General features: G+C 63.3%; 100 protein-coding genes, 1 tRNA gene and 1 pseudogene. 48 read left to right on the top strand and 54 right to left on the bottom strand.

Annotated features, from left to right (window positions below; genetic code table 11):
- Window positions 1-247 precede the first annotated feature (247 nt).
- The 3 genes from BLT09_RS21835 to BLT09_RS21825 all read right to left on the bottom strand — a co-directional run bounded on the left by BLT09_RS21835 (window position 248) and on the right by BLT09_RS21825 (window position 4,054).
- The gene (locus tag BLT09_RS21835) at window positions 248-1,243 is read right to left on the bottom strand and encodes an ABC transporter permease (protein WP_091596502.1); all 996 of its coding nucleotides are present in this window, start codon (window positions 1,241-1,243) and stop codon (window positions 248-250) included.
- 82 nt (window positions 1,244-1,325) lie between these two features.
- On the bottom strand, window positions 1,326-2,870 hold the full coding sequence (locus BLT09_RS21830; protein ID WP_091596553.1) for a sugar ABC transporter ATP-binding protein: 1,545 nt from the start codon (window positions 2,868-2,870) through the stop codon (window positions 1,326-1,328).
- Between the two features lie 221 nt (window positions 2,871-3,091).
- Window positions 3,092-4,054: a sugar-binding protein gene (locus tag BLT09_RS21825; RefSeq protein WP_023796948.1), complete on the bottom strand. Its 963-nt coding sequence runs from the start codon at window positions 4,052-4,054 to the stop codon at window positions 3,092-3,094.
- A 578-nt stretch (window positions 4,055-4,632) separates the two neighbouring features.
- Between BLT09_RS21825 and BLT09_RS21820 the strand changes: the two genes are divergently transcribed.
- Window positions 4,633-5,772 carry a LacI family DNA-binding transcriptional regulator gene (locus BLT09_RS21820; protein WP_023796950.1) on the top strand — a complete coding sequence of 380 codons (1,140 nt, stop codon included), beginning with the start codon at window positions 4,633-4,635 and terminating at the stop codon, window positions 5,770-5,772.
- Here BLT09_RS21820 and BLT09_RS35540 read toward each other — a convergent pair.
- Window positions 5,726-6,355, bottom strand: a complete 630-nt coding sequence (locus BLT09_RS35540; protein ID WP_280141209.1) for a winged helix-turn-helix transcriptional regulator — start codon at window positions 6,353-6,355, stop codon at window positions 5,726-5,728. The genes BLT09_RS21820 and BLT09_RS35540 overlap by 47 nt on opposite strands.
- 139 nt (window positions 6,356-6,494) lie before the next feature.
- On the opposite strand from BLT09_RS35540, the gene BLT09_RS21810 reads away from it, so the two are divergent.
- A complete protein-coding gene (locus BLT09_RS21810; RefSeq protein WP_091596499.1) occupies window positions 6,495-7,427 on the top strand; it encodes an NAD(P)-dependent oxidoreductase in 933 nt (310 codons plus the stop codon).
- Window positions 7,428-7,855: 428 nt separating this feature from the next.
- On the opposite strand, the gene BLT09_RS35035 is transcribed toward BLT09_RS21810, so the two are convergent.
- A complete protein-coding gene (locus BLT09_RS35035; RefSeq protein WP_236393309.1) occupies window positions 7,856-8,002 on the bottom strand; it encodes a hypothetical protein in 147 nt (48 codons plus the stop codon).
- A 45-nt stretch (window positions 8,003-8,047) separates the two neighbouring features.
- On the opposite strand from BLT09_RS35035, the gene BLT09_RS21805 reads away from it, so the two are divergent.
- From BLT09_RS21805 to BLT09_RS21790, 4 genes are all read left to right on the top strand, one after another.
- Window positions 8,048-8,305, top strand: a complete 258-nt coding sequence (locus BLT09_RS21805) for an SRPBCC domain-containing protein (protein WP_236473617.1) — start codon at window positions 8,048-8,050, stop codon at window positions 8,303-8,305.
- Between the two features lie 132 nt (window positions 8,306-8,437).
- Window positions 8,438-8,875: a hypothetical protein gene (locus tag BLT09_RS21800; RefSeq protein ID WP_139172643.1), complete on the top strand. Its 438-nt coding sequence runs from the start codon at window positions 8,438-8,440 to the stop codon at window positions 8,873-8,875.
- Between the two features lie 136 nt (window positions 8,876-9,011).
- A complete protein-coding gene (secDF, locus tag BLT09_RS21795) occupies window positions 9,012-11,567 on the top strand; it encodes a protein translocase subunit SecDF (protein ID WP_091596490.1) in 2,556 nt (851 codons plus the stop codon).
- 315 nt (window positions 11,568-11,882) lie between these two features.
- Window positions 11,883-12,851, top strand: a complete 969-nt coding sequence (locus tag BLT09_RS21790) for a LysR family transcriptional regulator (RefSeq protein ID WP_091596487.1) — start codon at window positions 11,883-11,885, stop codon at window positions 12,849-12,851.
- A gap of 172 nt (window positions 12,852-13,023) precedes the next feature.
- Here the strand turns inward: BLT09_RS21790 and BLT09_RS21785 are convergent, their stop codons facing one another.
- Complete coding sequence (locus BLT09_RS21785) at window positions 13,024-13,626, bottom strand: ArsR/SmtB family transcription factor (RefSeq protein WP_091596484.1); 603 nt, start codon at window positions 13,624-13,626, stop codon at window positions 13,024-13,026.
- Between the two features lie 236 nt (window positions 13,627-13,862).
- On the opposite strand from BLT09_RS21785, the gene BLT09_RS21780 reads away from it, so the two are divergent.
- Complete coding sequence (locus BLT09_RS21780; protein WP_091596481.1) at window positions 13,863-14,255, top strand: GFA family protein; 393 nt, start codon at window positions 13,863-13,865, stop codon at window positions 14,253-14,255.
- A gap of 45 nt (window positions 14,256-14,300) precedes the next feature.
- On the opposite strand, the gene BLT09_RS21775 is transcribed toward BLT09_RS21780, so the two are convergent.
- Window positions 14,301-15,818, bottom strand: a complete 1,518-nt coding sequence (locus BLT09_RS21775) for a winged helix-turn-helix domain-containing tetratricopeptide repeat protein (RefSeq protein WP_091596478.1) — start codon at window positions 15,816-15,818, stop codon at window positions 14,301-14,303.
- Between the two features lie 198 nt (window positions 15,819-16,016).
- Between BLT09_RS21775 and BLT09_RS21770 the strand changes: the two genes are divergently transcribed.
- Window positions 16,017-16,199, top strand: coding sequence for a DUF1127 domain-containing protein (locus BLT09_RS21770; protein ID WP_027152081.1), 183 nt, complete (start codon window positions 16,017-16,019; stop codon window positions 16,197-16,199).
- A 146-nt stretch (window positions 16,200-16,345) separates the two neighbouring features.
- Here the strand turns inward: BLT09_RS21770 and BLT09_RS21765 are convergent, their stop codons facing one another.
- From BLT09_RS21765 to BLT09_RS21755, 3 genes are all read right to left on the bottom strand, one after another.
- Window positions 16,346-16,618, bottom strand: coding sequence for a hypothetical protein (locus tag BLT09_RS21765; RefSeq protein WP_236473618.1), 273 nt, complete (start codon window positions 16,616-16,618; stop codon window positions 16,346-16,348).
- 333 nt (window positions 16,619-16,951) lie between these two features.
- Window positions 16,952-17,842 carry an ankyrin repeat domain-containing protein gene (locus tag BLT09_RS21760; protein WP_091596475.1) on the bottom strand — a complete coding sequence of 297 codons (891 nt, stop codon included), beginning with the start codon at window positions 17,840-17,842 and terminating at the stop codon, window positions 16,952-16,954.
- A gap of 151 nt (window positions 17,843-17,993) precedes the next feature.
- The gene (locus tag BLT09_RS21755; protein ID WP_167366492.1) at window positions 17,994-18,386 is read right to left on the bottom strand and encodes a winged helix-turn-helix transcriptional regulator; all 393 of its coding nucleotides are present in this window, start codon (window positions 18,384-18,386) and stop codon (window positions 17,994-17,996) included.
- A gap of 310 nt (window positions 18,387-18,696) precedes the next feature.
- Between BLT09_RS21755 and BLT09_RS34635 the strand changes: the two genes are divergently transcribed.
- From BLT09_RS34635 to BLT09_RS21745, 3 genes are all read left to right on the top strand, one after another.
- Entirely contained in the window at window positions 18,697-19,410 is a 714-nt protein-coding gene (locus BLT09_RS34635) for an alcohol dehydrogenase catalytic domain-containing protein (RefSeq protein WP_208602524.1), read from the top strand.
- Complete coding sequence (locus BLT09_RS34630) at window positions 19,293-19,691, top strand: zinc-binding dehydrogenase (RefSeq protein WP_236473619.1); 399 nt, start codon at window positions 19,293-19,295, stop codon at window positions 19,689-19,691. The genes BLT09_RS34635 and BLT09_RS34630 overlap by 118 nt, the downstream gene beginning before the upstream one ends.
- Before the next feature lie 567 nt (window positions 19,692-20,258).
- The gene (locus tag BLT09_RS21745) at window positions 20,259-22,091 is read left to right on the top strand and encodes an adenylate/guanylate cyclase domain-containing protein (protein WP_342028465.1); all 1,833 of its coding nucleotides are present in this window, start codon (window positions 20,259-20,261) and stop codon (window positions 22,089-22,091) included.
- Window positions 22,092-22,430: 339 nt separating this feature from the next.
- Here the strand turns inward: BLT09_RS21745 and BLT09_RS21740 are convergent, their stop codons facing one another.
- Complete coding sequence (locus BLT09_RS21740) at window positions 22,431-23,507, bottom strand: S-adenosylmethionine:tRNA ribosyltransferase-isomerase (protein WP_091596472.1); 1,077 nt, start codon at window positions 23,505-23,507, stop codon at window positions 22,431-22,433.
- The gene (locus tag BLT09_RS21735) at window positions 23,504-24,226 is read right to left on the bottom strand and encodes an SDR family NAD(P)-dependent oxidoreductase (protein WP_091596469.1); all 723 of its coding nucleotides are present in this window, start codon (window positions 24,224-24,226) and stop codon (window positions 23,504-23,506) included. The genes BLT09_RS21740 and BLT09_RS21735 overlap by 4 nt, the downstream gene beginning before the upstream one ends.
- 292 nt (window positions 24,227-24,518) lie before the next feature.
- Between BLT09_RS21735 and BLT09_RS21730 the strand changes: the two genes are divergently transcribed.
- Window positions 24,519-25,499 (top strand): IS5 family transposase, encoded by a 981-nt coding sequence (locus tag BLT09_RS21730; protein WP_167366490.1) that lies wholly within the window; start codon window positions 24,519-24,521, stop codon window positions 25,497-25,499.
- A 265-nt stretch (window positions 25,500-25,764) separates the two neighbouring features.
- Here BLT09_RS21730 and BLT09_RS21725 read toward each other — a convergent pair whose 3' ends face one another.
- The 4 genes from BLT09_RS21725 to BLT09_RS21710 form a co-directional block, all read right to left on the bottom strand.
- Entirely contained in the window at window positions 25,765-26,160 is a 396-nt protein-coding gene (locus BLT09_RS21725; RefSeq protein ID WP_091596545.1) for a (R)-mandelonitrile lyase, read from the bottom strand.
- A gap of 130 nt (window positions 26,161-26,290) precedes the next feature.
- Entirely contained in the window at window positions 26,291-28,408 is a 2,118-nt protein-coding gene (locus tag BLT09_RS21720) for a xanthine dehydrogenase family protein molybdopterin-binding subunit (protein ID WP_091596466.1), read from the bottom strand.
- The gene (locus tag BLT09_RS21715; RefSeq protein WP_091596463.1) at window positions 28,405-29,403 is read right to left on the bottom strand and encodes an FAD binding domain-containing protein; all 999 of its coding nucleotides are present in this window, start codon (window positions 29,401-29,403) and stop codon (window positions 28,405-28,407) included. Before BLT09_RS21715 ends, BLT09_RS21720 begins: the two co-directional genes overlap by 4 nt.
- A 3-nt stretch (window positions 29,404-29,406) precedes the next feature.
- Window positions 29,407-30,045, bottom strand: a complete 639-nt coding sequence (locus tag BLT09_RS21710; RefSeq protein WP_208602522.1) for a (2Fe-2S)-binding protein — start codon at window positions 30,043-30,045, stop codon at window positions 29,407-29,409.
- 339 nt (window positions 30,046-30,384) lie between these two features.
- On the opposite strand from BLT09_RS21710, the gene BLT09_RS21705 reads away from it, so the two are divergent.
- Window positions 30,385-31,278, top strand: coding sequence for a LysR family transcriptional regulator (locus BLT09_RS21705; protein ID WP_091596457.1), 894 nt, complete (start codon window positions 30,385-30,387; stop codon window positions 31,276-31,278).
- 756 nt (window positions 31,279-32,034) lie between these two features.
- Here the strand turns inward: BLT09_RS21705 and BLT09_RS21700 are convergent.
- On the bottom strand, window positions 32,035-32,685 hold the full coding sequence (locus tag BLT09_RS21700) for a hydrolase (protein WP_091596453.1): 651 nt from the start codon (window positions 32,683-32,685) through the stop codon (window positions 32,035-32,037).
- Window positions 32,686-32,839: 154 nt separating this feature from the next.
- On the opposite strand from BLT09_RS21700, the gene BLT09_RS21695 reads away from it, so the two are divergent.
- The 3 genes and pseudogenes from BLT09_RS21695 (at window position 32,840) to BLT09_RS21685 (ending at window position 35,547) form a co-directional block, all read left to right on the top strand.
- Entirely contained in the window at window positions 32,840-33,733 is an 894-nt protein-coding gene (locus tag BLT09_RS21695; protein WP_091596451.1) for a LysR family transcriptional regulator, read from the top strand.
- Between the two features lie 301 nt (window positions 33,734-34,034).
- Window positions 34,035-34,202: pseudogene (locus BLT09_RS21690) on the top strand (pirin-like C-terminal cupin domain-containing protein); the annotation flags it as partial.
- Between the two features lie 91 nt (window positions 34,203-34,293).
- On the top strand, window positions 34,294-35,547 hold the full coding sequence (locus BLT09_RS21685; RefSeq protein ID WP_091596448.1) for a DUF5996 family protein: 1,254 nt from the start codon (window positions 34,294-34,296) through the stop codon (window positions 35,545-35,547).
- 189 nt (window positions 35,548-35,736) lie between these two features.
- On the opposite strand, the gene BLT09_RS21680 is transcribed toward BLT09_RS21685, so the two are convergent.
- The 4 genes from BLT09_RS21680 to BLT09_RS21665 form a co-directional block, all read right to left on the bottom strand.
- Window positions 35,737-37,608, bottom strand: coding sequence for an adenylate/guanylate cyclase domain-containing protein (locus BLT09_RS21680; protein WP_091596542.1), 1,872 nt, complete (start codon window positions 37,606-37,608; stop codon window positions 35,737-35,739).
- Between the two features lie 362 nt (window positions 37,609-37,970).
- Window positions 37,971-38,453, bottom strand: coding sequence for an SRPBCC family protein (locus tag BLT09_RS21675; RefSeq protein ID WP_091596445.1), 483 nt, complete (start codon window positions 38,451-38,453; stop codon window positions 37,971-37,973).
- Window positions 38,454-38,456: 3 nt separating this feature from the next.
- Window positions 38,457-38,768, bottom strand: coding sequence for an ArsR/SmtB family transcription factor (locus tag BLT09_RS21670; RefSeq protein WP_413468421.1), 312 nt, complete (start codon window positions 38,766-38,768; stop codon window positions 38,457-38,459).
- 102 nt (window positions 38,769-38,870) lie between these two features.
- Window positions 38,871-39,530 (bottom strand): ArsR/SmtB family transcription factor, encoded by a 660-nt coding sequence (locus tag BLT09_RS21665; protein ID WP_091596440.1) that lies wholly within the window; start codon window positions 39,528-39,530, stop codon window positions 38,871-38,873.
- Between the two features lie 193 nt (window positions 39,531-39,723).
- Here BLT09_RS21665 and BLT09_RS21660 point away from each other — a divergent pair, with 193 nt between their 5' ends.
- Window positions 39,724-40,971, top strand: coding sequence for an MFS transporter (locus BLT09_RS21660; protein ID WP_091596437.1), 1,248 nt, complete (start codon window positions 39,724-39,726; stop codon window positions 40,969-40,971).
- A gap of 152 nt (window positions 40,972-41,123) precedes the next feature.
- Here the strand turns inward: BLT09_RS21660 and BLT09_RS21655 are convergent.
- Both BLT09_RS21655 and BLT09_RS21650 read right to left on the bottom strand, forming a co-directional pair.
- Window positions 41,124-41,200 (bottom strand) — tRNA-Arg (locus BLT09_RS21655).
- 165 nt (window positions 41,201-41,365) lie between these two features.
- Complete coding sequence (locus BLT09_RS21650; protein ID WP_091596434.1) at window positions 41,366-42,853, bottom strand: ATP-binding protein; 1,488 nt, start codon at window positions 42,851-42,853, stop codon at window positions 41,366-41,368.
- A gap of 315 nt (window positions 42,854-43,168) precedes the next feature.
- Here BLT09_RS21650 and rpmH point away from each other — a divergent pair, with 315 nt between their 5' ends.
- The 5 genes from rpmH (at window position 43,169) to yihA (ending at window position 46,995) form a co-directional block, all read left to right on the top strand.
- The gene (gene rpmH, locus BLT09_RS21640; RefSeq protein ID WP_008833937.1) at window positions 43,169-43,303 is read left to right on the top strand and encodes a 50S ribosomal protein L34; all 135 of its coding nucleotides are present in this window, start codon (window positions 43,169-43,171) and stop codon (window positions 43,301-43,303) included.
- A gap of 16 nt (window positions 43,304-43,319) precedes the next feature.
- Window positions 43,320-43,673, top strand: a complete 354-nt coding sequence (gene rnpA, locus BLT09_RS21635; RefSeq protein ID WP_027152119.1) for a ribonuclease P protein component — start codon at window positions 43,320-43,322, stop codon at window positions 43,671-43,673.
- A gap of 13 nt (window positions 43,674-43,686) precedes the next feature.
- Window positions 43,687-45,510: a membrane protein insertase YidC gene (yidC, locus tag BLT09_RS21630; protein WP_091596431.1), complete on the top strand. Its 1,824-nt coding sequence runs from the start codon at window positions 43,687-43,689 to the stop codon at window positions 45,508-45,510.
- A 190-nt stretch (window positions 45,511-45,700) separates the two neighbouring features.
- A complete protein-coding gene (locus BLT09_RS21625; protein WP_091596428.1) occupies window positions 45,701-46,339 on the top strand; it encodes a CatB-related O-acetyltransferase in 639 nt (212 codons plus the stop codon).
- Window positions 46,336-46,995, top strand: coding sequence for a ribosome biogenesis GTP-binding protein YihA/YsxC (yihA, locus tag BLT09_RS21620; RefSeq protein ID WP_091596425.1), 660 nt, complete (start codon window positions 46,336-46,338; stop codon window positions 46,993-46,995). Before BLT09_RS21625 ends, yihA begins: the two co-directional genes overlap by 4 nt.
- 99 nt (window positions 46,996-47,094) lie before the next feature.
- On the opposite strand, the gene BLT09_RS21615 is transcribed toward yihA, so the two are convergent.
- A complete protein-coding gene (locus BLT09_RS21615; RefSeq protein ID WP_091596422.1) occupies window positions 47,095-47,814 on the bottom strand; it encodes a TetR/AcrR family transcriptional regulator in 720 nt (239 codons plus the stop codon).
- Window positions 47,815-47,954: 140 nt separating this feature from the next.
- Between BLT09_RS21615 and BLT09_RS21610 the strand changes: the two genes are divergently transcribed.
- Together BLT09_RS21610 and BLT09_RS21605 are read left to right on the top strand one after the other, a co-directional pair.
- The gene (locus BLT09_RS21610) at window positions 47,955-49,136 is read left to right on the top strand and encodes an HlyD family secretion protein (protein ID WP_091596419.1); all 1,182 of its coding nucleotides are present in this window, start codon (window positions 47,955-47,957) and stop codon (window positions 49,134-49,136) included.
- A gap of 82 nt (window positions 49,137-49,218) precedes the next feature.
- Window positions 49,219-50,751: a DHA2 family efflux MFS transporter permease subunit gene (locus BLT09_RS21605; RefSeq protein ID WP_236473624.1), complete on the top strand. Its 1,533-nt coding sequence runs from the start codon at window positions 49,219-49,221 to the stop codon at window positions 50,749-50,751.
- A gap of 40 nt (window positions 50,752-50,791) precedes the next feature.
- Here BLT09_RS21605 and msrB read toward each other — a convergent pair whose 3' ends face one another.
- The 4 genes from msrB to BLT09_RS21585 all read right to left on the bottom strand — a co-directional run bounded on the left by msrB (window position 50,792) and on the right by BLT09_RS21585 (window position 53,539).
- Complete coding sequence (gene msrB, locus BLT09_RS21600; RefSeq protein ID WP_091596538.1) at window positions 50,792-51,292, bottom strand: peptide-methionine (R)-S-oxide reductase MsrB; 501 nt, start codon at window positions 51,290-51,292, stop codon at window positions 50,792-50,794.
- Window positions 51,293-51,511: 219 nt separating this feature from the next.
- Window positions 51,512-52,069 (bottom strand): fasciclin domain-containing protein, encoded by a 558-nt coding sequence (locus BLT09_RS21595; RefSeq protein ID WP_091596413.1) that lies wholly within the window; start codon window positions 52,067-52,069, stop codon window positions 51,512-51,514.
- Between the two features lie 235 nt (window positions 52,070-52,304).
- The gene (locus BLT09_RS21590; protein WP_091596408.1) at window positions 52,305-53,003 is read right to left on the bottom strand and encodes an anti-sigma factor; all 699 of its coding nucleotides are present in this window, start codon (window positions 53,001-53,003) and stop codon (window positions 52,305-52,307) included.
- A complete protein-coding gene (locus tag BLT09_RS21585; protein ID WP_027152128.1) occupies window positions 53,000-53,539 on the bottom strand; it encodes a sigma-70 family RNA polymerase sigma factor in 540 nt (179 codons plus the stop codon). The genes BLT09_RS21590 and BLT09_RS21585 overlap by 4 nt, the downstream gene beginning before the upstream one ends.
- Before the next feature lie 198 nt (window positions 53,540-53,737).
- Between BLT09_RS21585 and BLT09_RS21580 the strand changes: the two genes are divergently transcribed.
- Complete coding sequence (locus BLT09_RS21580) at window positions 53,738-55,261, top strand: amidase (RefSeq protein ID WP_091596405.1); 1,524 nt, start codon at window positions 53,738-53,740, stop codon at window positions 55,259-55,261.
- Window positions 55,262-55,336: 75 nt separating this feature from the next.
- Window positions 55,337-56,230: an acetylglutamate kinase gene (argB, locus tag BLT09_RS21575; protein WP_091596402.1), complete on the top strand. Its 894-nt coding sequence runs from the start codon at window positions 55,337-55,339 to the stop codon at window positions 56,228-56,230.
- 57 nt (window positions 56,231-56,287) lie between these two features.
- Here argB and BLT09_RS21570 read toward each other — a convergent pair whose 3' ends face one another.
- Complete coding sequence (locus tag BLT09_RS21570; protein WP_023801577.1) at window positions 56,288-56,764, bottom strand: Lrp/AsnC family transcriptional regulator; 477 nt, start codon at window positions 56,762-56,764, stop codon at window positions 56,288-56,290.
- A 135-nt stretch (window positions 56,765-56,899) separates the two neighbouring features.
- Here BLT09_RS21570 and phhA point away from each other — a divergent pair, with 135 nt between their 5' ends.
- Entirely contained in the window at window positions 56,900-57,736 is an 837-nt protein-coding gene (gene phhA, locus BLT09_RS21565) for a phenylalanine 4-monooxygenase (protein WP_091596399.1), read from the top strand.
- Window positions 57,737-57,842: 106 nt separating this feature from the next.
- Here phhA and BLT09_RS21560 read toward each other — a convergent pair whose 3' ends face one another.
- Entirely contained in the window at window positions 57,843-58,604 is a 762-nt protein-coding gene (locus BLT09_RS21560; protein ID WP_023801575.1) for a GGDEF domain-containing protein, read from the bottom strand.
- Window positions 58,605-58,766: 162 nt separating this feature from the next.
- On the opposite strand from BLT09_RS21560, the gene BLT09_RS21555 reads away from it, so the two are divergent.
- Complete coding sequence (locus BLT09_RS21555; RefSeq protein WP_091596395.1) at window positions 58,767-59,474, top strand: pyrimidine 5'-nucleotidase; 708 nt, start codon at window positions 58,767-58,769, stop codon at window positions 59,472-59,474.
- Between the two features lie 42 nt (window positions 59,475-59,516).
- Here the strand turns inward: BLT09_RS21555 and BLT09_RS21550 are convergent, their stop codons facing one another.
- Window positions 59,517-60,356 (bottom strand): LOG family protein, encoded by an 840-nt coding sequence (locus BLT09_RS21550; protein WP_023801573.1) that lies wholly within the window; start codon window positions 60,354-60,356, stop codon window positions 59,517-59,519.
- Window positions 60,357-60,499: 143 nt separating this feature from the next.
- Between BLT09_RS21550 and dapD the strand changes: the two genes are divergently transcribed.
- From dapD to BLT09_RS21510, 8 genes are all read left to right on the top strand, one after another.
- Window positions 60,500-61,354, top strand: a complete 855-nt coding sequence (gene dapD, locus BLT09_RS21545) for a 2,3,4,5-tetrahydropyridine-2,6-dicarboxylate N-succinyltransferase (protein ID WP_091596393.1) — start codon at window positions 60,500-60,502, stop codon at window positions 61,352-61,354.
- Between the two features lie 27 nt (window positions 61,355-61,381).
- On the top strand, window positions 61,382-61,753 hold the full coding sequence (locus BLT09_RS21540; RefSeq protein WP_027152133.1) for a DUF805 domain-containing protein: 372 nt from the start codon (window positions 61,382-61,384) through the stop codon (window positions 61,751-61,753).
- Between the two features lie 21 nt (window positions 61,754-61,774).
- Window positions 61,775-62,497, top strand: a complete 723-nt coding sequence (locus tag BLT09_RS21535) for a hypothetical protein (protein ID WP_091596390.1) — start codon at window positions 61,775-61,777, stop codon at window positions 62,495-62,497.
- Between the two features lie 247 nt (window positions 62,498-62,744).
- A complete protein-coding gene (locus tag BLT09_RS21530; RefSeq protein WP_091596387.1) occupies window positions 62,745-63,752 on the top strand; it encodes a GGDEF domain-containing protein in 1,008 nt (335 codons plus the stop codon).
- A 289-nt stretch (window positions 63,753-64,041) separates the two neighbouring features.
- Entirely contained in the window at window positions 64,042-65,241 is a 1,200-nt protein-coding gene (gene dapE, locus BLT09_RS21525) for a succinyl-diaminopimelate desuccinylase (protein WP_091596385.1), read from the top strand.
- Between the two features lie 2 nt (window positions 65,242-65,243).
- The gene (locus BLT09_RS21520; RefSeq protein ID WP_091596380.1) at window positions 65,244-65,849 is read left to right on the top strand and encodes a transporter; all 606 of its coding nucleotides are present in this window, start codon (window positions 65,244-65,246) and stop codon (window positions 65,847-65,849) included.
- 86 nt (window positions 65,850-65,935) lie between these two features.
- Entirely contained in the window at window positions 65,936-66,217 is a 282-nt protein-coding gene (locus BLT09_RS21515) for a type II toxin-antitoxin system ParD family antitoxin (RefSeq protein WP_091596376.1), read from the top strand.
- Complete coding sequence (locus tag BLT09_RS21510) at window positions 66,214-66,516, top strand: type II toxin-antitoxin system RelE/ParE family toxin (RefSeq protein ID WP_091596373.1); 303 nt, start codon at window positions 66,214-66,216, stop codon at window positions 66,514-66,516. The genes BLT09_RS21515 and BLT09_RS21510 overlap by 4 nt, the downstream gene beginning before the upstream one ends.
- A gap of 32 nt (window positions 66,517-66,548) precedes the next feature.
- Here BLT09_RS21510 and truA read toward each other — a convergent pair whose 3' ends face one another.
- From truA to def, 5 genes are all read right to left on the bottom strand, one after another.
- The gene (gene truA, locus BLT09_RS21505) at window positions 66,549-67,307 is read right to left on the bottom strand and encodes a tRNA pseudouridine(38-40) synthase TruA (RefSeq protein WP_091596370.1); all 759 of its coding nucleotides are present in this window, start codon (window positions 67,305-67,307) and stop codon (window positions 66,549-66,551) included.
- A gap of 17 nt (window positions 67,308-67,324) precedes the next feature.
- On the bottom strand, window positions 67,325-67,834 hold the full coding sequence (locus BLT09_RS21500; protein WP_091596368.1) for a GNAT family N-acetyltransferase: 510 nt from the start codon (window positions 67,832-67,834) through the stop codon (window positions 67,325-67,327).
- Window positions 67,831-68,766 carry a methionyl-tRNA formyltransferase gene (fmt, locus tag BLT09_RS21495; protein WP_091596365.1) on the bottom strand — a complete coding sequence of 312 codons (936 nt, stop codon included), beginning with the start codon at window positions 68,764-68,766 and terminating at the stop codon, window positions 67,831-67,833. The genes BLT09_RS21500 and fmt overlap by 4 nt, the downstream gene beginning before the upstream one ends.
- A 31-nt stretch (window positions 68,767-68,797) precedes the next feature.
- Entirely contained in the window at window positions 68,798-69,103 is a 306-nt protein-coding gene (locus BLT09_RS21490; protein ID WP_167366491.1) for a plasmid stabilization protein, read from the bottom strand.
- Between the two features lie 94 nt (window positions 69,104-69,197).
- A complete protein-coding gene (gene def, locus BLT09_RS21485; protein WP_091596359.1) occupies window positions 69,198-69,743 on the bottom strand; it encodes a peptide deformylase in 546 nt (181 codons plus the stop codon).
- Window positions 69,744-69,848: 105 nt separating this feature from the next.
- Here def and BLT09_RS21480 point away from each other — a divergent pair, with 105 nt between their 5' ends.
- Window positions 69,849-71,108 (top strand): DNA recombination protein RmuC, encoded by a 1,260-nt coding sequence (locus BLT09_RS21480; protein WP_091596535.1) that lies wholly within the window; start codon window positions 69,849-69,851, stop codon window positions 71,106-71,108.
- A 4-nt stretch (window positions 71,109-71,112) separates the two neighbouring features.
- Here the strand turns inward: BLT09_RS21480 and BLT09_RS21475 are convergent, their stop codons facing one another.
- Both BLT09_RS21475 and BLT09_RS21470 read right to left on the bottom strand, forming a co-directional pair.
- Window positions 71,113-71,517 (bottom strand): GFA family protein, encoded by a 405-nt coding sequence (locus tag BLT09_RS21475; protein ID WP_091596532.1) that lies wholly within the window; start codon window positions 71,515-71,517, stop codon window positions 71,113-71,115.
- 102 nt (window positions 71,518-71,619) lie between these two features.
- On the bottom strand, window positions 71,620-72,450 hold the full coding sequence (locus BLT09_RS21470) for a transglutaminase-like domain-containing protein (RefSeq protein WP_091596357.1): 831 nt from the start codon (window positions 72,448-72,450) through the stop codon (window positions 71,620-71,622).
- Between the two features lie 211 nt (window positions 72,451-72,661).
- Here BLT09_RS21470 and BLT09_RS35535 point away from each other — a divergent pair, with 211 nt between their 5' ends.
- Window positions 72,662-72,787: a hypothetical protein gene (locus tag BLT09_RS35535; RefSeq protein ID WP_023801558.1), complete on the top strand. Its 126-nt coding sequence runs from the start codon at window positions 72,662-72,664 to the stop codon at window positions 72,785-72,787.
- Between the two features lie 178 nt (window positions 72,788-72,965).
- Entirely contained in the window at window positions 72,966-73,280 is a 315-nt protein-coding gene (gene sugE, locus BLT09_RS21460) for a quaternary ammonium compound efflux SMR transporter SugE (protein WP_091596354.1), read from the top strand.
- A gap of 185 nt (window positions 73,281-73,465) precedes the next feature.
- On the opposite strand, the gene BLT09_RS21455 is transcribed toward sugE, so the two are convergent.
- Window positions 73,466-73,894, bottom strand: a complete 429-nt coding sequence (locus BLT09_RS21455; RefSeq protein WP_091596351.1) for a DUF6481 family protein — start codon at window positions 73,892-73,894, stop codon at window positions 73,466-73,468.
- Window positions 73,895-74,138: 244 nt separating this feature from the next.
- Here BLT09_RS21455 and BLT09_RS21450 point away from each other — a divergent pair, with 244 nt between their 5' ends.
- From BLT09_RS21450 to BLT09_RS21440, 3 genes are all read left to right on the top strand, one after another.
- The gene (locus tag BLT09_RS21450; RefSeq protein ID WP_091596529.1) at window positions 74,139-75,200 is read left to right on the top strand and encodes an LLM class flavin-dependent oxidoreductase; all 1,062 of its coding nucleotides are present in this window, start codon (window positions 74,139-74,141) and stop codon (window positions 75,198-75,200) included.
- 214 nt (window positions 75,201-75,414) lie between these two features.
- Complete coding sequence (locus tag BLT09_RS21445; protein WP_091596348.1) at window positions 75,415-76,578, top strand: AI-2E family transporter; 1,164 nt, start codon at window positions 75,415-75,417, stop codon at window positions 76,576-76,578.
- Window positions 76,579-76,739: 161 nt separating this feature from the next.
- On the top strand, window positions 76,740-77,741 hold the full coding sequence (locus BLT09_RS21440; protein WP_091596346.1) for an LLM class flavin-dependent oxidoreductase: 1,002 nt from the start codon (window positions 76,740-76,742) through the stop codon (window positions 77,739-77,741).
- A gap of 26 nt (window positions 77,742-77,767) precedes the next feature.
- On the opposite strand, the gene BLT09_RS21435 is transcribed toward BLT09_RS21440, so the two are convergent.
- Window positions 77,768-78,799 carry a LacI family DNA-binding transcriptional regulator gene (locus BLT09_RS21435; RefSeq protein WP_091596526.1) on the bottom strand — a complete coding sequence of 344 codons (1,032 nt, stop codon included), beginning with the start codon at window positions 78,797-78,799 and terminating at the stop codon, window positions 77,768-77,770.
- A gap of 219 nt (window positions 78,800-79,018) precedes the next feature.
- Here BLT09_RS21435 and BLT09_RS21430 point away from each other — a divergent pair, with 219 nt between their 5' ends.
- From BLT09_RS21430 to BLT09_RS21420, 3 genes are read left to right on the top strand one after another with little or no spacing between them, the layout of a single operon-like run.
- Window positions 79,019-80,605, top strand: coding sequence for a sugar ABC transporter ATP-binding protein (locus BLT09_RS21430; protein WP_091596523.1), 1,587 nt, complete (start codon window positions 79,019-79,021; stop codon window positions 80,603-80,605).
- Window positions 80,602-81,918, top strand: a complete 1,317-nt coding sequence (locus BLT09_RS21425; protein ID WP_091596344.1) for an ABC transporter permease — start codon at window positions 80,602-80,604, stop codon at window positions 81,916-81,918. The genes BLT09_RS21430 and BLT09_RS21425 overlap by 4 nt, the downstream gene beginning before the upstream one ends.
- Window positions 81,915-82,883 carry a substrate-binding domain-containing protein gene (locus tag BLT09_RS21420; RefSeq protein WP_091596342.1) on the top strand — a complete coding sequence of 323 codons (969 nt, stop codon included), beginning with the start codon at window positions 81,915-81,917 and terminating at the stop codon, window positions 82,881-82,883. Before BLT09_RS21425 ends, BLT09_RS21420 begins: the two co-directional genes overlap by 4 nt.
- A gap of 92 nt (window positions 82,884-82,975) precedes the next feature.
- Here the strand turns inward: BLT09_RS21420 and BLT09_RS21415 are convergent, their stop codons facing one another.
- From BLT09_RS21415 to BLT09_RS21390, 6 genes are read right to left on the bottom strand one after another with little or no spacing between them, the layout of a single operon-like run.
- Window positions 82,976-83,437, bottom strand: a complete 462-nt coding sequence (locus tag BLT09_RS21415) for a MarR family winged helix-turn-helix transcriptional regulator (RefSeq protein ID WP_091596340.1) — start codon at window positions 83,435-83,437, stop codon at window positions 82,976-82,978.
- A complete protein-coding gene (locus BLT09_RS21410; protein ID WP_091596338.1) occupies window positions 83,434-84,018 on the bottom strand; it encodes an amino acid synthesis family protein in 585 nt (194 codons plus the stop codon). The genes BLT09_RS21415 and BLT09_RS21410 overlap by 4 nt, the downstream gene beginning before the upstream one ends.
- Window positions 84,011-84,892: a UPF0280 family protein gene (locus BLT09_RS21405; protein ID WP_091596336.1), complete on the bottom strand. Its 882-nt coding sequence runs from the start codon at window positions 84,890-84,892 to the stop codon at window positions 84,011-84,013. Before BLT09_RS21405 ends, BLT09_RS21410 begins: the two co-directional genes overlap by 8 nt.
- Before the next feature lie 2 nt (window positions 84,893-84,894).
- The gene (locus BLT09_RS21400; RefSeq protein ID WP_091596334.1) at window positions 84,895-86,436 is read right to left on the bottom strand and encodes a 6-hydroxynicotinate reductase; all 1,542 of its coding nucleotides are present in this window, start codon (window positions 86,434-86,436) and stop codon (window positions 84,895-84,897) included.
- Complete coding sequence (locus BLT09_RS21395; protein ID WP_091596332.1) at window positions 86,433-89,312, bottom strand: molybdopterin-dependent oxidoreductase; 2,880 nt, start codon at window positions 89,310-89,312, stop codon at window positions 86,433-86,435. The genes BLT09_RS21400 and BLT09_RS21395 overlap by 4 nt, the downstream gene beginning before the upstream one ends.
- 38 nt (window positions 89,313-89,350) lie before the next feature.
- Window positions 89,351-90,214 (bottom strand): FAD binding domain-containing protein, encoded by an 864-nt coding sequence (locus BLT09_RS21390; RefSeq protein ID WP_091596330.1) that lies wholly within the window; start codon window positions 90,212-90,214, stop codon window positions 89,351-89,353.
- Window positions 90,215-90,522: 308 nt separating this feature from the next.
- On the opposite strand from BLT09_RS21390, the gene pncA reads away from it, so the two are divergent.
- Together pncA and BLT09_RS21380 are read left to right on the top strand one after the other, a co-directional pair.
- A complete protein-coding gene (gene pncA, locus BLT09_RS21385; protein WP_091596328.1) occupies window positions 90,523-91,122 on the top strand; it encodes a bifunctional nicotinamidase/pyrazinamidase in 600 nt (199 codons plus the stop codon).
- Window positions 91,123-91,163: 41 nt separating this feature from the next.
- Window positions 91,164-92,594, top strand: coding sequence for a sodium:proton antiporter (locus BLT09_RS21380; RefSeq protein WP_091596327.1), 1,431 nt, complete (start codon window positions 91,164-91,166; stop codon window positions 92,592-92,594).
- On the opposite strand, the gene BLT09_RS21375 is transcribed toward BLT09_RS21380, so the two are convergent.
- From BLT09_RS21375 to gcvA, 8 genes are all read right to left on the bottom strand, one after another.
- Complete coding sequence (locus BLT09_RS21375; protein ID WP_091596325.1) at window positions 92,595-93,314, bottom strand: ABC transporter ATP-binding protein; 720 nt, start codon at window positions 93,312-93,314, stop codon at window positions 92,595-92,597. It lies immediately after the preceding gene.
- Complete coding sequence (locus tag BLT09_RS21370; RefSeq protein WP_091596521.1) at window positions 93,311-94,036, bottom strand: ABC transporter ATP-binding protein; 726 nt, start codon at window positions 94,034-94,036, stop codon at window positions 93,311-93,313. Before BLT09_RS21370 ends, BLT09_RS21375 begins: the two co-directional genes overlap by 4 nt.
- On the bottom strand, window positions 94,033-94,995 hold the full coding sequence (locus BLT09_RS21365) for a branched-chain amino acid ABC transporter permease (RefSeq protein ID WP_091596323.1): 963 nt from the start codon (window positions 94,993-94,995) through the stop codon (window positions 94,033-94,035). Before BLT09_RS21365 ends, BLT09_RS21370 begins: the two co-directional genes overlap by 4 nt.
- A complete protein-coding gene (locus tag BLT09_RS21360) occupies window positions 94,992-95,873 on the bottom strand; it encodes a branched-chain amino acid ABC transporter permease (RefSeq protein ID WP_091596321.1) in 882 nt (293 codons plus the stop codon). The genes BLT09_RS21365 and BLT09_RS21360 overlap by 4 nt, the downstream gene beginning before the upstream one ends.
- Before the next feature lie 26 nt (window positions 95,874-95,899).
- The gene (locus BLT09_RS21355; RefSeq protein WP_091596319.1) at window positions 95,900-97,204 is read right to left on the bottom strand and encodes an ABC transporter substrate-binding protein; all 1,305 of its coding nucleotides are present in this window, start codon (window positions 97,202-97,204) and stop codon (window positions 95,900-95,902) included.
- Between the two features lie 166 nt (window positions 97,205-97,370).
- Window positions 97,371-98,906: a hypothetical protein gene (locus BLT09_RS21350; RefSeq protein WP_091596317.1), complete on the bottom strand. Its 1,536-nt coding sequence runs from the start codon at window positions 98,904-98,906 to the stop codon at window positions 97,371-97,373.
- A gap of 194 nt (window positions 98,907-99,100) precedes the next feature.
- A complete protein-coding gene (gene pncB / locus BLT09_RS21340; protein ID WP_023801535.1) occupies window positions 99,101-100,405 on the bottom strand; it encodes a nicotinate phosphoribosyltransferase in 1,305 nt (434 codons plus the stop codon).
- A 191-nt stretch (window positions 100,406-100,596) separates the two neighbouring features.
- Entirely contained in the window at window positions 100,597-101,571 is a 975-nt protein-coding gene (gene gcvA, locus BLT09_RS21335; protein WP_091596313.1) for a transcriptional regulator GcvA, read from the bottom strand.
- A gap of 223 nt (window positions 101,572-101,794) precedes the next feature.
- Here gcvA and speB point away from each other — a divergent pair, with 223 nt between their 5' ends.
- Window positions 101,795-102,856, top strand: a complete 1,062-nt coding sequence (gene speB / locus BLT09_RS21330; protein ID WP_091596310.1) for an agmatinase — start codon at window positions 101,795-101,797, stop codon at window positions 102,854-102,856.
- Window positions 102,857-102,874 lie beyond the last annotated feature (18 nt).

Genomic DNA, 102,874 nt, shown 5'->3' with positions numbered 1-102,874 from the left:
TCCTTGAATGGCATCCCGAACCCCTCGCGCGCAATGCGCAAAACTGTTCGCGATGTCTTCGCACACCTGTTCGCGATGTCTCCGGTCCAAACACCTCTGTGGGGGAAGGTGGATCGGCGCGCAGCGCCGAGACGGAAGAGGGGTGTTGGACGGAGTGAGACGTTGGTGTTCTCTGGAACACCCCTCATCCGACCGAGCTTCGCTCGGCCACCTTCTCCCACAAGGGGAGAAGGAAGAGGCAGGGCGACTACTCCGCGGCGGCACCGGCCGCGCCCTTGCGGGTTGCCTCCAGCATCCGCCGCCGATCCCGGTAGACGCCCCATTGCTGGTCGACCAGCACGCCGATCAAGATCACGCCGCCCATCACCGCGAAATTGAGTGAGGAAGGGATGCCGAGCAGGTTGACGAGGTTTTGCAGTTCCTGCAGCAGAACCGTGCCTAAGATCACGCCAATCAGCGAGCCTTCGCCGCCACGCAGCGAGAAGCCGCCGAGCACTGCGGCGGCAATGGCATAGAGTTCGTAGAACTGGCCGTGGCTCGCCGGCGAGATCGAGCGCGTGTACATGGCGAAATAGATCGCCGACAGCGCCGTCAGAACGCCGCAGATGACATAGGCCGCCATGACGACGCGGCCGGTGCGGATGCCCGAATATTTCGCCGCCTCCTCGTTCTTGCCGATGGCGTAGAGGTAGCGGCCGAACACCGAACGGTGCAGCACCACCCACATCACGATGGCGATGACGATCAGCGCGATGAAGCTGTTCGGCACGCCATAGGATCGCCCCGCGGTCAAGAATTCGAGCTCCGGAAAGTTCTGTCCGAAGGCAAAGCCCGCCGTGCCGTCGGCTGTGTAGAACCGCGCCACGCCGCGATAGATCAACAGGCCGCACAGCGTCACCACGAAAGGCTGCAATTTGAGCCGCGTGATCAGCCAGCCATGTGCCAGCCCGATGATGCCGCCAAGCACCAGGATCAGCGGCAGTGCCACCGGCCATGCCATGCCGCGCGTGGCAATGAAATCGACGAACAGGACGCCGAGCAGCGCTACCACCGAGCCGACCGACAATTCGATGCCGCCGGTGATGATGACGAAGGCCTGGCCGATCGCCAGGATGCCGAACAGCCCGATCAGGTTCGAGGTGTTGGCGAGGTTGATCGGCAGCAGGAAGCGTGGGTTGATGATCGCCACCACCGCTCCGACCACAAGGATCAGGATCAGCAGGCCAAGATCTTTCTTGCTCATCGTCTTCTCCCCAATGCCTGCCTAAGCAGGTTCCGCAAAAGTGTTGCGCGGTTTTGCGACCGGAACCTGCGCCAAACAAAAGCTATTTCGGCTGCTTGCCGACGGCCAGCAGCAGCACGTTTTCCTGGCTGAACTGTTCCTTGTCGAGAATGCCTGAGATCTGGCCCTCATGCATGACGGCGATGCGGTCGGAGACGCCGATCACCTCCTCCATGTCGCTCGATATCATCAGCACGGCGACGCCGGCATCGGCCAGCGCCCGCATCAGCCCGTAGATCTCCGCCTTGGCGCCTATGTCGATGCCGCGCGTCGGCTCGTCGAGGATCATCACCTTGGGGCTCATGGCCAGCCACTTGGCCAGCACGACCTTTTGCTGGTTGCCGCCGGACAGCGTGCCGGTGCGCGTCGCCACCGAGGGCGCCTTGATGCCGAGATTGCGTTTCTGCTTCTCGGCGGTGACGGCTTCGGCGCGGGCAGAGACCAGGGATCGCCGGGCATGGGCCGGCAGATTGGGGAGCGAAATATTCTGGGCAATCGACAGGTCGAGCAGGATGCCGGTCAGCTTGCGATCCTCGGGGACGAGGAAGATCCCGTTGGCCACAGCGTCGGCCGCCGAACCAAGAACCAGATCTTTTCCATCAAGCTGGAGCGCGCCGCCAAGGCTCTTCTCGATGCCGAAAAGCACGCGCGCCAGTTCCGTGCGGCCGGAGCCGACAAGACCCGCCAGGCCAAGGATTTCGCCACGCCTGACGCCGAGATCGACCGGTCGGTCTGGATAGGCGCTGGTGCGAACGGCCTTGGCCGACAGCGCGACGGCGCCGGGTGGGCGGCCTGATTCTGCGGCCTTCTCCCGCTCCTTCAGCATGCGGCCGATCATCAGCTTGACCATCTGGTCGTGGTTGACGGCGTTCTTCGGCAGCGTGCCGGCAAGCATGCCGTCCCTCAGCACGACGACGCGATCGGCAACCCGCTCGACCTCGTGAAGGCGATGCGAGATGAAGATGACGCTGATGCCGTCGGCCTTCAACGCCTTGATGACATCGAGCAGCTTGTCGGTTTCGGCAAGGGGCAGGCTCGACGTCGGCTCGTCGAGGATGACCAGCCGCGCCTCGATCGACAGCGCCTTGGCGATTTCGACCATCTGCTGCTGGGCAAGCGACAGCGCCGATACCGGGGTGTCGGCCGAGAAATTGGCGCCCACACGTTTGAGCAGCGGCGCCGCCAGCATGCGCAGCCTGGTGCGGTCGACAAGCCTGAGCGGACCGGCGCGCAACGGCTCGCGGCCGAAAAAGATGTTGGCGGCAACGTCGAGGTTTTCGAACAGGTTGAGTTCCTGGTGGACGAAGGCGATGCCGGAACCGATACTGGCCTCGACCGTCAGCCGGTCATGGGCGACGCCGTCGACGGTGATCGTGCCGGTGTCGGGTGTGGTCACGCCGCCGAGGATCTTCATCAGCGTCGACTTGCCGGCGCCGTTTTCGCCGACGAGGCCGATAACCTCGCCAGGCCTGACCTCCAGCGAAAACCCGTCCAGCGCGACCACGCCGGGATAGGTCTTGCGCACGCCCTCGAGACTGAGGAACGGGGCAATCGTGGATGCGCCGATGGATGCGTCGGAATAGTTCATCATGCCTGACAGCAGTTGGCGGGCCGGCCTCTCCGCAGATTGACGAGCCTGATCAGGCCCGTCAATAACAAGCGGAGCCAGTCACGCCAGCGTCGCGCTGCCCCTCACCCCTAACCTCTCCCCGTAAAGAACGGGGAGAGGGATCGCCAGCGTTGCAACCACTGCTCTTCTCCCCGTTCTGCACGCGGAGAAGGTGGATGAGGGGCCAGCGCCGACGACGCTCAGTTTCCGGACATCGCTTTCAGATTGGCGGCATAGGCGTCGACGTCGTCCTTGCCGATGATCTTGGTCGGGATGATGATCAGGCCGTTCTCCGGAATGCCCGACTTGTCGCCCTCGAGATAGGCCGCCATCAGCTTCATGCCCTGGTAGGCCCACTCGAAGGGCTGCTGCACGACGGTGGCGGCAACGGTGCCTTCCTTGACGCCGCCGAGCGTGATCGGATCGTCGTCGAAGCCGACGACCGTGATCTGGCCGAGCTTGCCGGCGTCGCGCAGCGCTTCATAGATGCGCGGGGTGTTGTAGGAATAGAAGCCGACCATGCAGGTGACGTCTGGGCTGGCGACCAGCGCGTCCTCGACGTTCTTCTTGGCGCGGGCCTGGTCGATGTCGTCGCCACGCACGTCGATCAGCTCGATCTTGGTGCCGGCGAGCCCTTCCTTCATGCCTTCGATGCGCTCCTTGGCATTGTCGGCGCCGAGCAGGCCGACGAAGCCGAGGCATTTGCCGCCGTCGGGCATCGCCTTCTTGGCGATCTCGGCCGCCTGCTTGCCGGCATCGATGTTGGACGAGCCGATATAGGCGATACGCTTGGTCTGCGGCGCGTCGCTGTCGGTGGTGAACAGCGCCGTCTCCGAGGCGATCTTGTTGAGCCCGTCGGTCGAGGTCTTGGGATCGACGGCCGAAACCATGATCGCCTTGACGCCGGCCGTCACCAGATCATCCATCAGCCGCTGCTGGATGGCGACCGACGACTGTTCCGGATATTTGAGCTCGAGATTGTAGTTGGGCAATTCGGCCTGGGCCTTCTTGACGCCGGCTTCGGCCGCCTTCCAGAAATCGGAAGCGCCGTTGACGACGAAGGCCAGCGTCGGTTTGTCCTGGGCACCGGCGATCGCCGTGAAGGACAGACCGAGAGCCAGGGCCGCTGCGGCGACGGACACATTTCGTATCGCAGATTTCATGTTCAACCTCCCATTTGATTCAGTCATTTTCGCTGATCTGAACTTTGTCGAATGCGGCTTGGACGCCCTCCTCCTCAAGGGTGCTGGCAGCGAAAGAACGGCGCCATCCCAGCCGCGATTTTGGACTTTAGAGACTCATTGGCAGTTCGTATAGTCGGATTTGTCTGACATTTCAGTAATTGCGTGGCGTTGCTTTGCCGGCCCAAGAGCCCGGATGCCGCGCCACACGCCTGCTTCCCGTCATGGCCCGGGCATGACGAATTGAGAATAGAACGCTTACTGCTATTAGTAAATAGTATTAGTCTCTGGTTGGAAAACCTGGTTGTCGCTGGCGAATGGCTGCCTGCCGTGTGGTGAGAAAGGGAGCCTTGAAATTGGATCACGTTCCCAGCAATCGATCTTCCAGAACCGCGTATCGCTGTCTCCGCGCTGCTAGCCATTCGGCTGCCAGGATGATAATAATGATTAATCGAGTGCCTGTTTTATAAATGCGAAGCGCCGTCGGCCGTCCTGCCGTCTTTAATGATGTCCCAGGACGACCGCTGGTTAGCCAAGCCGGGAATATGGAATACAATGCCATGAGCGAACCAACGGATCTGCGCGATCCTGCCCTCGAAGCCTCCCGGCGCCGAAAGCCATCGGCCAAGAATCCCAAGAGTCGCGTCACCATGACCGATATCGCCAGGGCCGCCGGCTGCTCGCAGGCAACGGTTTCGTTCGTCCTCAACAACACGCCGGGCATAAGGCTCTCGCAGCAGACCCGCGATCGGGTGATTGAGGCCGCGCGGGGTCTCGGCTATGCGCCACCAGCCTTCTCTGCTCTTCGCAGCCCTATCGCCTCGTTCGAAGGGCTGGACGGGGTGATCGGCTTCGCAGTCGATCAACTGGCGACCAGTCCCGAGGCAGTCGTCGCCATAGAAGGAGCGCGCCAAGCCTCGTGGAATGCCGGGAACGTCGTGCTGGTCGCTCAGACTTTGGGTGATTCCGTCATGGAGCCGCGCGCGATTGCGGCACTGACCAAGCGAGGCATTTCGGCGCTGATCTACATGACCATCTTCACGCGCGAGATCGCCGCGCCCGACTATCTCTACGACCTCGATATCCCGGTCATCCTGCTCAATTGCTATACCGCCGACTACGCCTTCCCCGCCGTGGTGCCGAGCGAAATCGCCGGCGGGCAGAGTTCCACCCGCCACCTGATCAGCCATGGCCACCGCCGCATCGCCACCATCACCGGCGAGCCGTGGATGCAGGCGGCGCAGGATCGGCTGAAGGGCTACCGCCGGGCGCTGGCGACGGCCGACATCCCGTTCGATGCGGAGCTGGTGGTCGAGGGCGACTGGTCAGCGAGCGCCGGCTACGCCGCGACCGTCAAGCTTCTGGCGCTCAAGGACCGCCCAACCGCAATCTTCTGCCAGAACGACCGAACCGCGATCGGCTGCTACGAAGCGCTGAAGGAAGCCGGCCTGCACATCCCTGGGGATATTTCCGTGATCGGCTATGACGACGAGGAAATCGCCCGGCATCTGTTCCCACCTTTGACGACGTCGATCCTGCCGCATATGGCGATGGGGCAATGGGCGATCGAGCAATTGGAAGTCCCTGCACCGCCCGGCCGCGGCCGCTACCCCATTACCAAGCTTGAATGCCCGCTGGTCGAGCGGGAATCGGTCAGTGCCGTGGCGCCTGGGCGCACACACGGACTGACAGCCAGCTGAGCACCTCCAGACTTCCGTCAATGCAAACGCCGTACTGATGCCGCTCCAAGCCAGACAAGCGCCCCGCAAAGGGCGGTGGCCCCGAAATTGTCGCCTGGCGTGGTGGATCGGCATCCTTGTGTCCAGAGTTCTGCGGATTGACATACAGTTTCGCCGTCTTCATGCGCCGCAACGATATCGCCCGGTATTGGCTGTCGCTGTTTCCGGCCGAGGGCGAAGCGCCATGAGCCAACTTCCAACTCGCATGGCGAACGGCATCCTTAAGCATTGGTGCGGGAGGGAATTGCTCACCCCAACGGCATAACGCCTCTGCTCCAGCATTGAGCGCCGCTCCGCTTTCTGTCAACGAATAGACGACCTTGGTCGGCGATCCCGGATAGACTTCTCGGTTCACAAGCCCGTCAGCCTCCAGTTCGCGTAATTGCTGCGTCAGCATCTTTTCACTGATCGCCGGAATGGATTGCCTCAATCGGCCGAACCTGCGAGACGCCGTTCCAAGCTCACAAAGAATATCCACTTTCCACTTCCCTTCGATCGCCTTGATCGCCGTTGCGAAGCCGCAATTGCCCGTCGGCTCATTCATGATGCTCTCCTTACCGTTGGGTAACCACTTACCTCCAGGTGCGTATTGTGCGCCCCATTCACTCCGACATACCTCTGCCCTTGACGGCAAAACCATGGCGCCGCTCGCCTATTGGCGTCTATTGGTATGGAGTGTTGCAATGAAGCTTTCAATCAGCGTTGTCGGGACGGGTCGTATGGGATCGGCGCTCGCCCGCGCCCTGCTCCGGTCGGGATATCGGACGACGGTCTGGAACAGGACGAAACAGAAGGCCGAACCGCTGGCCACGCTCGGCGCCACTGTCGCGGGGTCCGTCCTGGAAGCTGTCAATGCGGCTGAAATTGTCATTGTGAACGTAAGCGACTACCAGGCAACCGCTGCAGTTCTGCACGACGATGCTGTTGCTTCAGCTATTCGCGGCAAGCTGGTCGTGGAACTCACTTCGGGAACGCCGCATGGCGCACGTGAAGCCGCTGAATGGTTTGCCGAGCACGGAGCCAGCTATCTCGATGGCGCAATCATGGCCACGCCGGATTTCATCGGCACAGATGCCGGGACGATACTGATCTCGGGGCCAAGGCAGGCTTTCGACGCGAACGAGGAGATGTTTCGTGCCTTGGGCGGCAATGTCCAGCATATCGGGGAAGAGCCGGGACGTGCGAACGCACTTGATAGCGCGCTGCTTGCTCTCATGTGGGGCGCGCTGTTCGGCACGCTGCACGCGATCGCCGTGAGCCAGGCCGAAGAGATCGACCTCGGCGAGTTGGCTCGGCAGTGGACCGCAACAGCGCCTGTTGTTGACGGGCTTGTCGCCGACCTGATCAAGCGAACGGATGCTGGCCGTTTTGCCAGCGACGATGAGACGCTCTCGTCGATCTCCCCGCATTACGGCGCATTCCAGCATCTTTTGGAGCTGATGGAGGCGCGCAAGATCGACCGCTCTGTGGCCGACGGTTACGACGCGATCTTCCAACGGGCGATTGCAGCTGGCCACTTACATGATGATTTCGCAGCGTTGTCGCAATTTCTGGGAAGTCCGGATAAGAGATCTCTCCGATCTGGAGTGCGAGGCGGATCCCTTCTGACTGGCTGAGCGGATTTGGTCTCCGGCCTTATTGAGGCCGACCACGCTTTGCCGTCAGCCAGCGGGTTCGGGCTGTGTTGTCCGAGCATGGGCCGGTCAGACCAGTGACCTACTTGGGGGAATAGAATGCCTTTGACGCTTCTCATCGATTCGTATTGTGCTGCTTGGTCCGATCAGAACGCCGAGCAGCGGCGGGCATTGCTGTTACCGATCTGGAGCGATGGCGCGACATACACAGACCCTACAGTCCATACGACTGGCGCGGAAGAACTGCTCGCGCACATCGCAAGAGTTCTGGCCAAGCGTCCCGGTGCCCGCATCCTACGGACAAGTGACGTGGATGTTCATCATGGGATCGCACGCTTTGCGTGGAAGTTTGTGATGCCTGATCGATCGTCCTTCCCTGAGGGTTTGGACATAGCCTTCCTCGACCCTGGTCATAAGCGAATAACGCGTATCATCGGCTTTTTTGGGCCGTTGGCACGGTCAAGCTGATCGACCAGCGCGTGCCAGCCCGTGCGCCACCAGCCGATCGATAATCTCGCAATAGCGACGCCGCTTGCCGCCATCGCCTTGGAATACATGCTGATATCGGTGGCGAGGATGGGACGGAATGCGACTGGGGCGAAGTGCTGGCCTGGGAACCGCCAAACCGCATCGTCCTGGCATGGCGGATTCGCGCCGACTGGCAATATGATCCGTCGCTGCTGACCGAAGTCGAGGTCAAGTTCTCCGAGGCCGGCGAGAACGCGACTCGCGTCGAGCTCGAGCATCGTCAGCTTGAGAACATGGGCGCGGCCGGTGAAGCGGTGCGTGAGATCTTCGAATCCGATCGTAGCTGGAGCGGTATCCTGCAAGACTATGTCCGGTTAATCGAGAAGCGGTAGGCTGCCAACCGATCGGCCAACTGACTTACCCTTTGAGTACGTGAAAGCTGCGCTTCAATTCGCAACGCAAGTGCTATAGTGAGACCAGGAAAGCGGCTCGCCGCTTACCGAGGCAACGAAAGCGAAAGCGTATTGGTCGCAGTGTATGAAAGCCGTAGCGATGGGATGAGACGAGGCGGCCGAGGACGGGCCGGGCCCGGCGTCCTGCTCAGCCTGGGTGCCGGTCTGCGGCTGCTGGCTTGGCTGCTCTTTCTGATCTGGATCATTCCTGCGGCAACAGCCGACCAGGTTGCGCACGACCTTGCCGAAGGCCAAATCGGCGCGACCGAGCCAGTCACACACCCGACTGTCCTTGCCCGCAGTATTGCGCGCCACGTCGGTGCTGAGACTTCCCGTGTCAAGACACCTGTCATTGCGAGAGATGGCAAACCGTTTTGCATTATCGCGGATTTGCGGCTGCCGCCCGAATCCGCGTCAGCCGCACTGTTTGGTGCAGGGTCTGAAGACCAGCCAAAGCTGTCGCCGATCCGCGCCTTTGATGCGCGCGCGCCTCCGCTTCTCACGGCGTGAACCTGGCCGCGCGACTGCGGCCCTGGACTCCAAAACTTTCACATCGCGTTCCGTTCGTCGAGTTGCTCGCCGATCGGAACGCCAAAGCTCTTGTCGGAGGCGGTTTGCGCCCGATATGGGCTGAACGGACAAGAACATGCTGCATTTTTCGCGCTGGAAGACCATTCTCATCTGGCTGACGGTCCTGGCCGGTATTCTTTACGCAGCTCCCAATCTGGTTCCCGCCCCCACTCTGGCATCGCTGCCGAATTGGCTGCCAAAGCAGCAGCTGACGCTGGGCCTCGACCTGCAGGGTGGCTCGCACATCCTGCTCCAGATCGATAGGCAGGACCTTGCCAACGAACGCCTCGAATCGGCACGCGACGAGGTCCGCACATCGCTGCGCGATGCCCAGATCGGCTATACCGGGCTTGCCGGCACCGCCAATTCCATCCAGGTCCGCATTCGCGACCAAGGCCAGATCGAAGCTGCGAAGACCGCGCTCGAAAGACTGGCGCAGCCGATCTCGACGGGCATGTTCATGAGCGGCTCGGTGACCGAGATGGAGATGACCGAGCCGGAACCGGGCCTGCTGCGCTTCACGCTGACCGAAGCCGGGATCGATTACCGGATCGCCGCGGCGCTGACGCAATCGATCGAGGTGGTGAGCCGGCGCGTCAACGAACTCGGCACGACCGAGCCGATCATCCAGCGCCAGGGATCGGACCGCATCATGGTCCAGGTGCCGGGCCTGCAGGATCCGCAGCGGCTGAAGGATATCCTCGGACAGACGGCCAAGCTGACCTTCCAGATGGTCGACCAGTCGATCCCGGTCGAGGAGGCGATCTCCGGCCGCCCGCCGGCGGGCTCGACGGTGATGTATTCGACGGAAGAGCCGCGGGTTCCGCATCTGATCGAGAACCGGATCATCGTTTCCGGCGAAAACCTTGTCGATGCGCAGGCAACCTTCGACCAGCGCACCAACGAGCCGGTGGTCTCGTTTCGCTTCGACAGCCGCGGCGCCACCCGCTTCGGTCAGGCTACCCAGGCCAATGTCGGGCGCCTGTTCGCGATCATCCTCGACAACGAGGTGATCTCCGCGCCGCAGATCCGCGAACCGATCCTGGGCGGCACCGGGCAGATATCCGGCAGTTTCACGGTGGAGAGCGCGAACGATCTTGCGGTCCTGCTGCGCGCCGGTGCACTGCCTGCCGACCTCACCATCGTCGAGGAGCGCACCGTCGGTCCGAGCCTCGGCAGCGATTCCATCGAGGCGGGCCAGTTCGCGGCAATCATCGCCGGGGTCCTCGTCGTCGGCTTCATGCTGTTCGCCTATGGGCGACTGGGGCTGATCGCGAATATCGCGCTGCTGGCGAACGTCGCACTGATCATCGCCGTCCTGTCCGTGCTCGGGGCGACGCTGACGCTGCCTGGCATCGCCGGCATCGTGCTGACGATGGGCATGGCGGTCGATTCCAACGTCATCATCTTCGAGCGCGTCCGCGAAGAGAACCGCCAAGGGCGCTCGATCGTGCAGTCGATGGATTCCGGGTTCAAACAGGCGCTGGCGACTGTCGTCGACGCCAATGTGACGACGCTGATTGCCGCCGTCATCCTGTTCTTCCTCGGCTCGGGGCCGATCAAGGGGTTTGCTGTCACCCTCGCCATCGGTATCGTCACCACCGTGTTCACGGCGTTCACGCTGACGCGTTGGCTGGTCGCGTTCTGGCTTCGCCGGCAGCGGCCGAAAACCATGCCCGCCGGTGTCATGCGCCTGGTGCCCGACGACACGCGGGTGCCGTTCATGGCATTCAGAAAATACGCCTTCACGCTGTCCGTGCTGTTGTCGATCGCTTCGGCGGTGCTGTTCTTCACTGTCGGCATGAACTACGGCATCGACTTCCGCGGTGGTTCGAGCATCGAGGTGCAGGCAAAGGGCCAGCAGGCCGACATCGGCGACATCCGTGAGCGACTGACGGGTCTCGATCTGGGTGAGGTGCAGGTGCAGGAGTTCGGCTCGGCCCGGGATGTGCTGATCCGCATCGGCACCCAGGGGGGCGGCGACGTTGCCGAACAGTCCGCCGTCGAGAAGGTAAGAAGCGCGATCGAAACCGACTACGAGTTCCGCCGCATCGAGGTCGTCGGTCCGACAGTGTCGTCCGAACTCGCGTTCAACGGCACAATGGGCGTGTTCGCCTCGCTGCTGGCGATGCTCGTCTACATCTGGATCAGGTTCGAGTGGCAGTTCGGGCTCGGCGCCATCATTTCGACGTTCCACGACGTGATCCTGATGGTCGGCTTCTACGTCGTCGCCGGCATAGAGTTCAATTTGACCTCGATTGCCGCGATCCTGACTATTGTCGGCTATTCCATCAACGATACGGTTGTCGTCTATGACCGGGTCCGCGAGAATCTGCGCCGCTATAAAAGGATGCCGATTGCCGAGCTGCTCGACCTGTCGATGAACCAGACGCTGGCGCGAACGGTCCTGACCGGCGTGACCACGCTGTTTGCGCTGGCGGCGCTTTCGATCTGGGGCGGCGAGGTGATCCAGTCCTTCACGGTCGCAATGATCTTCGGCATCCTCGCCGGGACCTATTCCTCCATCTTCGTCGCCGGGCCGCTGCTGATCCTGTTCAAGCTCCGGCCGGGCGCCCTCAGCCAAGAGGAAGCCGCAGTGGCGAAAGAGCCGCCGGCGCAACAGGCCTTGTGACACAACGATGGACGCTGTCATCCTTTGGGTAGCTGCACTTTGATCTGGCGCATGATCCTTTGCGAAATCGATTTCGATTCAGGGGTCATGCGCCAACCAGACCGTCTCTCGCATCGCCTCGTTGCCGTGTAGCCGATCATCAGTTGGCGGCAATCATCTTGACGACCGGCAAGGACGGCGGCGGCGACGCTGAACCTTGGAAGGTTCAGAGCGCGGCAACATCACCGCCAGGCTCCGTTCGGGCGAGCGATGCACCGCTCAGCTGGTAAAACTGCATGTTGATCTTGATGAAGCCAATGATATGATTTCAGGAATATGCTGAATGAAATTGATCTTTCGCGCACCGATCTCAATCTCCTCGTCCTCTTCGAGGCCGTGCTCGGAGAGGGCCACGTGGGCCGGGCGGCGGACCGGCTTAACCTGACGCCATCGGCAGTCAGTCACGGACTCGGCCGGCTGCGCCGGCTCCTCAACGATCCGCTGTTCCTGAGAACGCCCAAGGGCGTGGTGCCGACGGCGCGTGCAACGGAACTCGCCGCGCCGATCGCCGACGTTCTGGCGCGCGTGCGCAGCGTGATGGCGACTGCCGCGCCCTTCGATCCCGCCACGGCCATGCGCCGGTTCGCAATCGGCGCACCGGACGGTGTCTCAGCCGTGATCCTGCGCCCGCTCCTCGCCGAACTCAGCCGGATTGCGCCACGCATCGACGTCGGCGTGCGTCAGATCTTGCCCTCGCCAGCCCGCGTCTGGCGGAGCGCGATTGTCGATCTCGAGGCGCACGCCATCGACATCGCGATCATTCCGTCCGATGACATCCCGCCTCGCTTCGAAAAGCGCTGCATCTACGAAGAAGACTTTGTAATTGCCATGCGCCCTGGACATCCGTTCGCGCGTGATCCGAGCCTGGAGCGATACTGCAGCATGCAGCATCTGGTCGTCTCGGACAGCGGCGATCCTTACGGCTTCGTGGATGAACAACTGGCCAAGCAAGGCCGGGCGCGACGGGTTGCGTTGACGGTTCCGAACTTCATGTTCGCGCTTGCCGTCATCGCCGAGACCGACCTCATCTCGGCCCTGCCGCGGCGGTTCGTTGCCATGCATGCGGCGCGTTTCGGCGTGCTGAGCCTCGATGCCCCGTTGCCGTTGCCCGGCTTCCGGCTCAACGCCGTCGCTCCCAAGGTCGCGATGATGGATGCGGGCGTGGCATGGCTCTTCGATCTGCTTGCGGAGCAGACTGCGCAGAAGCACCCCAGCGGCTTGCCCGCACGAAGTCGGCAATCATAACTCGGAAAGCTTCGTCGGCGCCGCCAGCGTGGATGAAACTGACAATTGCGTTTCTCCTGCAGCGCTACTCCGCGGGAGTTGGGAAGTGCTTTCCAAGCCAGGTTCGTCATTTTGGCTCCTCCCGTTTGCGATGCTTGCTGCATCGACCGAGCGATCGCCGGCAGCATCTTTTTTACTGAACCTCCTTTCCTTGCGGTTTGGCTGGTGAGGGGTGCGCCGTCACGACAAGGCGATGCGACCGTCCCTGCGGCGCGGTTTCGTCGTGATAGCGTGCCGCCAGCGTGGTGATGGCCTCAGTCAATTCGCGCGTGAACGAGGCGCGGTCGGCGGCGGAGCGGAAGCGGATTTCGGTGTCGATCGCCAAGGTCGCCAAGCGCTTGCCGGCATCGGTGGCGGCGCGCTGGAGAGCTCCGATCTCCCGCACCAGCCGAGCGCCGAGCGCAATGAGATAGCTTGCCGACAGGCGGTCCGGGGTGCGGTTCGGATCGGCGCCGACCGGACCCAGCGCGGTCGTCGAGACGACATAGCTTGTGGCGCTCGCCACCATGAGCCGCTCCGTCAGGCCACCCCACTTGCGCGTGTCTGCAACCTGGACGAGCCCGTGCTCCTCCAGAGCATGCAGGTGGTAATTGATCTTCTGCCGCTTGAGGCCGAGGCGTGTGGCGAGGGTAGCGGCCGAGGCCGGCTCGCGCAGTTCTGAGAGGAGTTGACTCCGAACGGGCTCCAACGCGGCGGCGGCCGCGCTCGGCCGATCTATGACTTCGATATCGAGCATGCAGCCCTCACGTTGACAATCTGTCCTGTCAATGCGCGTTGACAAGTGTAATTGTCAAGAGCGAAAGGGCCGCTTCGTCCGAACTTTCCAGATGGCATGCGGCTGTGGCAAGCGAGCCAGCTATCGCCCACTGCGGAAGTCGATGCGTCCCGCAGACGGCCCCGCACGGGGCAATTGCAATGACGGTGCCGTTCGTTGTAGCCATTGCGACCGCTTGATTTTGGAGGAGACGCAGCATGGACCGATTCACTGGCGGTTGCCTGTGCGGCAGCGTCCGGATTGTGGCGTCGGGGCTCCCATACCGGGTCGGCATCTGTCATTGTCTCGACTGCCGCAAGCACCATGGCGCCCTTTTTAACGCTTCGGCGGTGTTCCCCCAGGATGCGGTGACGATCGAAGGTGAGACGCGCGACTACGCCGGGCGGTTTTTCTGCCCCCGCTGCGGCTCGACGATTTTCGGACGCACCGCAGACGAAATCGAAGTGAACCTGGGATCCCTGGATGCCCCTGACCAACTGACGCCAACCTACGAAAGCTGGATAGTCCGTCGCGAGTCCTGGTTGCCGCCGTTTCCGCTCACGAGGCGGTACGAGCGCGATCGTGACGCCACGAGTCGCTTTGAGGAATAGTCGCACGAACGGTGCGAAAGCGTTTTGGGAGGTCACGCCGGCACGTCACTCCGGAAGACCGGCCTTGCGGAAGCCGTCGACGAAATGCTCGAGCGTCGCAGCATCGCGGAACGGCTCCGTCGTCGCCCAATGGCGGGTGGTGAAATGCGGGTTGCCGACGAGGAACAGTTCGGCCTCTGCGCGCGCCTCGTCGACCTGGCCCAGTTGGGCAAGGCTTGCCGCCAGGAAGCGGCGCGAGCTTGTACGATAAGTCTCGTCCCTGCGCAGTGTTTCGACAGCCGCTTCGTATTGGCCGGCCGCATATTGCGCCTGGCCAAGCGTCAGATAGTACCAACTTGCCGGAAACGGGTTCAACCGGAACGCCTTGCGAATGTGCTCAAGGCCTTCCTTGACCCGTCCGGCCAGGACCGCGATGTCGGACAATGCCGCCCAGGCATCGGCCTCGTTCGGATCGAGCTCGATCGCCCTGGCGAATTCCGCATCCGCCTCGGCGAAGCTGCGCTCATAGGCAAGCAGGTAAGCCAGAACCCAGCGGCAGCCGGCATCGTTCGGATCGATCGCCACGGCTTTGCGCGCCAGTTCCAACGCAACGCTACGGGACGTTTCGGTTGGTCCGCCGGAATGCACCCATCCCATCCAGTGGTTCATGGCAAGCCAGCGATAGGCCTCGGCATATTCCGGATCGAGCGAAACCGCGCGGGTGAGCATCAGATGCGCTTCGCGCGCCGTCTGCGGCGTGTCATCCATCAGCTTGCGCGCCCGCACGCAGAGATCGTAGGCCTCGAGACTTTTGGGCCGGTTGCGCGGCGGCGGTGCGCGCAGCCTGCCGAGCAACGCCTCGACGATCTTGCCGGTGACCTCGTCCTGAACGGCAAAAATGTCTTCCAGGCTGCGATCGAAGCGCTCCGCCCATAGATGGTCGCCGCTCACTGCGTCGACCAGCTGGGCGTTGATGCGCACGCGCCCCGCAGCGCGCCGTGCGCTCCCCTCCAGCAGGTAGCGCACGCCGAGATCCTGTGCGATATCGCGCACGTCCATCGCCTTTCCCTTGTAGGCGAAGGCCGAGTTGCGTGCGATGACGAACAGCCCGGAGATCCTGGACAGGTCGGTGATCAGGTCTTCGGTCAAGCCATCCGCGAAGGATTCCTGCTCGGGATCGTTGCTGACATTGACAAAGGGCAGCACCGCTATCGATGGCTTGCCGGGCAGCGGCAAAGGTTTTCGCTTCGCGCCGAGCTGTTCGACGGGCCCCGTGAAGCGGTAGCCGACGCGCGGAACCGTGGCGATCCAGTCGCCGCGCCCATTACCGCCATCTGCAGCCGGGCCAAGCAGCTTTCGCAGCAGCGCGATCTGTACGGTGAGGTTGCCTTCCTCGACCGCTGTGCCCGGCCACGCCGCATCCATCAACTCGGCTTTGCTCAAGATTTCACCGGGTCGTCCAACGAGCGCCGCAAGCAGCTTTAGCCCGCGGTAGCCAACGGCAACGGGGACATCGTTGCGAAGCAGCGTTCCCGCACCGGGATCAAGCACGAACGGACCAAAGGCGAAGCGCGATCCCTGCATGCGGCGTATCTATAGCCCGTTTGGAAGTTTTGAGAACTATTTGGCAGAGCTTAATTACGACGCTGTTCGTATCCTGCAGAATTCACCCTCTTTCAGGTCGAGGGTCCCCGGACCTTCAAACCGATGGAGGTTGCTATGAACGATACTCTTGCATCGGCCCCGCATCAGGCAGGGGGAACGCCGGTGGAGCCGGCGGGAATGTTGCGTCGGCAACACAGCCTGGCGACCCTGAGAAGCATTATCGCGGCGTGGGACGAGCGGAAACGCTTTCGCTGGGAACTTGAGCAAATGGCGAAGGACAATCCCCATTTGATCGACGACATCGGTCTGACGAGACGGCAGGTCGAGGCAGAGATCGCCAAGCCCTTCTGGCGACGATGATCCTCGTCGCCGCAAGGTCGCGATGCCGATAACCGTCATCCTCGCCCCTGGTGCGCCAAAAGCATCTCGGAACGGTGGGAGAAGCTGGGCCGCCGATCCGATGCCAAGATCGGGCCTTGGCATGCGTCAGCGGCCCGGCTTCTTCCTTAGTCCTCGTCGTCATCATCCGTGTAGCGGTCGCGATAGCGGCGACGATCATAGTCCTGGTAACGACGGGAGGATCGGTCCTCCTGGTAAACCCTGCGCTTGACGTAGGTCTCGCAATAGTCGTCTTCACAATAGGTCTCGACAATCCGCTCACGCACAACGCCGTTGTTCGACGAGCTATTCGAGCTGGTGTTCGAGGACTGGCTGCCCGCGTGGGCAACGACTGTCGCCATCATCGTCGCTGATGTCATCAGTAGGAACTTCATACGCATGGCGGCCTCCATTTTTGGCTAGATAGCGCAACGCAAAGCCAAGTCGAGGTGAACTCAACGGCTGGGCATGCGGAGCGTGCACTGCAGTCTAGCCCAAAGTGTGGCTTGGCGCGCCGGACAGGATGAAACTGGGGTCTCGTACATTGTTGCTGCGCCTTTCCGAGATCACCGCTCGGAGCGGTCCGACTTGCGCCCCATAAACTGCCCTCGCCGCCCCGCCAAGATCGGACCAACCGGTCGTTGGTCAAGGGGAAGCGAAGTGACCTCCATGCAGAATTCGAGCGCTCATCGGCTTCGGCACAACCCGGCCGTGCCACTCCTGGGCGCGAGGGCTCAGGGTAGCGGGATTGGTTTGTCACTGAGTGTGCGCAAGTAGGCAATTATGTTTGTTCTTTCAGTCTCGTCCGGAGCACCCGGCACTTCCATGTAAACGCCCGGCGTCGTGAGCATGGGCTCAAGCAGAAATTTGTTCAGGTCCTCGTATGTCCAGACACCCTGCCATGCCAGCAAGGCGTCGGAGTAACGCCTCTTGGCCACAGATGCTTTGTCGCGACCGACGACGTTCCACAAAGTCGGTCCCTGATTGGCCCCTTCGTCCGGCACGGCATTATGGCAGTAGGCACAGAGGCGGGAGAAGGAGGCTCGGCCTTTCTCCACGTCGGCGGCAACCAACTTCTTCGCGATCGGGGCTGGCGTTGGCAAGATGACGCCGTGCGCGATGAGATAATCAGCCACTTCGCGTTGCCCCTTGAATTTCGCCAGATGGAGCGGTGTCTTGCCGTCCTTTGTCTTCGCATTCACATCCGCGCCGGCCTCGACCAGTGCCTTCACGCAATCGAGGCAACCGGATCTGGCGGCGATGTGAAGGGCGTTTTCGCGGTTGCGCTGCGAATTTGGATTTGCGCCCCTCTCCAGCAACAGATTGATCAAATCGATCCGGCGTTTTGCCAGAGCCGGCATGAGGGCAGGACCCAAACCCGGCGTCGGGGCGGCGTTGACGTCGGCACCGCGTTCGATGAGCAGTTTTGCCGCCGCAAAATGCCCGCCCCTGACGGCAAGATAGAGTGGTGTGGCTTGCCCATCACTCTCATCGACATCGGCGCCTGCGTCGAGCGCTGCCGCAATCGCCGCGACATCGCCCGTTTTCGCGGCGTCGTGGATGGCGGCGGCATGCGATGCAATCGGTGCAAGCACCAACAGAATGAACAGCAAAACCCCGCGCATCCGGCACCCCACTGTCAAACTGGAGGACGGCCAACAAGGCGCTGGTTCGACAGTTCGTCGACGATATCCTCGTCATCGACCGTTGGAAAGTCTCGTCGGGTATATCGTCAGCGACGTGAAAGTGCGAACCGCAGTCGCTTCATCGCGGCGATCATTCCGGCTGACCCGAGCAATGGAACTGTTCACCCCAGCGGCATAAGCCCTCTGCCCCAGCACAGAGCGTCGATCCGTTTTCCGTCAACGAATAGACGACTTTCGCCGGAGAACCGGGATGGACTTTTCGGTTCACAAGCCCGTCTGCCTCGAGTTCTCGCAGCTGCTGCGTCAGCATCTTTTCGCTGATCGCCGGAATTGACTGCCGCAGCCGGCCGAACCTGCGTGATGTCGCGCCGAGTTCGCAGATGATGTCCAGCTTCCACTTGCCGGAGACCATCTTTATCGCGGTTGCAAAACCATTCTCGGTGGGTTTGTTCACCTTGCCCTCCTTACCGGCAGGTAACCACTTACGCCTGCGTGCGTATTGGTGCCGCGCTTCCCAAATCATAGCTCTTCCTCGGAACGACAAGCGAGCCGAGCGTTGCGCCAATCAAAATATGGGATGTCGGAATGATGCCTGCAATCGGTGCCTGGACACTGGACGTATGGGATAGGCGCTCGCCCGCGCGCTGCTTGTAGCGGAATATCGCACGACCGTCCGGGACAGGACAGCAAAAGGGACAGGAAGGCGATCCAAGCCTTCATCATCAACCAATCATGGGACGCCTCCGAAAAGCGAACTCCTGCTTCGCCGGCGCGAAACAACAAATCACGTCGGCGAGGCTCGATTGACGACCGCTGGAAGCGGTGGCCGTTTCATGACCAACAGTATTTTTAGGAGAAAAAGCATGAGGAATGCAAAACCGGATACAATGCAGGCCGCCGCCATCGACCGGTTCGGTGGAGCCGAGTTGGTTACTGTGCGAGCCGTGCCAGTGCCCGAGGTCGGGCCGAGCGATGTCCTAATCCGCGTCGAAGTGGCGGGCGTGGCCTCGTGGGACGCGCTCGAGCGTGAGGGTCTCTACGACGGGGCTTTCGGAATGCCGTCGACATTCCCCTATGTGCTCGGCTGGGACTGCGCGGGCGCAGTCGTCGCCGTTGGCAGCCAGGTTAGCCGCTTCAAGGAAGGCGACCGGGTGTACGCTGCATCCATGCCGCTTCCCAAGGGTGGAACCTATGCCACCTACGCAGTGACGGATGCGGACAACGTGTCGCTCATCCCCGCCAAGCTCACGATCGAGCAAGCCGGCGTCATGGGCTGGGATGCGTTGACCGCGCTCAGCGGCCTGGAAGAGATCGGCCTAAAGCAGGGCGATACAATGATGATCTTCGGCGCCAGCGGCGGTATCGGGCACATGGCCATCCAAAACGATTGGGCGCCCGCGTATTGGCGGTGGCTTCGGGCGATGACGGCGTGGCGCTATCGCAGCGGCTGGGCGCCGACGCCATCGTCAACGGGCGCAAGGACGACGTGGTCGCGGCCGCTCGTGAATTCGCCGCCGGCGGCCTCGGCGCTGCCCTTGTCACAGTAAGCGGTGAGGCGGCCAACCGCGCGCTGACGTCAGTGCGCGACGGCGGTCGGGTCGCCTGCCCGCACGGCGCGATGCCCGATCCAAATGTCCGGCCCGGCGTGGAGCTCATTCGCTACAACGGCGCCCGAAGCCAGGCCGCGACCGACAAGCTTAACCGCCTGATCGACTCTGGCCCGTTCGACGTCCATGTCGCCCGTACATTCCCGTTCGACAGGGTTGTCGATGCGCACCGAGCGCTTGCCACCCACTACGTCGGCAAGCTCGCTTTGCGGGTGAGTTGAGCAAAGGGTGGATCCATCAGACATCACCAGGCGTTGCGACGGCGGAACAGGATTATGACAGCCATGGAAATGTGCTGGCGCTTTCCCATCCGCCGATCGCCGCTGATCTGCCAGAAACAAAAAAATGTGCTGCCGTTTGCGGTCCCCGACTATCGGCTGCAAATGGCGCGTCGGAGAGGATGAAACTGGGCACCGCTATGTCATTGCTGCGCCCATTGATTTCTAAGATCACTTCTCGGAGCGGAGGATCGGCTTTGCGCCACTTGCCGACCTCAGCACCTCTAAGCGCGAACGTCTCGTGTGATGCGGGCGTTCGTAGGGCATCTCGCTGTTACATCGCGGTGACAAAGCACCCGCCACGGTGGCGTCAACCGGTTACACAGAGCAGGAAATATTTCCGGCCTTCTGGGAGAGTTGGTCAGCGTCCCAGAGGCTGCGTGGGCGTGTCGTCGGTTGGCTGTTAGCGCGGCGACTGGAACGCTCCACGTCTCGCAAGCGGGATAGCGAAGTCTCGTGAAGGCAAGGTCAGCTGCGTTCTCCGTTCTGTATCGGCGACGACTGGGAGAGATGGGCACCATGCATATAGGGCGTCCGGAAGTTAGCAGGACATGGACGCGGGGCGGCCCGCGTGCAGGCGCTTGGCTGAGCGGTGCAATAACCACGCAGCGCCGCCTCGCAGCGATCCTGGCTTGCGACGTGGTCGGCTATTCGCGCCTGACGGAGCGCGACGAGCGCGGCACGCTCGAGCGGCTGAAGATCTACCGCAAGGACCTCCTCGAACCGCTGGTCTCCGAGCACCAGGGTCGGATCGTCAAGCTCACCGGCGACGGCATGCTGTGCGAGTTCGCGAGCGTCGTTTACGCGGTGACCTCGGCGATGGCGATCCAGCAGGCCCTGGCAGAACACGAGGCGGAGATGCCCGAGGAAGAGCGGATTCGCTTCCGCATCGGCGTCAATCTCGGCGACGTGGTCTGCGAGGAGGACGGCGACCTCTACGGCGACGGGGTCAACATCGCCGCCCGCCTCGAAAGCATCGCCGATCCCGGCACCGTGGTCGTCTCGGGCACCGCCTACGACCACCTTCAGGGCAAGCTCGACTGCGGCTTCACGCCGCTCGGCGACCTGCGCCTCAAGAACATCGAGCGGCCTGTGCGCGCCTACCGCGTCGAGACCGACGCCAGCGCCTCGGTGGCTGCACTGCCTCCCCTGCCCGAGAAACCCTCGATCGCGGTTCTGCCTTTCACCAACATGAGCGGCGACCCCGACCAGGAATACTTCGCCGACGGGCTGGTGGAGGACATCATCACGGGATTGAGCCGGGTGAACTCCTTCTTCGTGATCGCCCGCAATTCGTCCTTCACCTACAAGGGCCGGGCGGTGGACCTGCGCCAGGTCGGACGCGAGCTGGGCGTCCGCTACGTGCTCGAAGGCAGCATCCGCAGAGCAGGATCGCGGGTGCGCATCAGTGGGCAGTTGGTGGACGCGATCAGCGGACACCATGTCTGGGCCGACCGCTTCGAGGGCGACGTGAGCGACATCTTCGACCTGCAGGACAAGGTGACCGAGAGCGTCGTCGGCGCCGTCGAGCCGAGCATCCGGCTGCAGGAGATCAAGCAGGCGCGCATGAAGCCGACCGACTACATCAGCGCCTACGACCTCTACCTTCGCGCGCTGCCGCGCTTCTACAGCATGACGCGCGAAGGCTTTGCCGACGTGCGCCGGCTCACCAACGAGGCGCTCAGCATCGACCCCAGCTTCAACTTGGCGAAGGCACTCGGCGCCTATATCCGCAGCCTATCCGTGAGCCAGTGCTGGCACGAGCCCGACGATATCCGAGTCGCCGCGCGCATGGCGCGCGAGGTATTGGCTGAAGCGCGCGACGACCCCACGAGCCTACGCTTCGCCGCGCAGGTTATCGCCTACAGCGCGAAGGACTACGAGATGGCGCTGGGCACGATCGAACGATCCCTGCTACTCAACCCCAATTCGGCGCAAGGCCATACGGGCAGCGGCTGGGTGAACACACATTCCAGCCGCCCGCTCGTCGCGATCGAGCACTTTCACAGGGCAATGCGGCTGAGCCCGGTCGACCCCGAGAAGGGCATCGCGCTCTCCGGCATCGGGATGAGCTACCTGATGCTCGAGCGCTACGAAGAAGCGCTGGCATGGGGAGAACGCGCGCTGCACGAGATGCCGAACTACGGCTCCTCGCACCGGGTGGTGATCATGGCGCTGGTCAAACTCAACCGGCTGGACGAGGCGCAGGAGGCGGCGCGGCGGCTGATGGAGGCGTTCCCGACCTACACGCTCACCCTGCAGAGGCAGATCAACCCGTGGAGGGACAAGGTGTTCGCCGAGAGTTACGTCGAGGCGCTGGGCGTCTCCGGCGTGCCGGAGTGATCGTCGCGGTTGCAAAGATGCCCTCTCCTGCGCGTCACGTCCGGCCAGGCGACGTCCCTTGATCCCGCGTCGCTTCTGGAAGGACAGTTCTCTGGCCGTACTCCGGTTTCCACCCTGACGAGACCTACCGACGGTCCAGACAAAAGTCGAGGTTGGGTCAGAACTGGACGTCGCGACACGATTTTGGAATGTACTGCCGATTGGCGCGCCCGAAGAGATTCGAACTCCTGACCCCGATTCGTAGCTACTAAGGTCAAAATAGTTATTTTAAATCAATTACCTGTCAAAAATTGTTTCCGGAAGCCCTGGGAAACCAAGATCTCGGAACGCCTATAGAGTCTATAGAGTAGAGGCTGCGTCTCGCGCACGGTTCGGTTCGTGCGATCGATCCAGCAGTTGCCGATTGAGCAGCATGGAATCGCCGAATTCATGCGTCCGGTATCGGTGCGCGGCGAAGGCTGCGGAGGCCTTGGCGAGCAGGGCATCGTCGGCAAAGGCGCGCAGGAGCTCGAAATGGCTTTCGCCCGGCTGGTGGACGCCGGTCAGAATCGCATCGACGACGCGAAGCGGCGTCTCCCGCGCGACGCGGCCCGTCGCAATGCCATTTTTTGCACGCACGCTGCCATCGGGATTAGCGGCCGCCTCAAGCGCGCGCACGACGCTCGTGCCGACCGCGATGATGCGGCTGCCGCGCAGCTTCGCCCGCGCGACTTTTACCGCGGTGTGCTCGGGGATGCGGTATGGCTCATCGAAGGGAAGGCGCGAGTCGAGCGCGCGATCCCCGGTGGAGGAAACGCCCGTGGCATGCGTGAGTGTGGCGAAGCCGACGTCGTGCCGCCGCCAGCTTTGAAGCGTGCGCCAGTCGAGCGCAAAGCCTGCCGATGGCGCCTCGAACGCGACCGGCCGGGCGGCAATCTTCGTCCAAACATCCCAAAGTGCCAACGGCTCGGGAACATGCGCGTATTGGATTGGCCGGCCGTGCTGCGCCAGTCCTGCAAGCACAGCTGCGCGGTTGCCTAAGAAGCGCAGCTCGAGAAGGCGAGGATGGTCGAGAAGGCGCTCCACAACGGCTTCAAGCGGGCCGAGCCGGAGGCGATTGCCCGGTGACAGCGGACGCGGAGGCAGCCGATCTTCGGTGCGCGTGCGGTGATCGCCCGCGCCGAAGGCAATCGCCACGAAACGCGTTGGATCGGCAAGTGACAGCCAGCCCGCCAGGCGGATCTCGATCGCTTCACTGCTGGGGACATGCGTGCCGCGCAGGCTGGCAGGCAAGGTCGCGGCGTCATTGGCGACGACCAGGTCGTCGGGCTCGAACAGCTTCGCGAGGTCAGCGCGCGGCAGGTCGGTCATCGCGCCGTCCGCCATGACGACCAACAGCCTGGCGGAGCGCCGATCCGGATGGTCGGCGGCAATCATCCACGTGCCACGGCGCGGGGTGCTGCGCCAGCCGGCAACGCGTCAAGCAGCTTATCGATGATCTCGGCAGCCGCCAGATCGGGGTGCTTCAAGGTGGCCGGATCGGCGTCAGGAAGCGCCAGCGCGTGCAGCGGGGTGTCCATATCGCCAGGGTCGAGCGCGAGGAACCTTATGCCATCGTCTTTCGCCTCCTCGTCCCAGATCGCCATCAGATGGGCAAGAGCGGCCTTGCTCGCACCATACGCGCCCCAGCCAGGATAGGCGTTCACCGCCGCGTCGCTGGAGATGTTGATCACCAGCGCGCCACGGCTCTCGCGCGCCGACGTGGCAAGCGCACCGAACAGCGCTCTGGTCAGCCGAAACGCGCCGACGAGATTGACCGCAAGCGCCTTTTCCAGATCCTCGCACTCGGTGTCGGCAAGCAGCACAAGAGGCACCGGCCCGAGGCTCGATGCATTGTTGATCAGGACATCGAGCCCGCCGAGGCTGGCGGTGACCTGCAACGCGATCGGGTAGATGTCGTGCTTCTTGCCGAGGTCGCCGACAATGCCGTGTGCGCCCGTCTCGTCAGCGATGCGCTCGACGTCCGCGGCAGTGCGTGCGACGAAGGCGACGCTCGCACCCTGCGCGGCGAGCTGCCGCACAAGCGCCAGCCCGAGACCGGACGTGCCACCCGTGACCGCTACGCGAAGGCCGTGGAAATCCATATTCGTCAGCATTGCCGATGCTCCTTCGATCCGTGCAGGCCAATGCTACAAGCTCAAGTTAACTTGAGGTCAAGCACTCATTGCGTGGATCGATGCGTGATCTTTCCTTCTCCCCTTGTGGGAGAAGGTGGATCGGCGCGTAGCGCCGAGACGGAAGAGGGGTGCTGGACGGAGTGCGTCGGTGCCAAGCTGGAACACCCCTCATCCGACCTCGCTTCGCGAGGCCACCTTCTCCCACAAGGAGGCCTTTGCACAGAATCGGATTGATGATTCCGGGGGTAAGGAAGAGAGGGAGATGATTCGGATGGTCGATCGTGTTGTTGGTCAACTGAGCCTGGCGGATGCGCTGGCGCTGTCGGATACGACGCAGCTCGACCAGATCGCGACGGTCATCGACTGGATGCCGATCCGGGCACTTCTTGGTCAGCGCAGCGGGCCGGGCAAGGGCAACACCAGCTATCCAGCCGAGACATTGCTGCGCTGTCTGTTTTTGGGCGTGTGGAACAATCTCAGCGACCCCGCCCTTGAGATGCAACTGCGCGACCGGCTGTCGTTCCGCCGCTTTGCCGGCTTCAGCCTGTCGGACCGCACGCCGGACCATTCGACGCTGTGGCGCTTCCGCGAAGAGCTGAAGCGCGACGGGCTGATTGATCGGGTGTTCGATGAGATCACCCGGCAGTTTGAGCAGAAGGGCCTGATCCTCAAGCAGGGCACGCTGATTGATGCATCGTTCATGCAGGCCGCCGCCCGCCCGCCGGCGAAGCCGAAGAAGGGTGAGGAGACGTCGGCGCGGCCATCGGCCGACCCCGATGCGCGTTGGGGACGCAAGGGCAAAAAGACGGTGTTCGGCTATAAGGTGCACAACGGCGTCGACGATGCTCACACGCTGATCCGGCGGATGCACTTCACCGATGCTTCGATCACCGACACCGAGCCGGCCGACATGCTGATCTGCGGCGACGAGGAGGCGGCCTATGGCGACCAGGCCTATTACACCCATGCCCGGCACGCCCGGCTTAAGCAGGCCGGCATCAAGGACCGGCTGATGCATCGGCCCAACAAGCACCATCCGCTGACGCCGCGCCAGAAGCAGCGCAACCGGCTGATCTCCAAGGTGCGGGCGGCGGTGGAGCGGCCGTTTGCGGTGTTCAAGCAGCACTACGGCATGCGGCGGCTGCGCTTCTTCAACCTGGCGACCAACCGGACGCAGTGCGTGCTTGCCGGCTGCGGCTACAATCTGCAACGGGCGGCCGCCGTCCTCTTCGCGGTGAGGAAGCCGGCATGAGGGGGCGGAGTCTGCCCAAAATCCGCCGAGGGGGGGCCCAATTGGGCCCCCGAGGCCTGCAACCGGGCCAATGTGGCCTGATTGCGTTTCAAAAAACGCCCCATGCGCCATCTGCGCCAAACTTCGGCCCCCGTGCAAAGCCCTCACAAGGGGAGAAGGAAGAGCGCATGCGCAGCCGCGATCGGTGCCGAGTCGGCAGCGTGCCCCATAGGATTTCGGAGCAGCGAGACCCCGCAACGCGCGAGACGCCGGGTGCCGCCAGCGTTCAGCTGCGGTATTGTTCGTCGCTGACTTTCTCCAGCCATTCGACCGGCTTGCCATCAAGCGATTCCTGGATAGCGAGATGGGTCATCGCCGTGGTCGCAGACGCGCCGTGCCAATGCTTCACGCCAGGCGGAATCCAGACGACGTCACCTGGCCGGATTTCTTCTACTGGCGCGCCTTCGCGCTGGACCCGGCCGAGACCGGCCGTGATGATCAGCGTCTGGCCGAGTGGGTGCGTGTGCCACGCGGTGCGGGCGCCAGGCTCGAATGTGACGCTGGCGCCACCAACGCGCGCCGGCTCGGGCGCCTGGAAGAGCGCATCGATGCGCACGGTCCCGGTAAAGTAATCGGCCGGCCCGGGGCCGGACGGCTGTGATCCAACTCGGGTGATCTTCATTGTCTCATTCCTTCCTTGGACAGAGGCTGCGCCAACCTGGCCTGCTGCAGCCACAGCGGCGAAAGCAGTTGTCGCGGCAAGGACGTCTCTGCGGGTGATGATCATGTCTTAAGCCCTTCGTTTTCGACGGTCAGAGCAGCTTGTCCGGCGTGATGGGCAGTTCGCGGACGCGCTTTCCGGTAGCGTGGAAAATGGCATTGGCGATCGCTGGCGCGACGCCGACCAGCGCGATCTCGCCGAGGCCTTTCACGCCGAGCGGGTTCACGTGCGGGTCGTGCTCGTCGACGAAGATCACGTCCATGACCGGCGGCGCGTCGGCATGCACAGGCACGGCGTATTCGGCGAGATTGGCATTGGTGACGCGCCCGTTGCGGGGGTTGACAACCGAGTGCTCCATGAGGGCCATGCCGATACCGCCGATCATGCCGCCGATGCACTGGCTCCGCGCGATCTTCGGGTTGACGACGCGGCCGGCGCCATAGGCGCCGACGATGCGCCGCACGCGCGTCTCGCCGAGATCGGGATCGACGGCAACCTCCACGAACACGGCGCCGAAAGCGTGCATGGAAAACCGCTTCGTCTCATCTCCGGGAGCGACGTCGGCCGTCGCCTCGATGGCTTGGCCGAGACGCTTCATGGCCTCTTCAATATTGTTGGCGCTGGCGCGTGCCAGTGCGTCCTCGCGCACCTTGCGGCAAGCCGCCTGCACCGCACTGCCGACGCTCGCCATGGTCATGGAACCGCCGTGGATAGGCGCGCGCGGCAGGCGGGTGTCGCCAAGCGTGAACTTGACCCGCTCGATCGGCAGGCCCAGCGTGTCCGCCGCGACCTGCGTCATCGATGTCCATGTGCCGGGTCCCATGTCGCTCGCTGCGCTCATCACTTCGGCAGTGCCGTCCGGCAAGAGCCGGGCCATGGCCGAGGCCGGTGCATAGTTCATCGGATAGGTGGCGCTCGCCATGCCCCAGCCGATCAGCGAGCGCCCGTCGCGCATGGAGCGCGGCGCGGCGTTCCTTTGTGCCCACCCGAACCGCTCGGCGGCGGCCCGGTAGCACTCTCTCGTCGACCGGCTCGAGAACGGGAGGTCCTTGAACTCGTCTTTGTCGGGCTCATTGCGCAGGCGCAGTTCGACGGGATCCATGCTCAGCGCGACCGCCAACTCGTCCATGGCCGATTCGAGGGCATATATGCCGCTCGCCTCACCGGGCGCGCGCATGTAGGTCGGCGTGTGGACGTTCATGGGCGCGATGCGATGGCGCGTGTGGACGTTCGGGCAGGAGTGCAGGAACCGGGTCGCGCTGAGCAGCGCCTCGGTGAACTCCTCGTAGGTCGAGGTCTCCTGGTGGCCCTCGTGCCGGATGGCCTGGAGCTGGCCGTCACGGGAGGCGCCAAGCGCGGCCCGCTGCACCGTGTGAGGACGGTAGCCGACGCCGTAATACATTTCGCGCCGCGACAGCACCAGCTTGACTGGCCGTCCGGCTACACGGGCGCCCAGTGCCGCCAGCGTGACATGCGGCCAGCAGCGCAGCGCCGAACCAAACGCGCCGCCGACGAAGGGCGAGATGACACGCACGTTCTCGGCAGCGATGCCGAACACGGCGGCGATCTCCTCGGCAACATTGTGCACCCACTGTGTCTTGTCCCACAGGGTCAGGCTGCCGCCCTGCCATGAGGCAATGGTGGCGAACATCTCTATCGGATTGTGGTTCTCGCGCGGGATCACATAGGTCTGGTCGACCCGGAATTCCGCTTGTTCGAAGGCGCTGTCGGGCTCGCCTCGCCGTGTCTCCCATTCCGCCGGTTTCCCGGTAGGCAGAACTGGATCGACGCTTTCGACGTCGGTGGCCGCCGCCTCATTGCGGTAGGTAACCCGCACGACCTCCGCCGCGTAAACCGCCTGTTCAGGCGTCTCGGCGACCACCAGCGCGATCGGCTGGCCCTGGTGAGTCACTCGGTCGTCCTGCAGCACATGCAGGCGCTCGCCAACGGCTGCGTCGGGGAGGCCTTTGTGCGGCTGGTAGGCGAGGCGGGGCGCGCTGCGGTGTGTCACAACCGCGATTACGCCGGGCGCCCGTTCGGCCTCTGCCGTGTCGATGGATGCAATGCGGCCGTTCGCGACAATGCTCCTGACGACGGCGGCATGGGCGAGGTTCGGCACCTCGAACTCGGCGGCATAGGTCGCAGCGCCGGTAACTTTCAGGCGGCCATCGACGCGGCTGACGGATTTTCCGATCAAGGCAGCAGTCATGCGCGTGCTCCCGCGATTTCGACCGCACGCACGATGGCGCGCTGCATGAGTTCGATCTTGAAACCGTTGTGGCCGCGACCCCGTGTGCCGTCTGCTGCGAGCGCCGCCGCCTGGCGGAGCACCGCTGGCTCGAAGTTGGCGCCGGCGAGAGCGGTCTCGACGTTCGACAGGCGCCAGGGTTTCGTTCCAACGCCGCCGAGCGCTACGCGGGCCTGCCGGATGCGACCGCCGTCCGTCTCGATTGCGACCGCGGCCGAGACCACGGCGAACTCGAAGGAGGCGCGATCGCGTACCTTGAGATAGTGAGACCGCAGTCCTGCCGCATTGGCCGGAACCGTGATCGCGGTGATCACTTCGCCCGGCTCCAGGACGGTTTCGAGGTGCGGCGTATCGCGGGGAAGGCGATGAAGATCGGAGAGCGGCACGGAACGGTCACCGCCAGCTCCTCGGAGCTCGACCGACGCATCGAGCGCCACCAGGGCAACCGCGAGGTCCGACGGGTGAACGGCGATACAGTCGTCGCTCGTGCCGAGCACTGCGTGCCAGCGGTTCTCGCCATCCAGGGCGGCGCAACCCGAGCCAGGCACGCGCTTGTTGCATGCCTCGTAGCCGACATCGCGAAAGTAGGGACAGCGTGTGCGCTGAAGCAGATTGCCGCCCATGGTCGCCTGGTTGCGGACCTGCGGGCTCGCCGAATTCAGCAGCGCCTGGGATATCAGAGGGAACTGCTCGATCACAGCTTGATGGGCGGCCACCTCCGCCATCGTGGCGGCGGCGCCAAGCCTCAGGCCTTGCGGACCGATCTCGATGCCGTCGTCGAGAACTCCCGCGAGGCTCACAAGCCGATCCGGTCGGCGGACATTCTCCTGCAGAAGCTGCACCATGTCGGTGCCGCCGGCGATGTATTCGACCGGCGCATCATTGCGGCCGGCCTGGGCGCCGAGGGCGAGGACAGCGGAAAGGTCGCGCGGACGTTCGAGCACAAAGGGATGCATGGCTCAGCCCTCCTGCTTCGAACTGGACACGGCAGCCGCGTCCTGGATGGCCGCGACGATATGGTCGTAGGCGCCGCAACGGCACAGATTGCCGCTCATCCATTCGCGGATCTCCTGCGGCGACCCGGCATGGCCTTCGCTGATGCAGGCGACGCCGGCCATGATCTGCCCCGACGTGCAATAGCCGCACTGGAAGGCATCGCGCTCGATGAAGGACGCCTGCAACGGGTGGAGCTCATCGCCCTGCGCCAATCCTTCGATGGTTTTGATTTCGCGGCCCTGAGCGAGCGCCGCGAGCGAGAGGCACGCCTTCACGCGCATGCCATCCATCAACACCGTGCAGGCGCCGCATTGGCCGAGGCCGCAGCCCTTCTTCGAGCCCGTCAGATGCAGATGCTCGCGCAGCGCATCCAGCAGCGTCGTGCGCGGGTCGAGCGAAAGCCGGTGCTCCGTCCCGTTGATGCGCAGCGATACATCGAGCGGCGCCGTCGCGGCGCCGGCAGCCTGTGCCAGCGCCGGCGATATAGCTCCGGACACGAGTTGTTCTCCTAAAAGAGCACCGCCAGTCACAGCAGCCGCTTGCATGAGCTCCCGGCGCGTTATGTCCGAACTGGCTGTCGAGGTTCTTTGGCTATCAGACATGTCGATTGTCGCTTTCGTGATGATCCGCCAATTCGCGGCCCAAGATATGGATGGCCCCCGGCCCGAAGACACGCTGGGTGCGTGTGCGACGCTAAAACCTTAGAGCGCTTGAGGCGCCTTGATTAGCGCCCGCTCCCCGATAGGACCTATCGGTCGGGGCCATGAATGGCAGCGACACGAATGAACTGCCGCCGGTTCTTCCTTCATGGTCATTGCTCAGCAGGGTTCGCGCCACATTCGGGAAATTTGCGGGCTCTCGGCAATCGCGATCGATTGAGTGTGTGCAGTTCGCTCGATTTGTCCGTATAATCCCCACAAACTTATGGGGCGGAGCCATAAATGCAGCGCGGACGACTCGATATGCTTCTGGCCTTTCTGGCGGTTGCGCGGGAGGGCAGCTTCACGCGCGCCGCTGCGCAGCTCGGAATTTCGCAGTCCACGCTCAGCCACACGATCCGCGATCTGGAAGAGCGCCTGGACATTCGGCTGCTGACGAGAACGACCCGCAGCGTTTCACCGACAGAGGCCGGCGAGCGGCTGCTGCGCAATATCGGCCCGCGCTTTGAGGAGATCGAGGCCGGAGTCGAAGCATTGAGCGAATTGCGGGAGAAGCCCGCCGGCACCATTCGGCTCACGGCAAGCGATCACGCGTTCAACGCCGTCATCTGGCCGAAGCTGGCAAAGCTCCTGCCCGACTATCCCGACGTCACCGTCGAGGTCTTCCTCGACAACGCATTGACCGATATTGCTGCCGAACGGTTCGACGCGGGCGTGCGAATGGGAGAGCGTGTTGCGAAAGACATGATCGCGGTGCGCGTCGGACCAGACATCCGCTTCGCCGTCGTCGGGACGCAGTCGTATTTCGCCAGGCGGCCGCCGCCAACAACGCCGCAGGAACTGACCGACCACGTTTGCATCAACCAGCGCTTTTCCATCAATGGCGGGCTTTGGGCCTGGGATTTCGAGCGCGACGGTCGCGAACTGAAGGTGCGGGTGGACGGCCAGATTGTCCTCAATGGCACCCTCGAGATTCTCGAGGCGGCGCTGGCTGGTTTCGGCCTCGCGTATCTGCCGGAGGATGTCGCGGAGCGTCATCTGGAAAGCGGCCGCCTGATGCGGGTGCTGGATGAGTGGTCCCCGCCCTGGCCGGGATATCACCTCTACTATCCCAGCCGCCGTCAAGCGTCGCCGGCTTTCGCCCTGCTCGTCGATACGCTCCGCTTCTCGGGTTGAGGCCATGCAGTTCTATTGACATCAATGGGTTGTGACCCATGCAGTTCTATTGACATCAATGGGTTGTGACATCCGCCGAAAAATGCGGCGGCCCAGAATAAAAGCGCTCTGTAGCGATCCTTCGCGCCCCCTCTGTCCTGCCCTCTTTGCCCAAGACTCGGCATCTCCCCCACAAGGAGGGAGATTGGCAGCTTCGCGGACAGCGTCCTTTTTGCAAGGTTGGTGGTTGGCGAAATCATTGATGAAGGCCAATCTCCCCCCAAGTGGGGGAGATGTCCGGCAGGACAGAGGGGGCGCTGTCCCGCCGCGATCAAAGCTTCTGCACCGCAGCAGCGCTCCGAGGTAACGGCATGGATCCCAGGGTCTGCGCCGCGTCGCTGCGCTCCTTGCTTCGCCCTAGGATGACGAATGCATGATGGCCTGTGGCTAATCCCCAGCGTCAGAGATGACGGCTGCAGGAAAGCTGCCAAAAAAACCGGCCATGCCGCCAACGCCTGACAGCGAAGCTAGGATCAGGCCGAGCGGAACCGGATCCTTGCCCGGTCGAACCAGGCCGACGCCCCGCCTATCGCCACAACGGAGAGGCAGGCGAGGCCAACGATGATTTCGGGCCAGCCGGGGCAAGCGGGTGCGGCATTTGCGTGCATCGGAAACTGTTCGCGACATTGCAGGGCTTCTCTGCAGGACGAGGATGGCGAGGGCCGGCAAACGGATCGATCCCGACGCTCACCGAAAAGCTCGCCATCCCGGCCCGCATCAGCCTTCGCTCGGCACGGGCGTGTTGAGCAGCTGCTGCTCCCACAGGTACGCCATGCCGCTGCCGGCCATGTGATCCTTGAGGAGCTCGATCAATGCAGGCAGGGTCTCGGCCCTCGTGTAGTCGCGCTGCCATTCGCACGCGAGCGCCATCCACGTCATCATGTTGCAGCCGGCCGCGATCATGCGCTGGATCGCCACCTCATGGGCTTCAACCGACACGCCGCCGCAGGCGTCCGTGATGACCGTAACGTCCCATCCTTCGCCGGCAGCCTGGATCGCCGGCATCGCGACGCAGATCTCCGTGAACAGACCGGCGATGATCAACTGCTTGCGGCCGGTCTTCTCGACCGCGTCGACGACCTTCTGGTCTTCCCAGGTGTTGATAAGCATCCGGTCGATCACCTCCTGGCCGGGGAAGACGTCGGTGATCTGCGGAAAGATGAGCCCGCCTCGGTCAGCGAGCACGCTCGTGAGGATGGTCGGTACGCTAAATGCCTTGGCGGCCTTCGCCAGACCCGTAGCATTGTTGACCGCCATATGCGGGTCGTGGCTGTTCAGGTTCGTGAGCTGGTAAGGCTGGTGGTCGATCAGAACGAGTACCGAGTCTTCGGGACGAAGAAGCGAATCAAGGCCGTTACGGGGGATCATCAAGACTTCCTTTCTCTGCCATTGTGGACGGCAATGGGTTCACGGGGAGACATGCGCCGGCGTGCGACGTTGCCTTGCAGCAATTTGCTGTTCCTTTGGGTGATGCGGTAGTGCCATAGTCAGGCAAGCTGTGTCGCGAAATGAGGAACGTCGAATGGACATCGAAGATCTACAGACATTTGTCGCAGTGGCCGATGCAAGGGGCGTATCGGCCGCCGCGCGCCGGCTCGGCGTCTCCAAATCGATCGTCAGTCGGCGACTTTTCCGGATAGAAGCAGAGCTTGGCGTCCAGCTGCTTGCACGAACGACCCGCGGCGCCGCGCTCACCGAAGCGGGAACCACTTTCAGGGATCATGCGGCCCGGGCGAGCGCCGAGATCGACACGGCCAGGGAAACGATTCTCCCGACCGGCGATCTTCGCGGCCGCCTCAGGGTTGCCATGCCGCTTACTTTCGGCGCGACCCACTTCGCCCCGGTGCTCGCGGAAATGGCACGCCAGCACCCGCAGCTTCACATCCATACTTCCTACAGCGATCGCTTCGTCGATCTCATCGCAGAGGGTTTCGATTGCGCGATCCGGGGCGCCTACCTTCAGGACTCCAACCTGATCGCGAAGCGCGTCGGGCCGATCCATGGAAAGCTTGTCGCGAGCCCAGACTATATCGAAGCGCACGGGTCACCCGAGTCTCCGGACGAACTCATCACCCATCAGGCCCTCATGCAGGGAACAGAAGCCTGGCAGTTCATGGATGGCGACAAGATTGTTACGGTCCAGCCGCAGGGCAGGTTCAAGGCCGACAGCGCCACGGCGCTTGCCGCCGCCGCACTGGCAGGGCTCGGCATCGCCTGGCTCCCCGATTGTATCACATATGAATATGTGGCCTCCGGCGCGCTGGTCCCAATTATGACACGCTATCCGGTACCTCCGGGGGCCGCATATGTCGTCCGCCCGCCGGGTCAGCATCCCACGCGGAAAGTGCGGTTGCTCACCGAGTTGCTGATCGAGTATTTCAAACAGAACCCGGATCTTTGGGGAGTTGATCGTTAGAACACGAACGGTTCAAAGCATTGTCAAGGAACCGTGTTCGACGGTCGCACTACTGCGAGCCGTCGCGTTCGGCGACATTGCCCGCACGTTCCGCTTACTGCGACACAGCTTGATGTATCGCAGGGCTAGTTGGGCAGACGGTCGCTCGCCAGTTTAGGCATTCGTCGGCCGAAAGTGCTCTTCCAGCTCGCGCGGTCCGGATTGATCGCAATCGGGCATTCGCATCGGCAAGGGTGAGGCTGTCTGGACAGCCTAAGTGAGGATGACGCGCATGAGTTGGAACCCAGCAATCGAGCCGGGCGGCGGCGCAACGCTCAGCGGACCGCGCTATATCTGGTGGAACTTCGTCGCCTCCTCGAAGGACCGCATCGAAGAAGCGAAGACCGAATGGCGCGCCGAGGACTGGGGCAAGGGACGTTTCGATCTCCCGATCGATGACCGAGATGAGCTCATTCCCCTACCGGACTGACCGCGTTAAGAAGGAGATCGCCTAGGCACGGACCCGGGCGGTTCAGACGAGATGACGCGTCGCGTGCCATGTGCTGAATGGAGAAAGCAGAATGAGCAACAAGTGGCCCCACCTCGACTATCTCGGCTGGCGCGAGACGTGTTCGGCCCTGCATCTCTATTTGCAGATCGCCGGGAAATATCGCCTTGCTCATACCCCGTGGCTCAACCATTCCTGGAACGCGACCTTCTATGTCACGCCGCTCGGCCTGACCTCCTCGCCGATCCCCGACGGCCCCGGCATTGAGATCCTCTTTGACCTTCGGGACCATATGGTTGTCGGCACATGCGGCAATGGTCGCAAGGCATCGTTTGCGCTCGGGCCATCCACAGTCGCGGCGTTCCACGCCAATTTCGTGCAGTTGATTTCCGAACTTGGAGGCACGCCGACCTTTAACGGCAATCCGAACGAGGTGCCCAACCCCGTGCCGTTCACCGAAGATCATCGCGACCGGCCCTATGACCGGGAAGCCGTTCAGCGCTTCCATCACGCATCGGTGGCGGTCGACAGGGTATTCAATCGGTTCCGGACCTCCTTTCTTGGCAAGTCCAGTCCCGTTCACCTGTTCTGGGGCAGTTTTGACCTGGCCGTCACCCGCTTTTCAGGGCGGCGCGCGCCTCTCCATCCCGGCGGCATTCCTTCATTGCCCAACGATGTGGCACAGGAAGCCTACGACCGCGAGGTCTCTTCAGCAGGTTTCTGGCCCGGCGGTGGCGGCATCGATTACCCCGCGTTCTATGCCTACGCCTATCCGGCGCCGAGTGGCTTCAGGGGCGCGTCGGTCCGGCCCGAGGGCGCGTTCTGGCATGAGGGCCTAGCGGAATTCATCCTGCCGTACGATGCCGTTCAGTCGGCTGCAAATCCCGACGCGGCGCTTATGGAGTTTCTCGTCTCGACCTACGACGCTGCGGCCGATCTCGGAAGATGGGACCGCGACCTGCTGGACTGCATGCCGGGGCGGCGGGGTCAGGCGCGGCCGCATGACGCCGAGCAGCCGGGCCCTGCCTCTCCCTTGACCGTCGAAAAGGTCGAGCGGGAGGATACCGCATCGAAGGGACGCTACCGGATGCTCGTCGACGGCGTCGAAGCTGAGATGACCTATAGCCGCGCCGGCGAAGGGTTGATCATCATCGACCATACCGAAGTTCCAGCGGCGTTGCGTGGCCGCAAGGTCGGCGAGCGACTGGTACGCCAGGCGGTCGAGGACGCCCGGCGCGAAGGGGTCGCCATCATTCCGCTTTGTCCGTTCGCAAAAGCACAGATCGACCGTCATGTCGAATGGCAGGACGTGCTGCGTCGGTCATAGGCTGCGCGCAGCTTCCTCCACCCGCCAACGTACCGGCTCCGACCGACTCCTACCACCGTTGGCGGCGGACGTCGTTCCGGCGGCGATTGGCGGCAATTTTCGGTGTTGGCGTCGTATGGCAAAAATTGGCGCGCCGGAGAGGATGAAACTGGGCACCGCTATATGATTGAAGTCGCTCTGTAAAAACTGTCAGGCGGATTCAGGAGCCTTGGCCTTTGCGAGGTCCTGCAGGAACTCTTCCATCAGCGGCCTGTCACCGAACCGGCGGTAAGCGCGCTCTGCTTCCAGCGAGAATGCCGGATGCGCCTCGACCAGCCTTGCCATCGTCTGCTGGGCTGCCTCGACCTCACCGCCCCCGCTCTGCAAAGCCGCCTGAATCAGAAGGCAGTTTGCATCGCGCGGCGCCCGGATCAGGCATTCTTCTATGACGGCGGAAGCCTCGTCGCGGCGGTCAGCCGCGTAGAGCGCCTGCCCGTGCACGTAGGCGTAGTACTCGGGCGCCATAGGATGAAGGCGGCGGGCCCGCTCTGCGTTGGCGACGGCATCATCATATTGCCCGAAGCGAACCTGCGCCTTTGCAAGCGCCATCATGCTGTCGGGATCGTTAGGGTTGAGCTCCACAGCGCGCCGTGCGGCCTGCAAGCCGCCTGAATAGTCGCCCTGCAGCGCAAGCCCGAAGCTGATGACCTGATAGCCAAGGCCAAGATTGGGGTCGAGACGGACCGCTTGCCGAGCTTCGCTAAGCCCAAGATGGAGTTCCGGCGCGTTTTCCCGGCCGTCACCGCTCTGCGCCACGCTGGCGATAAAGGTCAGCGCGAGGCCTGCGCGGGCGGCCGCATAGGACGGGTCCATTTCAAGGGCGCGCTGGTAGAGACCCCGCGCCTCCAGAATGTCCTGCGGGTCATCGCCGCCGTGCCGGTAGCGGTTGCGGGCCTGCAGCACGAGGTCATAGGCCTGCAGATTGTCGGTCGGGCGTTCCGCTGCCGCCGCCGCCTCGCTCCTGCCGATATAGGGCGCGATCTGCGCGACGATTTCAGTGGTCAGCTCGCTCTGGACGGTGAACACGTCGGCGACCTGCCGGTCAAAACTGCGCGACCACAGATGCGCGCCTGTCTTTACATCGACCAGCTGCGCCGACACGCGAAGCTGGTCGCCCTCACGGCGGGCGCTGCCTTCAACCACATAATCAACGCCGAGCTTCGCCCCGAGCTTGCGCACGTCCGTACCCTGCCCGTGCACGGCGTAGGTGGAATCGCGTGCGATGACCTGCAGCTCTGAATTGCGGGCAAGGGCTGTCGTCACATCCTCGGCCAGTCCGTCCGCGAAATACGATTGCTCGCCGCTGCCGCTCATCGCGGCAAAAGGCATGACCGCCACTGACGGCCGGGGGTCGGCGCGGCTCTGGTCCATCGACAAGACCCCCGGGATGCGGCTGACCATGGCTGCCAGGGGGAGCGGCTGGATTTGGGTGCCGATGAGGATGAGGGCTATGGCGGCTACGCCATAAGACCAGCGGGCGGCGGTGCTGCGCAGCACCTGCGGCACGTGCCGCCATGGCGACCACGGAGAGCCCGCGCGCCTTACGCGGTAGACGTTGAGAAGTTCGGGAATGTTCTTGGCCCGCCTGCGGCCGATGCGGACGAATCTGTCCGCGCTGTTGCGGTCGGCCGCCATCACCACGGCGCTGCTGACGAAAATCTGCCCCGGATCGCACATGGCCTCAAGACGGGCAGCCACATTGACGCCGTCGCCGTATACGTCGCCGTCATCTTCGATGACATCGCCAAGATTGATGCCGATGCGCAGCTCGAACGGGCCCTTGTCGAAGCCCTCCTGTATGGCCAGCGCCGCATCAACCGCTTCGTTGACGCTGGGAAACATGGCGAGAAAGCCGTCTCCCGCCGTCTTGACGATGCGCCCGCCATGGCGGGCAGTGGTCGGGTTAATGAGCTCATCAAAAACAGCGCGTAGCTTCGCGTAGGTTGAAGCCTCGTTTTCAGCCATCAGCAGGCTGTAGCCGACGATATCGGCGGCCATGATTGCCGCGAGCTTGCGTTCCATCAGCATTATTCCTGACCGGCGGCCATGCAGGGACTATTACTCCTGACATTTAAGACGATGCACGCTTCAAGATTAGATCCATAATCCCGAATAGGCTTATCATACAGCTCACAAATGCGTGACCATTGTGGCCTATACCGTTCTGACCTTCGTCAGCCATCATCCGCTTCGCGCGGAGCCGTCCCCGCATCCGAAGCGGCGTTGGGCATGCTGGTCGGTGTGATTATTGCGCCTACGCTTGTCGGGCGCCGGGTAGGCAAGGGACGTTATCCGCGGCAGTGTCGCCACCGCGAATAACTCCTGAGCTTACGGGATTGCAGGCCGCGAGGCCGGATTCGATCTGATGCTTGCGGATGTGGCCGTCAGGCCCGACGCCCGAACAGGTCGGCGTATCGCTGCAGGTAGAGCGGCCAGCCTTGATCGGCGACACCATCGCGCACGCTTTCCCAGCCGGCGCCGTGGCGCTCCAGTTTGCGATGCTCGAGATCGAGGCGGGTCCGATTAGCCGTCTCGGCAGTGAAGCGGACTTCCCACTCGCTGGCCTTGTTCGGATCGGTCTCCAACCGCCATTGCGGGCTGATGTCCCAACTTAGCAGCACACGGTGCGGCGGCTCATAAGCCAGCACGCGCGCCCAGCGGCACTCGCTGCCGTCGGCGCCGCGATCATAAATATGGCCGCCGACGCGCGGCTCGAACACGGTCTCGGCGATCGGCACGGCGAGCAGATTGTGCTCCCTGGGTTTGAACTTGCCAAAATCCTCCGTGAAGACCTCGAAGGCGCGCTCGATCGGCGCCTCGACCATGATCGAGTGCCTTACCAAGGTGTCTGCTGCTTGCGTGTTCATAGTTCACTCCTTTCGCGGTTGTTCGACAGCTTGCTTGAAGGCAGCGAGCGTCTTTACCCAGAACCGATCCAGCTCCGTGCGAAGCGCCGCCAGCCCGTCGGGTTCGACGCGGTAGATGCGGTGCTTGCCGTCCGGCGTGGCAGCCACGAGCCCTGCCTCTTTCAACACCTTCAGATGCTGCGAGACCGCCGACCGGGTCACCGGCAGGGCACGCGCCAACTCGGTAACCGAACGCGGATGCTCGACCAAGAGTTCGAAGATCGTGCGCCTGGTGGGGTCGCCCAAGGCGGTCCAGCTGTTGTTCACGTTAGTCACCACTAACGCGTTAGCACGGACTAACGTGATGTGTCAACCTTGCTACGGCAAAAAGGACCCAGCGAATGAGGGGCGGGTGACTGACTTTGAAGTTGAGGTCGATCAAGCCTCGACAGCTAAGCCCGCGTCACGCCATTCGGGCAGGCCATCTTCCATGCGGCGTGCGTTGAAGCCGTGCTCACGCAGCAATGCGACCGCCTCGAACGACATCACGCACCACGGTCCGCGGCAGTAGGCGACGATCTCGGGCTTCGCCTCGAGGTCGGACAACCGCTGTTCCAGTTGGCCGAGGGGGACGTTGATCGCGCCGGGCAGATGTCCGAGCGCAAACTCATCGGGCGGTCGGACGTCGATGACTGTAACGAGCCCGTCTTTCATTCGCGCGGCCAGCTCTTCCCGGGACACAGGCTCCATATCGTCGCGCCGGTCGAAATAGCCCCTCACGATCCGTTCGACCTCGGCCGAATGCCGCTCGGCAACGACTCGAATGGAGGCGAATGCTCCGAGCACGCTTTCATCCGCGAGCCTGTAATTGACGAACTTGCCATCGCGCTCTGACGTCACCAGTCCGGCGCGGCGCATCGCCTGGAGATGCTGCGAGACATTCGCCACCGGACGCGCAAGCTTGGCGGCCAAGGCTTCCACGCTGCGCGGACCCTGCGCGAGTTGCTCGATCAGTTCCAGCCTCTGCGGATTGCCCAGAGCCTTCGCGACAACCGCGAACTGCTCGTAAAGTGCCTGCTTCGGATTGCGGATTGACATCAGGGTAGCAGCCACGCTAGTTCATTCAACATAATTATTGAATGATGCGTATCACACGGCCCCCGAGGAGACAAGTCCGTGGCCGAGAAGCCCCTTCAATCGCTTAGCAGCCTTGGCTCCGGCTCTGACGGCTCCCGAACGGGATTGATGTAGTGATGGCCGCACGCACCCGAGCCATCAATGCCGGTGCCGCATGACAACGATCGCGGCGCCAGCAGTGAGCCTCGGTCTCAAGGCCAACTGGCGGCAGTTCGCGCTGCTTGTGCTTATCAATGCATTCGTCGGCGGCATGGTCGGCATCGAACGCACCGTCGTGCCGTTGATCGGCTCAGAGGAATTCGGGCTCGCCTCGACCACGCTGGTCGTCTCCTTCATCGTCAGCTTCGGCGTCGTTAAGGCGCTGGCCAACCTTGTCTCCGGACAGCTCGCCGACAAATGGGGGCGCAAGCGCGTGCTGGTTATCGGCTGGCTGTTCGGCCTGCCGGTGCCCTTCATGATCATTTGGGCGCCAGACTGGAACTGGGTCATCGCCGCCAACGCGCTGCTTGGCATCAGCCAGGGCTTCGCCTGGTCGATGACCGTCATCATGAAGGTCGACCTTGTCGGCCCGAAGGGGCGTGGCCTCGCCGTAGGGCTCAACGAGTTTGCCGGTTACCTCGCAGTCGGGATCACCGCCTTCCTCACCGGCTATCTCGCCAGCCGCTACGGTCTGCGACCAATCCCGATCTATCTCGGCGTCGGCTACGCGGTGGTGGGCACGGTGCTCTCGATCCTGCTCGTGCGCGACACGCGCGATCATGTGCGTGCGGAACTGGCGAACCATCCGCGCGAGGCATCACCCCTTTCCTTCCGCGAGGTCTTTGCGTTGACCTCTTTTCGGGATCGCAACCTCTTTGCCGCTTCGCAGGCCGGTTTGGTGAACAACCTCAATGACGGCATGAGCTGGGGCATCTTTCCGCTCTTCTTCGCAGCCGGCGGGCTTGGCGTGGAGCGCATCGGCATTCTGAAGGCCGTCTATCCCGTCACCTGGGGTGTGCTGCAGGTCGTGACGGGACCGCTCAGCGACCGCTGGGGCCGCAAGGGCCTGATCGTCGCCGGCATGTGGGTGCAGGCGGCGGCGCTCTTTCTCACGGCGCTGACCGCGAATTTCGGCTGGTGGCTGGTGGCGAGCCTCCTGCTAGGACTTGGCACGGCGATGGTCTATCCGAGCCTGATCGCCGCGGTATCGGATGCGTCGCATCCTTCATGGCGCGCCCGCTCGCTCAGCGTCTACCGCTTCTGGCGCGATCTCGGCTACGCGATCGGTGCCCTCTCGGCGGGACTGATCGCCGACTTCTTCGGCCTGGCGTGGGCGATTGCCTCGATCGCCGCCCTCACTTTCCTGTCCGGTACCGTGGTCGCTTGCATGATGCGCGAAGGTCATGCCGGACGAAGCAGTTGAACGTCGCCTCGGATGCGCCCGCCTCCGCCGCGCCAGCGTCGGGTTCCTGACGTGCCACTCGCGCGAAATCACACAAAAAAGCAACCGGCCGTTCAAAACCGTTTCAAAAACCGATTTGAAACGCTGTCGCGCCGCTAACTGATTGAGATTATTGGCGCGCCCGAAGAGATTCGAACTCCTGACCCCCAGATTCGTAGTCTGGTGCTCTATCCAGCTGAGCTACGGGCGCGCAACAGGCCATGCTTTGAATGGCCCCCGATCCGGTCCTTAAACGACCGGCCGCGATGTGAGGTGTTCCCTAGCGACTGCATTTGCGAAAAGCAAGCCGATCCGGCAAAAGTTTTGTTGTTCGTGCCCTGGAGCGACCAGAGGGAGAGGATCAGACGGGCGAGGATCAGGCGGGACGGCGCAGGCCGTTGCGGGCCTGGTCGAGCCGGACCGGCTGGTCGGGAATGGTGACCGCGAATGTGGTGCGGCCGCCTCTGCTTTCGACAAGCTCCACCGTGCCGCCATGGGCGCGGATCAGTTCGTAGGCGATTGCCAGGCCAAGGCCGGTGCCACCGCTGCGGGCCGAGCCGCGGAACGCCGCAAACAAATTCTCGCGCGCCTTCGGCGGCAGGCCGGGGCCGGTGTCGGTGACGGTGATGCGGCTGACGCTGCCGACGCGCTCGGCCGACACCGACAACCGACGCACCACCGCGCTTTCCGCGTCCGCCGCCATCGCCTGGACGGCGTTGCGGCAAAGATTGGTGAGCACGCGAAAAAGCTGATCGGAATCGGCATCCACCTCGAAAGCCAGATCGACGGCATTGACGAATTCTATGCCGCCTTCGGTGTCGAGCAGGCCGTGGACGTCATCGACCAGCTGGCGCAGCCTGAGCCTGCGGCGCGAGGGCGGCGGCTCCTGGGTCCGGCCATAGGCAAGCACACCTTCCGAATAGGATACGGCACGATCGAGCGCGCGCAGCAGTTTTGGCGCAAAGGCCTGCACGGTCGGGTCCTTGACCTGGCGCAGACGGTCCGACATCAGCTGCGCCGACGCCAGGATATTGCGCATGTCATGGTTGATCTTCGACACGGCGAGGCCAAGGTCGGCGAGATGCTTCTGCTCGGAGAGCATCTTTTGCAGCCGCTCCTGCATCTGCGAGAGCTCGCGCTCGGCAACGCCGATTTCGTCGGCGCGGGCAGCAGGGCGGATGATCCGCCCGGGGTCGTCGGGAGCCTCGGAGAAGGCCAGCATCGAGCGCGTCATCGTCCGGATCGGGCCGATCATGATCAGGTCTATGGCGGCATAGACCAGCATGGCGGTGAACAGCGAGATCAGCAGCGAGACGAAGGCGACGTTGCGCGAATAGATGAGCATGGCATTGCGCAGGCTGTAGTCGGGCATGATCAGCTCGAATTCCTTGTCGCTGTCGCCGACTGGCCCGAAAACGCGCAGCATCCGCTCGCCGCCGAACAACAGCGTGTCCAAGGCGCCGGTCATGCCCTCGATCAGGCCGACATTGGCAATGTCGATATGCTCGTCGACGTGCGGCGGCATCTCAGCCACCACCAGAAGCCGCGAGACACCGCCGTCGCGCACGGCGATCGCCTTGGCGCCGATCGCCATCAGCACATCGTTCTGGGCAGCGCGCGACAGCGAGGCGGGCTCTCCCTGCACCAGCACGATCGAGACGGCCGCGGCGGTGCTCAGCCGCTCTTTCAGCCAGCTCAGCCGGTAGCTGGCGATCCAGGGCAGAAAGATGAGGACCTCGGCCAGGAGCACGAAGACGATGGTGAGCAGCAGGAGCTTTGTCGACAATCCACGCGACAACGGCACCCTGCGGGCGGCTGCGGTCGCCCGATCGGTGCTTTCGTCCGCGGATGGGATTTCACTCATGCTGCTTTTTCTTCACGATCACTTGATCGGCCAAGATTAGGCTATTGCGGCTTTTTTGCCAATTTCATCCTTCGTCCCAATCAGGGATAAGACCGCCCAGACCTCGGCCACACGCCAGCCGTTGGCCCGAGACGCCGGAATGTCGGGGCCGGTGTCGGCCCCGGATTGACTTCCAAAACCCTTCTTTCTATAAGCCCGCTCACGCTCGGGCCATTCGTCCCGGCGCGGTTTCGATCGCGCCAAAGCCGGCCGGGCAAAGCTCCTGTTACACAGTGACAGAATCAAGAAGGGCCGCACCCCGCGGTATTAAAACAAATGAAGCGTACCTACCAACCGTCCAAACTCGTCCGCAAACGCCGGCACGGTTTTCGTGCCCGCATGGCTACCAAGGGTGGTCGTGGCGTCGTCGCAGCCCGCCGCAACCGCGGCCGCAAGCGGCTCAGCGCCTGAACGGAAGACGAGATCGTTGCCCGCAACCGGCAAGCCAGTGGGAGCACATCCCAAGCGGCTTCTGAAGCGCGCGGAATTCCTGGCCGTCCGGCGTGGCGAAAAGCGCCGCGGGCGGCTTTTTCTCGTTGAGGTTCTCGACCGCAGCGACGCAGCGGCGCCTCGCGTCGGCTACACCGTCACCAAGAAGGTCGGCAACGCAGTCGTCCGCAACCGCATCCGGCGGCGGCTGAGAGAAGCCGTGCGCACGCATGCCGCGGGTGACATGAAGCCAGGCAATGACTATGTCATCGTCGGGCGCGAAGATGTGCTTGCCATTCCGTTCGGCCAGTTAAAGGCCGAACTCTCACGCCGACTGCGCGGAACACGATAGGCCAAGGCTTTCGATGGAAAACAACCGGAACTTCTTCATCACCATCGCGCTGTCGGTGCTGATCCTGTCGCTTTGGCAGTATTTTTACGTGCTGCCGCACAGCGAGGCGCAACGCGAGGCGGCCCGTATCGAAGAGCAGCGGCTAGCCGAGCAGAAGAAGGCGGCCGAAGCCGCCAGTCCGGGCGGCAGCGAAACGCCGGTGCCGCAGCAAGGCGCCATTCCTAATGCACCCAATGCACCTGGAACCGACGGCACGACGCTGGCCAGCCGCGAGCAGGCGCTGGCGTCGACGGAGCGCGTCAGGATCGACACGCCGAGCCTGGAGGGCTCGATCAATCTCACCGGCGCCCGTCTCGACGACCTCAAGCTCAAGCACTACAGGCTGACGGTCGACAAGAACTCGCCCGAGATCGAACTGCTCAACCCGGCAGCGCTGCCTACGGGCTACTATGCCGAGATCGGCTTTATCGGCAGCGACAAGACCGGCACGGTGCCGGGCCCGGAAACGGCGTGGACCGTCGACGGCAATGCGACGCTGACCCCGGCGACCCCGGTCACGCTGAGCTTCACCAACGACAAGGGCCTGACCTTCAAGCGCACCTTCTCCGTCGACGGCGACTACATGTTCACCGTCTCGGACACGGTGCAGAATTCGGGTTCAGCTCCTGTCACGCTGTCGAATTACGGCCGTGTCACGCGTTTCGACAAGCCTGCCGTTGCCAGCATCTATGTGCTGCATGAGGGGCTGATCGGCGTCACCGGCACGGAAGGCCTGCAGGAACACACATATTCGTCGATCGAGGAGGACAAGCAGTTCACGCCGAGCAAGTCGACCGATGGCTGGTTGGGCATCACCGACAAATACTGGGCGGTGACGCTGGTGCCGACCGAGAAGCAGCAGTTCCAGCCGCGTTACGCCTATTTCGAGGACGGCCGCCCGCGCTACCAAGCCGACTTCCTCACCGACCCGATCACCGTCGATGCCGGCCAGTCGGCGACGGTCGAGAGCGAAATCTTCGCCGGCGCCAAGGAAGTCGCCAAGGTCAACGCCTATGCCGAAGACCGCAATATCAGGCTGTTCGACCGCTTGATCGACTGGGGATGGTTCATCTGGATCACCAAGCCGATGTTCTACCTGATTGACACGATGTACAAATTCTTCGGCAATTTCGGCCTGGCCATCCTGGCCACCACCGTCGTCGTCAAGGCCGCCTTCTATCCGCTCGCCAACAAGTCCTACGCGTCGATGGCGAACATGAAGAAGGTGCAGCCCAAGATGCTCGAGATCCGCGAGAAATACGCGGACGACAAGATGAAGCAGCAACAGGCGATGATGGAGCTCTACAAGACCGAGAAGATCAATCCGCTCGCCGGCTGCTGGCCGGTGGCGCTGCAGATCCCGGTCTTCTTTGCGCTCTACAAGGTGCTCTACATCACCATCGAGATGCGGCACGCACCGTTCTTCGGCTGGATTCAGGATCTGGCGGCGCCCGATCCGACCTCGATCTTCAACCTGTTCGGCCTCATCCCGATCGCGCTGCCGGATATGTTGATGATCGGCGTCTGGCCACTGATCATGGGCCTGACCATGTTCCTGCAGATGCGCATGAACCCGACGCCGCCGGACCCGACGCAAGCCATGATCTTCACCTGGATGCCGGTGGTCTTCACGTTCATGATGGCGGGTTTTCCGGCCGGCCTCGTCATCTACTGGGCCTGGAACAATCTGCTTTCGATCATCCAGCAAGGCGTGATCATGAAGCGGCAGGGCGCCAAGATCGAATTGTGGGACAATCTGGTCGCACTGTTCCGGAAGAAACCGTCGCCGGCGGAATAGACGGCGCTGCCTGCCGAATCCAGGAAAGCCCGGCGCGGCGGTAGACGCCGCCGCGCCCTATAAGCTCCGCTGTCGTTTCAGGAGCGCGTTCCCGTCGATGAACAGGTAAGGATGATCCGCTGCGCACGCGGTCGGTGCTGCCGGGCGGATCGCGCTATTTGACCTGCTGTTTCGTCGATGGAGCCAGACCATGATCGGACCCAACCCCAACATCAAGCACCCGATCCCGATGCATAGCCGCGTCGGCTTCCTGAAGGGGCTGGTCACGGCGCCGAACATCGAGATCGGCGACTTCACCTATTATGACGATCCGGACGGGCCGGACAAATTCGCCGAGCGATGCGTGCTTCATCACTATCCATTCATCGGCGACCGGCTGATCATCGGCAAGTTCTGCGCCATCGCCGAGGGCGCGCGCTTCATCATGAACGGCGCCAATCATGCCATGTCCGGCTTTTCGACCTATCCGTTCAACATCTTCGGTCATGGCTGGGAAGAGGGTTTCGATCCGGCGACCTGGTCGAAGGAATTGCGCGGCGACACAGTGATCGGCAATGATGTATGGATCGGGATGGAAGCGGCGATCCTGCCCGGCGTGGCGATCGGCCATGGCGCCATCGTTGCGGCAAAGTCGGTGGTGACGCATGACGTGGCGCCCTATGCGATCGTCGCCGGCAATGCGGCCAAGGTGGTTAAGATGCGTTTCGACGACAGGACCATCCGGCGGCTTTTGGCGGCGGCGTGGTGGGATTGGCCGGTGGAAAAGATCAGCCGCAACCTCAATGCCATTCGTGGCGCCGATATTTCTGTTCTGGAGGCAGCGGTTTGAACGCGTTGAACAAGTCCGTGATCGGCATCGAGCTGTTCACGCGGCCGTGGATATTCATCCGCGGCGTGCCGGCGATGAAGTTCCTGCCGCCGGAAGGACCGCCGGAGATCGCCTTTGCCGGCCGCTCGAATGTCGGCAAATCGTCGCTGATCAACGCGCTGGTCAATCAGAAGGGACTGGCGCGCACGTCCAATACGCCAGGGCGGACGCAGGAACTCAACTATTTCGTTCCGGGCGGGTTTTCCGGCGAAGGCGCCGACCTGCCGCCGATGGCGCTGGTCGACATGCCGGGCTACGGCTACGCCACTGCGCCCAAGGAAAAGGTCGACGACTGGACGAAACTCGTCTTCGACTATCTCAAGGGCCGCGTCACCCTGAAGCGCGTCTACGTGCTGATCGACGCCCGCCACGGCATCAAGGCCAAGGACGACGAAGTGCTGTCGCTGCTCGACAAGGCGGCGGTGTCCTATCAGATCGTGCTGACCAAGACCGACAAGATCAAGGCGGCCGGCGTGCCGCGATTGGTCGAAGAGACACTGCAGAAGATCAAGAAGCGGCCGGCGGCGTTTCCGTTCGTCCTCGCCACGTCGTCGGAAAAAAACGAGGGCCTCGAGGAATTGCGCGCGGCGATCGTGCTGGCGGCCAATGGCGGCTAGAGCGGGATGCGTTCAAATTGAACTGGCATCCCGCTCTATCTATTTGTTTTTAGCCGCATTTCTGCGACGCCAAGTGATTCCACTTGGCTGCAAAATGCTCTAGGACTTTGCCTCCAGGGCGATCGTCTGGGTGCTTTCTTCCGTGGCAAGCCTTTCGGTGCCGTAAGCCTTCAGGAACATGCCGACGCCCGACCTGACGATGTGGTCGATTTCATCCTGGCTCGGGGCTTTGGTGCGGTAGGCGAATATGCACTGACGGAAAAGACCCGCCAGGCACAGTTCGGTGAACTGATAGGCGGCAAGATCGACATCGTCGATCTCGAGCAGGCCGCGCTCGATGGCGGCATTGAGAAAAGCAACGACCTTGTCGTGGCCGCGTTTCGGGCCGCGTTCGTAAAAACGCGCACCAAGTTCGGGCATCCTGTCGGACGCGCCGATCACGGTGCGCTGCGCCTGGACGACCTTGGCCGAGGTGATCTTGAGGGACAGCACCTTGCCGAACTTCACCAGCGTCTCGCGAAGATCGTCGGCGCGGTCGAGCAGATCGTACATGTTCTTGAAGATCGTGCCGCGCTCTTCCTCGATCAGCGCCTCGAACAGCTCTTCCTTGTTGGCGAAGTAGACATAGATCGTGCCCTTGGAAACGCCGGCCTCGCGGGTGATGTCGTTCATCGACGCCGCTTCGAAGCCCTTGTCGATGAAGACACGACGCGCGCCCTCGATGATCTGGTTGCGCTTGACCGGGTCCTGTCCCGCCGCCGGGCGGCCGCGACGCAGGCCATCCAGCAGATCGCACTGGTCCTTGTCGGGCTCGGTCATAACGTCACACCTCGAAAAAATTCGAACCGATCGGTTCGATCATCCTTGATATGGGCCTCTCACCGCGCTAAGTCAACGTCAACATCGAACCGAACGGTTCAGTCTGATGCCCGGTTTCTAGCGATGCCAAGAGAGATGCCATGTCCTCGAACGCGACCCCAACCGCCGAAGTCCGTCCCTTCCCCAACGCCAAGGTTGCGCCGGCAATCGAAGCGCCGAACCCACCGACTGAACCCGCAACAAGCCCTCCGGCCGAGGCGCCGGCCAAAAAGAAACGCTCGGCACGCTCCTTTCTGTTGCCGATCCTTGCGCTTGGCTTGCTGGGCGCAGGCGCCTGGTATGGCTATGATTACTGGGCCGACGGGCGTTTCATGATCTCCACCGACGACGCCTATGTCCAGGCCGACATGGCGTTCATTTCGCCGAAAATTTCCGGCTATGTCGATCAGGTCAAGGTGACCGAGAACCAGCAGGTCAAGGCCGGCGACCCGCTGCTGGTCGTCGACAATGGCGACTACAAAATAGCGGTCGCCCAGGCCGAGGCGCAGATCGCCACCTTGAGCAAGACGCTCGATCGTATCGACGCCCAGACCGAGGCGGCGCGCGCCTCGCTCGAGCAGGCGCAGGCGCAGAAGACCGCCGACCAGGCCGCCGCCGCCAATGCGGCGCGTGTCCAAGCGCGCGCCGCCCAATTGCTCAAGACACATGTCGGCACCCAGGCCCAACTGGACGATGCCCAGACCGCGTTCGAGCAGGCCAATGCCGCCCTTGTCGGTGCCGACGCCCAGATCGCGGCGGCTGAGGCCAATATCAGTGTGCTCCAAGCGCAGCGCGCGGAGACGGCAAGCACGCTGGCGTCGCTGCAGCTTGCCAGGGACAAGGCCGCACGCGACCTGTCCTTCACCGTGCTGCGCGCGCCCTATGACGGTGTCGTCGGCAACCGCTCGGTCGAGCAGGGCGACCTGATCAGCCCTGGACAGAAGCTCGCCGTCATCGTGCCGATGGACAAGCTCTATATCGTCGCCAATTTCAAGGAGACCCAGCTTGCCCGGCTGGTGCCTGGTGAAAAGGTGAGGATTTCGGTCGACGCGATCGACGGCCAGGATTTCGAAGGCACCGTCTCGTCGCTGGCGCCGGCATCCGGCGCGGTGTTCTCGCTGCTGCCGCCGGAAAACGCCACCGGCAACTTCACCAAGGTCGTGCAACGCGTCCCGGTTCGCATCGACGTGCCGGCGGATGTGCTGAAGACAGGCAAGCTGCGCGCCGGCCTCAGCGTCGTCGTCGCCGTCGACAGCCGCACCGCACCTTCGGCGTCGAACTGAGCGGCCGCTTGGGAGCAATGCCGTGGCAACCGCAACCTCGACAGCAGGATCGCCGCCGGCGAGGCCGGCTACGCCTGATACCATTCCCACACGCCGCATCATCGCCTTCCTGGCGATGGTGTTCGGCATGTTCATGGCGATCCTCGACATCCAGATCGTTTCGGCCTCGCTGGCCGAGATTCAGGCCGGCTTGAGCGCCAGCTCCGACGAAATTCCGTGGGTGCAGACCGCCTATCTGATCGCCGAAGTCATCATGATCCCGCTGTCCGGTTTTCTCAGCCGGATGCTGTCGACGCGTGTGCTGTTCACCGTCTCCGCGGCCGGCTTCACCGCCGCGAGCGCGCTGGCGGCGACCGCCACCAACATCGACCAGATGATCGTCTACCGCGCCGTCCAGGGTTTTATCGGCGGCGGCATGATCCCAAGCGTGTTCGCTGCCGCCTTCACCATCTTCCCGCCGTCGCGCCGTGCCATGGTGTCGCCGATGATCGGCCTGGTGGCGACGCTGGCGCCGACCATCGGCCCGACTGTCGGCGGCTATATCAGCCATGCCATGTCCTGGCACTGGCTGTTCCTGATCAATGTGGTGCCCGGCATCATGGTGACCGCAGCCGCATGGTCGCTGATCGACTTCGACAAGCCCAATCTCAGCCTGTTCCGCAAGTTCGACTGGTGGGGCCTCGCCGGCATGGCGGCTTTCCTCGGCTCGCTGGAATTTGTGCTCGAGGAAGGTCCCAACAACGACTGGCTTCAGGACCAGGCCGTGTTCATCTGCGCCATCCTGATGACGGCCGGCGCGGTGCTATTCTTCTGGCGCGCCTTCACTGCCGAGGAGCCGATCGTCGACCTGAAGGCCTTCGCCAACGTCAACTTCGCTTTCGGCTCGCTGTTCTCCTTCGTCATCGGCATCGGCCTCTACGGCCTGACCTATCTCTATCCGGTGTATCTGGGGCGCATCCGCGGCTACGACTCCCTGATGATCGGCGAGGCGCTGTTCGTCAGCGGCCTGGCGATGTTCGTCACAGCGCCGATTTCCGGCATCCTGTCGCGCAAGATGGATCCGCGGCTGATGATGATGATCGGCTTCTTCGGCTTCGCTGCCGGCACCTGGCGGATGACCTATCTGACCGCAGACTGGGATTTCTGGGAGCTTTTGGTGCCGCAGATCCTGCGCGGCGCCTCGATGATGCTGTGCATGGTGCCGATCAACAACATCGCGCTTGGAACGCTGCCGCCTGACCGGCTTAAGAATGCATCCGGTCTGTTCAACCTCACCCGCAATCTCGGTGGTGCCGTAGGCCTTGCCGTCATCAACACCGTGCTGATCGATCGCAGCGCCTTCCACTACGCAAGGCTGGCCGAGCATGTGCAATGGGGCAGCGCCGAGGCGCAGACCAGGCTGCAGAACATGACGCTCGACTTCCAGCAGAATGCCGGCCTCGACGCCTCCAAGGCGGCGATCTCCAAACTGTCCGGCATGGTCCAGCAGCAGGCTTCGCTGCTGTCCTTCATGGACGTGTTCTATTTGTTGACGGCGCTATTCGCGACGCTGGCGATCTTCACCATGGTCATCCGCAAGCCGGCCGAGCCGGCGGGCGGAGGCGGCGGACACTGATTGAGCAACTTTGCGCGCCCTAAGGACGCGGCGCTGTGGGTCAGGCCGTGGCCGGCTTGAAGGTCAAGGCGACACCGTTGATGCAATGACGCAGGCCGGTCGGCGGCGGGCCGTCGTCGAAGACATGGCCGAGATGACCGCCGCAACGGCGGCAGTGGACCTCGGTCCGGGTCATGCCCAGCGACCTGTCCACGGTCATGCCGACGGCGTTGGGAATCTCCTGCCAGAAGCTCGGCCAGCCGGTGCCGGAATCGAACTTGGTTTCGGAGGAATAGAGCGGCAGGTGGCAGCCGGCGCAGGCGAAGATGCCCTTGCGATGTTCATTGAGCAGCGGGCTGGTGCCGGGATATTCGGTGCCTTCCTTGCGCAGCACGTTGAAAGCCGCGTCGGACAGGATGGCGCGCCACTCGGCCTCGGTCTTGGTGACCTCGAAGGTTTCGGCCGCGTGTGCATCCTGCGGCCGGCCGATGCGCAGCGCTGCCGCCGTGCCTGCCAACAATGCCACAGCGGCACCGCTCCAAAGAAAGTCGCGCCGGATCATCACCATTCCTCCTTCTATCCGTCTGCCAAATTCGACCGTCACATGGAAATCAAAAGCCGGTGACGGCCAGCTCCCGACACCGGGCACTCCGCACCTGCCCCACGCTTACAGCGGACGGTGCGGAGTGTACGCTTGTCGATTGCGCGGGTCACGCAAGCGGAAACCCGCGCACTCGGGCATGGAGCCTCAGCCATATGTTCGCTGGCGACGCCCGCTTCGTTACATCTTCGGCAGGAGAACCTTGTCGATGACGTGGATGACGCCGTTCGACTGCTCGACATCGGCGACGGTCACATTGGCGACATTGCCGTTCTCGTCGGTCGCGGTGACCTTGCCGTTTTCGGCCTTGAGCGTCACCTCGCAGCCGCCAACCGTCTTGACCTTGTGCGCGCCACCATCGTCCATGGCCATCTTGGCAACGTCGGCGGCCATCGCCTTGGCACCGATGACGTGGCAGGTCAGGATCTTGACCAGCTTGTCCTTGTTTTCGGGCTTGAGCAATGTATCGACGGTGCCGGCCGGAAGGGCGGCAAAGGCCTCGTTGGTCGGCGCGAACACGGTGAAGGGACCGGCACTCTGCAGCGTGTCGACGAGACCGCCGGCCTTGACGGCCGCGACCAGCGTCGTGTGATCCTTCGAATTGACGGCGTTCTCGACGATGTTCCGGGTGGCATACATGGCGGCGCCGCCGACCATCGGATTTTCGGCATAGGCGGCGGTGGCGAGCGCGGAGACGGCGACCGTTCCGGCAAGCAAAAGGGTGGCGAACTTACGCATTATTTCTATCTCCTCAGTTTATTTCTTCCCCTCTTTGGGGCGCAAGGAGATACGGGGGATAAATGCCCGAGTTTCGCCCGCTCAGGAGAAAATTTTATTTTTTATAACGGCGAGCATGATTTTCAGGGCAGGACTCTTACAGCCTGCATGCTTCCCCGCTAAAGTCACCACAGGCGATAGATTTAAAATCTTCTCGAAAAATCGGCAGACAGGGGTGATTAGCAGACAGGGGCGATCAGATGCTCTTCAGATCGCCCGCAGCGACCACAGGGCCGGTCGGCTGGCCGGTCGGCGAACCGCCGGTCGGTTCAAGGCTGACCGCAAGCACGGCGCCTTGCGCAAGTTTTTGCTGCACGGCCGGGGAGATGGTCATACGCGCGGTCTGGCCGGCCGGGATGACGCCCATAGAGACCGGCGCATTCTTGCCCTCGATCATCCAAAGCTCGAAATCCTTGCCGGCGGCGCGCTCGCCGGAGACATGCGACAGGCCGACCTCGCGACGGGCGGCATCATAGACGGCGAGGTATCTGACGTCGCTGCCATCGGCAGCCAGCGAGGCGATGAGCCGCGGCGGCTCAGCCGGCGGGTTGAGGTACGGCACGGCGATATAGATCGCCAACGCCGCGACGGAAGCGGCTGCAAGACCGCGCCAGAAGGCAAGGCTTGACCAGAGGCCGGCGCGAGGCTCTGCAACGAACAGCCGGCGATCCAATGCCTCCTTGACCCTGATCGGCGGCTCTGTCTCCGGATAGGCGTCGGCCATCGGCGAAAGACGCGCCTCCCAGGCATCGACAAGGTGCGCGAAAGCGGCGTCCGCGTCGATGCGGCGTGACGCAATCTCGCGTTCGTCCGCGGCCAGGACGCCAAGAACGTATTCGGCGGCAAACAGGTCGTCGCCCCCAGATTCCGGTCCGTCATCCTCTGCCCGCGTCATCTTTCAAGACACTCTCTGAGCTTCAACAGGCTGCGCCGCAGCCAGGTCCGCATCGTGTTCAGCGGCACGTCATGGCGCGCCGCCAGTTCGGCATAGCTTTCGCCCTCCAGATAAGCGCCTCGGACGGCCGCCGCCCGGTCCTTTTCCAATTCGTCGAGACAACGATAGATGCGCCCGGATTCACCGCCCGCAACAGCCGCAGCCTCCGGTCCCGGCGCCGGATCGGCAACGTCGAGCGCAGCGTCGATATAGGCAGCAGGCTCTCGCCGCGCCCTTATCCGATCGATCGCGTGATTGCGCGCAATTGCCACCAGCCAGGAAATCGGGCTTAGCTCCGAAACGGCGAAACGGTCGGCCTTCGTCCATATCTTGACGAAGACCTCCTGCAGCGCCTCTTCCGCCTCTCCTCGGTCCTTCAATACACGAAGGCAGACGCCGAAAAGTTTCGCGCTGGTCTGCCGGTAGAGCAGATCGAACGCAGCCCGGTCCTTCATTGAAGTCCGGACGATCAGGTTGCTGATGTCCTGCGGCGTCATCGGCTGCCAAATTAAGCAATTGCCCAAATTAGGCAATTGCAATGTATTGCGACCACGGAAGCGTTCCTGTGCACCGGGAGCGCCGTTGGCTTCCGTTGACGAGAAAGAGCCGACCTTTTTGAGCATCGGATTTTCCCAAAACCGGGTTTCCACTTTTGCATCCGATGCTCTAGCTTGCCGATAGTTGGGGGAGCAAGAATGTCGGTCGAACGGGCCCTGTGGGAACATGACGCTACCGGCCTGGCTGGCTTGGTGCGCAAAGGAGAAATCTCGCCGCAGGAGCTCGTCGACGCGGCGATTGCGCGGGCCGAGGCCACTCGCCCGGACATCAATGCCATCGCCGAGCCGCTTTACGAGGCGGCGCGGACGCGGGCGAAAACCATCGACCGCAAGCTGCCGCTGGCCGGCGTGCCCTTCGCGCTGAAGGATCTCGGCATCGCCATGAAAGGCGTGCCGACGCACGGCGGCAGCCGCATTCCGGCTTTCGTTGCCGATTTCGACTCGGTGATGACCGAACGCCATCTGGCCGCCGGCCTCGTCCCGATCGCCACCAGCACCTCGCCCGAACATGGGCTGAGGCTGATGACCGAATCCGCCGCTTTCGGCATCACCCGCAATCCATGGAATACAGCCCATACCAGCGGCGGTTCGTCTGGAGGTGCGGCGGCGCTGGTCGCGGCCGGCGTCGTGCCGGTGGCACATGCTTCGGACGGCGGCGGCTCGATTCGCGTTCCCGCCGCCTGCACCGGGCTGGTCGGGCTGAAAACCTCGCGCGGCCGCGTGCCGCTGACGCCGCTGGTCAGCGAAAGCTGGTACGGCCTGGTCATCGACCACGCCGTTTCCCGCTCGGTCCGTGATTCGGCCTTGCTGCTCGACCTGACGCATGGGCCCGATCCGCTGTCGCCGTATGCGGCGCCGACGCCGAAAGGAACTTTCGCCGCCGCAGCAGTGCGTGACCCCGGCAAGCTGAAACTGGCGGTCTACCGGAAATCGCCGCTCGGCCTGCCGATATCGGCCGAGACGCTGGCGGCGCTGGACACTGCGATAGCTTTGGCGCGCGAAGGCGGCCATACGATAGAGGAGATCGACCTGCCCTATATCGATCGCGATTTCATCGCTGATTTCGCCAGAACCGTCGCCGCGGCGGTGGCCGGCACGATGCGCGGCGAGGTCTTGCGCGTCGGCCGCTCCATTTCGGGTGATATCGAACGCGCCACGCGGGTGATGAGCGCCTTCGGCGAAGTCCTTTCAGCCGGCGAGATCTATGCCAGCCTGCAGCGGCTGCATGCCACGTCGCGCCGGCTGATCATCGAGACCGCGCGGTACGATGCCGTGCTGATGCCTGTCATCGCGCATCCGCCACTCGCCTGCGGCGCGATGGATCCAAAAGGCACAGATGCGTTCCTGGAAGAAATGATCGACAGGCTGCGGCTTGCCCGCTTGCTGAAATTCAAGCCGCTGTTCGGTCAGTTGATGGACAAGAGCCTGTGGTTCACCCACTGGCCGGCAATCCAGAACGTCAGCGGCCAGCCGTCGATCGCGCTGCCTGTTCATGTCACCGATGCCGGCCTGCCGCTCGGCATCCAGGCCGCCGGCCGCCCCGGCGACGAGGAGACCTTGTTGTCCCTCGCCGCGCAAATGGAAAAGATTTCGGGATGGCTGACGCGGCGGGCGCCACTGCAGGTGCCCGGGATGAAAGCAGGCCGATTTCACCTGACGTGACAGCAAAGCCGTTTGCCCCCTGCTCCAATTCCCGCTAAGACGCCGCCGTTCATGCCAAGCTGGGAACCAAGCCGAATGACGGACCTCGCCGCCACCCCCGAAATGCAGGCCGCGCTGCTTTCGAGGGCGCTGCCGTATATGCAGCGCTACGAGAACAAGACGGTGGTGGTGAAGTATGGCGGCCACGCCATGGGCGACATCGCGCTCGGCAAGGCCTTTGCCCGCGACATCGCGCTGCTCAAACAATCCGGCGTCAACCCGATCGTCGTGCATGGCGGCGGGCCGCAGATCGGCGCCATGCTGAGCAAGATGGGCATCGAATCGAAGTTCGAGGGCGGATTGCGCGTCACCGACCAGAAGACGGTCGAGATCGTCGAGATGGTGCTGGCCGGCTCGATCAACAAGGAGATCGTCGCGCTGATCAATGCCGAGGGCGAATGGGCCATCGGCCTGTGCGGCAAGGACGGCAACATGGTTTTCGCCGAAAAGGCGCGCAAGACCATGATCGACCCGGACTCCAACATCGAGCGTGTGCTCGATCTCGGCTTCGTCGGTGAGCCGGTCGAGGTCGACCGCACCCTGCTCGACCTTCTGGCGCGGTCCGAAATGATCCCGGTGCTGGCGCCGGTGGCGCCGGGCCGTGACGGCCACACCTACAACATCAATGCCGACACCTTCGCCGGCGCCATCGCCGGCGCCTGCCAGGCGACACGCCTTCTGTTCCTCACCGACGTGCCCGGCGTGCTCGACAGGAACAAGAAGCTCATCGACGAACTGACCGTCGCCGAGGCAAAGGCCTTGATCAAGGACGGCACGGTGTCGGGCGGCATGATCCCCAAGGTCGAGACCTGCATCGATGCGATCGAACGCGGCGTCGAAGGCGTCGTCATCCTCAATGGCAAGACGCCGCATTCGGTGCTGCTCGAACTGTTTACCGAACACGGCGCCGGCACACTGATCGTGCCTTGAGCGCAGGCTGCAACTTGTCGGCCAGAAATCCAGGGTTGAGCAGGCGTCAGGGCGAACTTATCGCCTGAGGTGCCCAAGCGGCACGTGGCCCGGCCCCTTGATGTTCTGCAGCACGAGCTGCGTGTGGACGTCGCGCACGCCGTCGAGCCGCATCAGCCGGTGCATGACAAAGGCGTTGAGCTCGTCGACCGACGGCACCATCACATGCAGCAGGAAATCGTAGTCGCCAGTCATCGTCCAGCACGACGACACCTCGTCCATGCGCTGGACGGCGGCGATAAAGGTTTCGGGCGACCCGTCGCTGTGGGTGACCAGGCGCACCTGAATGAACACTTCGACCATCAGGCCGATGGCGCGGCGGCTGAGCACAGCGGCAAAGCGCTTGATGATGCCGGCGCTCTGAAGAGCCTCGAAGCGGCGCGCGCATGGCGTCGTCGAAAGGCCGATCTCCTGGGCCAGTTCGGACACAGGCTTGCGCCCATCGCGCTGCAAGATATCGAGCATCTTGATCTCAAAATCGTCAAACTGAGGCACTTTCACTCTCCTGCAGCTTTACTGTGGTGGCTTTTACCTCAAATCGCCCGTTCGAGCCATCATCAAAGCGGATTTGCCTCACCGGATCCGGCTAAACTTTCAAAATGTTAGTCGTGATTTCCAGGGAGAACAGCCATGACGATGAACGTTGCCGATTACGCCCGCGAATGCGCGGCGCAAGGCCTTCGCGGCGACTATTCGGTCTGCCGTGCCGATTTCACCGTTGAGCAGAGCTACAACTACACAGCTGACGAGCAGGCGGTGTGGCGTACTTTGTGCGACCGCCAGACGAAGCTTACCAAAAAGCTGGCACACCGGTCCTATCTCGACGGCGTCGCCACGCTGGGCCTGCTCGACAAGATTCCGGATTTCGGTGTGGTCAGCGAGAAGCTGCGCAAGCTTACCGGTTGGGAGATCGTCGCTGTGCCGGGCCTCATTCCCGCACCGGCCTTCTTCGTCCACCTGGCCGCCCGGCGCTTCCCGGTGACCAACTGGCTGCGGACGAAACAAGAGCTCGACTACATCGTCGAGCCGGATATGTTCCACGACTTCTTCGGCCATGTGCCGGTGCTGACCCAGCCGGTCTTTGCCGATTTCATGCAGATGTATGGCGAGAAGGCCGAGCATCTGATCGCGCTCGGCGGCGACGAGATGATCAGCCGCCTCTACTGGTACACCGTCGAGTACGGGCTGATCCAGGAGGCCGGCCAACCGTTGAAGGCTTTCGGCGCCGGGCTGATGTCGTCCTTTGCCGAACTTCAATTCGCGGTTGAAAGCAAGGACGCGCATCATGTTCCCTTCGATCTGGAAACGGTAATGCGCACCAGCTATGAGATCGACAAGTTCCAGCGCGCCTATTTCGTGCTGCCGTCCTTCGACGTTTTGCGCGATGCCTTCCACAACGTCGCCGACATGGCAGCGATCATCGGACGCCACAAGGGCAAGCCGGCGCTCGACCCGGCAAAACTTTAGACGCTGGCCAGACGCGGACGCTCGCAGCCGATCGGCGCGGGCGTTATTGGTGGCGCGCTGGAATGACGATCCATCGGTAGGCCGGAAGCCGAGAAGATGGGACCGTTCAGGCCGCTTCGGAAACGTCCCTGTCCAGGATGGTCAGATTGCGGCCGCGATCCTTGGCCTGGTAAAGGCGGCGGTCGGCGACACGCATCAGATCCGATACGCCGGCATCCTCGCCGCAGGTGACACCGCCGATGCTGACGGTGAGGGGTATGACCCGCTCATCGACGGGACGGAAGCGGATCAGCTCGACTTCACGGCGAATGCGTTCAGCGACGCGTTTGGCTTCCTGTTCGGTGGCGCCGACCAGAAACGCACCGAATTCCTCGCCGCCGATGCGGCCGATCACGTCGCCGCTGCGCACGCCGCGCTCGATCGCGCTTGCAATCAGGAGCAGCGCATCGTCGCCGGTCAGATGGCCGTAGCTGTCGTTGATGAGCTTGAAGTGATCGGCGTCGATGATCAGCAACGCACCGCGATCGGATTTACGCCGGGTGGCCTCGAGGGCGGCGAAGAAGCTCTCGCGGTTGAGCATGCCGGTCATGTCGTCGCGGCTTGCCTTCTCCGACAGGCGCCGATGCGCAGCGGCGAGCTGGGCATGAGCGCGGGCGAGGTCGCGATGAGCGCCTTTCAACCTCTCGCCCTGCCAGAACGTGTAGGCGCTGGCGATCCAGGCGAGCACCAGCGGGCAGACCGTGGACGTCAGCCAGATCGTGCGGTTGATCGGAAAGCCCATTGCCGGAACGACGATCAGCGTCAACAACAGCGAGACTGCGAGGGAGGCGAAAGCGACGGCGGCAGACTTCAGAAATATGCGGCTCATCGCTGGTTCCCCCTGGACCGTCTGTGTGCCAGCAAGCCCTGAATGGCACCTTTCGGCGATGCCTAAAATTTGAACCATCGCGCGTTTTTCGCCACCCATGACGCGCATAAGTTGTGGATAAAGCCTCTGCCAAAAGCATTGTTTCGTGCCATAAGGGGTTGCATGACCACGCTCCCGGATCCCGCCCGCTTTGCCCATGTCACCGACTGGGTGTTCGACCTCGACAACACCCTCTATCCGCACCATTCGAACCTGTTCTCGCAGATCGATGTAAAGATGACCGCCTATGTCGGAGAACTGCTGACGCTGCCACGCGACGATGCCCGCAAGCTGCAGAAGGAACTGTACCGGGAATATGGCACGACGCTGAACGGTCTGATGGCGCGCCACGGCATCGATCCCGACGACTTTCTCGAGAAGGTCCATGACATCGACTATTCCTGGCTGGTTCCCGATCCCGTTCTCGGCACCGCCATCCGCCAGCTTCCCGGCCGCAAGTTCATCTTCACCAATGGCGACCGCAGGCATGCCGAACGCACCGCGCGCCAACTCGGCATCCTCGATCATTTCGACGACATCTTCGATATCGTCGCTGCCGGGCTGAACCCCAAGCCGGCCCGCCAGACCTACGAGAAGTTCGCGGAACTCCACGCGGTCACCGGCCACAATGCGGTGATGTTCGAGGATCTGGCCCGCAACCTGTCCGTGCCGAAATCGCTGGGCATCACCACGGTGCTGGTCGTGCCGCGCAACTTCGAGCCGACCTTCTCGGAAATCTGGGAACGTGACCCGGGCCACGAGGACGATGTGGATTTCGTCACCGACGATCTTGCCGAATTCCTCACCGCGATCGTCGACATCACCGCCTGAGCCGTTGCTTCGTAAAGCCGGATCGATACCGCAGCCCGCGGCCTAAAGCTGATAGAAGCGGCTGATGATCCCCCAGGCTTCGTCGGCGGTGTCGACGAAATCGATGATGTCCTGGTCGCCAGGGGTGATCGTGCCTTGCTCGGCGAGGAAATCGAGATCGATCGCCCGTTTCCAGAAAGCCTTGCCGAACAGGATCACCGGCACGCGCTCCATGCGGCCGGTCTGGATCAGGGTCAGCGTCTCGAAGAATTCGTCCATCGTGCCGAAGCCGCCGGGAAACACCGCGACAGCCTTGGCGCGCATGACGAAATGCATCTTGCGGACCGCGAAATAGTGGAAGTTGAAACAGAGCTCCGGCGTCACATAGGCATTCGGCGCCTGCTCGTGCGGCAACACGATGTTGAGGCCGATCGACGGGGCGCCGACATCGTCGGCGCCGCGGTTGCCGGCTTCCATCACGCCGGGTCCGCCGCCTGTCACCACGACGAATTCGCGATAATAGGAGGTGGCCGACTGCTGCGAGCAGAGCCGGGCGAATTTTCGCGCTTCCTCGTAATATTTGCTGTTTTTCTCGAGGTTTTCCTTCTGCGTCTCGTTCTTGGCCGCCCAGGCTTCACCGCCCGGCTCGGGTATGCGCGCCCCACCGAACAGGATGACGGTCGAGCCGATGCCGCGCTCGGCCAGGATCATCTCCGGCTTTAACAGTTCGAGCTGCAGCCTGACCGCGCGCAATTCGCGCCGTGTCATGAAGTCGGGATCGTTCCACGCCAACCGGTAGGTCTCGGCACGCGTCTGCGGCGTGTCCGGCACGCTTTTCGACCGCTCCAGATCCTCGTCCGAATGCGGCAGCGGCGTCCACCCCGCCTTTTCCATAGGAGTCATATTACCTACCCGTCCAATTATTCAGTTGCGCCGTCCCGCGACGCAGCCGCGATTGACCCTCACCAAGCCTTCACATAGGGTCCGGCGACTTTCAAAACAGGTTAAGGTGCGGCCCCTTAACAGCTTGGTAATGGAGCGAATTCATGTCAAAGCCCGATCTGGCGAGCCTCGAAAAGACCATCGAAACCGCCTTCGAGGAACGCGAGACGATTTCGACGGCAACCCGCGGCGCAGCGCGCGACGCCATCCAGGCGGCGCTCGACCTGCTCGACCGGGGTGTTGTCCGCGTTGCCGAGCGCCAGGCCGACGGCAAATGGCATGTCAACCAGTGGCTGAAGAAAGCGGTGCTGCTGTCGTTCCGACTCAACCCGATGGAGATCATCAAGGGTGGTCCGGGCCAGGCCGTGTGGTGGGACAAGGTGCCGTCGAAATTCGACGGCTGGAGCGCCATCGACTTCGAGAAGGCAGGTTTCCGTGCCGTGCCGTCATCGATCGTGCGGCGCTCCGCCTACGTCGCGCCAGGTGCCGTGCTGATGCCGTCCTTCGTCAATGTCGGCGCCTATGTCGACAGCGGCACCATGGTCGACACATGGGCCTCGGTCGGCTCCTGTGCCCAGATCGGCAAGAATGTGCATCTGTCGGGCGGCGTCGGCATCGGCGGCGTGCTGGAGCCGATGCAGGCCGGCCCGACCATCATCGAGGACAACTGCTTCATCGGCGCACGCTCCGAAGTGGTTGAAGGGTGCGTCGTGCGCGAAGGCTCGGTACTCGGCATGGGCGTCTTCATCGGCCAGTCGACCAAGATCGTCGACCGTGCCACCGGCGAGGTTTTCTACGGCGAAGTGCCAGCCAATTCCGTCGTTGTCGCCGGCTCGATGCCCGGCAAGCCTTTGCCCAATGGCGAGCCCGGTCCGAGCCTCTACTGCGCCGTCATCGTCAAGCGGGTCGATGCCAGGACCCGTTCCAAAACCTCGATCAATGAACTGCTTCGCGATTGATCTTTTCAAAAAAACGGACCTACCCGCTTGCTCGACAGACCTCGATTTCTATGGCTTTTCTTCAGCCTTTCCGGGCGAGTGAACCCCAGCGCCTATGTTTTGGCGGGTCTTTTGCCGCTCCTCACTCAGCTTTTCCTGCTCTACCAGTTCTCGCGAACGCCGCTGGGCACTGCTGCAAGTCAGTACTGGGCGCTCGCCTGGTGGATCGCTGTGGTCGTCTCGACATGGTCGACCTTTGCGCTAACGGCGAAGCGGTTCCATGATTTCGGCAAGCCTACCTACTACGCATTGATCTCTCTCATCGTCGGCGCCATTCTCCTTGTCATTCTGGCTTTTTTCAAAAGTGATCCCGGACCCAACCGCTACGGCAAACGCACCAATGCGCCGGCCGAATCCTGAGCGCCGGGCGGGTCTCTAGCCATGCGCTACCGCACGCTTGATGCGAAACTGATCATCGAAACTGCCGAGCGACTGGAAAAACGCATCGCCGAGCGGTTTCCCGATACCGGCTTGCGTGGCGTCGCCATAGAACTTGTGTCGCTGTCGCGTGATCTGGCCAAGGCGGCGAAGGCGCTGGAAGCGCCGATCTGGTGGCTGCGCGGCGTCGTCATCGTCACCATTGCCGCCGGCGCGCTGATGTTCCTGTTCGTCGGCACCATCCTTCCGCTCGGCCGCATCTCGGGAACCCACGACGCCATCCAGTCGGTGCAAGGCATCGAATCCTTGATCAACATGATCATCCTCGCGATGCTCGGCTTCCTGGCCTTGATCCGGACCGAGGAGCGCATCAAGCGCAAGCAGGTGTTTCGCAAGCTTCATGGCTTGCGATCGCTGATCCATGTCATCGACATGCATCAGCTGACCAAGGATCCGGCAGCGCTTTCAACCGATTTCAAGCCGACATCGCATTCACCGGCACGCATAACCGACCGTGCCGATCTCGCACGCTACCTCGACTATTGCTCCGAAATGCTGTCGATCACCGGCAAGATCGCCGCGCTGTTCGCGCAATCGGTCAACGACGATGTGGTCGTCGATGGCGTCAACGACATCGAGTCGCTGGGCTCCAATCTGTCGCGAAAGATCTGGCAAAAGATCACGCTGATCGACGGTCCATTGCGATCGGCTCGTCCAATTACCTAAGCTAATCTTAATCACCTTGGTCCAGCATGCCCTGTGAACACTGTGTCGACCGGCACGGAGCACTCGACTGGCACACGACGAACCCCTGGCCAACCCGAAAACGCGCGGAAAGCGAAGCGCCGGCGCGCGGCTGTTCGCCTGGTTTTCTTCACCGATCAGAGCGGAACCGGAAGCTGTCCGCGCGCGGCTTCTCGACACCACTTTCGAGCGCAAATTCGCTGTCCTGTTCGGCACCATCAGTGTCCTGGTGCTGGCAGTCGGCGCCGCGGTCGTCACCGGCGACCGGTGGCCCTACGCCTGGATGGCGGCCGACCTCACTCTGTTTGCCGTGCGCTTCCTGCTGATGCGGGAATGTGAGCGGACCCGCAAGCGCGGGGGAACGGGGCCGCTGGCGGGCCTCATGGCCGCCGGTGGGTCATGGTCGTTGATTTTCGGCCTCGGCTGCTATGGCTGCGTCGTCAGCGGGGATATGGCGCTTGCCGTGCTGGCTGCCTTGAACGTTGCAGGCGTCGTCGGCGTGGTGTCGTCGCGCAACGCAGCGACCCCGCGCTACGCCATATTCGTCATGCTGGCCGTAAGCCTGCCTTTCCTGGTTGGCGCGCTGTTATCTCCGGCGCCCGGAATGTCGATCGTCGGATTTCAAGTGCCTTTCTATGTGGCCGGCGTCATCATCGTGCTGCTTCAAAATCATGCGATCAACGCCCGCATGATCCGCGCCGAACTGGACAATCGCGATCTGGCGATCAAGGACGCGCTGACCGGCCTGCCCAACCGCATCTTCCTTCAGGAGAAACTGCGCGGCATGTGCAGCGAGCTTGCGGCGCCGGCGGCAAACGGCGGCAGGCCGTTTGCCGTTCTCAGCATGGACCTCGACGGCTTCAAACACGTCAATGACCGCTTCGGCCACGCGGTCGGCGACATGCTGCTGCGCAAGGTGGCCGAACGATTGAAGCGCGCTTTCCGACCGGGGGATGTGGTCTTTCGCATCGGCGGTGACGAATTCGTGATCCTGCTGCCCGACACATCCGAGATCGAAGCCACCATGCTGGCAAAGCGCGCCATTGAGAAGATTTCGGTACCTTTCGACCTTGGCGTGGGCACCGCAATACGCATCGGGTTGAGCATTGGAAGTGCCTTCGCGCCTGCCGACGGCCGCGAGCCGGAACTTCTTCTCACCTGCTCCGATCACGCGCTCTATGAAGCCAAACGCACCGGAAAGGGCCGTTACCGGGCGCACGTGCGGGCCGCGAACTGACCACAGCGATTATTGGGCCTTTGTCGCTCAGTCCATGCAATATCCCGTATCCCGCCTAAGTGCGTCGCGTCTGAAGCGACTCCTGCGACGCACTTTTAAGCCTTTGTTTGTTTTATGCGCATTTGCCCAAAACCGCTGCGCCCGCACGGGTCAAGCCCGAGGCCATGCCTTTTGGGCGACATGCATCAGGCCTGCGACAATACGCCATGAAAACCATAGTGTCGGCGGGATGGCTGTCCCTTATGTCTGGCCGTGACAGGCCTTGCGCTTTCGACTAACGCTCTTGCCCATGACGTTGCCGACCGATCCCGCTGGAAATCTCGCCGCCCTCATCCGCTGCCCCTCCGTGACACCCATCGAGGGCGGGGCACTGAGCACGCTGGAAACAATGCTGAAACCACTCGGCTTTTCCGTCGAGCGCCCGGTGTTCTCGGAGGACGGCACGCCCGATATCGAAAATCTCTATGCGCGGCGCTCCGGCAACGGTCCGCACCTGATGTTCGCAGGGCATACCGACGTGGTGCCGGTCGGCGACGAGACCTCATGGACGCATCCGCCTTTCGCTGCCGAGATCGCCAAGGGCGAGATGTTCGGTCGCGGTGCCGTCGACATGAAGGGGGGCATCGCCTGTTTCATCGCCGCCGTGGCGCGCCATCTCGATTCGAAAGGCGGCCTGAAAGGCTCGGTCTCGCTGCTGATCACCGGCGACGAAGAAGGGCCGGCCATCAACGGCACGACAAAGCTGCTCGAATGGGCGGTCGCCAAGGGCGAAAAATGGGATGCGTCGATCGTCGGCGAGCCGACCAATCCCGATGCGCTGGGCGACATGATCAAGATCGGCCGGCGCGGCTCTTTGTCCGGCAGCATCATCGTCAACGGCCGCCAAGGCCACGCCGCCTACCCGCAGCTTGCCGACAATCCGGTGCGCGGCCTGATGACGCTGGTCGACGCCTTGCTGCAGCCAGTCTTCGACAAGGGCACCAAGGACTTCCAGCCGACCAATCTGGAGGTGACCTCGATCGACGTCGGCAATCCGGCCACCAATGTTATTCCGGCAAAGGCGACCGCCACCTTCAACATCCGCTTCAACGACACATGGACCGCCGAGACCATCCAGGCGGAAATCCACAACCGTCTCGACAAGGCGGCGAAGCGAAAGAAATACCGGGCCGGCAAGACGATGCCGGTCGATTACGAACTCGCCTGGCGCGACCGGCCGAGCCACGTCTTCCTCACCCGCGACGAGCGGCTGATCGAAGCACTGAGCGGTTCGGTCAAGGCGGTGATCGGCAGGAAGCCGGCGCTTTCCACCTCCGGCGGCACCTCCGACGCACGCTTCATCAAGGATTATTGTCCGGTGGTCGAGTTCGGGCTGGTCGGCAAGACCATGCACATGGTCGATGAACGCGTCGCACTTGCCGACCTCGAGACGCTGACGCAGATCTATCAGCGCTTCATCGAAGACTGGTTCGAGCAAGGCGCATCGTAATCATGCTTTCGTCGGATGAAACCTATGCTTCGCTCAACGGCGCCTGGCGACTGATGCTCGGCAAGGCCGATGGGCTGCGCCAGTTCGACCTTTCGGCCGACGGTTTCTGGAATTCCTTCTTCGCCATCGTCGTCGCGGCACCGGCGCTGATCGTCGGTTGGGTCGGCCTCGCCAACGAGATCGGCGATCCGAATGCATTCGCCGGACGCTTCAGCATGCTGATCCGTCTGGCGACAGTCGACATCGGCGTCTGGGTGTTGCCGCTTGTCGGCCTTGCCCTCGTCGCGCCGCGCGCCGGCATCGGCGGGCGCTTCGTCCACTATGTCGTCGCCAGCAACTGGGCGTCGGCGATCATCGCCTGGATGATGCTGCCAGCGGCGTTGATCAGGCTTTTCCTGCCGTCCACCAACGAGTTCGCCGTACTGGCGTCGCTGCTTTTGTTCGCGCTGTCGATGATCCTGACCTGGCGGATGACAAACGTCGCCATCGGCAGGGGCGCGGCTGTCGGCAGCGCTGTCTTCGCCGGAATGTTCGTGGCGTCGCTGGTCGTTCTGTTCGTGCTGCAGGCGCTGCTAGGCATCGCTGCGCCGAGCGGAACCGGGACTTGAGGCATCTAAGTGAATTTATTCGAATTCCTGGTGCGGTTTCGCGACGGGTATGATAATATCACACTGATTCCCTCACAGGAGGAATAATGTCCGCCACTGAAAAACGCACTTTCAGCTTACCGGCCGAGCAAGCCGCCTTTATCGATCGGCTCGTTCAGTCAGGGACCTATGCAACCAGCAGCGAAGTCATCCGCGCTGGGCTTCGCGCCTTGCAAGAGCGCGACGCCGCCGTGGAGCGTTGGCTGCGCGAGGAAGTAGCGCCGACCTATGACGCCTGGAAGGCAGACCCTGATAGTGGTATTTCGCCAGAGGAGATGGCCGAACGGGCGCGCAAACGTCACAGGGCCCGCTTGCAGGGAAATGCGTGAAGCGTCGAGCTGTTATTTATGCGCTGGAGGCAGGCGGCGATCTCGATCGAATTTACGACATCATTGCGGAAGCCAGCAGTGCCATCACGGCCGATCGTTATGACCAGCGTATCCGAGCATTCTGCGAACGCCTCGAATACGCCTCCGAACGAGGCACACGCCGCGACGATGTGCGTCAGGAGCTTCGCATCATCGGATTCGAACGCCGCGTCACCATCGCCTTCATTGTAGAGTCCGAGCGCGTGGTGATTTTGCGCGTGTTCTACGGCGGGGCCGATTGGCAGGACGACCTGGCCTAGGTGACGCTGGCTGATCGGCACATCTAGCCGCGTCATCCGGACGCCTTCGGATAATCTACCCCAACGAGAAAAAGCCCATCGGGCGGCGCCACCTGGCCACAGGCTGCACGGTCGCGCGCGTCGAGCGCCGCTTTCAGGTCGGCAATTGTCCAGCCGCCTTCACCGACGCGCTTCAGCGAGCCGACCATCGAGCGCACCTGATTGTGCAGGAACGAGCGCGCCGAGGCTCGCACTTCGATCATGTCACCCAGCCGACTGACATCCAGCCGGTCGAGCGTCCGGATCGGGTTGTCGGCCTGGCACTGGGTCGAGCGGAACGTGGTGAAATCATGTCGCCCCAGCAGCACCTTTGCCGCTTCGTGCATGGCCTCGGCGTCGAGCCGCTTCGGCACCCACCAGATCTTGCCCTTGTCGAGCGCCGCCGGCGCGCGCCGGTTGACGATGCGGTAGAGATAGTGGCGGCCGATCGCCGAGAAACGCGCATCGAAGCTATCCGGCACCACAGCCGCCTTGAGGATGGCGATGCGCGCCTTGGCCGTCTGCAGGTGGGCGTTGACGGCATCGCGCACCTTGTCATCAGGCCACGCCCTGACGAGATCGACATGCGCCACCTGACCGGTCGCATGGACGCCGGCATCGGTGCGGCCGGCGCCCCGCAGCGAGACCTGTTCGCCGCAGAATTTCTCGATCGCCTGTTCGATCGCCTGCTGCACCGAAGGCTGGTCTGCCTGGCGCTGCCAGCCGGCATAGAGGCTGCCGTCATATTCGATGTCGAGGCGAAAACGCGGCATTCCTAAGAAGGATGAGGTTAGGCGGCGAGCGCGGTGCCGAAAGCCGAAGCGTAGACCAGCTTGCCGGTCTCAGGCGCTTCGCCCCAGACCAGCGCCTGCAGCGCTTCGCCCTGGAACTCGCTTTCGAATTTTTCGGCGCGCGCGTGACTGTAGCCGAAGCGGCCATAATATGCGGGATCGCCAAGCACCACCGCCAGCACCTCGCCGGCATCCTTCAGGCGGATATGCGCCTCGCGGACCAGCGCACCGCCGATGCCGGTGCCATGGAATGACGGTTCGACCGCCAGAGGCGCCAGCGCCACCGCCGGAAAGCTCTTGCCGCCGTTCTGCACGTAAAGCCGCGAAAACAGAATATGGCCGACCACCTGTCCATCTTCTTCCGCCACCAGTTCGACGACGGCATCGCCGCCGCTGACCAGCGCGTCGACCAGGCCGGCCTCCGCCTGCTGGCCGAATGCGTGTTCCTCGACCAGGCGGATCGCCTCGCGGTCCCGCGGCGTTGCCGTGCGTATCGACATCATGCTCATGAGAATTTCGTTCCTTTTTCGAGCTTGGCCCCGCGCAGAAACTCCTGCGCGGCAATGGGCCTTCCGCCCGCACGTTGAACTTCGACCAACCTGATCGCGCCTGACCCGCAGGCGACCGTCAGCCGGTCGTCGAGAATTCCTCCCGGCTCGCCGGCGCCTTGCGAAAGCGTCGAGCGAAGCAGTTTCAGCCGCTCCAGGCGGCCGCCAATTTCGATCTCGCACCATGCGCCGGGAAAGGGCGACAGGCCGCGAATATGATCGTGGACTTCGCCAGCAGGCCGCGTCCAGTCCACGCGCGTCTCCGCTTTATCGATCTTTTTGGCATAGGTCACCCCCTCCGTCGCCTGTGCGGTAAAAGTCAGGGCATCCCGTTCCAGACGAGCCAGCGCTTCCGCCATCAGCGCGGCGCCAATGTGCATCAGCCGATCATGCAGTTCGCCGGCCGTCATATTGGGGCCGATGGCGCATTTTTCGGCCATCGCCACCGGGCCGGTGTCCAGGCCCTCTTCCATCCGCATCACCATCATGCCTGTCTCGGTATCGCCGGCCATGATGGCGCGCTGGATAGGGGCGGCGCCGCGCCAGCGTGGCAACAGCGACGCGTGACCATTGAGGCAGCCGAGCCGCGGCGCCTCGAGAATGGGTTTGGGCAACAGCAATCCATAGGCGACGACGACGGCGACATCGGCCCGCAAGGCGCGGAACGCCTGCTGCTCGGTCTCGTTCTTCAGCGACACCGGCGTCCGCACCTCGAGGCCCAGCCGCTCGGCCTCGCGCTGCACCGGCGACGGCGTCAGTTCCAGCCCGCGGCGACCGGCGGCGCGCGGCGGCTGAGTGTAGACGGCTCCAATCTCATGTCCGGCATCCGCGACCGCCCGCAGCGTCGGCACCGAGAATTCGGGCGTACCCATGAAGATGACGCGCAAGGGCATTTTTGTTCCGGGTCCGGTCTTCGTCTGGCCGTTAAGTCGGCTCAGTCAAAGTCGCGAACTTTGCGGGTCGGCGACCGAAGTCGCGTTTCCTTTCTGCTTCGATTTCGTTCATGATCTTGGCGAATTCATCGCCAATTGCGTTTTCAGCAGCGAAAGTCGCGCGAATAGCGTCCCATGCCGAAAGACCCGGCTCCAGCCTGGCTTGCCTTTCGGCGACCATGCCTTCGCGCAGAAGAGCTATCGCCTTGCCCGACAGGCTCTGGCCGCTCTTACGCGCCGCCTGCTCGATTTCCCGCTTCAAGGGTTCGGGAATATTTCTGATCAGCATGTCGCTCATCGGCGTCTCCATTTCCTGATCTGGAACAGGGCAGAGGGGCGCTGTCCCGCCAACATCTTCGAAAGGTTCAGCATCAAACTGCGCGAGTATCGCCCTATCCCACTAACCTGCCCGGCGCCTTGCTGCCTGATGGTTTGTCCCTCGCGAGCTTCTTGAACTTCTTCACCACCATGTCGCGCTTCAGCTTCGAGATGTGGTCGATGAACAGAACGCCGTTGAGATGGTCGATTTCGTGCTGCAGGCAAGTCGCCATCAGCCCTTCGGCCTCGATCTCCTGCAGCTTGCCGTCGCGATCGAGATATTTCACCCGCACGGCGGCAGGGCGCTCGACCTCGGCATAGTAATCCGGGATCGACAGGCACCCCTCCTCGTAGACCGAGCGCTGATCGGCGCTCTCAAGAATCTCGGGATTGATGAAGACATGCGGCGCCGGCGGCTCGTCTTCCTTGGCGAGGTCGATCACCAGCATGCGCAGCGGTTCGCCGATCTGGATCGCCGCCAGACCAATGCCCGGCGCATCATACATCGTGTCCAGCATATCGTCGGCCAGTTTGCGCAAGACGCCGTCGACGCGCTCGACCGGTTTCGAAACCTGGCGCAGGACGGGATCGGGAAGGATGATGAGCGGCTTGATCGACATGGCGTCTCACCTAAGACCTCGCACGAAAAGCGTCAACCGGGGCATTTGCAGCGGCGTTCACGTTTTGATCTGTGTCGTCAGGCCGAATCATCTATGCTGTGCGATATGAACGACCTGATCACCATCCTGTCCGAACCGATCGCCCGGCTCGGCGCCACCACGATCACGCTCGGCCACGCGCTGGCATTCGGCGCGGTCCTGTTCCTGGGCCTGTTCGTGGCGCTCGTCGTCGCGCTCTGGCGCTCGGCCAAGGCGCGTGCGGTGGCTGCCGCGGAAGCCGCCGACCACGCCCGCGACGCCGAGGCGCGGATGGCCGGCATCCTGGCAAGCCAGGCCGAGATGCAGGGCCGCATGGGCGCCATCGCCGAAGTGTTCGGGGCGCGTCAGGCCGAACTCACGCAGTCGATCGGCCAGCGTCTCGACGCGATGACCGGCCGTCTCGGCCAGACCATGACCGAGCAGACGAAATCGACGCATGAAAGCCTCGCCAAACTGCAGGAGCGGCTGGCGGTCATCGATACAGCGCAAGGCAACATCCAGTCGCTCGCCAGCCAGGTCGTGCAACTTCAGGCAATCCTCTCCAACAAGCAGACGCGCGGCGCCTTCGGCCAGTCGCGCATGGAGGCGATCGTCGCCGATGGCCTGCCGCACGGCGCCTATGAATTCCAGGCGACCCTGTCGAACGGCAACCGGCCCGACTGCCTGGTGAAGATGCCGAACGGAGCGCCTGCACTTGCCATCGACGCCAAGTTTCCGCTGGAAGCGTGGAATGCCATCCGTGCCGCCGAAGGCGCCGATTTGCAGAAGGTCGCCGCACAGGCGTTCCGGCGCGATATCGAGGTGCATGTCCGCGATATTTCCGACAAATACCTGATCCAGGGCGAGACGCAGGACACCGCCTTCATGTTCGTGCCGTCGGAATCGGTATTCGCCGAGATCCACGAGAATTTCGAGGGGATTGTCCACAAGGCGCACCGCGCCCGCATCGTCATCGTCTCGCCGTCGCTCCTGATGCTGTCGATCCAGGTCATCCAGGCGATTCTCAAGGACGCCCGCATGCGCGAGCAGGCGCATCTGATCCAGGGCGAAGTCATCCGACTGATGGAGGATGTCTCGCGCCTCGACGAGCGGGTGCGCAAGCTGCAGAGCCATTTCGGTCAGTCGGCCAAGGATATCGACGATATTCTCGTCTCGACGTCGAAGGTGACCAAGCGCGGCCAGAAGATCGAGGCGCTGGAGTTCGGCGCGCAGCCGGCGGAAGGCGACGCCGGATCGGGGGCCAGCGCGAAGACCGAAGCGGGTGCGCGCGTCGCCGATTCCAAGACCGGCCAGCTGCGGCTAAGGGTCGTCGAAGGCGACGACTGAGAGGCTACTGCTCCTCCACAATCATCGTGCCTTCGAACTCCGGCAGCCAAGGCAGCGCCGAGCGGTGCCAGATCTGTTTTCTCGGGATCAGTTGTTCGCGCTGCCGCGCCGTGCCGACCCTGATGCCATAGACTTTCGGCCCGTCGCCAACCGACGTGGCATAGAGGTGCGTACCGCACTCGCCGCAAAAGGCCTGGGCGCGCCTGGCGCCGCTCGCTGCGGTCTTGATGTAGATCTTCGGCGTGCCCTTGGTGATCCGGTAGCGCTCCTCCGGCGCCGGCACGGTCACCCGAAACGCTGTTCCGGTCAGCTGCTGGCAATCGATGCAGTGACAAATACTGGTCTTGTCCGGATCGACCTCCGCCTCGTAAGTGATGGCGCCGCAATGGCACCCGCCGTCGATTTTCATCTTTGCTCCTCCCTTCAGCCGCGCCTCGACGCGTTGGAGCTTAACGGCGCACCGGCCGAAGCTCCACACAGGCATTCACAACGCGGCAAACCATCCGCTGGTTCAAGGCTGCTGCGCCGACGCCTCTTCGATGACTTCTTCCGTCCAGACCTTGAAACCGGCCAGCATACCCGGCCCGAAAATATGGGTCAGCGGCACATCGGCCGCGTCGCGGCCGGAGGCGATCAGGATGCGGCCGATGCGCGGCGCATTGTTGCGCGGATCGAAGGCATGCCAGCGGCCGCCGAGATAGACCTCCATCCAGGCGGCGAAGTCCATGTCCGACCAAGGTTTCGGCAGGCCGATGTCGCTGATGTAGCCGGTGCAATAGCGCGTCGGGATGTTCAAGGCGCGGCAGAAGGCGACGGCGAGATGGGCAAAGTCGCGGCAGACGCCGCTTTGCTCACGATAGGCCTCTGCTGCCGTGCGCGTCGGCCGCGCGTTGCCGTAGTTGAAGATGATGTGGTTGTGGACGAAATCGCAGACCGCCTGCACGCGTGGAATACCGAGCGGTGAGTGGCCGAACAGCCGCCACGCCTCGTTCGCCAGCACGTCGCTCTCGCAATAGCGGCTCGGCAGCAGGAACAGCAGCGTCTCCGACGGCAGGTCGCGCACCTCGTGCTGCCACGCCATCAGATCGCCCATCTCAAAACTTCCGGGATCGCGGATCACCGCGTCCGTGCCGAAGGTGAAGCGACCGGGCGGGGCGACAAGGCGGTTGCACCAATTGCCGAAACTGTCGCGGTAGCTCTCGATCGGCACCGGTGGATTCGAAGTCAGGAAATCCGGCCGCTCGAGATCGGACGCGCGGGAATAGTGAACGTTGAGCATCGCGATCAGCGGCGTTTCCTGCGGAAAGTCGAAGCTCATCTCGCAGCCGATATGGATTCGCATTGTCGTCCTGACCGTCCTGCCGGATCACCACCCGGCGAAGGCACGGGCCGTTGCTGCAGTGCAAAAAAGATCATCGCACGAACCAGCGCGGTTTACGAGCGAATTAGAAACGGTTGACAGCCGACGGCTGGCGCCGGCGCCAGATTATGCCTCTTGCGGTCGGGCGTTTCTCTTGGTTCATTTCGCTTGCCACAATTGGAGGAAACGAATCATGGCTAAAGGTGCGATGAAGGCGGGCAAGGAAGCCCGCAAGCCGAAGAAGGACGCGAAGAAACCTGCCGCTGCCCCGACCCTGAAAGCGCCGCCCGTCAAGGCGACCAAACTCAAGGACAAGTAAGCCTCGGCGTTTCGGCGCAGTCATGACCGACGGCATTCCAGGACCATCGACATTCAGCGACTGGTCCTGAAGTGCTGTCGGCGCTGCTGTTGATTGGCATTTCTAAATCAATGCCGCGAAGACGACTTCGCGCTTTCCGAAAAGACCGGGACGACCCGCAGTCCAATGGAGCGTTCCGATGTCGTGGATTCTTCTCTTCTTCGCTGGCCTGTTCGAGATCGGCTGGGCGATCGGCCTCAAATACACTGACGGTTTTTCGAAGCCGCTTCCGACCGTCCTGACGGTTGCCTCGATGGTCGTCAGTCTCGCCTTGCTCGGCCTGGCGCTAAAGACGCTGCCGGTCGGCACGGCTTACGCGGTGTGGACCGGCATCGGCACCGTCGGCACGGCGCTGCTTGGCATCTGGCTGCTCGGTGAGCCTGCGACCGCGATCAGGCTGGCCTGCATCGCACTCATCGTCTGCGGCATCATGGGATTGAAACTCGCGGCGTAAAGCGCGTGCGTCTGAAGGGACTCATGCGACGCGCTTTACGCTCTTTTTTATGCATGTCGTCGTCCCAAAACCGCTGCGCACTTTTGGGCGACATGCATTAGTTTTGCTGCAAGGCAGCAGCACAAACGCCTTCAGGGCCGCTGCAAGGCGGCCCTGAATTTGATTGGTGAATCGCGCTTGGAGCGCTAGCGAGCGGAAAAGCCCGGAGGCGTCCTGCCGGTGCGCTGCTTGCGCGCCGCATAGCGCGCGTCGCGCTTGGCTTTGCGCTCGGCCTCGTCGGCAAGCAAACGAGCGATGCGCTCGTTCTCTTCGGCTTCCCGGATCTTAGCTTCCGCCTGCGCCGCTTCTTCCGCAGCAATCCGCGCGGCTTCGGCAGCAGCTTCGCGCTCGGCCTTTTCGGCCGCTTCGCGCGCCAGCTTCTCCTGCTTCAGCCTGGCCTTTTCGGCCTCGCGTATCGCACGGGCTTCGAGGATCGCCTTGCGTTCGGCCTGTCGTGCCAGCACCGCTGGATCGTCCGCTGCCGGCTTTGCATTGAAGCGCTCGAGAAGCGCCTTCTTTGCCTCGTTTGCGGCATTGCGCCGCTCGAAAACGTCTTTTTCCCTATAGATAGCCAAGTCCACTTCCCTGGAGTCAATTTGCGAGGCTTACATACGCGTGAAAACCCAGAGTTCAAGCGCCAAAACGGTATGCCAGCCATGAAATTCTGAGCTGTTGCAGCCGGGAGACGCCTTTTCGGCTGAATTCGGCTGAAACGGACATGCACTGTTCACCATCCGACCCTCTGGCGGCGCGGCGGACTGGTCGCTACCTGTAGCGCGAAAAACAAAACACCAGAACAAAACACCGGGATGACAGATGATGGAACTCGGTCTCTACACCTTCGCCGACGTCAGCCCGGAATCAGGCCCAGGCACCATCGGTGCGCATGAGCGGCTGCGCAACCTGATGGAGGAGATCGAGCTGGCCGACCAGGTCGGCCTCGACGTGTTTGGGTTGGGCGAGCATCACCGTCCCGATTATGCGGCTTCAGCGCCGATCGTAGCCTTGGCCGCAGCCGCCGAACGCACCCGGCGCATAAAGCTGACCAGCGCGGTCACTGTGCTATCCTCCGACGACCCGGTCCGTGTCTTCCAGCAGTTTGCAACGCTCGACCTTCTATCCAGCGGCCGGGCCGAGATCATGGCTGGGCGCGGCTCGTTCATCGAATCCTTTCCGCTGTTCGGCTACAATCTTGAGGACTATGACGAGCTCTTTGCCGAAAAGCTCGATCTGCTGCTTGCCGTCCGCGATCATGTCAAGGTGAGCTGGTCGGGCAGGCTGCGCGCTGCGATCAACGATCGCGGCGTCTACCCCCGCCCGTTCCAGGACAGCTTGCCGATCTGGATCGCGATCGGCGGCACGCCGCAATCCGCCGCGCGGGCCGGTGCGCTCGGCCTGCCGCTGGCGCTGGCCATCATCGGCGGCGAGCCGGCGCGGTTCGCGCCGCTGTTCGATATTTACAGGGAAGCGGCCAAGCGGGCTGGCAACGATCCGGCTGGTCTGGCCACCAGCCTCAACGTGCACGGCTTCATTGCCGCGACCACCGACCAGGCGGCCGAGGATTTTTATGGGCCGCAGGCCGAGGTGATGAACCGCATCGGCCGCGAGCGCGGCTGGGGTCCGACGTCGAGAGCACATTTCGACCAGTCGCGCGGCCCGAACGGCGCGCTGTTCGTCGGCAACCCCGAACAGGTGGCCGAAAAGATCGTTGCCCAGCACAGGATATTCGGCAACGACCGCTTCCTGCTGCAAATGGCGATCGGCACCATGGCGCACGCCAAGACCATGAAGGCGATCGAACTCTACGGCACCAAGGTGGCACCGATCGTGCGCAAGGAAACGGCGAAGGCGATCCCCGCCGTTGCCGCGCCGGCCGCCTGACTCGCCGGCCAGGTAGGGCCTAAGGTCATCGTCAGCGCCGGCTAACGCATCGGCCGAAAATCGGAATCGATTTTCGGGCCGATGGTAAATTCAAAGCGTTAGAGCGTACTTTGAGCGTCCAGGTGGACGCACGTCGCTCCAACGGAACCTTGAAGCCGCAAAGGCGTTTCCGCCAACAGCGTACACCAATCTCAGTGTGCCGCCGAGGGCCAGAATGAAAGCCGAACCCGCCGCTTCGGGCGCTGCCGAGAGCCCCGATCCGCGCGTCGAGGCGCGTGCGGAGATGCACCTGATACGTTCGCTGCTCGTCGGCATCTTCATCCTTATGGCGATCTACGCGCTATCCTTCGCCCGTGCCTTCTTCATGCCGGTCATCCTGGCTTTCCTGCTGGCGCTGACGCTGACGCCGATCGTCCGCTTCCTGCGCAAACACGGCATGCCCGATGTGATATCGGCGACACTGCTGGTGGTGCTGTCGGTCAGCATCCTTGCCGTGGCCGGCTATCTGCTCAGCGGCCCGGTCATCGACCTCATCAACAACACCTCGGTGATTGGCCAGCAGCTGACCGAACGTCTCGCGCAACTGCGGCGTCCTTTCGAAAGGATCATGGAGATTTCGCGGCAGATAGAGGGATTGACGCAGACCTCCCAAGGGCCGGGCGTCCAGAGGGTAGCCATGGCGCAATCGGGCATCCTCTCGCAAGCCGCCGGCAATTTGCTGTCGGCGGGCACCAGCCTCATCATCGTCTTCGTCCTGTCGCTGTTCCTGCTCGCCTCCGGCACGATGTTTTATGAGAAGATCGTCGAATCCTTCCCCAGTCTCAGCGAAAAGAAGCGGGCACTGCGCGTCGTCTATGACGTCGAACGTGAAATCTCGCACTATCTGCTTACCGTCGCCGTCATCAATACATGCCTGGGCGTGATCATCGGACTCGGCCTCTGGGCACTCGGCATGCCCAACCCGCAGGTCTGGGGCGCAGCAGCGGCTCTGCTCAATTTCCTGCCCTATATCGGGGCGCTGATTACCATCACGCTGGTCACGATCATCGCGCTGATCAGCTTCGACAGCATCTCCTACGCGCTGCTGGCGCCGGCCTTCGTGCTGTTGTGCGATACCGTCGAAGGCCAATTCGTGACGCCGACGGTGGTCGGCCGCCGCCTAGAGATCAATGCCGTGGCGATCCTCATCGCCATTGCCTTCTGGTCCTGGTTGTGGGGTCTCGTCGGCGCGCTGATGGCGGTGCCGCTGCTGGTCGTCATCAAAGTGTTCTGCGACCATTTCGACGGCCTCAGCCATGTCGGCAATTTCCTGGCGGCGCAACATACGGCGGTTGAGGACGAAGAGATTTCAGAAACCGACACGGCTGCGGGCGTATGATCCGAGAAGCGGGATAAGCTGCGGCAGGGAACCGTGGATTGTAAAATCCAGAGCGCCCCTTTTTGCTTGGGTGGACTCATGGGCGTCAGTTCAATTTTTTGAATTTGCGGCCATCGCGGTCGGTTCCTACATCCCTCCCGTCCACAGGATCCTCGCCGCCCATGACCGCTCTTTCCGTTCTCGACCTGTCGCCGGTCGTCGAAGGCAGCAACGCTTCGCAATCGCTCGCCAATTCGCTCGATCTCGCCCGCCATGCCGAGCGGCTGGGATACAGGCGCTATTGGCTGGCCGAGCATCACAATATGCCGGGCATCGCCAGCGCCGCCACCTCCGTCGTCATTGCCCATGTCGCCGGCAGCACCACAACGATACGCGTCGGCGCCGGCGGCATCATGCTGCCGAACCATTCGCCGCTGGTCATCGCCGAGCAGTTCGGCACGCTTAACGCGTTGCACCCGGGCCGCATCGATCTCGGCCTCGGCCGAGCGCCGGGCACCGACATGGGCACGGCGCGTGCGCTGCGCCGCAACCTCGAGGCCGGCGCCGACAGTTTTCCGCAGGATGTCGTCGAACTGATGGGCTATTTCCAGCCGGCCGAAGACGGTCAGCGTATCCGCGCCGTGCCCGGCGAGGGCGAGCAGGTGCCGATCTGGATTTTGGGCTCGAGCTTCTATGGCGCGCAGCTCGCAGCCATGCTCGGCCTGCCCTACGCCTTCGCCTCGCATTTCGCGCCGGCCGAACTCGACCACGCGCTGGAGATCTATCGCTCGCGCTTCCAGCCGTCGAAACAGCTCGACAAGCCCTATGTCATGCTCGGCCTCAACGTGTTCGCTGCACCCTCCGACGCCGAGGCGCGGCTGTTGTTCACCTCGCTGCAGCAGGCCTTCGTCAATCTGCGCACAGGCCGGCCCGGCCGCTTGCCGCCGCCGGTCGACGGATATGAGCGCGACCTCGACCCGATGGCCAAAACCATGCTCGACCAGGCGCTGTCCTGCGCCGTCGTCGGCGCCCCGGAAACGGTCAGGCAAGGCATCGAAGCGTTCGTGCAGCGCACCGGCGCCGACGAGTTGATGGTTACCGCGCAGATTTTCGACCACGCAGCGCGGGTGCGATCCTTCGAGATCCTGGCCGACGTCCACAAATCGCTGTCGGAAGCTGCCTGACTTTTTTGCGAGGCTGCGAAGGCGCGTTAGGCGCTGACGCTTTGTGCGATCGCCCCCAGCGGCGCGCCAAGGGGCCGGCATGAATTGCGGATCATCAGGCGTCCCTTGAGCGTCAGCTTGCGCGGCGGCGCGTCCCTGTTTCCGGCGAGCCGGTCGAGCAGCAGATTGGCCGCCTGCTCACCGATCGCCTTGACCGGTTGTGCGACCGTGGTCAGTTGCGGCTGGAACACGTCCGACCACGGAAAATCGTCGAAGCAGGCAACCGAAATGTCCTCGGGGCAGGACAGCCCGATATCGCGGATCGCCTTCATGGTGCCGATCACCATCGGGTTGTTGGCCGAGAAGATCGCGCTCGGGCGGTCGTGCAGCGAAAGCAGCTGCATCGTCGCGTTGTAGCCGTCGACTTCATGGAAATTGCCGAAGCGGACAAGCTCGCTCTCGACCGGCAGGCCGGCAGCCTGGAGCGCCTCGCGATATCCCGTCATGCGGTCATGCATGGGCGAGATGTCGAACGATCCGGAGATGTAGCCGATCCGCCGGTGGCCGAGATCGATCAGATGGGTGATGGCGTCGAACACCGCGCGCTGGTTGTCGAGAACGACTGCGTCGGTATCGACGCCTTCGCAAACACGGTCGAGCAGCACCACCGGCACGTTGGCGTCGTCGACAATTCTCTTCAGGATCGCGCCGTCGCCGACGCGGGCAACGATCAGTCCGTCGACCATTCGGTCGAGCAGCAGCCTGATCTGGTCGTCCTGCGTGTTCAGGTCCTCGTCCGTGCAGCACAGCATGACCGCATAGCCGGCGCGGTCGAATGCCTGCTGGATGACCGAAACGACATCGGTGAAGAACGGATTGGTGATGTGGGGAACGGTCAGCCCGATGGTGCGGGTCGTGCCCATCTTCAGGCTGCGGGCGATCGCGTTGCGTTTGTAGCCGATGTCGCGGATCGCCTGTTCGATGCGCTGGCTGAGCCCGGGACTGACGGTCGCGGTGCCGTTGATCAGCGCCGAGACGGTGGCAACCGAAACACGCGCCGCTTCAGCCACGTGCAGCATGGTCGGGGCCGTGGACTTTCGCTGCTTTTTTCGCCCTGACGCCATCATTTTCGAAACGTTTCATCGCCCTCTGGCTGCAATACCTAAGGAATCCTGCGGATTTGTGCAAGAATTGAAATGCATCAATCCCGCTGCATCAGATGGCGACTTGACATGTTCGAAACGTTTAGATTAGCGTTTGAGATGTTCGACGACAACGGAAGGGAGGCCGTTCTTGTCATGGAGCATGGCAATTCCATCACGTCCGGAGATGATGCGGCCGCCGGCCGCTCGGCTGTCGTTCTGAGCGCCGAGCACATCTCCAAGACCTTCGGTGGCATCGCCGCACTTGTCGATGTCGGCTTCGAGCTGCGGCGCGGCGAGATCCATGCGCTGATGGGGGAAAACGGCGCCGGCAAGTCGACGCTGATGAAAATCCTCTCCGGCATCTATACGGATTACGACGGAACGGTGAACGTCGATGCCCATCCGGTCCGTTTCGCCGGGGTGCGCGACGCCGAGCATGCCGGCATCGCCATCATCCACCAGGAGCTCAATCTCGTTCCCGAACTCAGCGTTGCCGATAATATCTTCCTCGGGCGCGAGAAGCTGATCGCCGGACTTATCGTCGACCGCAAGGCAAGCAGCCATGCCGCAGGCGCCCTGCTGCAGAGGCTCGGCATCGAGCTCAACCCGGATGCGCGGGTCGGCAGCCTGCGTGTCGGCGAGCAGCAGCTGGTCGAGATCGCCAAGGCATTGTCGATGTCGGCGCGCATCCTGATCATGGACGAGCCGACCTCCGCGCTTTCGCCGGCCGAATGCCAGAGGCTGTTCCGGATCATCCGCCAGCTCGCCGACAACGGCGTGGCGATCGTCTACATCTCGCACCGCATCGACGAGGTCATGCATCTGGCCAGCCGAGTCACCGTGTTTCGCGATGGACGCCGCGTGCTGACCGAGGCGATGGCAAAGCTCGACGAAGATACCATCATATCGGCGATGGTCGGGCGCAACCTGCTTGCCTCTTCCCAGGAAGAGCGTGATCCCAGCGGCAAGGTCGTTCTCTCCGTAGGCGGCCTATCGCTGTCGAAACCAGACCGCCACGGCTGGCGCACCGCGCTCGACGGCGTCGCCTTCGATCTTGCCGAAGGCGAAATTCTGGGGATAGGCGGACTGCTCGGCTCGGGACGCACCGAAATCCTGGAGACCATCTTCGGCTCCAGCGGCGGCCGCGCCGGCGGCGAAATCCGGCTCGACGGCGAGCCGGTGGAAATCCGTTCGCCGCGCGACGCCCGCCGGCTCGGCATCGCCCTGGTGACGGAGGACCGCAAGACGCAGGGCCTGCATCTTCAGGCGTCGATCACCGACAATGTCGCGCTGCCGCTGGTCGGCACGCTGGCGCGGTTCGGGCTTCGCTCGCGGGCCGCCGAGCAAGGTCTGGCGCGGCAGGCGGTCAAGGCGCTCGGCATTCGCTGCGGGACCATCGAGCAGCCGGCCGGCACCCTGTCCGGCGGCAACCAGCAGAAGGTCGTCATCGGCAAGTGGCTGGCGACGCGGCCGCGGGTGCTGCTGCTGGACGAGCCGACACGCGGCATCGATGTCGGCGCCAAGCGGGAGATCTACGACCTGATCTTCAAGCTGGCGCGAGACGGGCTCGCCATCGCCGTCATCAGCTCGGAATTGCCGGAGCTGCTGCTTCTTTCCGATCGCATCCTGGTCATGGCCGATGGTCGCCAGACGGGGATCCTGTCGCGCGCGCAAGCCAGCGAGGAGGCCATCATGCGGCTCGCGGCGCCACGCCGGACCATGACGAGACCCGCAGCATGAGCATCTTGAACATCCTGTCGCGGACGAAGCTCTATTGGGGCCTGATCGCCATCTTCCTGATCGGCGTGCTGGGCTCGCCGATCAGCTCCAAGGGCAACAACATCTTCCTGTCCTACGGCAACCTGCTCGATGTGCTGCGCCAAGTGTCGACCACCGGCCTGATCGCCACCGGCATGACGGCGGTGATCATCACCGGCGGCATCGACCTTTCCGTTGGCTCGCTGATGGCGATATGCACCGTGGTCTGCGCCATGCTGCTGACGGTTCCGGGCGTCACGCCGGCGGTGGTGCTGGGGGTGCCGACAGTTGCCGTGGTCGCCCTTTGCCTCGGCATTCTGGTCACCCGCTTCATCTTCCTGAACATCGAAAAATCGCGCGCCGGCCCGCAGGCCACCCACGCCGTCAGGCTGGACAGCGTTCGTGGGCTGGTCACGCCCGGCATCGTCGGGGTGATCCTCTGCAGTCTGGTGCTGTGGTACCTGCTGCCGCAGGTCGGCTCGAAATTCGGCGTGGTCGGCGTGTTGCTGGTGGCGCCTTGCGTCGGCCTGCTGTTCGGCGCGCTCAACGGCTTCATCATCGTTGCCGGGCGGCTGCAGCCTTTCATCGTCACGCTGGCGATGATGGTGACGGCGCTCGGCATCGCCCGGCTGACCGCCGGCCAGAACAATGCGGTGCTGCCGGTCTACACCGGGTCGAACGCCACCGCCGATTTCGAGATGCTGCGCTCGCTGGTGTTCGGCGTGATCCCGATGCCGGGCCTGTTCTTCCTCGGAGCGATCCTCATCTACGGCGCGGTGCTGCGCTTCACCCCGTTCGGGCGCTATGTCTACGCCATCGGCGGCAACGAAGAGGCGGCGCGGCTGTCCGGCATCGCCGCCGGCCGCGTCAAGATCGCCACCTACGCCGTGTCCGGGCTGCTGGCCGGCGTGGCGGCGGTGCTCTATGTCGCGCAATACAGGCAAGGCAAGCCGGATGCCGGCGCCGGGCTAGAGCTCGATGCCATCGCCGCCGTGGTCATCGGCGGCACCAGCCTGATGGGCGGGCGCGGCAGCCTGATCGGCACATTCTGCGGCGTGCTGATCTTCGGGCTGCTCTCGAACATCCTGCAATTGCACAACATCAATTCGAACCTTCAGCTCGTGCTGAAGGGGATGATCATCATCGGCACCGTGCTCGTCCAGGAGCGCAATGCCTTTGATCTTCTCTACTATCTGCGCCTGCCTGGTGGAAAAGCGGCGCACAAGGAAACGACCGCAGCAAAGCGGCCGTCAAAAGAGACCCCGTCTCTAAATCTTGGAGGAAACAAGAAATGAAACGACGTGAATTGCTGAAGCTTGCCGCTGTCGCCGCGGCGCTGCTGACCACGACCGCCCTTCTGACCAGCGGCAACGCCTACGCGCAGGACAAGAAGTGGAAGATCGGCTTCTCGCAGGTGACGACCATCGAGCCGTGGCGCGCCCAGTTCAACAAGGACATCCTGGCTGAGGCCGCCAAGCATCCGGAAGTCGAGCTGATCGTCACCGACGGCGAGGACAAGACGGAAAAGCAGGTCGCCGATGTCGAGAACCTGATCCGCCAGGAAGTCGACGCGCTGCTGGTGTCACCGAAGGAATCCGCCGGGTTGACCGGTGTCGTGCAGCAGGCGATCGACGCCAAGATCCCGGTCTTCGTCCTCGACCGCAATGTCGAGACCAAGGACTACACGCAGTTCGTCGGCGGCGACAACAAGCTGATCGGGCGGGCTGCCGGTGAATACGCCGTCGAATTGCTCGGCGGCAAGGGCAAGGCATCAGGCAATGTCGTCGAGATCTGGGGCGGTATGGGCACCCAGCCGGCACATGACCGCCATGACGGCTTCCATGAATTCACCGACAAGGAGCCGGGCATAAAATATTTGCTCGACCAACAGTCGGGCGACTGGAAGCAGGACCAGGCCTACAACATCATGGCCACGGCACTGCGCAACAACGAGAAGATCGACCTCGTCTATGGTCACAACGATCCGATGGCCTACGGCGCCTATCTTGCCGCCAAGGATGTCGGCCGCGAGAAGGACATCAAGTTCATCGGCATCGACGGCCTGCCCAATGAAGGCGTGCAGCTTGTTGCCAATGGTGAGCTGACGGCGACGTTCACCTATGTGACGCCGGGCGCCGAAGGGCTGCGGCAGGCGATCAAGTTCCTGAACGGCGAGAAGGTCGAAAAGACCATCACGCTGCCGACGCAGAAGATCACCAAGGAAAATGCCGCCCAAATCCTGAAGGAGCACGGGCTCTGAGGCGAAGTCGTCGATGACGGCGCCCCTCTCCCCGTTCTACGGGGAGAGGATGCCGGCAGGCAGGTGAGGGGCAGCACTGACCAAGGCCGCGCTCACGCCAGCTTGGCCAAAAGCCTCATGAAAATCGCCGCCTCCTTGGATGAAAGCGGCGCCAGCGTTTCCTCGGTGATCTCGCGGGCGATCGGGATCAGCCGCTCGACCGCCTTGCGGCCTTCCGCGGTCAGATTGACCAGCAGGCGCCTTTTGTCGACCTCATGCTTGGAAAGCTCGACCAGGCCGCGCGCCTTGAGCCGGTCGATGACACCTTTTACCGTCGCCGCATCCATGGCGATCAGGCTGCCAAGCTGGTTCTGCGAGGTCTCGCCGACATCGTGCAACTTGGCCAGCGCGGCGAATTGCGGCGGCGTCAGGTCGGCGATGTGCGCGGCGAAGATCGAGACATGGCGCTGGTGCGCCTTGCGCAGGATGAAGCCGACCTGCTCCTGCAGGCGGTAATCGTTCTCGTCGGGCTCCTCGGCCTCGACCAGCTTGAGCTTGATGTCTTCGGCGCTCACCGCAGTCCGTCCCATGCCTTGATGTCCTTCGCCGCGAGGCCGCCCATGCGGTCATGTACGCGCGGGCCGCAGGTCATGGCGAGGCAGAACAGGATCTCGTCGGGACGAGGTCCGTCGCTGATGCCGACCTCCATGGCATCGAAATGACTGCGCACATAGGCGGCGTTGATATGGCCGAGCGGTATGTCGAGCCGCGCGCCGAAGGCGCCGACCTTCTTTGCCGACGGCACGATCGCCTTGGCGTCACCGAGCCGCTCGCGCATGGCATAGCCGCCAGGCACATGCCACAGCGCGCCATGCTCCAGTTCGCCGGCGATACCGACGATGGCGCCCTTGCCGTAGCCGTCGATCTGTTTCAAGTCGCCGCCCAATGCGGCGATCAGCTTGTCGGAGAGCAGCAGCCCGAGCGGCTTCAGATCGTCCATGGCGCTCTGCAGGTCTTCCACGTAGCGGCCGGCGAATGGGTTGTTCACCACCGCCATGGCGGCGGCGCGGCGGCGCGGCACCTTCGCCACCGGCCCGCCCTCATGAAATATCTCCTCGGTCAGCACCGCAATCTTGCGGATCGCAAACTCAGGCATGGGCAATTTCCTTCCTCGATTTCTCGTTGGGCGCAACGAGCGCCATGGGACCGGCGATCCGTGCCTGACCGGCAAGGAACAGCGCTGAAGCGGCAATCAGGCCATGTCGCCGAAAATCTTCGGCGACGGCGAGCCCTCGGTCCAGCGCGGCGGCTATTTCGCCCGATGAAAGCGCGCCGACGGCTTGCGTGACCAGGCGATCGCCAAGGTCGCTGTCGGGCGCCAGATCGCGCGCCGGCACGCGCTCAATGGCAGGGTGGCCGGGCAGGTCGACGGCGTTGGCGATCAAGGTCGCGGCGGCGTCGGCTTCAGCACCGGTCCGCGCCAGTACGGTAACAGCGTCGGCGATGCCGAGCGAAAAGGAACGGCCGCGCCAGCCGCTGGTCGCGATGCCGCGGATCCCGTCTTCGGCGGGGATCGTGATCCGGTCCGCCAGTCCATGACCTGTCCCGGCAATGGCAAGCGTCATGGACCGGCCATTGCCGAGATGGATCGCGCTGTCGCCGCCATTGTTGACATAGGCGCGATCGAGCCGGCGGCCGGCCAGCAGCGCACCAAGCATTTCGTCGGCTACCGAACCGGCGACCGCAGCCATCGGCGTGATGAATTGTTTCGCCAGCGGAACAATCGCTGCTTCCATGCGTCGCGCCATCGGGCCAGCGAAAGCACGTGGTCGCGACGAGGCCGGGCGGCGCAGTTCCGGCAGTTCGTCGACGAGCTCCTGCAGGATTGTTTGAAACCGCGCCACCGCCTGGCCATAGGCGGCGCGGCGTTCGTCCGCTTCGCCAAATGCCTCGACGATCAGGTCGATCGGGCCATGATTGAGATGCAGCCGCCTGCCGTCCTCAAGCCAATGCGCCTGCGGGCCGTTCATCACTACTTTGCCCCGACTGCCGCTGCGCGCCGCAACTGCGCCAGCGGCGGCCATGGATTGCTGGCCGGCGCGCCCGTGCCGCGGCGCGGGTTGAGATACTCGCCGCCTTTGGCGAGAATGTCGTCAACGCTGCGGATCTCGGCTTCGTAGCCGCCGAGCCTGACATAATCGTCGCGGCGCAGGGTGAACTCGATCGGCGCCACCAGCGCCGGCGTCGGCACATAGCCGAAGGCGCCTTCCGGCACGCGGGTGACGTCGACCATCAGCGTGATGCCGCCGCCCGGCCAGACATAGACCGGCGCGCCGCCGACCGTCACATACGTCGTCAGGCCCTGCACCGAGCGGGTCAGATTGACCGGGTTCTCGGTGACGCCGGCACGCAGCGAGCCGCCGGCGCCGCCGACGAACAGCACGGTGCACAGAGCCGGCTCGCAATTGTCCTCGATCAGGCCGACGGATTTCTGCAGCCGCTCGGGGAACGGTTTCTGCACCGGCTTCAATTCCTCGTTGAGCTCGTAATAGGCGAACTGCTCGCCGGTGGTCGAGACCATCAGCAGCGACAGGCCGGGATGCGCGCCCTTCTTCGCATTCCACTCACCAAGGATCGACAGCGGGTCGGAAATGCTGGTGCCGCCCCAGCCGAGGCCGGGCTCCGACACCTTGAAATAGCGGCCCGGCGTCGAACGGCGGCCGATGATTTTTATGCCGGTATCCTGCCAGCCGAGCACCTTGCCCGCCTGATGCTCGGAAACGACGCCGGTGATGTGGTCGTCGACCACCACCACCTCGTCGACCAGGCCGCGCCACTGGGTGGCGAACATGCCGATGGTGGCAGAGCCGCAGCCGACCCGCATCCGCTGCTCGAGCTGACCGTCGATGACCGGCGGCTTGCCGGCTTCGACGATGACCGTGGCACCGCCGTCGATGGTGAGTTCGACCGGCTTGCGGTTGCATAGATGGAGCAGCGCATCGCAGGTGGCGCGACCTTCGGCTTTCGAGCCGCCGGTCAGATGATGCACGCCGCCCAGCGACAGCATCTGCGAGCCATATTCGCCTGTCGTGACATGGCCGATCGCCTCGCCCGCCGCGCGGATCGTCGCCGTTTCGGGGCCGATATGACGGTCGGTGTCGATCTTCACCTTGACGCCGCAGTAGGAGAAGATGCCCTCGGTGACGACGGTGACGAGATCGGCGCCTTCGACCTCCTGGCTGACGATGAAAGGCGCCGGCTTGTAGTCGGGATAGGTGGTGCCGGCGCCGATCGCGGTGACGAAGCGGCGGCCGGTGTTGATCAGTTCGCCGTCCCATTCTTCGCCCTCGGCGACAAACGGCACGACAGCGCCGCCGGTCTCGGTCGAGTGGTCGAGGATGGTCAGCGGATCCATCCGCACGATCCTGCCGCCGACATTGCCGTAGCGATCACAGGCGCCGGTGCGGCCATCTGCTATGTAGCACATGACCGGGCAGGCATCGCAGCGGATCTTTTCCGCCACCTGCTTCTCGCCGGGATCATGCGTCTCGAAGCGTTCGGCAAGCTCGCTCATCGGCGCGGCTCCTTGTCGCGGATCGCGGCGCGGATGCGGCTCGGCGTCGCCGGAATTTTGCTGACCAGGACGCCGGTGGCATGACGGATGGCGTTGAGGATCGCCGGTGCCGTCGGGATCAGCACATGCTCGCCCAGGCCCTTGGCGCCAAAGGGTCCTTCCGGATCCGGAACTTCGATCAGGATGGTTTCGATCGGCGGCACGTCGCCGATCGTCGGGATCAGGTAGTCGTGCAGATTCTCGGTGCGGCCGGGGATGTATTCCTCCATCAGCGCCATGCCGATGCCTTGCGCGATGCCGCCCTCGATCTGGCCTTCGGCGAGCAGCGGATTGATCGCCCTGCCGACATCATGCGCGGCGGTGATCTTGATCAGCTTGACTGTGCCGAGCTTGAGGTCGACCTCCAGTTCGGCGATCTGCGCGCCGTAGCCATAGACGGCGTAAGGCTTGCCCTGGCCCCTGGCGTCGAGCGGCAGGGTCGGCGGGTCATAGCTTTCCTCAGCGCGAAAGACCAAGCCGTCGGCATCGGCCTTCAGCGTGGACAAATCGATATGCCGTGTCGCTTCGCCCTCGTGGATGACCAGGCTTGCGCCATCGAGAGCGATCGCCGCTTTTTCCGACACATTGGCGAAGCGCAGCATCGTCTCGCGCAAGGCACGGCCGGCCTTTTCGGCGGCCTTGCCGGTCACAAAAGTCTGGCGCGAAGCGGACGTCTTGCCGGCGTCCGGCGTGATCGCCGTGTCGGCGCTTTTCAGGCGGAATTTTTCCAGCGGCAGGCCGACCGCGTCGGCACAGATCTGCGCAATGACCGTGTTGGAACCTTGCCCGATATCGACCGCGCCCTGATGCAGGACGACATCGCCTTCAGCCGAGATGCCGACCCTGATGGTCGACGGATTGGGCAGCGAGGTGTTGCCGCAGCCGTACCAGCAGGAGGCGACACCGACGCCGCGTTTCCTGCTGTCATTGGCACTGTTGAACGCATCGGCATCGACAAGCGCACGCATCCAATGCGGCCGCAGCGCTTCGAGGCAGTCGGCGATGCCGACGCCCGATTCCAGTCTCTGGCCGGTAACCGTTTCGGAGCGGTTCCGAAGGCAGTTTTTCATACGAAAATCGAGCCGATCCAGCCCAAGCTTTGCGGCAAGTTCGTCATAGAGCGTCTCCTGCATGATCGTCGCCTGCGGCACGCCGAAACCACGGAAGGCGCCGGAGATCGGGCCATTCGTGTGGATGGCGCGGCCTTCGGCGCGATAATTCGGCGTCGCATAGGGACCTGAGGCATGCACCGGCACGCGGTTGGCGACGGTCGGACCCCAGCTCGCATAGGCGCCGGTGTTGAAATCGCCGGCGAAGACCATGCCGGTGACGCGGCCATCGGCATCGGCCCCGATCGTCGCCTTCATCTCGGCGGGATGACGCTTGGTGGTCGAGATCATCGATTCATGACGGGTATAGGCGAGCGCTGCCGGCCGCCCGGTCTTCATCGCGACCAGACCGATCAGCGGCTGCAACGAAACGTCAAGCTTGGAGCCGAAGCCGCCGCCGGTGGCGGTCGGCACGATCCGCACCTTGTCGACGGCAAGGCCAAGCACTTTTGCGACGTCGTCGCGGTCCATGTAGGGCGCCTGCGTGCAGGCGACGACGACCAGCGTGTCGCCGTCCATATAGGCATAGCCGGCCTCGGGCTCGATATAGGCGTGTTCGACATAGGACGTGTCGATGGCGCCGGAAACAGTGAAGGCGGCGCCGGCAAGGGCGGCGTCGGGGTCACCACGCTCGACAAAGCCCGATGTGAGCAGGTTTGCCGGCCGGTTCTCGTGGATTGGCTGCACACCGCTGGCTTGCGCCTTGCCTGGCTGCAGGACATGCGGCAACTCGGTCCAACGAGCAGGAAAATCCGCAAGGTCGAGATCGAGGATGGCCTCGCGCTCGCCGGCAACCAGCGCCACCGCCTCGCCGCGAAAGCGCGAAAAATCCTCGGCCAGCGCTGGCTGGTCGGCAAAAGGTGCAATGACGCCGAAGCAGTTCCTTCCCGGAATATCGGCAGCGGTGAAGACGCCGACGATGCCGGGATGGACTTTCATCCAGGCGTCGAGATCGCCGAAGGCGAAGCGGGCGTGATGATGCGGCGAGCGAACCACCAGCACCGCCAGCGCTTCGGCCGGGAAGGAATCGCCGCCGAATTTTTCCCCGCCGGTGACTTTCGGCAGGCCGTCGAGGCGAATTGGAGAGGAGCCGACGGCGTGGCCTGAGATTGGCATTCTGCGGTCAAAATCGAGAGAAGGGGTAGCCGGCGCAGAAACTTGTCCTTTCTCCCCGTCATTATACGGGGAGAAGGTGCCGGCAGGCGGATGAGGGGCAGCGCCGTCGGTCAAAAATTCGCTCGCGAACCGTCCCGCATCCATCACCGCAGCTATGATCTTGCGATAGCCGGTGCAGCGGCAGAGGACGCCGCCCAGGGCATCCAGGGTTTCGGCCTCGGTTGGATTGGGGTTGCTGTCCAGAAGCGCTGTCGCCGCGATGAGCAGGCCGGGTGTGCAGATGCCGCATTGCGCCGCGCCATGGTCGAGGAACGAGGCCTGCAGCGCCGACAATCTGCCGTTAGCGAGGCCCTCGACCGTGGTCACCACGGTGCCAGCGGCAGAAGCCGCAGACATCAGGCAGGCGCAGACAGGTTCGCCGTCGACAAGCACCGTGCAGGCGCCGCAGTCGCCGGCGTCGCAGCCGACCTTGGTGCCGGTCAGCCGCAATTCGTCACGCAGCACCGAAGAGAGACGGCGAACCGGCGGCACGCAGACAGAGACGGCGGCGCCGTTGACCTCGAAGGCGATGTCGGCGCGCTCCATGCCCATGCCAGGCTGAGCTCCGCTCATGCCAGGCTGAGTTTTGGTCATGCCAGGTTGAGCTTGGCTCATGCCGCCGCTACCTTCTCGACCGACGCGTGACCCGCGGCACCGAGAACGGCGCGGGCGACAATCTCGCGCGCGGCGTCCAGCCGGTATTCGGCGCTGCCGCGCACGTCGTCGATCGGCGAAAGCTCGTCCATCGGTGCGGACTGGATCGCAGCGACGAGAGATCCGTCGACCGGGACGCCGCGCAAAGCTGCTTCGACACTTGCAAGACGCCTGGCGACCGCCGAACAGGAGCCGACGGCGACGGCGGCGTTGGCGACGATGCCATCCTCAATGGTCAAGCGGGCCGCCGCCATGGCTATGGAAATGACGAGATAGCGACGCGCGCCGAGTTTTTCGAAAGCCGACGTGCCGGTGGCCGCGTTTTTCGGCACGCGGATGGCGGTGACCATTTCGCCCGGCTGCAGTTCCGTGCGGCGGTTCCCCAGGATGAATTTTTCCAGCGGCAGATGGCGGACCATCGCCACCGCGCGCAGTTCGACCTCGGCGTCGAGGACGAGCAGCGCCGGCACGCCGTCGGCCGCCGGGGAGGCGTTGCAGAGATTGCCGGCGATGGAGGCGACGTTCTGGATCTGCACGGAGCCGACTTCCCGCGCCGCCTGCTTCAGCGCGTCGAAAGCCGCCGGCAGCGGATGACGGACAAGATCGGTCCATGTCGTGCGCGCGCCGATCAGCCAATGGCTGTCGGTCTCAGCAATACCACGCAGCGTCGCCAGGCCGTTGATGTCGAGGACATTGTCGCGGAAAGGCTTGGCTCCTTGTGCCGGATAGAAATCGGTGCCGCCGGCAAGGATGCGCCACCGAGCCTCGCCAAGCAGAGCGAGCGCCTCGTCGACCGTGGTGGGTTTCGCGTAACGGATCACGCCCGCCTTCCCAAAAAAATGGGCCTTCCCAAAAAGGTTGCCGACGGAACTTGCCGGCCTCCGAGCCGGTCAAATTCATTCGTATGCAAATGATATCAAGCCGGCAGGAATTGTCAAAGCCAGAGTTTTGCGCCGGCGCCCGTATCGGCGCGACGGCACGCATTTGTTATGCCGTTGGAGTTGACGCAGCCGGCCATCTGGTCAAGTTTCTGCATCCGTTGCGTCAGCGGCATTTTCGGCGGGTTCGAACACCGGATTCCACGTTTCGGCAGACTTCATGCCTCCGGGACAAACAAGAGGGAGGCTCCATGGCCGACGAAGCGCTTGTCATCATCGACCTGCAGAACGATTTCTGTCCGGGCGGCGCGCTGGCGGTGGCCGGCGGCGACGAGATCGTGCCGCTGGTCAACGACCTGATCCGGCGGACCGAACATGTCGTGCTGACGCAGGACTGGCATCCCGCCGGCCATTCGAGCTTTGCCTCCAATCATCCCGGCAAGCAGCCGTTCGAAACGATCGAGATGCCCTACGGCCCGCAGACGCTGTGGCCCGACCACTGCATCCAGGGCAGCCTGGGTTCGGATTTCCATTCGGGCCTGGCCTGGACCAGGGCCGAACTGGTGATCCGCAAGGGTTTCCGCCCGGAGATCGACAGCTATTCGGCTTTCTTCGAGAACGACCATGCGACGCCGACCGGCCTTGCCGGCTATCTCAAGGAGCGCGGCATCGACACGCTGACCCTGGTCGGCCTGGCGACCGATTATTGCGTCGCCTTCTCGGCGCTCGACGCGGTCAAGCACGGCTTTCACACGACAGTGCGGCTCGACGCCTGCCGCGGCATCGATCTCAATGGCTCACTCGAGACGATGCTGAACCGAATGCGCGATGCCGGCGTGACGCTGGCTTGAACATCACCAATCGCATTCGACACAATTCCAGAGGGGGCATTATGCGGTTTGCGGCGGCTTTGACGGCGGGCGCTGTGGTGGCAGTCGCAACCCTGTTTCCGGGAACAGTGCTTGCAGCCGAGGCCCACGAATTGCCGGGCGAAACAATGTCGCTGTGGTGGGCGCTGCCCTTTGCCGGCCTGCTTCTGTCGATCGCCACCGGGCCATTGCTCTTCCACCATGTCTGGGAGCACCACTACGGCAAGATCACCTTGTTCTGGGCGGCGCTTGCGGTCGTGCCGCTGGCGGTGGAGTTCGGCATGGCTTCGGCTGCAGAGGCGGTGCTGCATGCGCTGCTCACCGAATACATGTCGTTCATCATTCTTCTGTTTGCGCTGTTCACCATTTCGGGCGGCATCCTCGTAGCCGGCAACATCCACGGCACGCCGCTGGTGAATGCCGGACTGCTGCTGGTTGGGGCGATGCTCGCCTCGGTCATCGGCACGACCGGCGCCTCGATGATCCTGATCAGGCCGATCCTGCGCGCCAACGACAACCGGCCGTTCAACGCCCATGTCGTCATCTTCTTCATTTTCCTGGTGTCCAACATCGGCGGCTCGCTGACGCCACTCGGCGATCCGCCGCTGTTCGTCGGCTTCCTGCGCGGCATCGATTTCTTCTGGACCGCTGCCAATCTCTATCAGGAGACACTGTTCGTCGGCGGCCTGGTGCTGGCCGTCTTCCTGGCCATGGACATCATCCTGCATCACCGCGAGGCCGGCGCGCCGAAGATCAAGGATCCGACGCCGGACACGAAGGTGCGCATTCGAGGCCTGGCCAACTTCCCGCTGCTGGCCGGGGTGATCGGCGCGATCCTGCTTTCCGCGACCTGGAAGCCGGGCGTGGCTTTCTCCGTCCAGGGCGTGAGCCTTGAATTGCAGAACCTTGTGCGCGACGCCATCATCCTGGCCCTCGCCTTGCTTTCGCTCGCTGTCTCAAGCAAGAGCCACAGGCGGGCGAACAACTTCCACTGGGAGCCGATCGCCGAAGTGGCGAAACTGTTCGCCGGCATCTTCATCTGCATCGTGCCGGTCATCGCCATTCTCAGAGCCGGCCCCGACGGCGCGCTGGCGCCGCTGGTCTCGCTGGTCAGTTCGCCAACGGGCGAGCCCAACGACCTGGCCTATTTCTGGATGACCGGAGCGCTGTCTTCCTTCCTCGACAATGCGCCGACCTATCTGGTGTTCTTCGAGCTCGCCGGCGGCGATCCGCAGCATCTGATGACCACCTTCGGCTCGACGCTGGCGGCGATCTCGGCCGGCGCGGTGTTCATGGGCGCGAACACCTATATCGGCAATGCGCCGAACTTCATGGTTTACGCCATTGCCAGGCATCGCGGCGTAAAAATGCCGGGCTTCTTCGGCTACATGGCTTGGTCGGGCGCGGTGCTGATCCCGATTTTCCTGATCGCGGGTTTTCTGTTCTTTCGCTGATCAGCCGACGCCGACATAGCGGCGAACCGCCGACGGATCGGCGCGAAGCTTCTCGACATCGACGGTCTCGCGGTTGCGGCCGTTTTCGATGAACGAGACCCGGTCGGCGACGGACAGCACGGCATCGACGCGCTGCTCGACCAGGATCGTCGAGACGCCTGATACACGCAGCTTCGCTACCGTCTCGCGGATTTTTGCGATCATCGACGGCATCAGCCCTTCAGTCGGCTCGTCGAGCAGAAGCACCTGCGGCTCGAGACACAGGGCCCGGGCCATGGCCAGCATCTGCTGCTCGCCGCCCGACAGCGTGCCGGAGCTTTGTCTCAGCCGCTGGCGCAGCAGCGGGAAGAGCTCGAGCACGTTTTCGCGCGTCGCCTTGCCCTTGCCGCGGGCCATCAGGCCGATCTCGATGTTTTCGGCCACCGTCATCTCGGCAAACAGCCGCCGGCCCTGCGGCACATAGGCGACGCCGGCCTTCGGCACGTCATGCGCCGGCAGGCCGGTCAATTCCCGGCCGTCGACCCTGATCGAGCCGGCGCGTGAGGGAACAAGGCCCATGATTGCCTTCAGCGTCGTCGTCTTGCCGGCGCCGTTGCGGCCGAACAGGCAAAGCACCTCGCCCTTGTTCAGCACGAGGTCGAGGCCGTAGAGCACCTGAACCTCGCCGTAGAAGCAGTCGAGCCCGGAGATGGTCAGTGCTTCAGCCCGCGGTTGCGTCATGGGGTCGTCCCCAAATAGGCGTCCTGCACTTGCGCATTGGCGCGGACCTGCTCGGGCGTGCCTTCGGCCAGGATCTTGCCGGCGTTGAAGACGGTGATGCGGTCGGCAAGCTGCATGACCACCGGCATGTTGTGCTCGATCAGCAGCACGGTGGCGCTTTTGGCGATCTCGCGCACCAGCCCGATGAAATTGTCGATCTCGCTGTCGGCCAGCCCCTGCGTCGGCTCGTCGAGGATCAGCAGGCGCGGTTTCAGCGCCAGCCCCATCGCCACTTCGAGCAGACGCTGATGGCCATAGGACAATTGCCCGGCCGGCATATGGGCGCGGTCGGCAAGGCCGGTGCGCTCCAGCGCCGCCATGACGCCGGCATGCACAGCACCTTTCGAGCGGCCGTCGGTCAGCGTGCGCTGCACCGGCAGCGCGACATTATCGTAGGCGGTGAGGTTGGCGAAGACGCTGGTGATCTGGAAGGTGTAGGCGATGCCAAGGCGGACCCTGGCGTAGGCCGGCAGGTTGGTAATGTCGGCGCCGTCGAAGACGATCATGCCCGATGACGGCTGGATGCGGCCGCTGATCAGGCTGACGAAGGTGGTCTTGCCGGCGCCATTGGGGCCGATGACGGCGCGGATCTCGCCCGGCATGAGGGCGAAATCGACACCATCGACAGCGCGCAGGCCGCCGAAATTGCGGGACAGGCCTTTGGTCGTCAGCAGCGGCATCATGGCAGCCATCCGAGCCAGCGCTGACGGATGGTGCCGAGAATGCCCCTGGGAAAGAACAGCACCAGCAGGATGAGGGCGATGCCGACGATCAGCAGATAGGCCGAGGTGTAGCCGCTGGTGACGTCGACGACATAGTACATGAACAGAGTGCCGATCAGCGGACCGAGCGTGGTCGCAGCACCGCCGAGCAGCACCCAGAGCAGCGGCAGAATGGAATATTGCACCGAGGCGAAGGTCGAGCCGACGTACCCGAACAGCAGCGCGTAGGCGGCGCCCGAAGCCGCGCAGATGGTGCCGGAGACGACGACCGCGGCAAGCTTGTTGGAAAAAATGTCGTAGCCAAGCATTTTGGTCCGTTCCTCGTTTTCGCGGATGGCGACCAGCACACGGCCATACCTGGAGCGGACTATGCCGAGCGTCACCAGCAGCACGATCGAGAACAGGACCAGCGCGCTCATGTAGCGCACGGTCGGATTGGTGAGGCCGAGCGAGGTGTCGCCCAAAACAAGCACACGCGCCGACTGCGGCACCACCAGGCCCTGATCGCCGCCGGTCCAGGCCGCGAGATAGAGGATTACCAGATAGAACACCTGCGCGAACATCATGGTGACGATCATGAAGGCGACACCGGAAGTGCGCAGCGCCAGCAGCCCGATCACCAGCGCGAGAAGCGCGCCGCAGGCAAGGCCGGCGGCGAAGGCGGCCGGCACGCTCCAGCCGAGGTGGATGACGGCAAGGCCTGCGCCATAGAGCCCAGCCGAAAAGAACATGGCGTGGCCGAGGCTGAGCAACCCGACATAGCCGAACAGCAGGTTGTAGCCCATGGCGAAAACCGCCAGCACCATGATGCGGGCGAGCAGCCCGTGGTGATATTCCGGCAGGACGAAGCTTAGGGCGAACAGCAGGACGATGACGCCCAGATGCAACGCATAGGCTTTTGACGGTGAAGCCTCCTTCATCGCGATGCCGTCCCGAACAGGCCTTGCGGCCGGAACACCAGCACCATGGCCACCAGCAGCGTGGCGATGATCTTGGCCAGCGTCGGCGAGAAGAACACCGAGATGATGCCGTCCGACAGGCCGATGAGCACGGCGGCGACCACGGTTCCGCGCAGCGAGCCGAGGCCGCCGATGATGACGACGATGAAGGACAGCAGCAGCGGGTCCTGTCCCATCAGGTAATGCGCCTGGCTGATCGGCACGATCAGCACCGCGGCCACCGCCGCCAGCATAGCGCCGAGCGCGAAGACGCCGGCATAGACGCGGTCGACCGGAATGCCAAAGGCCTGCGCCGTTTCGCTGTCATATTGCGTGGCGCGCATGACGAGGCCGATTCTCGTACGCGTCAGCACGAACCAGGTCGCCACCAGCAGAAGCGCGGATGCGGCGATGATCGACAGCTTGTAGCCGGAGTAGCCGAACCACGGCAAAAGGATGCGGTAGCTGAAGGGCGGCTCCACTGGCCGTGCCTCCGGACCATAAAAGGTCAGCGCCAGTTGCTGGATGATGTAGAGCATGCCGATGGTGGCGACGATGGTGGCTTCCGGATTGTAATTCAGCCGGCGCAGCACCAGCCTTTCGGAGACCAGCGCGATCAGGCCGACGATCAGCGGCGCCAGCACCAGGGCTGCGAGGAAGCCGAGCGCCGGATGGCCTGATATCGCCGTGGAGATCGCCCAGGCAAGCACCGCGCCGAGCATGAAGAACTCGCCATGGGCGACATTGACGACGCGCATGACGCCAAACACCAGCGACAGGCCAAGCGCCGTCAGCGCCAGCACGGCGGAGGTGACGAGGCCTTCGAGGGCGGCGAGAAGAAGATGAGGTCCGAAGTGCATCGGCTATACGCTGGCAGGGTGCAAGCTCACAGCGCCTGCGTCGTGTAATCCCCTTCCGGCTCGTAGAGGCCGTCCTCGATCTTGGTCTTGTGGACGACGTTCAGCCGGCCGCCTTCGACCTTTGAGATGTTCTGGATGCCAAAACACTGGTGGATCTTGCCATTGAAGGTCTTCGGCCCTTGCGGATGCTCGGGGCCCTCGGCGAACTCGGTCAAGGCCTCGGTCGCCTCGACCAGCTTGGCACGGTCTTCCGGGCCCTTGTAGCCGGCATCCTCCATCGCCTTTTTCACGACATAGAGCGTTTCCCAGCAGCCGAACATGTGCGCGGCGGTGGAGACGTCCTTCGGATCGCCGACGGCGGCGCCATTGTCGTCGATGCCGACGGCGGCGCGATAGGCCTTCTGCGCGGCGGAATCAACGGGCTGCGCGTAGCGCGGCGAGCCCTCCCAGAAATGGCTGCCGTCGAGGAATTCGAGGCCGGGGCTGTTGATGTCGGTGGCTTCGAGCGAATCGATGAAGCCGAACAGCTGCGGCCGGCTGGAGCCGTAGAACTCGCCGAGTTCCTTGACGAAGGTGAGCACCGCAGGGCCGACCATGACGTGGTAGATCACCTCGGTCTCGGCCGGGATCTGCGGGAAATATTTGGTGAAGGACGATTCCGTCGGCGGAATGGCGATCTGGGCGATGACCTCGGCGCCCTGCGCCTTCAGCGCCGGCGGCAAGTAGTCGCGATGGTCGTAGCCGAAGGCGAAATCGGGGAAAATCTGCGTCACCTTCTTGCCGGCATTCGCCGCGATCCACGGCGCCATCGCCTGGATCTGGCTCTTCACGTCGGTGATGCCGGGCTGGAAGACGTAGCGGTTGAGCTTGGTCGAGGCGACGTGGTGGCCTTCGCTGACGACAAAATAGGGCATCTTGGCCTCACCGGCGGCGGGCGCCGAGCCGATGACGACATGCGAAAACAGCGTGCCGTAGACGATGTCGGTCTTGTGCTGGGTGGCGAACTTACCGACCACTTCGGCGCCGCGGCCGGGATCGGTGCCGTCATCCTCGATGATCACCTCGACCGGCCGGCCGTTGATGCCGCCGGCTTCGTTGATCGCCTTGACCGCGGCTGCGGTGGTCCGCTCGTACCAGCGGCCATAGGCGGCGCCGATGCCGGTGCGGTGGGACTGGAAGCCGATCTTTATCGGCGCCGAGCTTTGCGCCTGGCTGTAGCGCACGAACCCAGGCGCGACGGCAAGGCCGGCGCCCGCGGCCAACCCCTTGAGCGCGGTGCGGCGGGTGAGACCGGTTTTGGAGAGATCGAAAAACCCATTCTTGTCAGTCACGGCAGTTCCCCTTGTTTTTGAGTTTGACCAATGGCTGTAGCGAGACGGGCCACTCTTGGTGAGAGCGCCGAAATTGCATGTGTACAAACTAAATCATCAAAGCCCTGACGTGGCAAGCGAGCTTTCCCCCGGGGACTGATCGACGTCATCGAAGCCGGGTTTTGTCTCACCCGACCGAAGGCGTGGCAAGCAACCACAGGCCGAAGACCGTATAGGCGATCATCAGCACGGTGAGCGGAAACTGGCTGAGCGCGGCGCCCGCGGGACGCGGATGCAATCGCCAGGCGAGGCCATGCGCGACGAGCACGGCGAGCATGTGGCCAATGATGATGACGCCGGCCTGGAAATTCCACAGCCACCATGCCGAGCCGGCGCCGGCAGCGACGCCGGCTTCGATCGGCATGTCGGCGGTGCCGAACAGGTTCCAGCCCAGCGTGAACGGGTCGGAAAGCGCGGCCAGCGCATATTGGCCATCGACAAGTAGCGCCGTCAGATAGTGCGCAACATGATAGGCGAGCGCGATCGGCACGATCGACCAGACCAGCAGCCCTGCGGCCTGACTGAGGGAATGCGGGCTGCCGGCAAGATGCTGGCCAAGGACGATGGCAATGATAAACGCGGCTGCAAGCAAGACGAACGTCAAAACGAGCCCGAAGCTGCCGATGCCGATCACCGCCGTGCGACCCGGGACTTCCAGCGGATTGATGCCGAACAGGCCGAGCCAGAAGAAGGTTTTGGACAGGCCGTCGAACGACACCGACGACAGCGCAAGCAGCAGGAAAGCAATGCCGCTGAGCGACAGCGGCGCGGCATTGCTGAGCTTGGCGCCCGGCCAGCACAGATTGAGCCGACCGCCTTCCTTGCGCTCGCCTTCTTTGCGCTCGACTTCATTGCGCCCGCCTTCATTGCGCCCGCCTTCATTGCGCTTGCCTTCGTCGCGCTCAAGCAGGGCGAAGCGCGCAACCATGGCGAGGAAGACGGTCAGGAACTCACCGCGCCGGGTCCAGTCGCGGTAGCCAAACACCAGCATGGCGGCAAAACTCAGCAGCCAATAAAGGCCGGCGGCCCAGGCGAGCCGCGCCGGGTCGTCGGGCGCCGGGTCGATCAACTCGAACCAGGCGAAGGCGAAGAACAGCGCGAAAGCCGGCCAGCAGCCGAGCCAGGCAGGCGGTCGCCATGTCTTGCGATTGACGATCTTGCGATTGCCGAACAGGCGGGAAATGACACGCCAGGGCCCGTACCACGGGTTGAGCCATGACCAGAGATTGCCGAACAGCCCCTGCAGCAAAACCAGGCCAACCCAGAGCAGCGTCCAGATCGCCAGCGGCAGCGGGTTGGAGAGCGGATCACGGCTGCCGAACAGGCCGGCCGCAATCAGAATTACAAAGCCGGCAAAGGATATCAAGCTGACGACCGCCCGCGCGCCGTCGCCGAATGCGAAAAGCGGCAGGCGCCGCCGCCAGAAGCGGGCAGGAAAGTCTGGGGGCAGCAGCGCCAGGACAAGAAAACTGGCTGCGACCGCGAACGCGCCGCCGGCGACGTAGTAGCCGGTGGGCAGAAGCAGGACGTGGCCGCGATCGGAGGCATGGGCGAAGGCTGGGGTGGGTGATGCGATGAAAGCCGAACAGATGAAAGCTCCCGTCCAGAAAGAATATGCTCGCCCGCAGTGATCCTTCGCACCCCCCTCTGTCCTGCCGGACATCTCCCCCGCAAGGGGGGAGATTGGTTGGCATGCCGGCTTTCGCCAATTTTCAACGTTGCAGGAAGGGCGCCGTTCGAACGAACTGCCGATCTCCCCCCTTGCGGGGGAGATGTCCGGCAGGACAGAGGGGGGTGGGCGGGAACTCACGCTATCCGAGATTTCCCTTTTGGCGAGGCGAAACCATCCGCAGCCCCTCACACCTTGACCAGCTGCTCCACGCGGTCTTTCTCGCCAAATATGCGCAAATAGCGCTCGATCTCTTTTTCGTCGCCGGTGGCCTTGGCGGGATTGTCGGAGAGCTTGACCGCCGGGTGGCCATTGGCCTCGGTGACCTTGCAGACAAGCGAGATGGCGTCGAGCCGGTTGGTTTTGGTCGGCGCGCAGCCCTCGAAATCATTGGTCAGGTTGGTGCCCCAGCCGAAGGACATGCGCACCTTGCCGTGGAAATGGCGGTAGGTTTCCTCGATGGTCTCGACCTCGAGCCCGTCGGAGAAAATCAGCAGCTTCTGTCTGGGGTCCTTGCCCTTTCCGCGCCACCAGGAAAGGATCTTTTCGCCGCCTTCGATCGGCGGCGCGCTGTCGGGGCGAAAACCGGTCCAGTCGGCGATCCAGTCCGGCGCGTCACGCAGGAACGCCGCGGTGCCGAAGGTGTCCGGCAGCACGATCAGCAGATTGCCGCCATAGTAGCGCTGCCAGTCCTGCAGCACCTTGTAGGGCGACTGCTTCATTTCCTTTTCCGAATTGGCGAGCGCGGCGAACACCATCGGCAGTTCATGCGCGTTGGTGCCGAGCGCCTCGAGGTCGTTGTCCATGGCCAAAAGCACGTTGGAGGTGCCGGTGAAAGCCTCGCCGATGCCTTCCTTCAGCGCTTCGACGCACCAGCGCTGCCACAGGAAGGAATGGCGGCGGCGGGTGCCGAAATCCGAAATGCGGATATCCGGCAGCGCTTTCAGCCGCTCGGTTTTGGCCCACATCTTGGCCTTGGCGCGAGCATAGAGCACGTCGAGCGCGAAGGGCCCGAACGCCCGCATGGCGGCGCGAGAGCGAAGTTCATTGATAATTGCCAGCGCCGGGATCTCCCAGAGCGTCGTGTACATCCACGGACCGCTGAAAGTGAGCTCGTACTGGCCATCGCGCTTGGAAAGCTCGTATTCCGGCAACTGGAAATTCTCGAGCCAGGCGAGGAATTCCGGTTCAAAAATCTGCTTGCGGCCATAGAAGGTGTTGCCGCCAAGCCAGATCATCTCTTTCTTGGAGAAGCGCAAGGTGCGGGCATGGTCGAGCTGATCGCGCAATTCTGCCTCGTCGATCTCCTCGGCAAGGCGAACCGAGGTGGTCCGGTTGATCAGCGAGAACGTGGTGTCGATCTTGGGATACATGCCCCAGATCATCTGCAGCATCAGCAGCTTGTAGAAATCGGTGTCGAGCAGGCTGCGGACAATCGGGTCGAGCTTCCAGGTGTGGTTGTAGACGCGCCGCGCTATATCGGTCTTGGTCATGTCTCGATGCCGCCTTCGCTGCTCGCCCTAGCTTTTGTTTAGTGCTTTTCCCGGGAAGCCGCTGCGCACTATTCCGGGAATTGCTCCAAATGCCTCTTAGCATTGAATTTTTGAATGCGCCTCCCGCTTTGCCGGCTGGCCCGACAAAAAGAAAAGGCTGCGGGAAGCGCGCTGCGTCGGCTGCAGCAACTTCAGGGCGCGGTCTTGGCGCCGATCACCCTCAGCGCCGGACGCTTCCTGCGGATGCCGATGCGGCCCGCCACCGGCGCATCGGCGCGGCCGTCGGCCTGCTCCTTTTCGGCAAACAGCCAGTCGATGAACAGCTGCACGATCGGCGCCGACCTCATCTCGTTGCGGCAGACGACATAGAAATCGTCGACCGCCGGCACCGACAGGCTGAACGGCGCGACCAGCAGTCCCCTGGCAAGCAGTCCGCTTGCTGTCACCGTATCGCCCAGCGCCACGCCATGGCCGTGGACCGCCGCCTCGCTCGCCATGCGCGCGTCGCCGAGATGGTGGCGGCGGCCGCGCTCCAGATCCAGCGCGTCGGCGGCGGCCAGCCAGGTGTGCCATTCGCGGCCGTCGTCCCCGTGCAGGAAGACGTGATCGGCGAGATCGCGCACGGTGCGGATCGGACGGTTGTTGATCAGCGTCGGGCTCACCACCGGGAACAGTTCGAGGCCCGACCATTTGCGCATCCAGCAATCGGTCCAGCTGCCATCGCCATAATGCACGCAGATATCGATATGCGGCGCGCGGACGTCCTTGGCATCATTCGACGGGATCAGCGTCAGCCTGATATCGGGATACTGCGAGGTGAAGCTGCCGAGCCGCGGGATCATCCACAGCAGCAGCAGTGCCGGCACGCAGGACACCGACAGGGCGCCGGTGCTCGCCGGCCTCGTCATGCGCTGCGTGGCGGCGGCGATGCCGTCGAAGGCGGTCGACACCGCCGGCAGCAATTCGGCGCCGTGCGGCGTCAGCTTCACCCGCTGACCGGCGCGCTCGAACAGCTTGACGCCCAGCGACTGTTCGAGCGCCTTGATCTGATGGCTGACGGCGCCGTGGGTGACGTTGAGCTCAGCCGCCGCCTTGGTCAGCGAGGCATGGCGCGCCGTCGCCTCGAAGGCGCGCAATGGATTCAGGGGAGGCAGACGCTTGGCCATCGGAGCCTCAAAGGAACACGATCCCCCCGGTTTTGGATAAGACCGTGCTCGACATTAATGTGAGATTTTCTCACAGCAAACACCCTAACAATATCAATTGATTTTTCAATGCAGCTGCAAGACACTTTGGCTCGTACAGCATCAAGACGTGAAATCCGCAGGCAGCCGGCAGGAATGGCGACCGTCATTGATGGCCGCACTGCACCAGCCATGGAGGACCGACATGGGTTATAACAGCGGCAAGCTCGAAGCGTTGCGCCGCAAATATGGCGAAAGCCATGGCGGCGAGATGTTCGACCCAAAATTCCGGCGCGTCGCCGACAAGATTTTTTCCAAGAGCGGCACGCGGCTGGCGCCCTATTCCGGCATCCCGACCTTCCTCAGCGCGCCTTACCGGGAAATAGCCGCCGACAATCCTGATTTCGGCGATCTGCAGGTGGCGATGATCGGCGTGCCGATGGACCTTGGCGTGACCAACCGGCCGGGCGCCCGCTTCGGGCCAAGGGCACTGCGCGCCATCGAGCGCATCGGCCCCTACAACCATGTGCTGGAATGCGCGCCGACACATGAGCTGAAGGTGGCCGACATCGGCGACGTGCCGTTCCAGAGCCGTTACCGGCTGGAGACCAGCCATGACGACATCGAGCGCCGCACCAACCAGATCGTCGACGCCGGCGTCGTTCCGCTTTCGGTCGGCGGCGATCACTCGATCAGCCATCCGATCCTGAAGGCTGTCGGCAAAAAGGCGCCGGTCGGCATGATCCATATCGACGCCCATTGCGACACCAGCGGCCTGTTCGACATGACCAAGTTCCACCATGGCGGGCCGTTCCGCAACGCGGTGCTGGACGGGGTGCTGGATCCGTCGCGCACCATCCAGATCGGTATCCGCGGCTCGGCCGAATATCTGTGGGAGTTCACCTACGAATCCGGCATGACCGTCGTGCATGCCGAAGAGGTGACCGGCCTCGGCATGCCCGCCATCATCGCGAAGGCGCGCAGAATAGTCGGCGATGGCCCGACCTATGTGTCCTTCGACATCGACAGCATCGACCCGGCCTTTGCGCCGGGCACCGGCACGCCGGAAGTAGGCGGGCTGACGACGCGGGAAGTGCTTGAACTTCTGCGCGGCCTCAAAGGGCTCAACATCGTCGGCGGCGACGTCGTCGAGGTGGCGCCGCAATACGACGCAACCACCAACACGGCCCATGCCGGCGCGCAGGTGCTGTTCGAGATCCTCAGCCTGATGGTGTTCAGCCCGGCGATCTCAGGCAAGCGAGCCTGACGCATCAGGCAAGAACTT

It is taken from the genome of Mesorhizobium muleiense (assembly GCF_900099905.1).
GTDB lineage: Bacteria > Pseudomonadota > Alphaproteobacteria > Rhizobiales > Rhizobiaceae > Mesorhizobium > Mesorhizobium muleiense.
Note: the sequence above shows the minus strand (reverse complement) of the source record. Positions and strands in the feature narration are given on the sequence as shown.

What these genes read in the sequence shown, in the direction of transcription:
- dapD (WP_091596393.1), top strand. Translation starts at nt 60,500, where the DNA reads ATGTCAAAGCCCGATCTGGCGAGCCTCGAAAAGACCATCGAAACCGCC.
- BLT09_RS21410 (WP_091596338.1), bottom strand. Translation starts at nt 84,018, where the DNA reads ATGCCTGAGTTTGCGATCCGCAAGATTGCGGTGCTGACCGAGGAGATA.
- BLT09_RS21660 (WP_091596437.1), top strand. Translation starts at nt 39,724, where the DNA reads ATGACAACGATCGCGGCGCCAGCAGTGAGCCTCGGTCTCAAGGCCAAC.
- BLT09_RS21710 (WP_208602522.1), bottom strand. Translation starts at nt 30,045, where the DNA reads ATGTCTGATAGCCAAAGAACCTCGACAGCCAGTTCGGACATAACGCGC.
- BLT09_RS21785 (WP_091596484.1), bottom strand. Translation starts at nt 13,626, where the DNA reads ATGCTCGATATCGAAGTCATAGATCGGCCGAGCGCGGCCGCCGCCGCG.
- BLT09_RS21515 (WP_091596376.1), top strand. Translation starts at nt 65,936, where the DNA reads ATGTCCGCCACTGAAAAACGCACTTTCAGCTTACCGGCCGAGCAAGCC.
- sugE (WP_091596354.1), top strand. Translation starts at nt 72,966, where the DNA reads ATGTCGTGGATTCTTCTCTTCTTCGCTGGCCTGTTCGAGATCGGCTGG.
- BLT09_RS21705 (WP_091596457.1), top strand. Translation starts at nt 30,385, where the DNA reads ATGCAGCGCGGACGACTCGATATGCTTCTGGCCTTTCTGGCGGTTGCG.
- BLT09_RS21625 (WP_091596428.1), top strand. Translation starts at nt 45,701, where the DNA reads ATGATCGGACCCAACCCCAACATCAAGCACCCGATCCCGATGCATAGC.
- rpmH (WP_008833937.1), top strand. Translation starts at nt 43,169, where the DNA reads ATGAAGCGTACCTACCAACCGTCCAAACTCGTCCGCAAACGCCGGCAC.
- BLT09_RS21745 (WP_342028465.1), top strand. Translation starts at nt 20,259, where the DNA reads ATGGGCACCATGCATATAGGGCGTCCGGAAGTTAGCAGGACATGGACG.
- BLT09_RS21405 (WP_091596336.1), bottom strand. Translation starts at nt 84,892, where the DNA reads ATGAACGGCCCGCAGGCGCATTGGCTTGAGGACGGCAGGCGGCTGCAT.
- BLT09_RS21500 (WP_091596368.1), bottom strand. Translation starts at nt 67,834, where the DNA reads ATGAGCATGATGTCGATACGCACGGCAACGCCGCGGGACCGCGAGGCG.
- BLT09_RS34635 (WP_208602524.1), top strand. Translation starts at nt 18,697, where the DNA reads ATGACCAACAGTATTTTTAGGAGAAAAAGCATGAGGAATGCAAAACCG.
- BLT09_RS21650 (WP_091596434.1), bottom strand. Translation starts at nt 42,853, where the DNA reads ATGAGTGAAATCCCATCCGCGGACGAAAGCACCGATCGGGCGACCGCA.
- BLT09_RS21520 (WP_091596380.1), top strand. Translation starts at nt 65,244, where the DNA reads ATGCTTTCGTCGGATGAAACCTATGCTTCGCTCAACGGCGCCTGGCGA.
- yidC (WP_091596431.1), top strand. Translation starts at nt 43,687, where the DNA reads ATGGAAAACAACCGGAACTTCTTCATCACCATCGCGCTGTCGGTGCTG.
- BLT09_RS21665 (WP_091596440.1), bottom strand. Translation starts at nt 39,530, where the DNA reads ATGTCAATCCGCAATCCGAAGCAGGCACTTTACGAGCAGTTCGCGGTT.
- BLT09_RS21820 (WP_023796950.1), top strand. Translation starts at nt 4,633, where the DNA reads ATGAGCGAACCAACGGATCTGCGCGATCCTGCCCTCGAAGCCTCCCGG.
- BLT09_RS21560 (WP_023801575.1), bottom strand. Translation starts at nt 58,604, where the DNA reads ATGAGCCGCATATTTCTGAAGTCTGCCGCCGTCGCTTTCGCCTCCCTC.
- BLT09_RS21830 (WP_091596553.1), bottom strand. Translation starts at nt 2,870, where the DNA reads ATGAACTATTCCGACGCATCCATCGGCGCATCCACGATTGCCCCGTTC.
- BLT09_RS21400 (WP_091596334.1), bottom strand. Translation starts at nt 86,436, where the DNA reads ATGAGCGAGCTTGCCGAACGCTTCGAGACGCATGATCCCGGCGAGAAG.
- BLT09_RS21350 (WP_091596317.1), bottom strand. Translation starts at nt 98,906, where the DNA reads ATGTCCGGCAGGACAGAGGGGGGTGCGAAGGATCACTGCGGGCGAGCA.
- gcvA (WP_091596313.1), bottom strand. Translation starts at nt 101,571, where the DNA reads ATGGCCAAGCGTCTGCCTCCCCTGAATCCATTGCGCGCCTTCGAGGCG.
- BLT09_RS21610 (WP_091596419.1), top strand. Translation starts at nt 47,955, where the DNA reads ATGTCCTCGAACGCGACCCCAACCGCCGAAGTCCGTCCCTTCCCCAAC.
- BLT09_RS21775 (WP_091596478.1), bottom strand. Translation starts at nt 15,818, where the DNA reads ATGCAGGGATCGCGCTTCGCCTTTGGTCCGTTCGTGCTTGATCCCGGT.
- BLT09_RS21700 (WP_091596453.1), bottom strand. Translation starts at nt 32,685, where the DNA reads ATGATCCCCCGTAACGGCCTTGATTCGCTTCTTCGTCCCGAAGACTCG.
- BLT09_RS21725 (WP_091596545.1), bottom strand. Translation starts at nt 26,160, where the DNA reads ATGAAGATCACCCGAGTTGGATCACAGCCGTCCGGCCCCGGGCCGGCC.
- BLT09_RS21595 (WP_091596413.1), bottom strand. Translation starts at nt 52,069, where the DNA reads ATGCGTAAGTTCGCCACCCTTTTGCTTGCCGGAACGGTCGCCGTCTCC.
- secDF (WP_091596490.1), top strand. Translation starts at nt 9,012, where the DNA reads ATGCTGCATTTTTCGCGCTGGAAGACCATTCTCATCTGGCTGACGGTC.
- BLT09_RS21780 (WP_091596481.1), top strand. Translation starts at nt 13,863, where the DNA reads ATGGACCGATTCACTGGCGGTTGCCTGTGCGGCAGCGTCCGGATTGTG.
- BLT09_RS21380 (WP_091596327.1), top strand. Translation starts at nt 91,164, where the DNA reads ATGCGGTTTGCGGCGGCTTTGACGGCGGGCGCTGTGGTGGCAGTCGCA.
- pncB (WP_023801535.1), bottom strand. Translation starts at nt 100,405, where the DNA reads ATGACCAAGACCGATATAGCGCGGCGCGTCTACAACCACACCTGGAAG.
- BLT09_RS21835 (WP_091596502.1), bottom strand. Translation starts at nt 1,243, where the DNA reads ATGAGCAAGAAAGATCTTGGCCTGCTGATCCTGATCCTTGTGGTCGGA.
- def (WP_091596359.1), bottom strand. Translation starts at nt 69,743, where the DNA reads ATGTCGATCAAGCCGCTCATCATCCTTCCCGATCCCGTCCTGCGCCAG.
- BLT09_RS21685 (WP_091596448.1), top strand. Translation starts at nt 34,294, where the DNA reads ATGAGCAACAAGTGGCCCCACCTCGACTATCTCGGCTGGCGCGAGACG.
- BLT09_RS35535 (WP_023801558.1), top strand. Translation starts at nt 72,662, where the DNA reads ATGGCTAAAGGTGCGATGAAGGCGGGCAAGGAAGCCCGCAAGCCGAAG.
- BLT09_RS21825 (WP_023796948.1), bottom strand. Translation starts at nt 4,054, where the DNA reads ATGAAATCTGCGATACGAAATGTGTCCGTCGCCGCAGCGGCCCTGGCT.
- BLT09_RS21435 (WP_091596526.1), bottom strand. Translation starts at nt 78,799, where the DNA reads ATGCTGCACGTGGCTGAAGCGGCGCGTGTTTCGGTTGCCACCGTCTCG.
- BLT09_RS21810 (WP_091596499.1), top strand. Translation starts at nt 6,495, where the DNA reads ATGAAGCTTTCAATCAGCGTTGTCGGGACGGGTCGTATGGGATCGGCG.
- BLT09_RS21395 (WP_091596332.1), bottom strand. Translation starts at nt 89,312, where the DNA reads ATGAGCGGAGCTCAGCCTGGCATGGGCATGGAGCGCGCCGACATCGCC.
- BLT09_RS21680 (WP_091596542.1), bottom strand. Translation starts at nt 37,608, where the DNA reads ATGGAACGCAAGCTCGCGGCAATCATGGCCGCCGATATCGTCGGCTAC.
- BLT09_RS21365 (WP_091596323.1), bottom strand. Translation starts at nt 94,995, where the DNA reads ATGAAGGAGGCTTCACCGTCAAAAGCCTATGCGTTGCATCTGGGCGTC.
- BLT09_RS21360 (WP_091596321.1), bottom strand. Translation starts at nt 95,873, where the DNA reads ATGCACTTCGGACCTCATCTTCTTCTCGCCGCCCTCGAAGGCCTCGTC.
- BLT09_RS21470 (WP_091596357.1), bottom strand. Translation starts at nt 72,450, where the DNA reads ATGCGAATCCATATCGGCTGCGAGATGAGCTTCGACTTTCCGCAGGAA.
- BLT09_RS21715 (WP_091596463.1), bottom strand. Translation starts at nt 29,403, where the DNA reads ATGCATCCCTTTGTGCTCGAACGTCCGCGCGACCTTTCCGCTGTCCTC.
- dapE (WP_091596385.1), top strand. Translation starts at nt 64,042, where the DNA reads ATGACGTTGCCGACCGATCCCGCTGGAAATCTCGCCGCCCTCATCCGC.
- BLT09_RS21730 (WP_167366490.1), top strand. Translation starts at nt 24,519, where the DNA reads ATGGTCGATCGTGTTGTTGGTCAACTGAGCCTGGCGGATGCGCTGGCG.
- BLT09_RS21760 (WP_091596475.1), bottom strand. Translation starts at nt 17,842, where the DNA reads ATGCGCGGGGTTTTGCTGTTCATTCTGTTGGTGCTTGCACCGATTGCA.
- BLT09_RS21490 (WP_167366491.1), bottom strand. Translation starts at nt 69,103, where the DNA reads ATGAGCGACATGCTGATCAGAAATATTCCCGAACCCTTGAAGCGGGAA.
- BLT09_RS21550 (WP_023801573.1), bottom strand. Translation starts at nt 60,356, where the DNA reads ATGACTCCTATGGAAAAGGCGGGGTGGACGCCGCTGCCGCATTCGGAC.
- BLT09_RS21755 (WP_167366492.1), bottom strand. Translation starts at nt 18,386, where the DNA reads ATGATTTGGGAAGCGCGGCACCAATACGCACGCAGGCGTAAGTGGTTA.
- BLT09_RS21375 (WP_091596325.1), bottom strand. Translation starts at nt 93,314, where the DNA reads ATGACGCAACCGCGGGCTGAAGCACTGACCATCTCCGGGCTCGACTGC.
- BLT09_RS21440 (WP_091596346.1), top strand. Translation starts at nt 76,740, where the DNA reads ATGACCGCTCTTTCCGTTCTCGACCTGTCGCCGGTCGTCGAAGGCAGC.
- BLT09_RS21450 (WP_091596529.1), top strand. Translation starts at nt 74,139, where the DNA reads ATGGAACTCGGTCTCTACACCTTCGCCGACGTCAGCCCGGAATCAGGC.
- phhA (WP_091596399.1), top strand. Translation starts at nt 56,900, where the DNA reads ATGACGATGAACGTTGCCGATTACGCCCGCGAATGCGCGGCGCAAGGC.
- BLT09_RS21480 (WP_091596535.1), top strand. Translation starts at nt 69,849, where the DNA reads ATGAACGACCTGATCACCATCCTGTCCGAACCGATCGCCCGGCTCGGC.
- BLT09_RS21720 (WP_091596466.1), bottom strand. Translation starts at nt 28,408, where the DNA reads ATGACTGCTGCCTTGATCGGAAAATCCGTCAGCCGCGTCGATGGCCGC.
- BLT09_RS21790 (WP_091596487.1), top strand. Translation starts at nt 11,883, where the DNA reads ATGCTGAATGAAATTGATCTTTCGCGCACCGATCTCAATCTCCTCGTC.
- speB (WP_091596310.1), top strand. Translation starts at nt 101,795, where the DNA reads ATGGGTTATAACAGCGGCAAGCTCGAAGCGTTGCGCCGCAAATATGGC.
- BLT09_RS21590 (WP_091596408.1), bottom strand. Translation starts at nt 53,003, where the DNA reads ATGACGCGGGCAGAGGATGACGGACCGGAATCTGGGGGCGACGACCTG.
- BLT09_RS21555 (WP_091596395.1), top strand. Translation starts at nt 58,767, where the DNA reads ATGACCACGCTCCCGGATCCCGCCCGCTTTGCCCATGTCACCGACTGG.
- pncA (WP_091596328.1), top strand. Translation starts at nt 90,523, where the DNA reads ATGGCCGACGAAGCGCTTGTCATCATCGACCTGCAGAACGATTTCTGT.
- fmt (WP_091596365.1), bottom strand. Translation starts at nt 68,766, where the DNA reads ATGCCCTTGCGCGTCATCTTCATGGGTACGCCCGAATTCTCGGTGCCG.
- argB (WP_091596402.1), top strand. Translation starts at nt 55,337, where the DNA reads ATGACGGACCTCGCCGCCACCCCCGAAATGCAGGCCGCGCTGCTTTCG.
- BLT09_RS21425 (WP_091596344.1), top strand. Translation starts at nt 80,602, where the DNA reads ATGAGCATCTTGAACATCCTGTCGCGGACGAAGCTCTATTGGGGCCTG.
- msrB (WP_091596538.1), bottom strand. Translation starts at nt 51,292, where the DNA reads ATGATCCGGCGCGACTTTCTTTGGAGCGGTGCCGCTGTGGCATTGTTG.
- BLT09_RS21445 (WP_091596348.1), top strand. Translation starts at nt 75,415, where the DNA reads ATGAAAGCCGAACCCGCCGCTTCGGGCGCTGCCGAGAGCCCCGATCCG.
- BLT09_RS21420 (WP_091596342.1), top strand. Translation starts at nt 81,915, where the DNA reads ATGAAACGACGTGAATTGCTGAAGCTTGCCGCTGTCGCCGCGGCGCTG.
- BLT09_RS21585 (WP_027152128.1), bottom strand. Translation starts at nt 53,539, where the DNA reads ATGACGCCGCAGGACATCAGCAACCTGATCGTCCGGACTTCAATGAAG.
- BLT09_RS35540 (WP_280141209.1), bottom strand. Translation starts at nt 6,355, where the DNA reads ATGAATGAGCCGACGGGCAATTGCGGCTTCGCAACGGCGATCAAGGCG.
- BLT09_RS35035 (WP_236393309.1), bottom strand. Translation starts at nt 8,002, where the DNA reads ATGTATTCCAAGGCGATGGCGGCAAGCGGCGTCGCTATTGCGAGATTA.
- BLT09_RS21580 (WP_091596405.1), top strand. Translation starts at nt 53,738, where the DNA reads ATGTCGGTCGAACGGGCCCTGTGGGAACATGACGCTACCGGCCTGGCT.
- truA (WP_091596370.1), bottom strand. Translation starts at nt 67,307, where the DNA reads ATGCCGCGTTTTCGCCTCGACATCGAATATGACGGCAGCCTCTATGCC.
- BLT09_RS21370 (WP_091596521.1), bottom strand. Translation starts at nt 94,036, where the DNA reads ATGATGCCGCTGCTGACGACCAAAGGCCTGTCCCGCAATTTCGGCGGC.
- BLT09_RS21430 (WP_091596523.1), top strand. Translation starts at nt 79,019, where the DNA reads ATGGAGCATGGCAATTCCATCACGTCCGGAGATGATGCGGCCGCCGGC.
- BLT09_RS21675 (WP_091596445.1), bottom strand. Translation starts at nt 38,453, where the DNA reads ATGAACACGCAAGCAGCAGACACCTTGGTAAGGCACTCGATCATGGTC.
- BLT09_RS21695 (WP_091596451.1), top strand. Translation starts at nt 32,840, where the DNA reads ATGGACATCGAAGATCTACAGACATTTGTCGCAGTGGCCGATGCAAGG.
- BLT09_RS21475 (WP_091596532.1), bottom strand. Translation starts at nt 71,517, where the DNA reads ATGAAAATCGACGGCGGGTGCCATTGCGGCGCCATCACTTACGAGGCG.
- BLT09_RS21770 (WP_027152081.1), top strand. Translation starts at nt 16,017, where the DNA reads ATGTTGCGTCGGCAACACAGCCTGGCGACCCTGAGAAGCATTATCGCG.
- BLT09_RS21740 (WP_091596472.1), bottom strand. Translation starts at nt 23,507, where the DNA reads ATGATTGCCGCCGACCATCCGGATCGGCGCTCCGCCAGGCTGTTGGTC.
- BLT09_RS21535 (WP_091596390.1), top strand. Translation starts at nt 61,775, where the DNA reads ATGCGCTACCGCACGCTTGATGCGAAACTGATCATCGAAACTGCCGAG.
- BLT09_RS21735 (WP_091596469.1), bottom strand. Translation starts at nt 24,226, where the DNA reads ATGCTGACGAATATGGATTTCCACGGCCTTCGCGTAGCGGTCACGGGT.
- BLT09_RS21765 (WP_236473618.1), bottom strand. Translation starts at nt 16,618, where the DNA reads ATGCGTATGAAGTTCCTACTGATGACATCAGCGACGATGATGGCGACA.
- BLT09_RS21615 (WP_091596422.1), bottom strand. Translation starts at nt 47,814, where the DNA reads ATGACCGAGCCCGACAAGGACCAGTGCGATCTGCTGGATGGCCTGCGT.